A 114,558-nucleotide genomic window follows, 5' to 3' on the forward strand; every position below is an offset into this window, starting at 1 on the left:
GAACTACAATGAAAATTTTTATCGTAAATCTAAAAAAATCAGTTGAACGTCGTAAAAAAATGGAAGCGCAACTGAATGCCTTAGGTCTTTCAGCTGAGTTTATCGAAGCAGTAGATGGCAGACTCATGTCTGAAGAAGAAAGGAAGGGAGTTACTGCCAACGTTAATTATGCATTCCTTCCTGGTGAGATCGGCTGCGCATTAAGTCATCAAAAAATTTATAAAAAAATGATTGATGAGAAGATCGGCGAAGCCCTTATTCTTGAGGATGACGTTGTTTTAAATGATGATTTTAAAAACGTTTTGGAACACATTACTGTCCCAGAGGTTCGTCCTTCTGTCATTTTACTAAGCCGTACAAATAAGTTTTTCCAAAAAAAATAAAAAATATTTCCACCGACTATTCTTTGCATAAGACCTTACATGCCACTACCACGCACAGTTATATTATCAACAACAAGGCTGCGTGCTCTTTACTCAAAGGGCTTAATCCTGTTTGGATTGTGGCTGATAAATGGGGACTATTCGAAGATATGTCATTGGTTGAAGTATATTCGGTAGTGCCTCATCCAGTTCATCTCTCTGAAGAAGCCCAAAATTCTACCATCAACATTCCGGAAGATTCACAAACCATCCATTTAAGAAAAAAGGAATTATGGAATCTTCTTATGTCACGTAGAACATTTAAAACGAAAATCAAACACAAATACAGAAGAGCGATTCTTCCACTTTTCAATAAGGTCATAAATCAAGGCAAAGGTTAAAACAGTAAATTCATAAGGAGGCTTGACTGGCCGTTCAATATAGGAGGGTTCTCTAATATCGATACAATTGAGAACCCCTCCGGAATTTTGCCATTCCATAAAACATTCAGTTTTTTTAATCTATTGCCAAAGACTACTGAGTCGCATTCTGTAAAGAGTGTGTTTGCTAAACCGCAGCGAAATACATGGTGACTCTTCTTTCTGCTTCTGTGTAATTCACACCATTATACCCGTACTGAATACATATAGTTTTCGTAAAATTTCATAACGGAAAATCGGGATCGCGTTTCACTTATCGCGGTATTTGCTGGCACGAGATTCTCCCTGACTGGATTGCAAATAGCAGTTATATCAAAAAAGCTGGAAATCCTGGCATTGTCATCGCAAGTGAAATCCAGTTCGTTCAGTTATTGATCATGGAGATATGCTGAAGTGCAGCAAAGAACTGCCGACCGGCAGGTCTTAAACTCTTCAGTCCCTGACAGGGTCAAAAAGGACCATACGCCTTCAACAATTAATAAACAAATAGCTGTTTTATAGGAAATGCTGCAGCATGCAAATCGAAGTCGGTTTATATTATACGCTCCTTATGAGGGTGTATCGTGGCTTAGGCTATCTAAGGCAGATCCCGATCCACTTTTACTTCATGAGAACCTGGCACTGATTGCAGCCCTCCCCGAAAATTGGCGTTGATCATCGTAGTACTCCTACACTCGGGAATGAGGCCTGGCAAGATTTGAGCCTGGCATGGGATGATGTTGATCTGGAAAAACCGAGCCGCAAAATCTACGTTTCGTTTTCCACCAGAGAAAAAATCACGAGCAAATGAGATCTATTTTTCAAAAAATTCGATTTCTTGGGATTGGCGACGAGGTTTATTCCAGTTTGATAGGAGATATGCGCCAGGATCAGGTCAACATGCTGAACAATCAGATGCCGACAGCGATGCCCCCAGGACGCCCCAAACAGTACGGGAGCATGAAAAAAGTCATTTAATTTCATGACGCTGGTTTCAAACTCCATAATCAGCGTTAAACTATTCATACCATTCATATAGGGAGAAAAGATGATGCGCGTACTGGTTGTTGAGGATAACGCATTGCTACGCCATCACCTGAAGGTTCAGCTTCAGGAGATGGGACATCAGGTGGACGATGCCGAAGATGCAAAAGAAGCCGATTATTATCTCAATGAGCACCTGCCGGACATCGCCATCGTCGATCTCGGATTGCCTGATGAAGACGGTTTGTCGTTGATTCGTCGCTGGCGCAGCCATGATGTCTCCCTTCCGGTTCTGGTGTTGACCGCACGTGAAGGCTGGCAGGACAAGGTTGAAGTGCTCAGCGCGGGCGCGGATGATTACGTCACCAAGCCGTTTCACATCGAAGAAGTGGCGGCACGCATGCAGGCACTGCTACGCCGCAACAGCGGCCTGGCCTCCCAGCTGATTTCGATTCCCCCTTTCCAGGTTGATCTCTCCCGTCGTGAATTCTCGATCAATAATGAAGTCATTAAGCTGACCGCGTTTGAATACACCATCATGGAAACGTTAATCCGCAACAGCGGCAAAGTGGTGAGCAAAGACTCCTTAATGCTTCAGCTTTATCCGGATGCCGAGCTGCGTGAGAGCCACACGATTGATGTGTTGATGGGACGTCTGCGCAAGAAAATTCAGGCGGAGTACCCGCAGGACGTGATCACGACCGTCCGTGGTCAGGGTTATCTGTTCGAAATACGCTAAATGAAAGGGATCTTGCGTCATATTCTGCCCCTCTCGCTGCGGGTTCGCTTTTTACTGGCAACGGCCGCCGTCGTGCTGGTGTTATCCCTCTCCTACGGCATGGTGGCTCTGGTGGGCTACAGCGTCAGTTTTGATAAAACAACTTTTCGACTGTTGCGTGGTGAAAGCAACCTGTTTTATACCCTGGCGAAATGGGAAAACAACACGATCACCGTCGAAATGCCGGAAAACCTTAACCAGCAAAGCCCGACGCTGGCCCTGATTTATAACGAAAAGGGAAAACTACTTTGGGCACAACGCGATATCCCATGGCTGGTTAAAAGTATTCGTCCGGAATGGCTTAAGACCAATGGTTTCCACGAACTTGAAGCCGATCTGAACACCACCAGCTCGCTGCTGCGCGAGGACCGCTCCCTGCAGCAAAAGCTGAATGAGATCCGCGCAGACGATGCCGAAACAGAAATGACGCACTCCGTGGCGATTAACCTCTACCCGGCCACGATGAACATGCCGCAGTTAACCATCGTGGTGGTCGATACCATCCCGGTCGAACTTAAACGTTCTTATATGGTATGGAACTGGTTCGTCTATGTTCTGGCCGCGAATCTGCTGCTGGTAATCCCGCTGCTGTGGCTCGCCGCGTGGTGGAGTTTACGTCCCATCGAATCGCTGGCGAGAGAGGTGCGCGAGCTGGAAGAACATCATCGTGAGAAGCTCAACCCGGACACTACCCGCGAGCTGACAAGCCTGGTGCGTAACCTCAACCGTCTGCTGAAAAGCGAACGTGAGCGCTATGATAAATACCGCACCACCCTCACTGACCTCACGCATAGCCTGAAAACGCCGCTGGCGGTGATGCAAAGTACCCTGCGTTCGATGCGCAGCTCAAAGCTGAGCGTTGATGACGCCGAGCCGGTGATGCTGGAACAGATCAGCCGTATTTCTCAGCAAATTGGTTACTATCTGCACCGTGCCAGCATGCGTTCCGGCAGCGCGTTATTGAGTCGCGAACTGCATACTGTGGCACCGCTTCTGGATAACCTCACCTCCGCGCTTAACAAGGTTTACCAGCGCAAAGGGGTCAATATCAGCCTCGATATCTCTCCCGAAATCAGCTTTGTTGGTGAAAAAAATGATTTCATGGAAGTGATGGGCAATCTGCTTGATAACGCCTGTAAATATTGCCTGGAATTCGTGGAAGTTTCCGCGCGTCAGACGGATAACGAATTGCATATTATCGTTGAGGATGATGGCCCGGGGATCCCGCGCAATAAACGTGATGTGGTATTCGACCGCGGTCAGCGTGCGGATACGTTGCGCCCCGGCCAGGGGGTTGGGTTAGCGGTGGCACGCGAAATCGTCGACCAGTACGACGGAAAAATTGAAACCGAAGACAGTTTACTCGGAGGCGCCAGAATGGAGGTCATTTTCGGTCGCCAGCAGCCCACATCGAACGATAGTTAACCCGTTATGTGAAAAATGCGAGGATCTCGCACCCAGGCTCCTGTGCTTCCGTTATAATCCGAGTCAGTAAGAGCCTGCGGAATAAAAAAATATGGATTATCACTTAACACTTAACTGGCCCGAATTTATTGAACGTTACTGGCAGAAACGCCCGGTCGTTCTTAAACGCGGGTTCAGCAATTTTGTCGATCCCCTCTCCCCTGACGAACTGGCCGGCCTGGCCATGGAGAGCGAAGTCGACAGCCGCCTGGTAAGCCACCAGGACGGGAAATGGCAGGTCAGCCACGGTCCTTTCGAAAGCTACGATCACCTCGGTGAAAACAACTGGTCATTACTGGTTCAGGCGGTTAACCACTGGCATGAACCGACTGCGGCGTTAATGCGTCCGTTCCGCGCCCTGCCCGACTGGCGAATGGACGATCTGATGATCTCCTTCTCCGTGCCAGGAGGGGGCGTTGGTCCGCATCTGGACCAGTACGACGTGTTCATCATTCAGGGAACAGGCCGCCGCCGCTGGCGCGTGGGCGACAAAGTGCCGATGAAACAGCACTGCCCGCATCCGGACCTGCTTCAGGTCGATCCGTTTGAAGGGATTATCGATGAAGAGCTGGAGCCGGGTGATATTCTCTATATCCCACCAGGGTTCCCGCACGAAGGGTATTCGCTGGAAAACTCGCTGAACTACTCCGTCGGATTCCGCGCACCAAGCGGTCGCGAAATGATCAGCGGCTTTGCTGACTACGTGCTGCAGCGTGAACTGGGCAGCCATCGTTACAGCGATCCGGATGTGCCTGCGCGCGAGCACCCGGCTGATATTGTGCCAGCCGAACTGGACAAGCTTCGCGGCATGATGCTGGATTTGATCAATGAACCGGCGCATTTCAGCCAGTGGTTTGGTGAGTTTATCAGCCAGTCACGCCATGAGCTGGATGTGGCACCGCCAGAGCCGCCATACCAGGCCGACGAGATTTATGACGCACTGCAACAGGGCGACAAACTGGTTCGTCTGGGCGGGTTGCGCGTACTGCGCATCGGTGAAGATGTTTTCGTTAACGGCGAGAAGCTGGACTCCCCTCACCGTCCGGCGCTGGAGGCTATTGCCAGCCACCTGACCTTAACGGCCGATACCTTTGGCGATGCGCTGGAAGATCCCTCTTTCCTCGCGATGCTCGCCGCGCTGGTGAACAGCGGGTACTGGTTCTTTGAGGACTAAACCGTAAAGAAAAGCGTGCCGGGTGGCGGCTTCGCCTGACCCGGCCTTTTTTTTGTCATTACCGCGCCGCGGTCAGCTCCGCAATTCGCACAATCACCTTCACCGCTTTTTCCATTCCTTCCAGCGTCACGAACTCGTGCTTGCCGTGATAGTTGTAGCCACCGGTAAACAGATTCGGGCAAGGCAGCCCCATGAACGACAGCTGCGAACCGTCTGTGCCACCACGAATCGGTTTTAACAGCGGTTCAATATCACAGTCACGCATTGCCTGCTGCGCGATATCGAGGATATGCGGATGCGCCATCACTTTCTCGCGCATATTGTAGTAGCTGTCTTCAATAATCAGCTCGATATAGCAATCCGGATGCAGGCCCTTACCGACCTTTTTGGCTATCTCCATCATCTTACGTTTACGCGCTTCAAATGCTTTACGGTCAAAGTCGCGAATGATGTAGTGCATCTGCGCACTGTCTACGGTGCCTTTAATGCTGGTCAGGTGATAAAAACCTTCATAACCGTCGGTCTGTTCCGGGCTCTCTTCTGGCGGAACTTCCGCATGAATACGCGACGCCAGCGACAACGCATTCACCATGACCCCTTTGGCGGAGCCAGGATGAACGTTGTTTCCGACGATTTTGATTGTCACGGACGCGGCGTTGAAATTCTCGAACTCCAGTTCCCCTACGCCGCCACCGTCGACGGTATAGGCCCACTTCGCGTTAAAGGCCTCTACGTCGAAGTGTTTTGCCCCCTTGCCGACCTCTTCATCCGGCGTAAAGGCGACACGGATATCCCCGTGCGGGATATTTTTCTCTTTCAGCACCGCCAGCGCCGTCATGATCTCGGCAATCCCCGCTTTGTCATCGGCACCCAGCAGCGTTTTGCCGTCGGTGGTGATGAGCGTCTGACCAAGCAGCTGGTGCAGCACCGGGAACATCACCGGCGACAGCACTTCGTCACCAATCCCCAGCGCAATGTCGCCGCCGCGGTAGTTTTCAACAATCTGCGGGTTCACATGTTTACCGCTAAAATCCGGAGAGGTGTCGACATGGGAGATAAAGCCAATCGCCGGGATATCACCGGAGACATTCGCAGGCAGCGTTCCCATCACAGTGCCTTTCTCGCTTAACGTGACGTTAACCAGCCCCATGGCGTCGAGCTGCTCTTTGAGCAGGTTTAATAACTTCCACTGGCCTTCGGTGCTTGGCACCTGGCGGACACCCGGTTTAGATTGGGTATCCAGCGAAACGTACTGTAAAAAACGCTCAAGTAATTTATCCATGCAGTCACCCTCACTTTTTGTGACAACATTATCAATAAGCATCAAAAGGCAAATATTGCGTCAGGTCACTTTTATCCCGCAAACGAGAATATTTTCCGTTTATATCGTATCCGTTAGTAAATGTAGCTTATGAATCAGTGACAAGGATTGGCGATTACAGTGGTTTGCCGTAGAATGTCCGCCCTCATTACGAGTCACCAAGGTGGTTACACACAAACCCCGCTTCGGTCTGCATCCCGGAGCGTCTATATGGGACAGCGCAAAAATTGAATACACAATCCCGTTCACGTTCACCGCTGGTGCAACTGGAACGAATTCGTAAAAGTTTTGATGGTAAAGATGTTATTTCCGGGCTCAACCTGACCATCAATGACGGTGAGTTCCTCACGCTGCTTGGCCCCTCTGGCTGCGGCAAGACAACCGTACTGCGCCTTATCGCCGGACTGGAAAACGTCGATAGCGGTCACATCCACCTTGAAAACCAGGATATCACCCAGGTTCCCGCCGAAGAGCGGCACGTGAATACCGTCTTTCAGAGCTATGCCCTGTTTCCGCACATGACCGTGTTCGAGAACGTCGCATTTGGCCTGCGGATGCAAAAAACGCCGGCCAGCGAGATCCCTGCTCGCGTTACCGACGCGCTGCGCATGGTGCAACTGGAAGAATTTGCCCAGCGTAAGCCACACCAGCTTTCCGGCGGCCAGCAGCAGCGCGTTGCTATCGCCCGCGCTGTGGTCAATAAACCGCGTCTGCTCCTGCTGGATGAGTCACTTTCCGCACTGGACTACAAATTGCGCAAGCAGATGCAGAACGAGCTTAAAGCCCTGCAGCGCAAGCTCGGCATTACCTTTGTCTTCGTTACCCACGATCAGGAAGAAGCACTCACCATGTCGGACCGTATCGTGGTGATGCGTGACGGCAAAATCGAGCAGGACGGCACGCCACGTGAAATCTATGAAGAGCCGAAAAACCTGTTCGTGGCCAGCTTCATTGGGGAGATCAACATTTTCAACGCCACGGTGATTGATCGCCTGGACGAACAGCGCGTGCGGGCCAACGTAGAAGGCCGCGAGTGCAATATCACCGTGAATTTCGCCGTCGAAAAAGGGCAAAAGCTCAACGTCCTGCTGCGCCCGGAGGATCTGCGCGTTGAAGAGATCCACGGCAATACTGATGCCGAGGGCCTGATTGGCTATATCCGGGAGCGCAACTATAAAGGGATGACGCTGGAGTCTGTCGTCGAACTGGAAAACGGTAAGATGGTGATGGTCAGCGAGTTCTTTAATGAGGACGACCCTGATTTCGACCACTCCCTCGACCAGAAAATGGTTATCAACTGGGTAGAAAGCTGGGAGGTTGTACTGGCTGATGAAGAACACAAGTAAATTCCAGAATGTGGTGATTGCTACTATCGTCGGTTGGCTTGTGTTGTTTGTCTTCTTACCCAACCTGATGATCATCGCCACCAGCTTCCTGACCCGCGACGATACTGACTTCGTAAAGCTGGTCTTTACGCTGGACAACTACTCGCGTCTGCTCGATCCGCTCTATTTTGACGTGCTGTTGCACTCGCTTAATATGGCGCTGATCGCCACCGTTGCCTGCCTGGTGCTGGGCTATCCCTTTGCATGGTTTCTGGCGCGTCTGCCGCAAAAAGTGCGTCCACTGCTGCTCTTTTTGCTGATCGTGCCTTTCTGGACCAACTCCCTGATCCGCATCTACGGGCTGAAAATTTTCCTCAGCACCAAAGGCTATCTGAACGAGTTCCTGTTGTGGCTGGGCGTGATTGATACGCCAGTGCGCATCATGTTTACGCCGGGTGCGGTCATTGTGGGTCTGGTCTACATCCTGCTGCCCTTTATGGTGATGCCGCTCTACTCCAGCATTGAGAAGCTGGATAAACCGCTGCTGGAAGCTGCGAGAGACCTGGGCGCCAGCAAACTGCAGACCTTTATCCGGATTATCATTCCGTTGACCATGCCTGGCATCATTGCAGGTTGTCTGCTGGTAATGCTGCCGGCAATGGGCTTGTTCTACGTGTCCGACCTGATGGGCGGCGCGAAAAACCTGCTTATCGGCAACGTGATTAAGAGCCAGTTCCTGAACATTCGCGACTGGCCGTTCGGTTCCGCCACCAGCATTACGCTCACAGTGGTGATGGGCCTGATGCTGCTGATCTACTGGCGTGCTTCACGATTACTGAATAAAAAGGTGGAACTCGAATGATCGGTCGACTGCTTCGCGGCGGTTTTATGACCGCCATCTATGCGTATCTTTATATTCCGATCATTATTTTGATCGTGAACTCGTTTAACAGCGCGCGTTTCGGCATCAACTGGCAAGGTTTCACTACCAACTGGTACAGCCTGCTGATGAACAACGACAGCCTGCTGCAGGCTGCTCAGCACTCCCTGACGATGGCGATTTTCTCCGCCACCTTCGCCACGCTGATTGGTTCGCTTACCGCCGTGGCGCTCTACCGCTATCGCTTCCGGGGTAAACCGTTCGTCAGCGGGATGCTGTTTGTGGTGATGATGTCGCCGGATATCGTCATGGCGATTTCGCTACTGGTGTTGTTTATGCTGCTGGGCGTCCAGTTGGGCTTCTGGTCACTGCTGTTCTCCCACATCACTTTCTGCCTGCCGTTTGTGGTGGTCACCGTCTTCGCACGCCTGAAAGGGTTTGACGTGCGCATGCTGGAAGCCGCAAAAGATCTGGGTGCCAGTGAGATGACGATCCTGCGCAAAATCATCCTGCCGCTGGCGATGCCCGCCGTTGCTGCCGGATGGCTGCTGAGTTTTACCCTGTCGATGGACGATGTGGTGGTCTCCTCCTTCGTCACCGGCCCGAGTTATGAAATTCTGCCATTGAAGATCTATTCAATGGTGAAAGTCGGCGTCTCGCCCGAGGTGAACGCGCTGGCGACCATACTGTTAGTGTTCTCGCTGGTGCTGATGATTGCCAGCCAGGTTATTGCTCGTGATAAAACAAAATCTCAGGGGACAATGAAATGAAAAAAATGCTTGCCGCTGCGGCACTGGTGCTCGGAATGGGTGCCGCGCACGCTGATGACAGCAAAACGCTCTATTTCTATAACTGGACCGAGTATGTGCCACCTGGCCTGCTGGAGCAGTTCACGAAAGAGACGGGCATCAAGGTTATCTATTCTACCTATGAGTCGAATGAAACCATGTACGCCAAGCTCAAAACTTATAAAGAAGGCGCGTACGATCTGGTCGTCCCGTCGACCTATTTCGTCGATAAAATGCGCAAAGAGGGCATGATTCAGAAGATCGATAAAACGAAGCTCACTCACTTCAACAATCTCGATCCGGAGATGCTCAATAAGCCGTTTGACCCGAATAACGACTACTCCATTCCTTACATCTGGGGCGCAACCGCCATTGGGGTCAACAGCGAGGCTATCGATCCGAAAACCGTTACAAGCTGGGCCGATCTGTGGAAACCGGAATACAAAGGCAGCCTGCTGTTAACCGACGACGCGCGCGAAGTGTTCCAGGTAGCGCTGCGTAAGCTCGGCTACTCAGGCAATACGACGGACCCGAAAGAGATTGAAGCGGCCTATAACGAGCTGAAAAAGCTGATGCCTAACGTGGCGGCATTTAACTCTGATAACCCGGCAAACCCGTATATGGAAGGCGAAGTGAATCTGGGTATGGTGTGGAACGGCTCCGCGTATGTTGCCCGTCAGGCCGGTACGCCGCTGGAGGTAGTGTGGCCGAAAGAAGGCGGGATCTTCTGGATGGATAGCCTCTCTATTCCTGCAAACGCGAAGAACGTTGACGGTGCCCTGAAGCTGATTAACTTCCTGCTGCGCCCGGACGTCGCGAAACAGGTTGCGGAGACCATTGGTTATCCCACACCGAACCTCGCTGCGCGCAAGCTGCTCAGCCCGGCCGTCGCGAACGACAAATCGCTCTATCCGGATGCGCAAACCATCAGTAAAGGCGAGTGGCAAAACGATGTCGGTGACGCAAGCCGCATCTATGAAGAGTATTACCAGAAATTAAAAGCGGGCCGGTAAGCGGCCAGGCTTTCTTCCTCACTCCGTCTTAGCGGAGTGAGGAACGATTAACTGACGGCGTTCTCCCCGGCCCAGATCGTGGCCTTCCTCATCGCCTCTACGATGTCTTCCTCTGCCAGCCCCAGCGCGTGACTTATTCTGCTTGCCTCATCCCACTGCTGCTGCTCGTAGTAATGGCAGAGGCGAACCATATCCGCTAACTGCCCTTCCTGATGGCACAACGCATTACTCACGCTCTGCGGGACAGCAATTTGCGTCATCAACTCTGCCATCGGCAGCTCAAGCAGGGTATCAAGCAGTGAGAACAGACCGCACATGAACGCATTCTCAGCCAGCATCGGCTCATTCAGTTTCTCGGCAATCAGTTCACAGAATTTCCCGCGCATCATACTCATCGGGTAAAGCTCGGTGACGGTGTCGTTGGCTGCACTTGCCAGCACTACAACGGCCACAAACCTTCTGAGCTGATTTTCTCCAAGGTACCTCAGCACTTCACTCAGGGTTAACTTGCTGAAATTACAGGCCCCCATGTGTTTAAAAGCGGTGTGCTTCATATAGCGCATGATTTTATAGGACAGCGTGAGGTCGCTTTTGATTAACGACTCGATTATCCGAAAGTCAGGTTTATTGCGTCCTACTTCCATTTGCAGACGGAAAATTGCAAGCTGATTTTGCGATAGCCGTTTATATTTAATCACCTCCGGACGACAGAAAAAATATCCCTGAAAAAGAGAAAATCCGGCATCGCTGTATTGTTTGAATTCCTCTTTAGTCTCAATTTTTTCAGCCAGATATTTAATATGCCCGGTCAGGCTTTTACGCTCACTCAGGTAATTTTGAATTTGCGCTAAGGTGTAATTCTGGACATCGAATTTGATGATGGAAATATAGGGCAAGAAAACATCCCATTCCGGTGCGAGAGTGAAATCATCGAGCGCAAAGCAGTACCCGTGCTCATACATTTCTCTCACGGCCTGCAAAAGCGCCTCACCCGGGTCAGCATCTTCCAGGATCTCAATGACCACGTTGTTTTTGTCCAGCGCCTCAGCGCTGCGGTCGATGATCATCCGGGAAGGAAAATTGATAAACGACGTATGTTCCCCGGCGATGCGCTGGGACGGCACGGATAAGAACTGGTCTGATATCATTCTGGACGTGGCATATTCCGCCGACACATCGGGGAAACGGTTGGTCATTCCGTCCCTGAAAAGCAGCTCATAGGCCACGGTATTCTTATCGAGGTTAAAAATGGGTTGTCTCGCGATAAATCCATACATATCCCATCCTCCTGAACGTCTTTATATTTATTAGCATCCCCTATCTGCACAACGATAACGAGCATTATCGAACACTAATTTGATTGAATGCACAAAATAAAAGCATCCACACTAATTAACGGGAATTAGCGATCAAAAATTTAAATTAAATATACCCGGTGCTCTACAGAAACATGGCGAAATATCCGATAAGTGATCTGTGCCTGCCCGACATGCACGTCATTACGGGAGTTGAGAATGAAAGACGCCATGGTCCGAAAACAAAAAATAAGAGTCAAGACGTTGATGCTATTGTCCATTTTCCTCACCGTGACGGTGGGCTTTACGGCAACGATCGGTTTTATGATGTGGCAGTGGATGGATCAGCAAGAAGTGCTGGCTAAAAAACACATCCGTCAGATTGCTGAAGTGCAGTCTTTGCAGGTCAGTAAACAGATGGATTCCGCCCTGGCGGCCGCGCGTGACATGGGAAATAGCGCTCAGGCACTGCGCGACGCGGGCATCGCTGATCGACAGGGGCTCAACCAGCTGCTAATCCATTATCTCTCAGCGCACCCTCAGTTTCTTTCAATGTCGATGGCCTTTGAACCTGATGCCTTCGATGGCAACGATGCCACCTTTGCCGGTCAGAGCGGTGAAGATCCCGCCGGACGTTACGCCCGCTACGTTGACCGCGACGCCACAGGCAAACCGGCATTACATCTGCTGACGGACATCGAAACGCCCGGCAGCGGCGATTATTATCTGCTGCCGAAGCAACGGCAAAAAGATGTCATCATCGAACCCTATATTTATCCCTACAATGGGGTGGACGTAATGCTCACCTCGATTGCCGCCCCCATCATGCGTGAGGGTCAGTTCCTGGGGTCCGTCACGTCGGATTTCTCACTCGCCACCCTGCAATCGATGATCGGGGCGATTAAACCGTGGAACGGTACAGGCTACGCCCTGCTTCTGTCGGCGGGCAACAGCGTGGTTTCCAGCCCGGATAAACGTGCCGTAGGCAAGCCTTACACCGGAACTGTCACAGGGGATGAGGTGATACGCACAAACGATCCTCAACTGAAGGAAGAGGCATTTATCACCTGGCAGGCGATTACCATCGGCAACAGTCAGACGCCCTGGAAGCTGGCTATCGTCACCCCGGTCAGCGAAGTGATGGCCGAGGCAAGACAATTTTTACTGAAAGCCATCCTCCTGATGGTGTTAAGCATTGTGGTTGTCAGCCTGGTCATGGCGCAAATCTTTACCCGTAAAGTGGACCGCCCGGTGGGGGGCGAACCGTCAGATGCCGCCGGGATCGCGCTGGCCGTGGCCGGCGGCGACCTGAACAACGCTATCCCGGTGCGTCCCGGGGATACCAGCAGTATTTTTTACGCCCTGCACACCATGCAGATGCAGCTCAAGCGCATCGTGGGTAACATCAGCGAAGCCAGCCACTCCGTTCACGGTGGCACCAGTGAAATTTCGGCAGGCAATCTCGATCTGGCCTCACGCACCGAAGAACAGGCAGCGGCGATTGTCGAAACCGCGGCCAGCATGGAAGAGATTTCGGTCACGGTGAAAAATAACGCCGACAATGCGCACAAAGCCACCACCCTTACCGATCGCGCCGCGACCCTTGCCGGACATGGCGAGACGCTGGTCAACGATGTCGTGGTGGTGATCGGGGAAATTGACGAAAGCGCCCGTAAGATTGGAGAGATCAACAGCATTGTGGACGGTATCGCCTTCCAGACCAATATTCTGGCGCTGAATGCCGCCGTAGAAGCGGCGCGCGCGGGCGAACAGGGGCGCGGTTTTGCAGTGGTGGCGGGTGAAGTGCGCAACCTTGCCCAGCGAAGCGCCAACGCGGCAAAAGAGATCTCCCAGCTGATAGCCGAGTCTTCAGGCCGTGTCAGCAAAGGCGTTGAGCTGGTCAATGAAACCGGCGTCATGATGAAGCAGGTCATTGAGGCCGTGTCGCATGTGCATCTGGTGATAAACGATATTGTTCAGGCTCTGGATGAGCAGAATCGGGGAATTAGCCAGGTCAGCATTGCCGTCAATCAGATGGACAGCACGACCCAGCAAAACGCGTCCCTGGTACAACAGATCTCGGCAGCGGCCCTGTCACTGGACGAACAGGCAAAATCGCTGGAGAAAACGCTGGCCTACTTTACGCCATAAACAAAAAAGGCACCCGCAGGACGGGTGCCTTTTCAGGCTATCGCGATTACAGCCCTTTCAGGAGCTTATCGACAAACTCCGGTACGACGGTACTGGCCAGGCCATAGTGCTTCTCTTCGAACTCGCTGCCCACCTGGCTCGGCTCCAGATTCAGCTCAACCGTATGCGCGCCGTGCAGCCGCGCTTCGTGAACAAAGCCGGCCGCCGGATAGACATGGCCAGACGTGCCAATGGCGATAAAGACATCCGCCATGGCCAGCGCGCTGTAAATGTCATCCATACCAAGCGGCATTTCACCAAACCAGACCACATGCGGGCGCAGGCGCGACGGAAACTGGCAGCAGTGGCACTTATCTTCAGGCAGCACGTCCTCTTTCCAGTCCAGCACCTGACCGCTCCAGGCGCAGCGAACTTTCAGCAGTTCACCGTGCATATGGATGATGTTTTTGTTACCGGCCCGTTCATGCAGATTGTCGATATTCTGCGTAACCAGCAAAAAACGATCGCCAAGCGCCTCTTCCAGCTTCGCCAGCGCCAGATGCGCCGGATTAGGCACAACCTCTGGCTGCTGCAGCTGACGACGGCGGGCGTTATAAAACGCCTGCACAAGATCCGGATCGCGGGCAAAGCCTTCCGGCGTCGCCACATCCTCAACACGGTGCTCTTCCCATAACCCGTCCGCAGCGCGGAAAGTACGAATACCTGACTCTGCGGAGATCCCCGCCCCGGTCAGCACCACTACTCTGGGTTTATCCATCGCTTCTGGCATCATTCTGTCTCTGAAAAAGATCCGCTGGCGCAAGCGCTCACGTAAGCGGCGTTTATTTTTGCGAAAACGGCTGAGTCGACCTAAGCGACGCGACAGCATAAAAACCTCGTAAACTAATCGGTGAGATGAAGGAATGCGGCTCCGCGCATCCCTCCTGCGTCCCCGTGTCGCGCACGTTCAATACGCGGCACGCGGGCAACCGGCAATAAATGTCGGGGCAAACGCCCGGACAGCTGTTCCGTTAACGCGCTAAAGTTTGAAAGCCCTCCCCCAATCACCAGCAGATCCGGGTCGACGATGGTGAGAATATTCCCCAGACACACCGCCAGCAGATCCAGATAGCGCTCAACGTGCTCTCGCGCCTGCGCATCCCCCTGCTCCCACAAGGTAATGATTTGAGGGGCTTCAAGTTTCTGATGATAGAAGTGTTCGTAAAGCCATGCAAACCCACGTCCGGAGAGGTAGTTCTCAATACAGCCATGCTGACCGCAACCGCAGCGGGTCAGCGGGAAGTCGCGCCCGACGACCGCCAGGGCATCAACCGGCAGGCGGATATGGCCGAACTCTCCCGTAATGTAACTGCGCCCGGTAATCGGCTTACCGTTGATGACGATCCCTCCCCCTACGCCCGTGCCGAGGATCAGCCCCATCACCAGCGGATAGCGCTGAAACTCATCGTCCCAGGCTTCGGAGAGTGCAAAACAGTTGGCATCATTATCTAAACGCACGTCGCGTTCAAGCAGAGCGGAGAGATCGGCGCGCAGCGGTTTACCGCTGGCAGCAGGAACGTTGGCCGCATACAGCGTACCATCGTCAGTTTCGGGCATTCCCGGAATACCAATGCCGACGCTGCCTTTCACGCCAAAACGTGAATCAGCTTGCGCCACCAGCGCGGCAATGGCAGTTAAAAATTCATCATAGCTTTCGCGTGGTGTGGGAACGCGGGTTTCCCACTGCAGTTTGAGGTTTTTATCAAACACGCCCAGCGCAATTTTGGTGCCGCCAATATCAAATCCATAATACATCACGCATTCCTCTTTTTGATTTGGCGGCCTGATGACCGCTAAATCATGACGTAATTACTGGCCACTTAATACCCTCGCCGGATCAATTCGGCTTGCGCGACGCGCCGGATACCAGCTTGCCAGCAGACTCAGTAAAAGTGCCGTTACCAGCACATAAAAAACGTCCAGCCAGTGCAATTCCGACGGCAGGAAGTCAATAAAATAGATATCACCTGACAGGAACTGGTGGCCAATAAGCGCCTCGATGCCATTGATAATTGGCGTCAGCTGCAGAGAAACCACCACGCCAATCACCACGCCGCAGAGGCTCCCGAACAGCCCAGCCAGCAGACCGTACCAGACAAAGATGGCGCGAATAAGACCGTCTTTTGCCCCCAGGGTACGCAGGACGGCGATGTCGCCGCTCTTGTCTTTGACCGCCATCACCAGCGTCGAAACGATATTAAAGCACGCGACCCCAATCACCAGCACCATCGCCAGATACATAATGGCGCGGATCATCTGGATATCACGGTACATATAACCGTAAGTGCCAATCCAGCTTTTGATGTAGACATAGTTATTGGTCACGCTGCCGGCATCACGCACCAGTTTATTGGCGTTGAAGACGTCGTTGACCTTAATGGCAATCCCCGTCACGCTGTCGGCCATGTCGAGATACTGGCGCGCATCTTCCATCGGCACCATCGCAAAGCTGTGATCGAGCTGGCCGCTTAACTGAAGAATACCGGTGACGTGCAGACGTACGCGTTTAGGCTGCTGCAGCTTGTGGTCGGCACTGGCGTTCGGGATCATGATAGAGACCCAGTCGCCCTGCTTAACCTTCAGGGCCTCGGCAACGCCTTTGCCCATAATAATTTGCTGTTCACCGGCCTTAAAGTTTGCCCACGCGCCGTTTTGAACATATTTCGGCAACGCGCTGAGGCGCTCTTCCTGCACCGGGTTCACCCCTTTTACCTGAATGGCGCGCAGGTTAACGCCGCTCTCGACCAGCCCGGTAAAGTTAATGTAAGGCGCGGCCGCCACGATGCCTGGCACTTTTTCGATTTTGCTCAGGGCATCGCTCCAGTGCGTCCACGGCTGATTCACCGGTTCGATTTCACCGTGCGGGACCACCGCCAGGATGCGGTTATTCAGTTCACGCTCAAAACCGTTCATGGCGCTAAGGCCCACGATCAGCACCGCCACCCCCAGCGCAATACCGATGGTGGAGATCACCGAGATCAGTGACACCATGCCGCCGCGACGACGTCCGCGGCTAAAACGCAACCCTATGAGTAACGATAACGGTGAAGCCATTACTCCGCCCCCATCAGGGTCAGTTCTGGGTTCAGATGACCGTCGCGCATCTCAAGCTGACGTCCCATCCGTTTTGCCAGCTGGAGATCGTGGGTTACCACCAGAAACGCGGTTCCCTGCGAGGCATTCAACTCACCCAGCAGCTGGAAAATACTGTCCGCGTTGCGGGCGTCCAGGTTACCCGTTGGCTCATCCGCCAGTACCAGGCGCGGATTGTTGACCAGCGCACGCGCAATGGCCACACGCTGGCGTTCACCGCCGGAAAGTTCAGAAGGACGATGATTACCGCGATGCCCAAGCCCAACCGCTTTCAGCATATCGCTGGCGCGGGTGTTAATTTCTGCGGGTTTCTTTTTACCAATCAGCAGCGGCATCGCCACGTTTTCCAGCGCCGTGAAATCCGGCAGCAGGTGGTGGAACTGGTAGATAAAGCCCAGCTCGCGGTTACGCAGCTCCGCTTTTGCCGCAGATGACATTTTGCTCATCGGCTGGCCGGAGAAAATCACGTCACCGCTGGTGGGTGTATCCAGCCCACCGAGCAGGTGTAATAACGTACTTTTGCCGGAGCCGGAACTGCCCACAATCGCCATCATCTCACCTTCGCCCACGCTGAAGCTCACATTGTGCAGCACGTCAGTCTGCACAGTGCCTTCCTGATAGCGTTTGGACAGGTTGTCGCATTGCAACAGGATCTTATTCATAACGTAAAGCCTCAGCGGGTTGAGTGGCGGCAGCGCGCCAGGAAGGATAAAGCGTAGAAAGCAGCGCAATGGCCATCGCAGCCAGCGCAATCCCAATCACCTGTAACGGTTCGATAGCCACGGGCAGCGCCGCACCATCAAGCAGAGCGCCGATGATCGGCATTAAATTGTTAAGCTGGCTGGCGAGCAGCGCCCCCAGCGCCGCACCGAGTAGCGCACCGATAATCCCGGCACTGGCACCCTGCACCATAAATACCGCCATGATCTGGCGCGGCGTTAGCCCCTGAGTCTGCAGAATGGCGACCTCACCCTGCTTTTCCATCACCATCAACCCCAGTGAGGTGATGATGTTGAAGGCCGCGACCGCCACGATCAGGCTCAGCAGCAGCCCCATCATATTTTTTTCCATCCGCACGGCCTGGAACAGCTCGCCCTTGCGTTCACGCCAGTCCTGCCATTTGGTCCCTTCCGGCAACGTTTGCTGGCTGAGGGTATCCACTTTTAGCGGGGCGTCGAGCCACTGGCGCCAGCCGGTGATATTCCCCGCCGGATAGCGCATCAGACGTGACGCGTCCTGAATATTCACCAGCATCTGATAACCATCGACTTCGCTGTTGGCGGCAAACGTGCCAACCACCGTGAACAAGCGCTGGCTTGGCAAACGTCCCATCGGCGTAAACTGACTGGCCGACGGTACCATTACGCGCAGCTGGTCACCACGGTTGACGCCAAGCTGCCCGGCCAGTTGCTCGCCGAGGATCACGTTATATTTGCCGGCTTCCAGGTCGGTCTGCTTCACGTTCACGAGGAACGGCGTCAGCGGGTCGTTTTGCGCCGGGTCAATGCCCAGCATCACGCCGACCGCCACGCTACGGGCGCTTTGCAGCACCACATCGCCCGTGGTTAACGGCGCAACGCGCGTGACACCCTGTAACTTCGCCGCGCTTTCCGGGAGCTGTTGTGGGTTAACGGAACCGTTGGTTGAGGAGAGGATAGCCTGCGGCATCAGCCCCAGAATGTTGTTTTGCAGCTCGCGCTCAAAGCCGTTCATGACGGAGAGAACCGTCACCAGAGCCATTACGCCAAGCGTAATGCCAATAGTCGAAAGCCAGGAGACAAAGCGACCGAAGCGGTCCGCGGCGCGCCCACGCATGTAACGTAAGCCTATGAAGAGTGCGACAGGTTGGTACATGAAATCCGTCTGTTTGCTGATAGCAGACCCACGAGTATATAAGCGAATCCCTTAAGCGTAAATGACTGAAACCGTAAGCTTTGGTAATCATTTTTCTGAAAAATTCAGATAAATCAGAGTACTACTCTCTGAAACCTCCCTGTACAGCCTCCACCTTTTCCGAAAAACCTCCTGATACAGACTGTTACCCGTTACATCACGGTTTTGTTTAACAACAATTGTTCGTTCGTTTATGGCAAAAAGGTAGTCGCGAACAATGAAGCAAAAAGCATTATGGATTAACCAGATAAAAGGGCTGTGTATCTGCCTGGTGGTTATCTACCATTCAGTCATCACCTTTTATCCCCATCTCAATGGGTTACAACATCCGTTATCCGGTCTTCTCGCCAAATGTTGGGTCTATTTTAATCTCTATCTTGCTCCCTTCCGCATGCCGGTGTTTTTCTTCATTTCCGGCTATCTGATTCGACGTTACATCGATGAGGTGGACTGGCGTACCAGTCTCGATAAACGGATCTGGAGCATTGTCTGGGTACTGGCGCTGTGGGGCGTTCTGCAATGGCAGGCGCTGAGCCACCTCAACGCCTGGCTTGCTCCCGAGCGTGAACTGGCCACTTCCTCCAATGCGGCCTATGCCGATTCCCTTTCCGGGTTTGTGAAGGGAATGCTCACCGCCAGCACCAGTCTCTGGTATCTGTATGCCCTGGTGGTCTATTTCACGCTGTGTAAACTGCTGAGCCGCTGGAAGCTGCCGGTACTGGGGCTGCTGGCACTGGCGAGCGTCGCGATAAACTTCCTGCCGCTGCCGTGGTGGGGAATGAACAGCGTGGTGCGCAACATGATCTACTACAGCCTCGGCGCGTGGTATGGCGCTGAGCTGATGGCGTGGATGAAAGGGTTCAATCTGCGTCGCGCCTGGCTGGCGTTAGCCGCCTTCGCTGCCGTCTCTGTGGTGCTGTGGTTTGCTAACGTCCCGCTGCTGCTCTCCCTGCTGTCGATTGTGTTGATCATGAAGCTTTTCTACAGCATCGAGCAACGTTATGCCGTCCATCCTAATAATCTGCTTAACGTGATCGGTTCTAATACCATCGCGATTTATACCACCCATCGCATCCTGATTGAGGCCTTTAGCCTGTTCCTGATTGGTGAGATGAATGCCGCATACTGGCCGGTCTGGGCGGAGCTGACGTTGATTCTGGTCTACCCGTTTGCCAGCCTGTTGCTCTGCACCCTTGCCGGGCTTGGGGTGCGTAAGGTCTCCACCGCACTGTTTGGTGATGTGTTCTTCTCCCCGCCTTCCACGCTTTCTCCGTCATCGGCCAGCCGCTGATGCGCTTTTCGCCCCCTTTTGGGGGCGAATTTCCTCCCTGTGCGGTTCCGGTTTGATTATGTAAAACGATCGAGGATAATAAAGACATTGCGTATCAGTGATATGCCCCAATACTGTTGGTATATCCCCAAGAGACTCTGACATAGCCATGCCTGAACACTATCGATATTCCTTGCCTGTCAAAGCGGGCGATCAGCGCCAGCTGGGCGAACTTACTGGCGCGGCGTGCGCCACGCTGGTGGCAGAAATCGCTGAGCGACACCCGGGTCCGGTGGTACTGGTTGCCCCGGATATGCAAAATGCCCTGCGTCTGCATGATGAAATCCGCCAGTTCACTGACAATCTGGTGTTCAGTCTGGCCGACTGGGAAACGCTGCCGTATGACAGTTTCTCGCCGCACCAGGAGATCATCTCCTCTCGTCTGTCGACCCTGTATCAGTTACCGACGATGCAGCGCGGCGTGCTGATCGTCCCCGTAAACACCCTGATGCAGCGCGTCTGTCCGCACAGCTATCTTCATGGCCATGCGCTGGTGATGAAAAAAGGCCAGCGCCTGTCCCGGGACGCTCTGCGCGCGCAGCTCGACAGCGCCGGTTATCGCCATGTCGATCAGGTGATGGAGCACGGGGAATATGCCACGCGTGGTGCACTGCTCGATCTTTACCCGATGGGCAGCGACCAGCCGTATCGTCTGGATTTCTTCGATGATGAAATCGACAGCCTGCGCGTGTTCGACGCCGACACGCAGCGCACGCTGGAAGAAGTGGACTCCATCAATTTACTGCCCGCACATGAGTTCCCGACAGACAAAACCGCAATCGAGCTGTTCCGCAGCCAGTGGCGCGACAGATTCGACGTCAAACGCGATGCCGAACATATCTATCAGCAGGTCAGCAAAGGGACGTTGCCGGCGGGTATTGAATACTGGCAGCCGCTGTTCTTTAACGAGCCTCTGCCCGCGCTGTTCAGCTATTTCCCGGCCAATACGCTGATTGTTAACACCGGTGATATCGACGCCAGCGCCAGCCGTTTTGAGAGCGAAACTCGCGCCCGCTTTGAAAACCGGGGTGTGGACCCGATGCGTCCGCTGTTGCCACCGGAAGTGCTGTGGCTGCGCACTGATGAGCTGAACGCCGAGCTGAAACGCTGGCCGCGTATGCAGCTCAAAACCGATTCGCTCGCCGACAAGGCCGCCAATACCAACCTCGCCTTCCGCACGCTACCGGATTTATCCGTTCAGGCGCAGCAGAAGTCGCCGCTGGATAATCTGCGCAAGTTCCTCGAGTCCTTTACCGGGCCGGTCGTGTTCTCCGTTGAAAGCGAAGGCCGCCGGGAAGCACTGGGGGAACTGCTGGGGCGGATCAAAATTGCGCCGAAACGTATTTTGCGCCTGAGTGAAGCCACCGGTAATGGCCGTTATCTGATGATTGGCTCCGCCGAACACGGGTTTGTGGATACCCTCAACAATCTGGCGCTGATTTGCGAAAGCGACCTGCTGGGGGAACGCGTGGCGCGCCGCCGTCAGGACAGCCGTCGCACCATTAATCCGGACACGTTGATCCGTAACCTCGCCGAACTGCACCCCGGCCAGCCGATTGTTCACCTCGAGCACGGGGTTGGCCGTTATCAGGGCATGACGACGCTGGAAGCCGGTGGCATCAAGGGCGAATACCTGATGCTGACCTACGCCAATGACGCCAAACTCTATGTGCCGGTCTCCTCCCTGCATCTCATCAGCCGCTATGCCGGCGGTGCAGAAGATCATGCGCCATTACATAAACTGGGCGGCGACGCCTGGGCGCGCGCGCGGCAGAAAGCCGCGGAAAAAGTGCGTGATGTGGCGGCAGAACTGCTGGATATCTACGCCCAACGCGCGGCCAAAGAAGGCTTTGCCTTCAGGCATGATAAACAACAGTACCAGATGTTCTGCGATAGCTTCCCGTTTGAAACCACGCCGGATCAGGCCCAGGCCATTAATGCTGTGCTGAGCGACATGTGCCAGCCGCTGGCGATGGACAGGCTGGTTTGCGGCGATGTCGGCTTCGGCAAAACCGAAGTGGCGATGCGCGCCGCCTTCCTCGCGGTAGAAAACAACAAACAGGTCGCGGTGCTGGTGCCTACCACCCTGCTCGCCCAGCAGCATTTTGACAACTTCCGCGACCGTTTCGCCAACTGGCCGGTTCGTATTGAGATGCTGTCACGTTTTCGCAGTACCAAAGAGCAGACGCAGATTCTGGAACAGGCCAGCGAGGGTAAGATCGATATTCTGATCGGCACCCACAAGCTGCTGCAGAGTGATGTGAAGTGGAAAGATCTGGGGCTGTTGATCGTCGATGAAGAACACCGCTTCGGGGTCCGTCATAAAGAGCGTATTAAAGCGATGCGTGCCGACGTCGATATCCTCACCCTGACCGCCACACCGATTCCGCGAACGCTGAATATGGCGATGAGCGGCATGCGCGACCTGTCGATTATCGCCACGCCGCCGGCACGTCGTCTGGCGGTAAAAACCTTTGTTCGTGAATACGACAACCTGGTCGTCCGCGAGGCTATTCTGCGTGAAGTACTGCGTGGGGGTCAGGTCTATTATCTCTATAACGACGTGGAAAATATCCAGAAAGCGGCGGACAGGCTGGCAGAACTGGTGCCGGAAGCGCGCATCGCTATCGGTCACGGTCAAATGCGCGAGCGCGAGCTGGAGCGGGTGATGAACGATTTCCACCACCAGCGCTTTAACGTCCTGGTGTGTACCACTATCATTGAGACCGGGATCGATATTCCGACGGCCAATACCATCATTATTGAGCGCGCGGATCACTTTGGACTGGCGCAGCTTCACCAGTTGCGTGGCCGCGTTGGCCGCTCGCACCATCAGGCCTACGCCTGGCTGCTGACCCCGCATCCGAAAGCGATGACCACCGATGCACAAAAACGTCTGGAGGCTATCGCATCGCTGGAAGATCTGGGCGCGGGCTTCGCGCTGGCGACACACGACCTTGAGATCCGCGGTGCAGGTGAACTTCTGGGCGAAGACCAGAGCGGCTCGATGGAAACCATCGGCTTCTCGCTCTATATGGAGCTGCTGGAAAATGCGGTCGATGCCCTGAAGGCCGGACGTGAGCCATCGCTGGAAGATCTGACCAGCCAGCAAACTGAGGTGGAACTGCGCATGCCTTCCCTGCTACCGGATGATTTTATTCCGGATGTGAACACACGTCTGTCGTTCTACAAACGTATCGCCAGTGCGAAAAATGAGAACGAACTGGATGAAATTAAGGTAGAGCTGATCGATCGCTTTGGCCTGTTGCCGGATGCCGCGAGAAACCTGCTGGATATTGCGAGGCTGCGCCAGCAGGCACAGAAGCTGGGCATTCGTAAGCTCGAAGGCAATGAAAAAGGTGGCGTGATTGAATTTGCCGAGAAGAATCACGTTAATCCGATGTGGCTAATCGGTCTGCTCCAGAAACAGCCGCAGCATTTCCGTCTGGATGGTCCAACGCGTCTGAAATTTACGCAGGAGCTGACGGATCGTAAAAACCGGATGGAGTGGGTTCGTCACTTTATGCGTCAGCTGGAAGAGAACGCTGTCGCATAATTCCCCTTCCCCCCGTTGGCGCAATGCTTACGGGGGGACAATTTACAAACTCTTTGCACTTCACCTGGATTTCCCGACATACCCATTCGCCATAATTATCGTTAACGCCTTATAAAACAATAACCTTATTATTTATATGGATTATGGTGATGATGACCTCTTCGCGTTTTACCCGCTGGATAACCGTGTTTGCGCTGGCAGCAACGGTCGCTGTTGCGCTTCCTGCACGCGCAAATACCTGGCCTCTTCCCCCTGCTGGCAGCAAGGTCGTGGGCGAAAACCGTTTCCATGTGGTTGAAAATAATGGGGGATCGCTCGAAGCGATTGCCAAAAAATATAACGTAGGCTTTCTGGCTCTGCTGCAGGCTAACCCTGGCGTCGACCCCTATGTGCCACGCGCTGGCAGCGTCCTGACCATCCCGTTGCAGACTATTCTCCCGGATGTCGCGCGCGAAGGGATCGTGATAAACCTTGCCGAGCTGCGTCTTTACTATTACCCACCTGGTAAAAATGAAGTCACCGTTTATCCAATCGGTATTGGCCAGCTGGGCGGCGACACGCTGACCCCAACAATGGTCACCACCGTATCGGATAAACGTGCCAACCCAACCTGGACGCCAACGGCTAATATTCGTGCTCGCTATAAAGCACAGGGAATTGATTTACCGGCTGTGGTGCCAGCGGGTCCGGAGAATCCGATGGGTCACCACGCGATCCGTCTTGCGGCCTATGGTGGCGTTTACCTTCTGCATGGAACAAATGCGGATTTCGGTATCGGGATGCGCGTCAGTTCCGGCTGTATTCGTCTGCGCGATGATGATATCAAGACGCTCTATAGCGTGATCACCCCTGGTACCCGAGTGAATATTATTAATACGCCCATTAAGGTTTCTGAGGAGCCGGGTGGCGTAAGACTGGTTGAAATTCACCAGCCGTTATCGAAAAACATTGGCGACGATCCGCAGACACTGCCAATTAATCTGAATGCCGCGATGGTGAGCTTTAAAACGAATGCCCGCACGGATGGCATCGTGATGGAGCGTGCGATGGAGGCGCGTTCCGGGATGCCCACCGATGTCACCCGGCATCAGGATGTCACCCAGCAGTCGATGTGATCCCCAATAAAAAAAGCCCTGCTGAGCAGGGCTTTTTTACAGTGGCATCGCAGTGGCATAAATGAGGGTTTAGCCAGGCTTATTTGTAGATAACAGCGGTGCCGTGCAGGGTGTTAGGACCGGTCACTGAGGTGATGCGGAAAGATTTTGCACCCATCTCGTCAGCTTTCTGCGCCAGCTGATCTTCCAGTGAGCCCAGGTTAGTCCCGGCAGAAGCAGAGATAGTCCCGACTTTATGCTGGTCAGCAGGGGTTGATTGCACTTCAACAGCAGCGAAGCTTGCGAAAGAAAGTGAACTCAGAACAGCAGCAGCGATGAGGGTTTTTACGTTTTTCATGATTTTTACCTTTGGGCAGATGATTTGGAGGTCGTTAGCTATTTAGTTAACGATCGATAGGTAAATCATAAATGTGATCCAGCTCACGCGTCAACATCTTTTTATAACGAACATTAATTAAATTTTAAATTCGTTATTTTTCATACCCATATGATTAATTTATTTTTCTCTCATCAGTGCTGGTGGTCACCCGCGATTATTTTTATAATGATTATTCAACAAACCTACAGAGGACCAACGGCAAATGACAACCGACGTGACGAGTTGCGCGAAGAAAAGCCGTGGCCGACCAAAAGTGTTCGACAGGGATGCAGCGCTTGATAAGGCCATGACTCTCTTCTGGCAACATGGGTATGAAGCGACCTCGCTTTCCGATCTGGTGGAAGCTACCGGTGCCAAAGCACCCACGCTGTATGCTGAATTCACCAATAAAGAGGGGCTGTTCAGGGCAGTGCTGGACAGATACATTTCGCGCTTTGCGGCGAAACACGAAGCCCAGCTGTTTTGTGAAGAGAAAAGCGTCGAACAGGCGCTACGGGACTATTTCACCACCGTCGCGACCTGCTTCACCAGTAAAGATACCCCTGCGGGCTGCTTTATGATTAACACCTCTGCCACCCTTGCTGCCTCCTCAAAAGAGATTGCCAACACGGTGAAATCGCGCCATGCCATGCAGGAAGAGACGCTAAGCGCGTTCCTGTCTCAGCGCCAACAACGAGGTGAAATTCCTGCGCATTGCAATCCACAGATGCTGGCGCAATACCTGAACTGTATTTTGCAGGGTATGTCGATAAGCGCTCGTGAAGGGGCTACGCTGGAAAAACTGCAAACCATTACCGCGACCACGCTGAAACTGTGGCCTGAACTGCTCAAAATCTGACGCAAAAAAAAAGCTCCTCAGCCTGAGCGCTTGAGGAGCTAAGTTCAGAGAACATCTTTTTTACACTTTGTTATTCAGTACCAGCTGGCCGTTTCCATCCAGCGGAATTTGAGTACCCGGGTCTTTATCCATACGGATCTTGCCCTGCTGATCGCCAATTTTGTACGTCACGTCGTAACCCAGCATTTTCTCCGACTTGTCATAGACGGTTTTACAGCGCTGCTGAGTCGTCGTGTACGTGTCGTTATCCTGCATAGCGCCCTGCACCTGGTTACCGGCATAGCCGCCGCCCAGCGCGCCGACCACGGTCGCCACATCTTTACCACGACCACCACCAAACTGATGGCCAATCACACCACCGGCAACCGCACCCAGTACTGAACCGGCGATACGGTTTTCATCCTGTACCGGACGGCGATGGGTCACGGAGACGTTACGGCACTCCTGACGAGGCGTTTTCACGGTTTCTTTAATCGGGGTAGCTGACACGACCTGTGCGTATTGTGGGCCGCGATCCAGTACGTTGAGACTGGCAACGGCAGCCACACCTAACGCAGCAGCGACGCCAATCCCTATACCCGCCAACATTGATTTATTCACGGGACTTCCTCCTTTGTTGCTATTGGTAACAATTTTGCAATGCAGGTCGCGCTTCGCCAATAAGACAAAGGATCAAAAAGTGGACGTGGAGGAGAGATATATCGTGTTTAGGAGAACTCTTAAGCACTCAATGTACGATGAGCAGCATGATATGCTAAAAATTCCCTCCGGAGGCCCCGGAGGGAGAGAATATTAGTGCAGCTTCAGGCGTGGTCGAATAACGCGGTTGATTCGTCCCACCAGCATCATCAGCCCGGTTTTGAAGTAACCGTGCAGGGCAATCTGGTGCATACGATAGAGCGAGATATAGACAAAGCGTGCAATACGCCCTTCCACCATCATGGAGCCGCGCATCAGGTTACCCATCAGGCTGCCGACGGTAGAGAAGTTAGAGAGCGATACCAGAGAACCATGGTCTTTATAGACATAGGCTTTCATCGGCTTACCTTTGTACTGCGCCAGAATATTGTGCAGTACCAGGCTTGCCATCTGGTGCGCTGCCTGAGCTCGCGGAGGCACAAAACCGCCCTCCGGACGCGCGCAGGAAGCACAGTCGCCGATGGCGAAAATGTCCGGATCGCGTGTGGTTTGCAGGGTCGGCTCGGTCACCAGCTGGTTAATACGGTTCGTTTCCAGCCCGCCAATCTCTTTCATAAAATCAGGCGCTTTGATGCCAGCAGCCCAGACCATCAGGTCTGCTTTGATGTACTCGCCATCTTTGGTATGCAGGCCGCCGTCGTCCGCGCTGGTCACCATGGTTTGGGTCAGAACCCGCACGCCCAGCTTGGTCAGTTCATTATGCGCCGCACCGGAAATGCGCGGAGGCAGCGCCGGCAGGATACGTTCACCCGCTTCAACCAGCGTCACGTTCAGCGCGTCATTGGTTAAGCCTTTATAGCCGTAGCTGTGCAGCTGTTTCACCGCGTTGTGCAGCTCAGCAGAAAGCTCGACGCCCGTCGCCCCCCCACCAACAATCGCGATATTAACCTTCCCGTTCGCACCCATATTGCTGGTGTACTTCAGGAACAGGTTCAGCATTTCCTGGTGGAAACGACGTGCCTGATGTGGGTTATCGAGGAAGATACAGTGCTCTTTTACACCTGGTGTGTTGAAGTCATTGGAGGTACTGCCCAGCGCCATGACCAGCGTGTCATACGGCAGTTTGCGCTCAGGGACCAGCAGTTCCCCTTTTTCATCGCGCAGCTCTGCCAGGGTAATGGTTTTGCTCTCACGATTGATATCCACCACGGAGCCCAGCTGGAACTGGAAATGGTGATTGCGCGCATGTGCCAGATAGCTCAGCGCGTCCACGCCCTCATCCAGTGAACCGGTCGCCACTTCGTGCAACAGCGGTTTCCACAGATGGCTGTGGTTACGATCCACCAGCGTAATTTTGGCTTTTTTGCCGCGACCGAGCTTCTTGCCTAACTGTGTAGCCAGCTCCAGCCCGCCAGCACCACCGCCGACAATCACTATCTTTTTCAATGGCGTAGTCAACGTGACCCCCTCAAATTATTAACCAATTGTTAATTAAAAGTTATAAAAATAACCCTTAATTAACAACAGGTTACAGCACTGAAACCATTCAGGTGCATTGAGAATACCACGTCAGGCGCATTGGTCATACCAAAATTGATATGCATCAAGTTTTGATGGCTTAAAAGTAGACAATTCTGGACAAAAAGAAAGCCCGGCGCTTTCGCGGCCGGGCCTGGCAGGTCGTACGCAGTAGCTTAGCCCAGGGTTTTGAAGGCTTTGATCCGCTGCAAATGCGGGGAGATGTTCTTGAATTTGTGGGTCTGTTCTTCATCCCAGACAATTTCATAGTAATGATGCAGCAGCTCAGCCGCCCGGTGGCTGTTAAGGGCTTCATCATTACGCGACAAGATCACCAGACAACGGTCGCGGTTTTTCTCCCGAAAATTACTGACGCACTTGGTGGCAATATCGACATACTCTTCAGGGCGGTCAATTTTACCTTCCATGTTCTCATTCGGGAAAAGATTAGGATTGAACACCACCTGGCGGATATCGCACAGGAATCCAATCCGCTCTGCCCAGTAGCCACCTAATCCCACGCCACAAATCAGCGGACGGTCATCGATGTTGAGCTGCAACATCTTGTCCACCTCTTTGAGCAGGTGCTGCATATCATGCTTTGGATGGCGTGTGCTGTAACTGATCAGCCGGACATCCGGATCGATAAACTGCAGCTGCAGGACCTTCTCATGATTACCAGGACTGTTTGAGTCAAAACCGTGTAAATAGATGATCATTGTCTTCTCACCACGCTACGCCTTCCGGGAGGATTTACAGGCTGGCTTTATGTGCCTGCCAGCGTTCATTCAGGGCTTCAAGCTGCGCGTTGACCGTCTTCCAGCGCGCCGAGTCCATCAGCTCCTGACGGCTAAATGAACCTTTATGATACAATTGTGTAACACGCTGTGCATTGATCGGCGACAGGTTATCCAGCACGCTGACGGCACCTTTACGATTATTGCAGACGAGGATCATATCGCAACCTGCGTCCAGCGACGCCTGACCGCGCTCGGCGTAGCTGCCCATAATCGCCGCCCCTTCCATCGACAAATCGTCTGAGAAAATCACGCCATTAAACCCCAGCTCCTGACGCAAAACGGTTTTCAGCCAGTGCGCGGACCCGCTTGCAGGACGCGGGTCGACGTCGCTGTAAATCACGTGCGCTGGCATGATAGCGTCCAGCTTGTTATCGGTAATCAGGGAGCGGAACACCGACATATCTTTGGCACGAATGTCAGCTTCCGGACGCGGATCGCGCGGCGTCTCTTTGTGCGAGTCGGCGGTCACCGCACCGTGTCCCGGGAAATGTTTCCCGGTGGTTTTCATTCCCGCGTCGTGCATACCGTCAATGAAACAGCTCGCTATCGCCAGCGCAATACGCGGATCTTCATGGTATGAGCGTTCGCCAATGGCGGCGCTGATATGCCCCACGTCCAGAACCGGCGCAAAACTGATGTCGATATCCATGGCAATCATCTCGCTGGCCATCAGCCAGCCGGCCTCTTGCGCCAGTTTGCCCCCCTCTTCCGTGCCCAGTAATGCCGCAAAAGATTGGGCGGCAGGCAGGCGAGTAAAGCCTTCGCGGAAACGCTGTACACGTCCGCCTTCCTGATCGACGCCCACCACCAGATGATTGCGCGATGCAGCACGGATCTGGCGCACCAGTTCTCGCAGCTGCGCCGGATCGTGATAGTTGCGGGTGAACAGGATCAAGCCTCCCACCAGCGGGTGCGCCAGTATTTCACGCTCCTCCGCATCCAGTTCAAACCCTTCTACATCCAACATGACTGGACCCACACCAACCTCTCTTATCCTTTAGTTTGTAACTGACGCCAGGCATCATCTGCCAGCGCAATAAATTGTTTGTCTCGGGATTGCTGAAAGCGCATTTCAAACCAGCCAGCCATCAGCATGACGACCCACGGTCGCCAGCGCCTCACCTGACGCCTCAGGGCATCGGCATTCATGTGCGCTATCCGGGCGTAGTCGGTGATGAGCCGCTGCCGCGCAGCATCATCTTCCGACCAGACGGCCGCCAGCTCCAGCGCCACGTCTCCGTCACCGGCATACTCCCAGTCGATAAGCCTCGCACCGAGGGACGTATGAACAATATTTCCGGCATGAACATCCATATGCAGCGGCGAGAGCCGAAGCGGCTGCGGTTCGCCCGTTTTACGCAGCCGTTTTAGCTGTGCCAGCCAGAATGGAGTTCGCCTGTCGGCTGAAGCCTGCTGCCAGTATTGTTCAAGCAACGGCAGCAGCGTCACCCGCCACCCCAGACGCGGTTGCCGGTGCAGATGACAGAGCATAGCCGCAAGCACTGCCGTTTCCGGTAGCGTGTTGCCGATCTCCCCTGCCAGATACTCCACGGCCATCCAGCCCTGGCGGTAAAAACAGGGCTTTGGCACCAGATCCGCAGGAAGGCGTTTCAGTGCCCGAAACTGACGGCGGAAATGGGATGCAGACGCTGAGGGATCGTGATTCTGCCGCAATACCAGACGTTGCTCGCCCTGCTCTATAATGCAACTCGCGCCGCCAAGCCCGGAAGGGGCCTGCGGCGCGATAAGGCGATACTGTGGAAAATAACGCGTCAGGATCTCTTCACGCGTACTGTCAGAGTTGCGTAACGGCACCTTTACCTGACCAGATAATCTCGCCTGTCTGAACCAGCATCAGCTGCATCTGCAGGGCTGGCGTGTTCACGTTACCGGTGGCACTGGAGTAAAGCACATACTGCGCACCGACGTTACGGGCAATCCCAATCGCCTTGCTGCGTGAACCGAGGCTGTCCTGCGGTGACAGGCCCAACTGCTGCTTGGCTACCGCGAGCTGCTGTGCCGAGACCAGCGTAAACTTACCGTTATTGGCCAGGGCATTGCGCAGGGTTTCTGTCGCTTCGCCCGCGTTCAGCGAACCGTTGGTACGGTTATTCACGCTATCAACCAGCAATACGCTGCCCGCGGTCACACCCTGAGCCTGCAACATTTTGCCGACCATCGGTTGCATCGCACCGTTCCAGTCATAATGACGTACGCGCGGCGCAGGCTGCGATGTCTGATCCGGATGTTCAATTGGACCAGGCTGCGACGGAATAGACGGCACAGTCGGTACGGTTGGCGGCGGCTGCGTGGGCTGTGTCGGCTGCTCGGTACCCGGTTTGGCCTCTTCCACAGGCGCAGGCTCTTCAGTTCGGGTCACACACCCTGCGAGGAACAGAGCGAAAGCAGTCACGAGCGCATAACGGCTCAAATTTTTAATCAAGGTTCACCCCTTACAGATAAAGATAAAGTCTCACCTTATGTGCACCCAGATAGTTGGCGCTGCCATAGAGCGTTACCGACGATCTTGCCGGAATAGTGACGCTGCGCGGCGCTTCCAGCGGATGCATTTCAAGACCTCGTACGTCATACCAGAAAAAACGGTAGTGCACCGTCACTGGTTCTTGTCTTTCATTAAAGAGCGTAGAGGAAGCAGAAGAGTTGATTTCACTGATCGACAACGAAGGTTGTTGCGCCGTGATGCCCGCAGCAAGTACGGAGGATTCCATCACCAGCGTCTGTTCATCGCTGACGGGGATCGCCGGACGCGTGCTGCACCCTACGATCAACATCGTCATTACCAGCGCTGCAATACGCCCTTTAAGCATGTCAAAGACCTTTATGTGCCAGCATCGGCCCCAGAGGACGTCCACCCAGCAGATGCATGTGAATATGATAAACTTCCTGACCACCGTGGCGATTACAGTTCATGATGAGACGGTAACCGTCATCAGCAATCCCTTCCTGCTCAGCAATTTTTGCGGCCACTGTCAGCATACGACCTAACGCTACTTCATGCTCGGTTTTTACGTCGTTTACGGTCGGAATCAGAATATTAGGAATAATAAGGATATGTGTCGGAGCCTGAGGAGAAATGTCCCTGAAAGCCGTCACCAGCTCATCCTGATAAACGATATCCGAAGGGATTTCGCGGCGGATAATTTTACTAAAAATCGTTTCTTCAGCCATGACCTTTTCCTTTTTTGTTTAATCTGGCGTAGTGCGCCGCCATTAACACATTCTCAGTATTACTGTGTGACACAACACAAGAGTATGAGCGAGATTCTCCTGTCCTTTCAACCTTCTCCACCGATTTCTTTCCTGAATGTCCTCCAGCTGCCTGGAGAGTGAGCGCTGACGCGTCGCGATCGCCTGAAACATTATTTCAGTTCCTTTTGACACATCTGTTTACACCGTTAATCTCAATGCGTATATTTCGCATTTGCATTTTCATGCGCATTTTAAACATAGAAAACGACATCAGCCCGTACATGCGGGACTGATGCAGACCACCTTCACCATTCATTAAGGGTTTGATGATGTCTTTCATTACTCATACCAGGGATGGGCAACGCCAGCCTGTCGCAACACCTTCGTTGCTGACAGCCTGTATTGCTATGGCATTGATGCCAACTGTCAGTTTTGCCGCCTCCACGACCGAAGATACGGTAGTTGTGGAGGGTGGCTTTGATAACGCACAGGATCCCGCCAGCGGACAGGATCAGGACTACAGCGTAAAAACCACCACCACCGGGACCAAACTGTTACTTGTTCCCCGCGATATCCCCCAGTCCGTCAGCGTGATTAGCCAGCAGCGCATGGCAGATCAGAACCTGCAGTCAGTCGGCCAGGTGTTAACCAACACCACCGGCGTAACGGCCCAGGTGCAGGACAGCGACCGCACCGTATTTTACTCGCGCGGATTCTTCGTCAGTAACTATGCGTTCGATGACCTGCCGACCTCCATCAGCGAAGTATGGAACTTCGGCGACACCGCCGCCGACACCGCCATTTATGACCGTATAGAGGTGGTTCGCGGCGCTACCGGGCTGATGTCCGGCACCGGTAACCCATCCGCCTACGTCAATATGGTACGCAAGCACGCAGACAGTAACGTATTCAAAGGGAACGTCTCCGCCAGCTACGGCAGCTGGGACAAGCAGCGCTATGTGCTGGATTTACAGGCCCCGCTGGTAGATTCCGGCAATGTGCGCGGTCGTCTGATCACCGGTTACCAGGACAACGACAGCGCTGTGGATAACTACCACTACCGTAAAAAATTCCTCTATGGCGTGGTGGATGCCGACGTCACCGATAGCACGACCCTCTCCGTAGGCTATGAATACCAGGAAAGTCACACCGCCGATCCTACCTGGGGCGGACTGCCAACCTGGTATAGCGACGGAAGCAAAACCCATTACGACCGCAGCCAGACCGTTGCGCCTGACTGGGCTTACTCGGATAAAGACAACACCCGTATCTTTGCCAACCTGACCCAACGTTTTGACAACGGCTGGGAAGCGCACATCAACGGCATGCATGCGGAAACCCATTTCGACAGCAAACTGATGTATATGTCAGGCTATCCGGATAAAGAGACCGGGGCGGGCATGGTCGGCTACGGCGGCTGGAACCGTGGTGAACGTAAGCAGGATGCCATCGACGCCTTCCTGCGTGGCGATTTCAGCCTTTTTGGTCGTCAGCATGAGATGATGTTTGGCGGGAGCTTCAGCCGCCAGCGTAACCATTACGATAACAGCATGCCGGATGCGTTATACGGTATGGTGGATGTGGGTAATTTTAAAAACTGGAATGGCACTATCGCCGACCCGCAGTGGACACCGTGGAAGCTCTATAGCCAGGACGACATTCGCCAGTCTTCGGCGTATACCTCGGCCCGATTCTCGCTGGCCGACCCGCTGCACCTGATCCTTGGCGCGCGTTACACCAACTATAACATTCGCTACAACCCTGCAGGTTCCCCGGATACCCGTCTGGAAAGTTCCAAAGATGACGTAACGCCTTATGCAGGACTGGTTTATGACATCAATGAAGACTGGTCGACCTATGTCAGCTACACCTCTATTTTCCAGCCACAGGACAAGCGTGACGCGAGCGGTCGTTACCTCGACCCTACGACCGGTAAGAGCTACGAAGCGGGGGTGAAAGCGGACTGGTTCAACACCCGCCTGACCACCTCACTGGCCGTTTTCCGTATTGAACAGGATAACGTGGCAAGCAATACCTACACCTATATGCCGAGCGGCGAATCTATTTATGAATCACTGGATGGCGTGGTCAGCAAAGGGATTGAATTTGAGCTAAACGGTGCACTGACCGACAACTGGCAGTTAACCTTCGGGGCGACACGGTTTATTGCAGAAGATAAGCGCGGGAATGCCATCAGTTCCGATCAGCCACGTACGACCATGAAGCTGTTTACTCGTTATCAATTGCCTATGCTGCCGGAACTGGCGGTGGGCGGCGGGGTGAACTGGCAGAATAAAGTGTGGACGGATATAGAGGGTGGCCCGGCAGGCCAGTCCCGTGCAGAACAGGGCAGCTATGCGCTGGTGAATCTCTTCAGCCGTTATCAGGTCACCAGGGATCTGGCCTTGCAGGCCAACGTTAACAACCTGTTTGATAAAAAATACTACGACTACATCGGGTCATACGTTGTCTATGGCGCGCCGCTGAACGTCTCCGTCAGCGCGAATTACTCTTTTTAAGTTTCTCCCCATAAAAAAGGCAGCCATTCGGCTGCCTTAGTCTCCCCAGGTCACAGCTTAGCTGTTGCGGATGTACTCATCCATTTCGGTTTTCAGGTTATCGGATTTAGTCCCGAAGATTGCCTGAACGCCCGAACCAGCAACAACAACCCCTGCTGCACCCAGTTTTTTCAGACCCGGCTGGTCCACTTTCGCGACGTCGGCAACGCTAACACGCAGACGAGTGATGCACGCGTCCAGGTTAGTGATGTTCTCTTTCCCGCCGAATGCGGCAACCAGAGCCGGAGCCATTTCGCTTGTCGCGGTGGATTTGCTGTCTTCTGACGCATCTTCACGACCTGGTGTTTTCAGGTCCAGTGCTTTGATCAGCACGCGGAAGATGGTGTAGTAAACAACGGCATAGCACGCACCAACGATTGGGAACAGCCACAGTTTGCTGCTGTTACCGGACAGAACGATGAAGTCGATCAGGCCGTGAGAGAAGGACGTACCGTCACGCATACCCAGCAGGATACAGATTGGGAACGCCAGACCCGCCAGAACCGCGTGAATGATGTACAGGATCGGCGCAACGAACATGAAGGAGAACTCGATCGGCTCGGTGATACCGGTCAGGAACGAGGTCAACGCTGCGGAGATCATGATACCGCCCACTTTTGCACGGTTCTCTGGTTTAGCAGAGTGCCAGATAGCAATTGCCGCTGCCGGCAGACCGTACATTTTGAACAGGAAGCCACCAGACAGTTTACCTGCAGTTGGGTCACCCGCCATGTAACGTGGGATATCACCGTGGAATACCTGACCTGCTGCGTTGGTGAATTCACCAATCTGCATCTGGAATGGAACGTTCCAGATGTGGTGCAGACCAAATGGTACCAGGCAACGCTCGATGAAGCCGTAGATACCAAACGCCACAACCGGGTTCTGATAAGCAGCCCACTGAGAGAAGGTCTGGATAGCGGAACCGATTGGTGGCCAGATGAAGGACAGGATCACGCCAGTGAAAATCGCTGCCAGACCAGAAATAATCGGAACAAAACGCTTGCCCGCGAAGAAGCCCAGATACTCAGGCAGCTTGATGCGATAGAAGCGGTTGAACATGTACGCTGCAATCGCACCGGAGATGATACCGCCCAGAACACCGGTGTCTGCCAGGTGTTTCGCAGCGATCTCTTCTGCCGGTAAATGCAGAACCAGTGGCGCAACCACTGCCATGGTTTTCACCATGATGCCATAGGCAACAACTGCAGCCAGCGCAGAAACGCCGTCGTTATTGGTGAAGCCCAGCGCCACACCGATAGCGAAGATCAGAGGCATGTTAGCAAAGACGGAACCGCCTGCTTCGGCCATCACGTGGGAAACTACGGCTGGCAGCCAGCTGAAGTTAGCAGAACCGACACCCAGCAGGATACCTGCGATAGGCAGTACGGATACTGGCAGCATCAGCGATTTACCGACCTTTTGCAGGTTAGCAAATGCATTCTTAAACATAATTGAGAGTGCTCCTGAGTATTTGTGCTTTTTTTACGCTTTCACGCATTGGCCCGGGGGGAGTACCGTGCCGTGGACAGGACATCTAAGCGCCCTTTATTTATTACACAGAGTAAAATAATTCCCTCTGAGTTTGTTTGACGGCTATCACGTTTCAGCTTAAGACGGTCGAAAAACTTTCAGTTATTTACAAAAAGCGTTTCTGGATGTGTCTAAATACACCTTCACCGCCCAAAATGAGGCGGTGAACTTTACTCGTTTTATGTATTAATTACGAGCCTAAAAAAAACAGGCGTATCAAACAGATTGCAGGCGGGCGGGGTCGATATGGAACAGCGTAGAGAAGTTGTCCGTCGTGACGCGGGCCAGCTCTTCAATGCTGACGCCTTTAAGCACGGCCATGTACTCGGCTACGTCTCTCGTCATGGCTGGCTGATTTTCTTTACCGCGATGCGGCACCGGTGCCAGATACGGAGAGTCTGTTTCCACGAGGATGCGATCGAGCGGAACATAGCGTGCAGCCTCGCGGAGTTGCTCAGCGTTACGGAACGTCACGATCCCCGAAAACGAGATATAAAACCCTAAATCAAGCAGTTTACCCGCTGTTTCTCTGTCTTCTGTGAAACAGTGTAGTACGCCACCGCAATCCGTCACCTTTTCTTCCTTCAGGATCGCCAGCGTATCGGCGCGCGCATCACGGGTATGGACAATCACCGGCTTGTTAAGCTCGCGACCAATGCGAATATGATGGCGGAAGGACGCTTGCTGGCGCGGTTTCGTTTCCGGCGTGTAGTAGTAATCCAGCCCGGTTTCCCCCATCGCCACGACGCCCTCTTCTGCGGCCAGCCGGCGCAGTTCCTCAACGTCGTACTCTTCATCCTGATTGAGCGGATGCACGCCACAGGAGAAAACAACGTTCTCGCGCTCGCCCACCAGCTCACGCATGCCGCGATACCCCGGTAACGTTGTCGCCACGGCAAGGCAAAACTTCACATCACGAGCAGCGGCTTTGGCCAGCACGTCGTCCACGTTTTTATGCAGGGATTGATAATCCAGGCCATCAAGATGGCAGTGTGAGTCGACTAAAAACATAATGTCTCTCTCAGAGATGGGAAACAGGCGGTGTCACGCCTGGTTGCAGGTAATGTTCGATACGCAGCAACTGGTCGGTCAGTAAAAGCTCGCGATTAAGACCGGTCACTGTTAAAAGCTGTTCACGACTCTGACAGATATCGTGAAGGATAGCGTGTAATGATGCGCCTGACAGGCTGTTCGCCAGCGTGTTAACCAGCGGCCAGACGTCCGGGTTGGTCAGTAGCGTTGCCCCTTGCTGGAGTTTGAGCGCATCCAGAAGTAAGGAAGCCAGCCAGTGCAGACGTTCCGCGGCCTGCTCGCCGTTAAGCACAGGCAATAAACTTAGCCAGTCGCGGCTGGTGATGGAAGACTCAACGGCCCGGCAGAGCGCGTCTCGCTGTGACCAGACCTCTGGCTGCAGTAATGCCAGCGCCGCCGCGGGCGCACCGCTGCTCAGGCGCAACGCAGAGAGCGCCCCTTCCTGTGACGTTGTCACTTCTCGTTCAAGCCAGCTCAGCGCCCATGATTCCTGAGGCACCGCGAGGTGATGAAGACGACAACGGCTGCGCAGCGTTGCCAGCAAACGCCCCGGGTCACGACAGGAGAGAAGGAACCACGTTTTCTCCGGCGGTTCTTCCAGCGTTTTAAGCAGCGCATTCGCCGCCGCCTCGGTAAGCTGTGCTGCGTCTTTGAGCCAGACGACTTTTGCGCCGCTGAGCCGCGCATGTTCGTACAATTTTTCACTGACTTCACGCACGGCATCAATACCGAGCGCGCTTTTGCCCTTCTCAGGCTCAAGCGTGTAATAGTCAGGGTGCGTGCCCGCCTGCATTAACTGGCAGCCACGGCATTTACCACAGCTTTTGTGCCCTTCCGGCTGCTGACACATCAGGAAGCGGGTGATGGCGTAAATCAATGCATCATCCCCCATTCCCGGCAGTGCCTGAATCAGTAACGCATGATGCCCCCGACCAGCCTGATAGCTTTCGATCAGCTTTTCAAAATGCGGGCGCAACCATGGGTACCATTTCATGCCTGTTGCTCCTGTAGCCACTGCGTAACCGTGTTCTGAATAGCGCGGGTGACCTCTTCCAGGGATTGCGTCGCATCAATGGTGCGAATACTGCCATCCTGATCCGCCAGTTCCAGATAGCGCGCGCGGGTACGGTTAAAGAAATCAAGGGACTCCTGCTCAATGCGGTCCAGCTCACCGCGAGCACGGGCGCGCTTGAGACCCACTTCCGGCGTCACATCCAGATAGAGCGTCAGGTCAGGGCGAAAATCACCCAGCACCGCATCGCGCAGCGTGGCCAGCATCGTCTGGTCAATACCACGCCCACCGCCCTGATAAGCCTGGGTCGACAGGTCATGACGATCGCCAATTACCCACTTGCCATTAGCCAGGGCCGGTTTAATGACCGTCTCCACCAGCTGCACGCGCGCCGCGTAGAACATCAATACTTCGGCTTTATCAGTGATGACCTCGTCACCAACGGATTTGATATCCAGCACCAGGCTCCGCAGCTTTTCAGCCAGTTGCGTACCGCCGGGCTCGCGGGTAAATACCATGTCCGCAACGCCAAGCGATTTGAGCGTATCCACCACCACGTTGCGGGCCGTGGTTTTACCCGCCCCTTCGAGTCCCTCAATGACAATGTATTTACTGCGCATTTTTTTCCTTAAGTGCCTTCAGATAGTCCTGAACGGAGCGATTATGGCTGGCAAGGTTGGTGTTAAAGGTATGCCCCCCTTTTCCATCAGCCACAAAATAGAGATACGGTGTTTTAGCAGGATGCGCAGCCGCACGCAGGGAAGCCTCGCTCGGCGTGGCAATCGGGCCCGGCGGCAGACCGCTAATCACGTAGGTATTATACGCCGTTGGCGTCTCCAGATCTTTTCTTGAAATCTTACCGGTATAACTCTCGCCCATTCCGTAGATGACGGTGGGGTCCGTTTGCAGACGCATGCCGATACGCAGACGGTTAATGAAGACCGATGCCACCTGATCGCGTTCGGCGGCGACGGCCGTCTCTTTCTCAATAATTGAGGCCATCGTGACAAACTGGTTTTGATCTTTGTATGGCAGACCGTCCATGCGCCCTTCCCAGGCGGAATCGACGGCTGCCACCATCTTTTTATGCGCCCGTTTGAGGATAGCCACATCGGTCGTGCCTGCGGTGTACATCCAGGTGTCTGGCCAGAACCAGCCTTCCACCCACTCAGGATGTTCAAATTTCAGTACCTCGGCCACCGTCTGATAGCGGTCATCTTTCAGGGTATGCTTAATGTACGGAGCATCGCGCAGCTGTTCGAGATAATCGCTCAGGCGCATCCCCTCAACAAAACGCAGCGGGAACTGCGCTTCTTTACCGCTTTCCAGCAGCTGCAGCATCTCTTTGACGGTCATCCCCGGCGTAAAGCGATAGGTACCGGCTTTGAAATGAGACAGTTCAGGCTCGATACGTAACAGCCACTGAAACACGCGCGGACGGTTAATGATCTTGTCGCCATAAAGCTGTTCGCCAAGCGCCAGGCGGCCCGTCCCCGCTTTCAGGGTAAAAATCGTCTCGTCTTTAATCAGGATCTTACTGTTCGCCAGCTGACGAACTTTCCACACTCCCGCTCCGCCGGCAAGACCCAGCGCAACGATAAGGAGGAGGACAAAGCGCAACATTTTCTTCATGACTATCGGGTTTGCTCACATATCGGGGCTAAAAACTGAAACAGCTCGCGCGAGGACAAGCTGTATTGACCATACGCGCGGACGGGTACAACCGGCATCAGCGCATTACAGATGATAATTTCATCAGCCTGGTGCAGCGCCTCTTCTCTCGCGTTCACTTCGACAACGCGAAAGCCAGAGTGTGCCAGCTGCTGCAAACAAAACTGACGCATAATCCCGTTGACGCCGGCCTGCTCGAGCGACGGCGTATAAACATCGCTCCCCTGCCGCCAGAGTAAATTAGCCGCACAGCATTCCGTAATAAACCCTTCGCTGTCAAGAACCAGCGCCTCATCAGCGTCCGTCTGTTCAAGATGAGTGCGAATCAGTACCTGTTCAAGGCGGTTGAGGTGTTTTATACCGGCAAGCATGGGGTTTCGCCCCAGACGTACCGGGCTGAGCGTCAGCGTAACGCCCTCTTCACGCCAGCGCAGATAATGAGCAGGACAGGCAGATACCGAAAGGATCCGCGTTGGGTGCTGGCAAGCTGTACCGCTGTATCCCCGGCCACCGCTGCCGCGGCTGATAATCACCTTCAGAACACCGCTTTGCTTCCCGGCAGCCAGCTGGCACATCTCCTGACGCAATGTGTCCCAGTGCGTGAAGGGGATCATCAAGGCTTCACAACCCTGCTGAAGACGACGAAGGTGCGCCTCGAGCAGGCAGACATTGCCGTCGAGAATGCGCGCTGTCGTAAAGCAGCCATCACCAAACTGAGTTGCCCTGTCACCAGCAGGCAGCGTGTTTTGCTCAAGGCCATTGATTAAAAACATGGTGGCTCCTTATGCGTGGGCATTTAGTCTGGCAGGATGCCATGCAGCCGACAAGAAGATTAGGCTTAATAAAAAAGGCCCGACAAGCGGACCTTTTTTAATCGCCATGATGCAGTCAGGCTCAGATCTTTTTGAAGATCAGTGAACCGTTAGTACCACCAAAGCCGAAGGAGTTACACAGGGTGTACTCCATACCACTTACCTGACGCGCTTCGTGAGGAACGAAGTCCAGGTCACAACCTTCATCCGGATTATCCAGGTTGATGGTTGGCGGAACAGCCTGATCGCGCAGCGCAAGGATAGAGTAGATAGACTCTACTGCACCCGCCGCCCCCAACAGGTGACCGGTCATGGATTTCGTGGAGCTCACCAGCACGCGGCTGGCGTATTCGCCGAAGATAGACTTAACAGCCTGAGCTTCTGCTTTATCGCCTGCAGGCGTAGAAGTACCGTGCGCGTTAACGTAACCGATGTGCTCCGGGGTAAGACCCGCGTCGCGAATCGCGTTGGCCATTGCCTGCGCGGCGCCCGCACCATTTTCTGGTGGTGACGTCATGTGGTATGCATCGCTGCTCATCCCGAAGCCGACAACTTCAGCATAAATCTTCGCGCCACGTTTTTTAGCATGTTCGTACTCTTCAAGTACGATCATACCCGCACCGTCACCCAGCACGAAACCATCACGGTCTTTGTCCCACGGACGGCTTGCCGCCTGCGGGTTATCGTTGCGGGTAGACAGCGCACGCGCTGCACCAAAGCCACCCACTCCCAGCGGAGTACTGGCTTTTTCCGCACCGCCCGCAACCATAGCATCTGCATCGCCGTACGCAATCATGCGCGCGGCCTGGCCGATGTTATGCACGCCAGAGGTACATGCGGTAGCGATAGAAATGCTTGGCCCACGCAGGCCGAACATGATGGTCAGATGACCTGCCACCATATTAACAATCGTGGACGGAACGAAGAACGGGCTGATTTTACGCGGGCCGCCATTCATCAGAGATGTATGGTTTTCCTCGATCAGACCCAGACCGCCAATCCCGGAACCGATAGCGGCACCGATACGGGTTGCGTTCTCTTCCGTAATTTCAAGGCCAGAATCCTGCATGGCCTGAACGCCAGCGACAATTCCATATTGAATGAAGGCATCCATCTTGCGCTGTTCTTTGCGCGAGATGATCTCTTCACAGTTAAAATCCTTTACTAAGCCAGCAAATTTCGTTGCATAGGCGCTAGTATCGAAATGGTCGATTAGGCTGATGCCGCTCTGACCGGCAAGGAGAGCTTTCCAGGTGGACTCTACGGTATTGCCGACAGGAGACAACATGCCAAGTCCGGTCACAACTACACGACGCTTAGACACGTTTGTCCTCCAGGGAGGGATAAAAAAGGGATTCGTGGGACAAAAAAGATAAAACTCAGGCGGTCGAATGACCGCCTGGAGATGTTCACTTACGCCTGGTGACCGTTGATGTAATCAATGGCAGCCTGAACGGTGGTGATCTTCTCAGCTTCTTCGTCCGGAATCTCAGTATCAAACTCTTCTTCCAGAGCCATTACCAGCTCAACGGTGTCAAGAGAATCTGCGCCCAGGTCTTCAACGAAGGAAGCGGAGTTCACAACTTCTTCCTGCTTAACGCCCAGCTGTTCGCCGATAATTTTCTTAACGCGTTCTTCGATAGTGCTCATACTCTTAAATTTCCTATCAAAACTCGCTTTCGCGATGGTTTTCGTAGTGTATAAAATGTTGAAAAATTTGCAACTAAATCCCGGCAGTTCTTACCACGATTTTACGTTATTTTGAGGCCATTCGCCCTAATAACGCAAATATTTTTCATCGTGATTAAACCATGTACATCCCGCCGTTGACGTGGAGGGTCTCACCAGTGATGTAACCCGCTTCGTCAGAGGCTAAAAATGCAACCGCGCTGGCAATTTCTTTAGGGTCGCCTAAGCGGCCCGCTGGAACAGCTGCCAGCGTACCCGCACGCTGCTCATCAGTTAGCGCACGCGTCATGTCCGTTTCAATAAAGCCCGGAGCAACAACGTTTACAGTAATACCGCGGGACGCAACTTCACGTGCCAGCGACTTACTGAAACCGATCAGACCTGCTTTCGCCGCAGCGTAGTTAGCCTGACCAGCATTTCCCATGGTACCAACCACAGAACCGACAGTGATAATACGACCATGACGCTTTTTCATCATAGCGCGCATTACCGCTTTTGACAGACGGAATACAGATGACAGGTTGGTTTCGATGATATCGTTCCACTCGTCGTCTTTCATTCGCATTAACAGGTTATCACGAGTGATCCCGGCATTATTTACCAGAATATCCACTTCGCCAAATTCTGCGCGAATATTTTCCAGAACAGATTCGATAGATGCAGGTTCGGTCACATTCAGAACCAGACCTTTACCGTTCGCACCCAGATACTCGCTGATGGCCTTAGCGCCTTTCTCGCTGGTTGCTGTACCAATCACTTTCGCGCCGCGCGCAACCAGTGTTTCAGCAATTGCACGCCCGATACCGCGGCTTGCGCCAGTGACCAGGGCAATTTTTCCTTCAAAACTCATGGTATTCCTCTTTTATTGCGAGAGTGCCGCTGACATCGCGTCCGGCTCGTTAATTGCCGAAGCAGTCAGGGTGTCAACAATACGTTTTGTCAGACCGGTGAGGACTTTACCTGGGCCGACTTCATACAGATGCTCAACGCCCTGAGAGGCCATAAACTCAACGGTTTTGGTCCACTGTACCGGGCTGTAGAGCTGGCGAACCAGCGCATCACGGATAGCGTCCGGCGAGGTTTCGCATTTCACATCGACGTTGTTCACAACGGAAATTGTCGGTGTGTTAAAAGTAATTTTTTCAAGCTCAACGGCCAGTTTATCGGCAGCAGGTTTCATCAGTGCGCAGTGGGACGGTACGCTGACGGGCAGCGGCAGAGCGCGCTTCGCCCCTGCAGCTTTACAGGCTGCACCAGCACGTTCAACCGCGTCTTTATGACCGGCGATAACCACCTGGCCTGGCGAGTTGAAGTTAACGGGAGACACCACCTGACCTTCAGCGGATTCTTCACACGCTTTTGCAATCGCAGCATCATCGAGGCCGATGATAGCAGACATGCCACCGGTGCCTTCAGGTACTGCTTCCTGCATGAACTTACCGCGCAGTTCAACCAGACGCACCGCGTCAGCAAACGCGATAACACCGGCACACACCAGCGCAGAGTATTCACCCAGGCTATGGCCCGCGAGCAGCGCTGGCGCTTTACCGCCCTGCTGCTGCCAGACACGCCACAGCGCAACGGACGCCGTCAACAGCGCTGGCTGAGTCTGCCAGGTTTTGTTCAGCTCTTCGGCTGGTCCCTGTTGGGTCAGCGCCCACAAATCATAACCCAGCGCAGCGGAAGCTTCACGGAAAGTCTCTTCAATAACCGGATACTTTGCTGCCATTTCAGACAACATCCCAACGGCCTGAGAACCCTGGCCCGGGAACACAAAAGCAAATTGCGTCATTATTTAATCCTTATACTAGAAACGAACCAGCGCGGAACCCCAGGTGAACCCGCCACCAAAGGCTTCAAGCAAGACCAACTGGCCCCGTTTGATTCGTCCGTCACGTACCGCTTCATCAAATGCGCACGGTACTGACGCCGCAGAGGTATTGCCGTGACGATCCAGCGTCACCACAACGTTATCCATCGACATGCCCAGCTTTTTAGCGGTCGCGCTGATGATGCGCAGGTTCGCCTGATGCGGCACCAGCCAGTCGAGTGCGGAGCGGTCAAGGTTATTCGCTTCCAGCGTTTCATCGACAATGTGCGCAAGCTCAGTCACCGCCACCTTGAACACCTCATTACCTGCCATCGTCAGGTAAATAGCGTTATCCGGATTAACGCGATCGGCGTTAGGCAGGGTCAGTAATTCGCCATAGCTGCCATCGGCATGCAGATGCGTAGAGATGATGCCCGGCTCTTCGGACTGACCGAGCAGTACCGCGCCCGCACCATCACCAAAAATAATGATCGTCCCGCGATCGGTTGGATCGCAGGTACGTGCCAGCACGTCAGCACCGATGACCAGCGCATATTTCACGGCACCGGATTTAACATACTGATCGGCAACGCTCAGCGCATAGGTGAACCCTGCACACGCTGCAGCAACGTCAAATGCCGGGCAGCCTTTAATGCCGAGCATGTTTTGCACCTGGCACGCTGCGCTTGGGAAGGCATGCGTGGCAGAGGTCGTGGCAACCACGATCAAGCCAATCTGATCTTTATCAATGCCCGCCATTTCGATAGCACGCTGCGCGGCTTCGTAACCCATGGTCGAAACGGTTTCGTCTGGCGCGGCAATACGACGTTCACGGATACCTGTGCGCGTGACAATCCACTCGTCAGACGTATCTACCATTTTTTCAAGATCGGCGTTGGTACGCACGTGTTTTGGCAGGTAGCTGCCGGTACCTAAAATCTTCGTATACATGTACGCTCAGTCACTTTTAGCTAATACAGATTCCAGGCGAGCGGCAATCCGCTGAGGGACTTGTCGCTGCACCGCCTGCACTGCCTGTTCAATGGCGACAGTAAATGCTCGCTGATTGGCGGCACCATGACTCTTAATCACGATGCCGCGCAATCCTAACAGACAGGCGCCATTATACTGGTCGGGGTTGAGGTGACTGAATCGCCGCGTCAGGCTTTTTTGTAACCAACGCTTTAATAAAATCAACCACCAGGCGCTTTTTTTGCCTTCTCCCTGCGATTTAAGCAGTGAGAGAAACATTCGCACGACCCCTTCCATGGTCTTCAACGTTACGTTCCCGGTGAAGCCATCACACACCAGAACATCCGTTTTCCCCGTCAGCAACTCATTGGCTTCGAGATAACCAATATAGTTGATGGAGGGAACCTGTTTGAGCAATTCGGCAGCTTCGCGAATACTGTCCAGGCCTTTGGTCTCTTCTTCACCGATGTTCAATAACGCAACACGGGGATTGTTTATCCCGACCACTTCTTCTGCCAGCACCGACCCCATCACGGCAAACTGAGCCAGCATTGTACTATCACAATCGACGTTAGCACCCAAATCGAGCACCACGGTCTTGCCCTTCTGCTGATGCGGTAATACCGTCACCAGCGCCGGACGCTCAATACCTTCAATAGGTTTGAGCAACAATTTCGACAGCCCCATCAGCGCGCCGGTATTTCCCGCACTGACGCAAGCCTCCGCGCGTCCTTCCTTCACCAGCTCCAGCGCCATTCGCATAGAACTGCCCCGGCTATTGCGAATCGCCTGCGATGGACGTGCATCACTGGCAATAACTGACTGCGCAGGAATAATCTGCAGACGCGAACGTTGTTCAAAGTCAGCTTTTGCAAGTAATGGCGTGATTGTGTCGGGATTGCCGACTAAAAGAAGTGTGAGTTGCGAATTAGAATTCAGTGCCTGCAAAGCTGCAGGCACTGTCACGGAAGGGCCAAAATCCCCTCCCATGACATCTAACGCCAGGGTTAGACGTGTCAAGGTATCGTCACAGCCTGGTTCGGTAAATTCCCCGTTTGCACGGGGAAATCCTCACTAAGCCTAATCACGCTGACGCGTGATTACTTAGTGATAACCTTGCGGCCGCGGTAGAAACCGTCAGCGGTGATGTGGTGACGCAGGTGTTTCTCACCAGAAGTCTTGTCTACAGACAGGCTGGTAACTGCAGTCAGCGCGTCATGGGAACGACGCATGCCACGTTTGGAACGGGTTGGTTTATTCTGTTGTACGGCCATGGACCTTACTCCTCAATTACTTACGCTTTAAGCTGGCTAATACGGCAAATGGGTTTGGTTTTTGCGCTTCATCAGGCAGTTCCCCAAAGACCATGTCCGCCTCGGACACTTCACAGTGTTCAGATTCATGCACCGGAACGACTGGCAAGGAGAGGATGATTTCATCTTCAACCAGAGCCAGAAGATCGATTTCACCGAATTCATTAACTTCAATCGGTTCATACGCTTCCGGGAGTGCTTCAGCCTGTTCGTCAGAACGGACCGGACTGAAACAATACGTTGTGTGAACATGCTGTACAAACGGTTTCCCGCAACGCTGACATTCGAGGGTTACCGTCACCTTTGCATCACCGGTTAAAACGGCGAGACGCTGGTTATCGATAGCGAACGACATGGAGCATTCTACATCACTGTCCACACTGACTACGGATTCGGCGACACGCTCAGCCTGATCGGAAGTATAAATACCTTCGTAATCGAGGCGTTTTTGAGCCGTGCGAACCGGATCAAGAGTCAGGGGTAATTTTACCTTTTGCATAGGGCGCGCATATTAACTTTGTAACGTCATATAGTCAAAGAAAAAGGCAACCACAGCTGCCTTTTGCCAATTATTCGCACACATTGCGGCCTGTAGTTTAAAATGGCTGGCATCGATACGCTATATCTGGTGATAAAAATATGCCAAATCTCGTTCTTGCCTCCACCTCACCCTACCGCCGAATGTTGCTGGAAAAGCTCGGGATCCCGTTTGAATGCGCGGCGCCGGAAGTTGACGAGACGCCGCAGCCGGGCGAATCACCGCGTCACCTGGTCACCCGTCTTGCGAAGGAGAAAGCGCAATCACTTGCCGCACGCTACCCTTCGCATTTGATTATAGGCTCCGATCAGGTTTGTGTGCTGGACGGTGTTATCACCGGAAAGCCGCACACTGAAGCGAATGCCTGCCAGCAGCTTATGCAAGCGCGGGGCAATATCGTCACCTTTTATACGGGTCTGGCACTCTACAACTCCGCCTCGGGTCACCTGCAAACCGAATGCGAACCTTTCGACGTCCATTTTCGCCATCTTAGTGAGCAGGAAATCGCCGACTATGTGCGTCGGGAGCGACCGCTCAATTGCGCCGGAAGCTTCAAAAGTGAAGGTCTGGGGATTGCCCTGTTCGACAAGCTGGACGGACGTGACCCGAACACGCTGGTCGGGTTGCCGCTGATAGCATTGTGCCAGATGCTCAGACGCGAGGAGTGTAATCCGCTGAAGATGTGAGTGTTAGGGTGATGCATCACTTACCGGCAAGGGAGACCTCAGGCCGGTAAGTGCCAGCCAAATCAGCCGCGCAGCACCTTCAGGCAGCATTTTAACTGCTCATCAAGAGGGGCTTCAATGCGAATTGTTTCGCCGGTATTCGGGTGAGTGAACGTCAGTGCCGCCGCATGCAGGAACAGGCGTGACAACCCGGTGCCCGCCAGCTGCTTATCAAACTCCCTGTCACCATAGCGGTCATCAAATGCGATCGGATGACCGGCATACTGCGTATGTACGCGGATCTGGTGGGTACGACCGGTTACCGGGCTGCAGCGCACCAGCGTGGCGAACGCATAGCGCTCTTCCACTTTGAAACGCGTCTCAGACGGCTTCCCTTCCTGATTCACACGGACAATGCGCTCACCGCTTTGCAAAATATTCTTCAGCAAAGGTGCCTGCACCGCCTTAACGTGGGACTGCCAGTGGCCGCGAACCAGCGCCAGATAATCCTTCTGCATCCCTTTTTCACGCAGCTGCTCATGCAGGGAACGCAGGGCAGAACGTTTTTTTGCGACCAGCAGCACGCCGGAGGTATCGCGATCGAGACGGTGAACCAGTTCAAGGAAACGGGCTTCAGGGCGCAGCGCACGCAGGCCTTCAATCACGCCAAAGCTGAGACCACTCCCGCCATGGACAGCGGTACCTGACGGTTTATTCAGCACCAGGATATGATCATCCTCATAAAGGATAACGTCACTCAGGGCGGCCACTTTCTGCAACCTGGGTGAAACGACCTCTTCTTCGCGTTCCGCAACACGGACCGGCGGGATACGCACTTCATCACCGGCTTCGAGTTTGTACTCAGGCTTCACGCGTTTTTTGTTAACCCGCACTTCACCCTTGCGCAGGATGCGGTAAATCATGCTCTTTGGCACGCCTTTGAGTTGGGTGCGCAAAAAGTTATCGATACGTTGCCCCGCGTCGTCTTCCGCGATGGCAACCATTTTTACGGCTGGAGTCTCTGTTTTCATGGTTGGCGATTCTAAATATCGTCAGCCATTAGCGCCACTCATTTTTCTATGCTTATATTTACTTTTATCCGGCCTGTCCCCTGTTTCACGCAATCGATTTGGTGGTTATTAAACCAATCACCGCCTTGAAGTGAAGAAACTGTGAGTAACCGGGTGATAATTGGTAAAAGTCATCTTGCTATAACCCGGCGAGCAGTGGAATAATGAACTCGTTTTCCGTGTTAAATCCTGGTTAAGTAAGGATCTCGACGGAATGACCAATTTTGTCTGACCGATCATCCACGCAGCAATGGCGTAAGACGTATTGATCTTTCAGGCAGTTAGCGGGCTGCGGGTTGCAGTACTTCCCGGTATAAGGATTGTTCTCTGGAGAGTTCTACCCAGGCAATTCCCCTGATAATTGCGCTGTGTTTCCGTATGAAATACAGGCAACCGACACTCTGCGCCTCTTAAGCGAGCGACAACCGTGAGGTTGGCGACGTGAATAGACACGAGGCCATCGGTTCATACCCCGGAAAGCGTCACCTTGCCCGCAGCTTTGTCGTCAATGTAAGAATAACGAGTAAGTTACGATGAAAAGAATGTTAATCAACGCAACTCAGCAAGAAGAGTTGCGTGTCGCCCTTGTGGATGGGCAGCGCCTGTACGATCTGGATATCGAAAGTCCTGGACACGAACAGAAAAAAGCGAACATTTACAAAGGTAAAATCACCCGCATTGAACCAAGCCTTGAAGCTGCATTTGTCGATTACGGTGCTGAGCGTCACGGTTTCCTCCCTCTGAAAGAAATCGCCCGCGAATATTTCCCTGCAAACTATAACTCCCATGGCCGCCCAAACATCAAAGATGTGCTGCGTGAAGGTCAGGAAGTCATTGTTCAGATTGATAAAGAAGAGCGTGGCAACAAAGGTGCCGCACTGACCACCTTTATCAGTCTTGCGGGAAGTTACCTGGTCCTGATGCCAAACAACCCGCGTGCCGGTGGTATCTCTCGCCGCATCGAAGGTGATGACCGTACCGAGCTGAAAGAAGCGCTGGCAAGTCTTGAGCTGCCTGACGGCATGGGGCTTATCGTGCGTACCGCAGGCGTCGGCAAATCTGCCGAAGCGCTGCAGTGGGACTTAAGCTTCCGTCTGAAGCACTGGGAAGCAATCCAGAAAGCGGCAGAAAGCCGCGCAGCGCCGTTCCTGATTCACCAAGAAAGCAACGTGATTGTGCGTGCCTTCCGTGACTACCTGCGTCAGGACATCGGTGAGATTCTGATCGATAACCCGAAAGTGCTTGAGCTGGCGCGCCAGCACATTGCTGCGCTGGGTCGACCGGATTTCACCAGCAAAATCAAACTGTACACCGGTGAAATCCCGCTGTTCAGCCATTATCAGATCGAATCGCAGATTGAATCCGCTTTCCAGCGTGAAGTGCGTCTGCCATCCGGTGGTTCTATCGTTATTGATACGACCGAAGCCCTGACCGCCATCGACATCAACTCCGCACGTGCTACGCGCGGCGGTGATATCGAAGAGACCGCCTTCAACACCAACCTTGAAGCCGCTGATGAAATCGCCCGCCAGCTCCGCCTGCGCGACCTGGGTGGTCTGATTGTTATCGACTTTATCGACATGACCCCTGTTCGCCACCAGCGTGCGGTTGAAAACCGTCTGCGCGAAGCGGTACGTCAGGATCGTGCTCGTATCCAGATTAGCCATATCTCACGCTTCGGCTTGCTGGAGATGTCCCGTCAGCGTCTGAGCCCTTCACTCGGTGAATCCAGCCATCACGTCTGTCCGCGCTGCTCCGGTACCGGTACCGTTCGTGATAACGAATCTCTGTCCCTCTCTATTCTGCGTCTGATTGAAGAAGAAGCGCTGAAAGAGAACACCAAAGAGGTTCATGCCATTGTTCCCGTGCCAATTGCGTCCTACCTGCTGAACGAAAAACGTGCAGCCGTCAGCGCAATTGAATCACGCCAGGGCGATGTTCGCTGCATCATCGTGCCTAACGATCAGATGGAAACTCCGCACTACCACGTGCTGCGTGTCCGTAAGGGTGAAGAGACCAGCACGCTCAGCTATCTGCTGCCTAAGCTGCATGAAGAAGAGATGGCGCTGCCTTCCGATGAAGAACCTGCCGAGCGCAAACTGCCAGAGCAGCCAGCCTTAGCGACCTTCATCATGCCTGAAGCTCCGCCAGAAACGGCGCTGGAAAAACCTGTGACCAAACCGGTTGCGCAAAAACCAGAAGCCGTTGCGGTCAAAGCCCAGCCAGAACAACCGGGTCTGCTGAGCCGCCTCTTCGGTGCGCTGAAGAAGATGTTTGCAGGCGAAGAAGTCCAGCAGCCTGAGCAACCGAAAGAAGCACCGAAAGAAGCGAAACCTGAACGCCAGCAGGACCGTCGTAAACGTCAGAACAACCGCCGTGACCGTAACGATCGTAATGACCGTAACGAACGCCGTGACAACCGTTCGGACAATAATGAGGGTCGTGAGCAACGCGAAGACAACCGTCGCAACCGTCGCGAGAAGCAACCGCAGAATGTTGAAGATCGTGAAATTCGCCAGCAGGCGGGCGATGAGTCTGAGAAGAGCAAACAGCGCGACGAGCAGCAGCCACGCCGTGAGCGTAGCCGTCGTCGTAACGACGAGAAGCGCCAGGCGCAGCAGGAAGTCAAAAACCTGAACCGCGAAGAGCCTGTTGAACAACAGGAAAGCGAGCAGGAAGAACGAACTCAGGTTATGCCGCGTCGTAAGCAGCGCCAGCTGTCACAGAAAGTGCGTGTAGGTGCCCTGCCGGTGGAAGAGACCGTCATCGTCCCTGCAGAAGCAAGTGACACTGCACCAGGCACTCAACTGGCGAAAGTGGATCTGCCGGCCGTCGTCGAAAACAACGCTGAGCAAGACGATAACGGTGAAGGCCGTGATAACGCGGGTATGCCACGTCGTTCACGCCGTTCTCCGCGTCACCTGCGCGTCAGCGGTCAACGTCGTCGTCGTTATCGCGATGAGCGTTACCCGACACAGTCGCCAATGCCATTAACCGTAGCGTGCGCGTCTCCTGAAATGGCATCCGGTAAAGTCTGGATCCGCTACCCGGTTGCTCGTCAGGAGCAGGTTGTGGAAGAACAGGCTGTCACCGAAGAGGTGATTGCCCCGGTAGCCGCAACTGAAGAAGCGGTAAATGAAGCCGCTATCGTGGTTGAGCCACAGGCCGTTGAGTCAGAAGCGCCTCATGCAGTAGACGTTGAAACCACGCACCCAGAAGTGATTGCCGCGCCGGTTGACGCCGCACCGCAGCTTATTGCTGAAGAAGACACCGTGGTCGCTGAAGACGTTGTTGCTGAGGTTCAGCCAGCAGCAGCGGTAGAAGAGACCCTGGACGTGGTTGTCGAAACCGTGACTGAAGACGTGGTTCAGGACGTTGAAATTGACGTCGAACCAGTGCGTGAAGCCGCGAAAGCAGAAGAGCCAGAAGTGAAAGCCGAGCCGGTAATCACCGCTCCGGCCCCTGCTCACGTTGCGACAGCCCCGATGACTCGCGCACCAGCGCCGGAATATGTGCCGGAAGCGCCGCGTCACAGTGACTGGGTCCGCCCTGCGTTCAACTTTGACGGTAAAGGCTCTGCCGGTGGCCACAGTGCAACGCATCAGGCGACGGCACCGGCTACCCGTCCGCAGTCTGTTGAGTAACGACACATAGCGTAAAAAGCCGACCTTCGGGTCGGCTTTTTTATTGCTCGCGTGCCGGCTTTCTCATACCCGCAATGTCCGGCATCACCCTCTTCATCATCTCCAGAAAACGGCGTAAACGCGCCGGATAATAACGCGACCACGGATAAACCAGATGAACCGGGAGCGCGGCGGGCTGCCACTGTGGAAGCAAATGCACTAAGCGCCCTTCCTGGATATCCTGCTTGACCGTCCAGCTTGAAACCATCGCCACCCCTAACCCTGTCAGGGCGGTATTGCGCGCAACATGCAGACTATCCGTGCTTAACCGTGGCGCAATGGAGATACGTTTTACCTGCGAAAGATCATCCCACAACTCCACATGTCGCTGATAGAACGTGCTGATGGCAATCCAGGGAAGCGCCTGCAGATCCTCCGGTGTGTGAACCGGCGCAAACTGGTTCAGCAGCGCAGGCGAAGCCACCACACAGCGTGGCACTTCCGCCAGCAGCACGGAGACGGTTGCCGGATCCACCTCTGCGCCAACTCGAATAGCACAATCCAGATTGTCGCTCAGAAAATCCACCGACTTATCGTTGAGCATCCACTCCACCGACAGCTGAGGATAACGCTGCAAAAACTCCGTTAACGGTCTCAGGAGCTGATCCTGCCCAAAGGCGTGCGGTGCACGTACCCGTAACACCCCAACCGGCTCGTCCTCCGTCTGGCCGATTTCATCTTCCAGTGCCAGCCAGCTATCAATAACCCGCCGGGCATGTTGATAGCAGCGCTCGCCGTCATCGGTAAGTTTTGTAGCATGGGTGGTTCGCAATAAAAGCCGTACCCCCAGCAGCGTTTCCAGAGACTGAAGGCGGCGGCTCACCGTAGCCTGGCTCGTCGCAAGCAGTCTTGCCGCCCCGGATAGCGATCCGCTTTCCACAATACGAACAAATGTGCGCATGAGTTCCACCCTGTCTATACGCTCAACTCGCTTCATCATTTTCCCTGCTATACGCCAAACGTATAAGCGTTTTACCACCAGGCCCTCTACCGTCGCAAGGCATAGTGATAAAAAATAGCGGCACACTATGAGTGAGGAACGTCTTATGAACACAACAACTGCTCCCCATGCCGCCAGTCGCTGGGTGATTTTTATGCTGGCTCTGGGGGCTGGCTTTAGCGTCGCATCCATTTACTACGCGCAACCGCTGCTGCCGCTGATAGGCGCCGACCTTCATCTTAGTATTGAAGGGATGGGGCTGGTCCCGACGCTGACCCAGGCAGGCTACGCGCTCGGTATTCTTTTTCTGTTGCCACTTGGCGATCGTCACGACCGCAGGACGTTAATCCTGATAAAAAGCGCCGCCCTGGCACTGTTTCTGCTGGGCTGCAGCCTGACCGGGCAGCAGCACTCACTGCTGATGGCAAGCCTGCTGATTGGCATGGCCGCGACCATGGCACAGGATATCGTTCCCGCAGCGGCTATCCTCGCCCCCGAAGGGAAACAGGGAAAAACCGTGGGAACCGTGATGACAGGGTTGCTGATGGGCATCTTGCTGTCGCGAACCGTCAGCGGTGTGGTGGGTGAAGCTTTTGGCTGGCGCGTCATGTATCAGCTGGCCGCTGTAAGTATCGCATTCATTGGGGCGGTGATGTGGCGGGTACTCCCGCGTTTTGCCATTCACTCCACGCTGAGTTATCCCGCCCTGATGCGCTCAATGGAACATCTGTGGCGTCGCTATCCGGCTCTGCGTCGTGCAGCACTGGCACAGGGTTTTCTGTCGATTGCCTTTAGCGCCTTCTGGTCAACGCTGGCGGTCATGCTGCTGGAGCGCTATCACCTGGGGAGCGCCGTCGCGGGTGGTTATGGTATTGCCGGGGCCGCGGGGGCCTTAGCCGCCCCGCTGGCGGGAGGTCTGGCGGACAAGTTGGGCGCCGGAAAAGTCACGCAGCTTGGCGCAGCACTGGTTACCGTCTCGTTTGCCCTGATGTTCCTGATGCCCGCGCTGGGTCTTCATGGACAACTGATTCTGATTGCTGTCTCAGCCATCGGGTTTGATCTGGGGCTGCAGTCCAGTCTGGTGGCGCACCAGAATCTGGTCTATAGCCTTGAGCCTCAGGCCAGGGGGCGTCTTAACGCCCTGCTCTTTACGGTGGTCTTTATCGGCATGGCGTTGGGTTCGGCTGCGGGGAGTAAAATCTACACGCTGGCTGGGTGGACGGGCGTGGTTGCCCTGGCAACGGTATGCGGTGTCATTGCGCTGGCAATACGTCTGATTGAAAGTGCACGCGTCGCCTCCGCACCGGCAGAAATCGCGTAAAAAAAATGCCCAATCCACACGGATTGGGCAGTAAAACATGCCCAGTTTCAAGACATGTTCCAAGAGGTCAAGATGTTATCTGTTCAGCTGGAACAGGGACATGCCCTGCATATCGCTAAACGCTTTATAAGATGCCTGCAGCGCGGCCTGCTGCATGGTGTAAGAGGAGATCGCTGCGTTCCAGTCCACATCAACCAGGTCGCTCATCTGCTTAGTCTGGCCCAGTGCACGATCGTCACCAAGGTTATCCAGCTTTTCAAGCTCGTTCATCTTGGTACCTACATCAGCAGCGACAGTAAGAATGTTGTTCTGGGTATTTGTGATGCCGGTTTGAGCATCAGAAATGATTTTCCCCTGTGCTTCAGCTGCAGCAGAGTCGGTATCGACGGGAACCTTAAGCGCGGTAATCACCGTATCGAGGATCTTGAACATGTTCGTCTCGCCATATCCGCCACCAGGCAGTTCTTTGGCGTTACTGGTGATGCTTTCGAAGATCTGCTGACCCGTGTGGCTAATGACCATATTACGCGCGGTATCAACCTGCTGCGAAATAGCCTCAGTTCCGCCTTTGTAATCACCGGTAACGGAATCAAACGGTGGCACTTCAGTCTTAAAGCCGGCAAAAATAAACCGACCATTACCATCCGCGGTGTTTGCGAGGTTCATCAATTGGTCGCGAATACCTTGCAAATCGCTCGCCAGCGACAGGCGATCGTCATCACTTAAGGTCGCGTTTCCGGCATAGACTAATTTCTCTTTAGCACTGGTGATAGCGGCGGTGACCTGGTTAAGCACATTATCTTCGAGAGAAACTTTTTGTGATGCGAACGATCTTGCCAACGCAAACTGGCTATTTTGTGACTGTGATTGTGACAGAACAATAGCCTGCGACGCCGCGATGGGATCGTCCGACGGACGATTGACACGCTTGCCGGTGGACATTTGTTCACCATAACTCAACCACTTGCTCTGGGAATCGGTGATCCCGCGCATGTTTTGGTCGTACATCATCTGGGTGCTAATACGCATGTTTCACCTCAGCCTTAGCGAATATTAATGATTGCATCAAAGAGCGAGCTGGCAGTTTGTAGAACCTGCGCATTAGCGAGGTAATACTGCTGATAGCGCTGCAAATTGCCGTACTCTTCGTCAAGGTTTACCCCTGAGATCGACTGCTGCTGTTTGGTTAACTGCGTCGCCACATTCGCTTTCGTTTCGCTGCTGGTTTTCAGTGCCGCTGTTGAGCTACCAACGGTACTGACGAGGGAAGCATAAGCATCATTGAAAGACTTATTCCCGCCGACAAGCTTGCTATTTTGCAGATCCAGCAATTTTTGACCGTTGCGGTTGTCACTTTCGCCACCGGCGCTTGTCGATGCCATCGCCAGTTTGGACTCATCATTAAACTTGAGTTCCATGTTTACGATGACATCAGAAACGGGCTTCACAACAAAACTGTCTTTGTTATTCGCGGTACCGCTCACGTTGACATTCAGGCCGTCGAAAGACAGATTGCCGCTCGCATCCGGACTCATCGTGAAACTGGTCTTATCCGACGTACGCGTAATGGTCCAGTCGGTTCCGTTGAACTGCAGCTTATAATCGGTTGCCTGGACTTTAGTACTGTCAGCCACGGAGGCTGTCAGCGCGGCGGTACCTGAATTCTTGCTGTTGGACACAACCGCAGGCGAGCCAAAGTCAAAGAGCTTGCCGCCAGCATCGCCGTTAGCATCAAAACCCGCTTCATGCTGCTTGTTCATCGCGTCAGCAAAGGCCAGCGCCATCTGGTTAAGGCTATTACGCGCTTTATCCAGATCTTCAGAGCGGAAGGTGAGTAAACCGCCAAGGGTGCCGGTGGTAATCAGCTTCTCAGGAATTTCGATATTCCCGGAAACGTCATCGGTATAAGCCAGCGTTGTACGGGTTGGGTCTGCGCTGGAATTCACCGCAGCCAGCTGGTTCGCTTTGCTCCCCTGTACCAGGCTGTAACCGGTGCCAAATGAGACGTTATACGTGCCGCCATCCTGCACAGAAACTTCAACACCGACAATTTTATTCAGTTCGCTCACCAGCTGATCGCGTTGATCGAGCAGGTCATTTGGTGATGAGCCAGCACCCACGCCGGTCAGACGGGAAATCTGATCGTTCAGGTTCGCAATCTGTTTGGCGTAGTTATTAATTTGATCGACGCTGGCAGAAATCGCGGTATTCACCTGAGAATCCTGATCGCGAAGATACTGATCGTTGGTTTTAAACTGATTGACCAGGCCATCCGCTTTGCCCAGCACCGTCTGGCGCGCAGCCGGATCTTCTGCGTTGCTCACCAGCGTCTGCAGACTTTTGAAGAAGTCCTGCAGCGTGGTAGAGAGCGAGTTGGTGGTATCCGAGAGCACATCATCGATCTTTGACATCTGCTGATAGCGCGTAGTCAGGCCGCTGCTCTGGGTCTGCGCGGCGCGCAGCTGGTTGGTAATGAATGCATCATACTCACGCTGGACACCGGAGACATAAACCCCGTTACCTACCCAGCCACCGCCGGTCAGCGTGCTGTTTGACGCGCCCAGCACTGTCGTCTGGCGGGTATAACCTGCCACGTTATAGCTTGAAATATTATTACTGACGGTATTGAGTGCCGACTGCGCAGCACTGAGGCCACTCATGGCACTGTTAATCAAACTGGACATGGGGGTTCCTTTTATACGTTCAGACACGAGTCCTGATGAAGGTTATCGGCAGCCTCCACCGGGACTTGAGAACTTTCAGAACAGATTTTCGATATCTGTGCTATAGGCTTTGCTGACCTTCTCGCCCATCGATTTCAGCTGCTGAATCATACTGGTGAGCTTACGCGCATAGTTCGGATCGGTGGCGTAGCCCGCATTCTGCAGTGCCTGAGCGCCCTGCTCCGCGGTTGCCGCCTGTGTAACGGCGGTGTAACGCGGATTTCGGCTCAACAGGCCCACATAGTCGGATAAGGCTTCCAGATAGGAGCTATAGACGCGGAATTTGGCTTTAACCTTCACCGCCGCACCGTTTTCATATTCAGTGGTGGTGATCTCGGTGGTCGGCCCCTTCCAGCTCGACGTGGCCTTCACGCCGAAGATGTTAAAGCTCGGATCGCCGTTTTCTTTACGGATCTGCCGCTGACCCCAGCCGGACTCCAGCGCCGCCTGCGCGAGGATCAGGTGATGAGGCACGCCGCTCTGTTCACTGGCAAGACGTGCCGGCAGCGAGAGCTGCGCCAGGAAGTCTTTGCTGTCGCCAGAAAGTGGCTCATCGCTGGTGCTCGTGGCCTTCGGTACGGCTTTGCGCACCATCTGCGTCAGGGCCTGATTTTGATAACTGGTCACCGTTTGCAGGTCGAACTTCATCGGCACCTGCTGTGGCTTATCATCCGGCTGGATGCCCTGCGCGGCTTCGGTCTGTTTGACAATCATATCAGCCAGACCGAGGCCTTTCCCGGCGGTCATCTGCTGCGCAATCTGCTGGTCATACATGCTGGTGTAAAGACGGGTTGAATCACTGCTGAACATCCCGTCTTTCGGCAGGGTTTCACGCATGCTTTTCAGCATCATCTGTACAAACATCCCTTCCACCTGGCGGGCGACCGGGCGGATATTCGCCGCCGGGTCCTTACCTGCTTTGGTTTTCAGTTCGTTGAGCGACTGGGCATCCCAGGCAGCACCGGTCAACAGCTTGCTATCGGTCAGCATCAGATGATTTCCAGTTTGGCGCGCAGACAGCCCGCGCTTTGCATGGATTGCAGAATCGACATCAGATCCATCGGCGTCGCCCCCAGGGCATTCAGGGCCCGAACCACGCTATTGAGGTTCGCGCTGGAGCGTACGCTCTGCAGCGATCCACCGCTCTGGCGCAAATCAATCTGCGTTTGTGGCGTCACCACGGTCTGGCCACCCCCGAACGGGGTATCAGGCTGACTGACGTTGGCGGAGCGGTTAACCGTCACGGAGAGGTTACCCTGCGCCACGGCACAGCTGTCGAGCGACACTTCGCGGTTCATTACGACCGAACCGGTGCGCGAGTTGATAATCACTTTGGCATCCTGAACCGGAACATTCACTTCCATATTCTGGATATCAGCCAGCATACGGACCTGGTTGCTGCTGCCGGTAGAGGTGCGGATTTGCACGGTACGGGCATCCAGCGCCGTGGCGCTGCCATAGCCGCGGCTACGGTTGATGGTGTCGGCAATCTGCTGCGCCATCGTGAAGTCTTCATTATTCAGCTGCAGGTTAATGGTGTTACCTGCGCCAAACTGGGTCGGCAGTTCACGCTCAATGATCGCACCATTGGTGATACGCCCGCCGTTCAGCTGGTTCACCTGCACACTGCTGCCGCCCGCAGACGCGCCGGCACCGCCGACCAGAATGTTCCCCTGCGCCAGCGCATAAACCTGGCTGTCGACCCCTTTCAGCGGAGTCATCAGCAGCGTGCCACCACGCAGGCTTTTGGCGTTACCCATTGACGAGACCACGACATCAATTGTCTGCCCCTGGCGCGCGAACGCCGGGTAGGAGGCGGTGACCATGACCGCGGCCACGTTTTTCAGCTGCATGTTGGTTCCCGCCGGGACGGTAATACCGAGCTGGGAAAGCATGTTGTTCAAACTTTGAGTCGTGAATGGCGTCTGGGTGGTCTGGTCGCCTGTTCCGTCCAGACCCACCACCAGGCCATAGCCAATCAGCGAGTTTTCGCGTACGCCCTGAACGCTGGTGAGATCGCGAATACGGTCAGCCTGGGCAAACGTTGCCACCAGCGCCAGCGCCACGGCGAAGATCGATTTAAACATGGGTCACCTCGCTTACATCGGCGATAAGTTAAGGAAGAAACGCTGCAGCCAACCCATATTTTGCGCTTCATTGATGTAGCCGTTACCGACGTACTCGATGCGCGCATCCGCCACCTGGGTGGACGGAACGGTGTTGGTGCCGCTGATGGTGCGAGGATTAACCACGCCCGAGAAACGAATGAACTCAGTGCCCTGATTGATGGCGATCTGTTTTTCACCCACAACGTGTAAATTGCCGTTAACCAGCACCTGGTCAACCGTCACCGTCAGCGTGCCGCTAAAGGTATTGCTGGCATTCGCGCCACCTTTACCGTTAAAGGTATTGCCGCCAGAGGCCTCGACATCAGCACGCGCATTGCCGAACAGGCCCTGCAGATAGCGTGGAACGGTATCGAAACCGAAATTGGTTTTGCCATCGCGGCTGGCATTCGCCGACGAGCTCTTGCTCGCGCTGACGTTTTCCTGCAGCACAATGGTCAACGTATCGCCGACATTACGCGGGCGGCGATCTTCAAACAGCGGTTGATAGCCATAATTGATTGGCTGCGCGGTCTGGAAAATGGAGCCGTTCACCACTGGCGCCGGGCCAGGAACGGGTTGGGCGGTAGTCGCACCCTGCACTAAAGGTTTAGACGGGATCAAGGCACACCCGCTGAGGGTGACAGCCAGAACAGTCAGTATCGGATAACGAAACGCCGCGTTTTTTTGCATTGCCTTCATCTTCGAAAACAGGGAGCCGGCGCGGCGTTGACCGCACCGGGCTACACCTTAGAGTTGCGTCAGTTTCTGCAGCATCTGGTCGGTCGTCGACACTGCTTTACTGTTAATTTCATACGCGCGCTGGACCTGGATCATATTCACCAGCTCTTCCGCAACGTTCACGTTCGAGGTTTCCACATAACCCTGATACAACAGACCCGCACCGTTGAGGCCCGGGGTGCTTTCATTTGGCGTACCGGAGGATTGCGTTTCGGTGTAGAGGTTCTCACCAATGCTTTCCAGACCGGTGTCGTTCATGAAGGTGGTCAGGTTTAGCTGTCCAACCTGAACAGGTGCGGCCTGCCCCTGCTGCGTCACACTCACCACGCCGTCACGCCCGATAGTAATACTCAGGGCATTCGCCGGGATGGTAATCGCAGGCTGAACCTGGAAACCACCCGCCGTCACCAGCTGACCATTCTGATCGACCTGGAACGATCCGTCGCGGGTATAGGCAGAAGTTCCGTCAGGCAGCTGCACCTGGAAGAACCCCTGGCCTTTGATTGCCACGTCTTTGCTGTTGTTGGTCTGAGACAGGTTGCCCTGGCTATGCAGACGCTCGGTGGCTACCGGACGAACACCGGTACCAATCTGCAGGCCGGATGGCAGCGTCGTTTGTTCAGAAGACTGCGCTCCCGGCTGGCGGATGGTTTGATAAAGCAAATCTTCGAAAACCGCACGCTGACGCTTGAAACCATTGGTGCTGACGTTTGCCAGGTTGTTGGCAATCACATCCATGTTGGTTTGCTGCGCGTCCAGGCCAGTTTTCGCGATCCATAAAGAACTGATCATAAGGAGTCCTGTTAACTCATAGCCAGAAGTTGGTTAGCCTTGCCCGCGTTTTCATCAACGCTGCTGATAATCTTCATCTGCATTTCAAAACGGCGGGCACTGGCGATCATGTCGGTCATCGCTTCGACCGGCTTGACGTTACTGCCTTCCAGAACGCCGGACATCACGCGGATGCTCGGATCGGCCTGTAACGTGGCACCCCGAGTGGCCTGGGTCGCCTGGGTCAGACGGAACATCCCGTCATCGCCACGCTGCACCTCTTTGCCTTCCGCCTTCACCAGCTTCAGACGCCCAACGGGCGCAACGGTATTGGCCGGATCGCCCGGGTTCAATGCCGAAATGGTCCCGTCGGCCGCGATAGTCAGCTCAGACCCTTCCGGCACCGTCAGCGGACCCGCTTCACCCATTACCGGATGACCCTGAATCGTCAGCTGGCCCGTGGCACTCACCTGGATGTTACCGTTACGGGTATATCCTTCACCGCCGTCAGCGGTCTGCACCGCCAGCCAGCCGTCCTGTTGCAGGGCAACGTCCAGCGGGCGTGAGGTGTAATCCATCTGGCCTGGCGTCATATCCGCACCCGGCGTAGAGGCCGTAACCAGCGTACGCGTCGGCAGGGAGAGCCCTTCCACCGGGACCGCACGCAGCGCATTAAGCTGCGCACGAAAGCCCGGTGTAGAGGCGTTTGCCAGGTTGCTGGCAGTAACAGCCTGCTGATTGAGCGTCTGGCTTGCCGCGCCCATCGCGGTATATATTGCGTGATCCATTGCGCTTTCCTGTCAGCCGCTTAACGCAGGTTAACCAGCGTGTTGAGGATCTGATCCTGGGTTTTGATGGTCTGCGCGTTCGACTGATAGTTACGTTGCGCGACGATCATGTTCACCAGTTCTTTACTCAGATCCACGTTAGACGCTTCCAGCGCACCGTTGGTCAGCGTACCGAAGTTACCGGAGCCCGCGGTACCCAGCAGCGCCACGCCGGAAGACTGGGTGGCAGACCAGACGTTATCGCCTTCAGACTTCAGACCTTCGTTGTTGGCGAAGTTAGCCAGCACGATCTGGCCCAGGGCCTGGGTCTGTTCGTTGGAGTAATTACCCACCACGGTGCCGTCGTCGTTGATCTGGTAGCTCACCAGGTCACCCGGTTTGTAACCGTTCTGGTTGGTTGCCACGATGTTATTGGCGCCGGTGTTCTGCTGCATGGAATTGGCGAAGCTCATCGCAAACGTGGCTGGCGTTGCACCTGGAACGGTGCCGGTGGTGATATTGATGCTGCCGCCGCCGGTCAGTACGCCGCTGGTGTTGAAGGTCAGCGTGGTCGCCAGGGATGGCGTGCTTCCTGCAACGCTGCCGTCCTGGGCATAGACTTTCCAGGAGTTTGCCGGAGTCGCGTCTTTAACGTAAAACAGGTTCATGTTGTGCGCATTACCCTGGCTGTCAAAGACCGTCACCGTCCCTTTTTTGTTGTAGCTGTCAGGGTTGGTCGGATCAAAGGCCGTGGTTGGCGCGGTGTCAGTAGAGTTCAGGTTGATCTGCTGGGACGCGGTGGTGGTGGATTTCGCCGCCATCAAGGTCGTTGGGATATTGATCGCCTGCGGGTTAGCGCCGGTCTGAACCGTTGGCGGGGTACCCGCAACAGGATAACCGGTTAATTGCAGACCCTGCATGTTCACCAGGTTACGATTTTCGTCCAGTTTGAACTGACCGTTACGGCTGTAGAACACAGAGCCGTTGGAATCGACCATACGGAAGAAACCGTTCTGGCTGATGGCGACGTCCAGACCACGACCGGTGTTGGTCGTCGTACCGTCGGTAAAGTCCTGAGTGATGCCCGCAACTTTCACGCCCAGACCCACTTTGGAACCGGCAAACATATCTGCAAATGAGGCAGAACCGGATTTAAAACCATAGGTCGCGGAGTTGGCGATGTTGTTGCCAATGACATCCAGGTTGGTGGCCGCAGCATTCAGGCCGCTGACCGCTTGAGAAAAGGCCATGACTTACTCCTGATAAGTGTTAAGGCTTAGATAATCTGCCGAACTTCGTCGAGCGTGGTGGTACCCGAGGTACCCAAATCCAGTTTGTTACCGCCGGCGCCTTTAATCACGCCCTGAACCAGCGCGAACTGCAGCGGCTGCGCCACCAGTTGGGTGGTTCCGTTGCTGGCGCTGATCGCCACTTTGTAAGAACCGTTTGGTGCTTTCGTGCCGTCGGTCAGGCTGCCGTCCCAGGTAAAGGTGTGTACGCCTGCCTTCAGCTCACCGATGTCAATGGTGCGTACCACTGCCCCGCTCGCATCGCTGATCGTCGCAGTCACTTTGTCAGCCGGCTGCTGCAGCTCAACGCCAAACGGCGTGGTGGTCGTGGTTGACGTCCCCTCGGTAGTGCTGGTGCCGGCAAGGATCGTGGTCCCCGGGATCATCACCCCATGACCAATCAGATTCGCAGCCTGCAGAGACTGGCTGTTGTCAATCTGACCGGAAACGGAGCCAAGGGTGGTATTGAGTTTTTCAATGCCGCTGACGGTACTGATCTGTGCCAGTTGCGTGGTCAGCTCGTTGTTCTGCATCGGATTGGTGGGATCCTGGTTCTTCAGCTGCGCCACCAGCAGCGTCAGAAAGCTGCTCTGCAGATCGGACGCGTTACTGCCCGTCAGGGCGTTGGAACCCGTCGAACTTTTGGCGCCATTAACACCTGAGTTCGTGGGATCATTCACATTTACGGCGATGGACATGCATGTCTCCTTTACTGGCCGAGAGTGAGTGTTTTGAGCATCATGCTCTTCACGGTATTAAGCACTTCGACGTTTGCCTGGTAACTGCGTGACGCCGACATGGAGTTCACCATCTCACCCACCACATCTACGTTAGGCATTTTTACGTAACCGTTAGCATCTGCCAGCGGGTTGCCTGGCTCATACACCAGCTTGTCCGGTGCCTGGCTCTCAACCACATCAGAGACTTTCACACCGCCGGTGGCCGCACCTGGCGCCGCATCGACCTGAAAGACGACCTGTTTCGCACGATAAGGCTGACCGTCTGGTCCGGTCACGCTGTCGGCGTTCGCCAGGTTACTGGCGGCTACGTTCAGACGTTTGGACTGCGCGGTAAGCGCCGAGCCGGCGATATCAAAAATATTCAGCAAGGCCATTTATCAGTTGCCCCCCTGCAGGACGTTCATCATGCCTTTGATTTGTCCGCCGAGAACGGTCAGGCCTGTCTGGTATTTCAGGCTGTTATCGGCAAACTGTGTACGCTCCCGGTCCATGTCCACGGTGTTACCGTCGAGTGAAGGCTGGTCGGGAATGCGATAAAGCAAATCGGTCGTTGGTGCGGTCATCGTCTGAGCGGGAATATGACGTGAGGAGGTCAGCGCGAGCGCGACACCGCTCCCTTCTGCGCGTCCACGCTCCATCACTTTTTTAAGCTCACTGGAAAAATCAATATCGCGCGCCTGATACCCTGGCGTATCGGCGTTAGCGATATTGGCGGCTAAAATTTCCTGCCGCTGGGCACGTAAATTGAGCGCTTCCTGCTGAAAACGTAACGCGGCGTCGAGTTTATCGAGCATGTCTCCTCCGCTGATGGCAAAATTTCAGTTCACAGCTTAAATCTCAACCCATCCGCCTTATCGACGGAATAAGCGCAAAATGCGTCGCTATTTATTGCGTTGATGAAAAACCACTGCAGGTAGAATTCACTCAATTCTGGAAACGGTGGAACTTGCGATGCAAACGTTAAAACGTGGCCTGATGGCAACTTTCTTGCTTTTTAGCCCCCTGGTGCAGGCGGATGGTTTACAGGATCAGCTAAACACCTTTTTTGCCCAGAAGCTGGCGGGCTTTAGCGATGAAGTTGTCGTCACGGTACGCACGCCACCGAATCTGTATCCCTCCTGTGAGCAGCCGTCATTTACCGTGACCGGCACCACCAGACTGTGGGGGAACGTGAACGTGCTGGCACGCTGCGCCAACGAAAAACGGTATTTACAGGTTGCAGTCCAGGCGACAGGCAATTATGTTGTCGCCGCTGTCCCCATTGCCCGGGGTACCGCACTACAGGCCAACAGCGTGACGTTGAAGCGCGGCCGTCTGGATCAGCTGCCGCCACGGACAATGCTTGAAATTAACCAGGCGCAGGACGCCGTCAGCCTGCGTGATGTCGCACCGGGCCAGCCGATACAGCTGTCGATGCTGCGCCAGGCGTGGCGCGTCAAGGCGGGTCAACAGGTGATGGTGGTGGCCAATGGAGATGGCTTCAGTATCAACAGTGAAGGGAAAGCGTTAAACAATGCCGCGGTAGCGCAAAATGCCCGCGTCAGAATGTCTTCAGGGCAGGTGGTTAGCGGAACCGTCGATTCTGATGGGAATATTCTGATTAACCTATAATCTTTTTAAAGATTTCGCTGCAGCTGCCGATAAATATTCAACTATTGATGATGTCAGGCGCCAACGCCGCGAACCCTCGATGAGGACAACACTATGAGCATTGATCGTACATCAGCCCTGAAGCCGGTAAGCGCTGTACAACCTCGCGAAACGAATGACGCTACGCCGCAGAAAACGCGTCTGGAAAAACCGTCAACGTCTAACAGCACCAGCGTAACCCTGAGCGATGCCCAGGCAAAACTGATGCAGCCAGGCGGCAACGATATCAACATGGAACGCGTTGAAGCGCTGAAAACGGCTATTCGTAACGGCGAGCTGAAAATGGACACCAGCAAAATTGCTGACGCCCTGATTCAGGAAGCGCAGAGTTTCTTACAGAGTAACTAACCGTATGAGTCGACTGTCAGAAATACTGGATCAAATGACGGTTGTCCTGAACGACCTGAAAACGGTAATGGACGCTGAGCAACAGCACCTCTCTTCCGGTCACATCAACGGCAGCGCGTTGCAGCGTATTACTGAAGACAAAAGCTCGCTTCTGGCGACGCTGGATTACCTTGAGCAGCAACGTCGCGCTGAGCAGGATCCTAAGCGCAGTGCTAACGACGATATCGTTGAGCGCTGGCAGACTATTACAGAAAAAACCCAGCACCTTCGCGATCTCAACCAGCATAACGGCTGGCTGCTTGAAGGTCAGATAGAGCGTAATCAGCAAGCGCTTGAGGTGTTAAAACCGCATAAAGAAACCGGGCTGTACGGTGCGGATGGCCAGACAGCGACGGCACGTATTACGGGCGGGAAAAAGATTTCGATTTGAAGCATAAGCGACAAATCAAGCAGTGGGGAGCACCATAAGGTGAACTCCCCTTTTGGCGTTTATGCCGTACGGCGGGCAAACTCTTTCACTTTGAAGCCCAACACGGCGAGGGTGGCAAAGTAAGCCACAACCCCAACACCCACCACGGCCATCAGTCGCAGCAGACGATAAGGCATGGTGCCGAGCGACCACTCCGGCATCACGTGCATCATGCCGAGCAACGCCGCTGCCATCACCAGCACCGCGATAACCAGTCGCACAAGGAAACTCGCCCAGCCCGGCTGCGGCGTGAAGATATCCTGCTTACGCAGCTGCCAGTACAACAGCCCGGCATTCAGACAGGCCGCCAGACCAATAGACAGAGCCAGACCCGCGTGCTTCAGCGGGCCAATAAACGCCAGGTTCATCAACTGGGTCATCACCAGCGTCACCAGGGCAATCTTCACCGGGGTTTTAATGTTCTGACGGGAGTAGAACCCTGGTGCCAGCACTTTAACAACAATCAGCCCCATCAATCCCACCGAGTACGCCACCAGCGCCTGCTGAGTCATGGACGCATCATGGGCTGAAAATTTACCGTACTGGAATAGCGAGACGGTCAGCGGTTTCGCGAGGATCCCCAGCGCCACCGCGCTTGGCAGTGCCAGCAGGAAACAGAGGCGTAAGCCCCAGTCCATCAGGCGGCAATACTCATCATGGTTGCCGCTGGCAAAGCTTTTAGAGAGCGACGGCAGCAGAATCGTCCCCAGCGCGACGCCCAGTACGCCAGAAGGAAACTCCATCAGACGGTCAGCGTAGTACATCCAGGAGACCGAACCGGACACCAGGAAAGACGCAAAGATGGTATTGATGATAAGTGAGATCTGGCTGACAGAAACCCCGAGGATTGCAGGTCCCATCTGCTTCATGACGCGCATTGCGCCGGCATCACGGAAATTAATGCGCGGCAGAACCAGCATGCCAATTTTCTTCAGATGCGGCAGCTGATATGCCAGCTGCAGGACGCCACCCACGGTCACCGCCCAGGCCAGCGCCAGTACCGGCGGGTTGAAATGCGGTGCGGCAAACAGGGCAAAGCCAATCATGCTGACATTCAAAAACGTCGGCGCAAACGCCGGAACGGAGAAGCGGTTCCAGGTATTGAGGATTGCCCCCACCAGCGAGGCCAGTGAGATCAACAGGATATAAGGAAAGGTAATGCGCAGCAGCTGGGTGGTGAGCGCAAATTTATCAGCGGTGTCGGCAAACCCCGGCGCGGTCACCATAATCACCCAGGGCGCAGCCAGCATCCCCAGAACTGTCACAATAGCCAGCGCCAGCGTCAGCAGCCCGGAGACGTAGGCGACAAACACCCGCGTAGCATCTTCGCCCTGCTTGCTTTTATATTCCGCCAGAATTGGAACGAAGGCCTGCGAGAAAGCCCCCTCAGCAAAAATACGGCGCAATAAATTCGGCAGTTTGAACGCGACGAAAAAGGCGTCCGTTGCCATCCCAGCACCAAAAACCCTTGCCACAATGGCATCGCGCGCAAAACCCAGTACGCGAGAAAACATGGTCATCGAGCTGACGGCTGCCAGCGATTTTAATAAGTTCATTAATGTGAATTTCCACAACCATACGGCAAAACGCCTGCAGAGCAGGCGTAATGAATGCCCGACGGCGTTGCGCTTGCGCAGGCCTTCGGATTTGCAGGCCGGGTAGGCGAAAAGCCTCCCGGCGAAACCAACAATCGGCGCTTAGTCTACCCGGATTTAAGGGAATTACTATCGGCAGATGTTACAGAGGGTTATTCACTCATGGCCTCTCGCCAGAGTCGTTCCACGATGCGTTGCGCCATGATGGCCTGTTCACCGGCGGTTTCCGGAACCGTCTGATTTTGCACGCAGCTAATGAAGTGACGGGCGCATCCCGCGAAGCCGCGTTGCTCCAGAGTGCTCTGCCAGCCCGGCGCCGGAAGCGTGACCACACCGTTGCCCTTCTCTTCACGCCACTCCCGCATGTCGGTGATGTCATACAGCGCACCGTCAGTGACGGCCTGGACGAACTCCCGCTGACTGCCCGCACGACGATGCATGGTGGTGGTCACCTGCAGATGTTCCAGCGCAAAGTGGTGCTCGGCGTAGACCATCTCGCCCAGATCGTTGGTCATCAGGGTCCCGCTTTTCAGCTGAGCCTGGCCGTTTGTCAGCCAGAGCGCCGTGTCCACCACGTGCAGATAATCATCGAGAAGCGTAAAGCGCAGATCGTTTGGCCCGACGCTGTCGGTACGGTGTTTATCCATCCTCAGAGAGGCCAGCGCGCCCGGCTGTGCCTTCAGTTGCTGATAAAGCGGAGCGAAGCGGCGGTTAAAGCCCACCATCAGCGTCAGGTTCTTGCGTGCCGCCAGCTCTATCAGTCGCTCGGCATCCTGAACGTTCTCCGCCAGGGGCTTATCCACACAGACGTGAACACCGGCATTCAGCAGTTCGCTGACCACCTGATAGTGCGTTGCCGTTGAGGTATGCACAAATACCGCATCGCACTCGCGGGCAAGATCAGACAGCGAAGCGGCGTATGGTATCCGCCAGGTTGCGCAGATGCGTTCAGCCTTCTCGCGGGTAGGTGACCACGCGCCCTGAAGCGTCCAGTCCGTTGCCGCGCCTAATACCGGTAACCAGGCTTTCTGCGCAATACCGCCAAGCCCCACCACGCCTACACGTAATTTTTTCACTGTTAATCTCCCAAATGTGCCAGCAGTGCGTCCAGGCGCTGCTTCAGCCCAGCGACCTCCTCTTCCAGCGCATCCACGCGCGCCGTCAGGTTGCCGCTGACAACAGTGGACTCTTGTTCCGTTGCCAGCGTCGCGGTATCCACCTCGCCACTGAAGAGATGCATATAGCGGCTCTCACGCTTGCCCGGTTCGCGTGCCAGACGCACCACGTAAGGGCCATCCTCGCGGGTTGCAAGCCCTTCCAGGGTTTGTTCCACTTCCTGCATATCCGCAAACTCATGCATACGGGAAGCCCGTGTGCGCAGCTCGCCGGGAGTTTGTGCCCCGCGCAGTAAAAGGGTCGTGATCACCGCCACTTCCGCGGCGCTCAACTTCAGGTCGCCGAATTCGGAATTACAAAAACGTTGTTCGTACTTGGTGACGCGGTTTCCGAAGCCGCTGACGGTGCGCAGATAATGGCGTTTCACCAGTTCATCCAGCACATCCTGAACGTCATGCTCGCTGAGGTTCATTACCGGCTCGCGGTTGGTCTTTTGGTTGCAGGCCATCATGACGGCGTTGACAGAGAGCGGATATTGCTCCGGCGTCGTGACCTGTTTTTCCAGCAGGCATCCGACGACGCGCGCTTCTGCACCGCTTAACTGATATTTCATCTCTTCTCCTTAGCGACCCGCTGTCCAGTCCCGGGTGGTTAATGCAGTGAGGACATGGTCGCGCCATTCTCCATCTATCAGCAGATAGTCTTTGGCGTAACCCTCTTTCTCAAACCCTAAACGCGCCAGCAAATTACCGCTGCGCTGATTATGCGGCATATAGTTCGCCATAATACGATGGATATGTTGCGTGCGTTGCATATAACGGATCGCCACCGTTAATGCTTCATACATCAGCCCCTGCCCCTGCCATTTCTGACCGATGGAGTAGCCGAGGTAGCAGGCGTGAAACGATCCGCGCACGACGTTTGAAAAGTTGGCGATGCCGATAATCTCTTTTTCTTCGGGATCCAGCAGCGCAAAATAAAACGCACTTCCCTGCTTATGAAATTCCGCAATCATACTGAGGCGCGCCTGCCAGCCGGATGGGTAACAATGGCTCTCATCCCGAACGGGTTCCCAGGGTTTTAAAAACTGGCGATTCTCGGCGTAATAATCCGCCAGACGCCAGGCATCACGCTCATGCACCAGACGAACGACCAGCCTGTCCGTTGTCAGACGCACTTTTGGCACATTACTGCGATAGCCAAACATCGATACCACTCCTTCCCGTCACTTCTGCTGACCCATTAGCTTTACTATACCTGTGCCTGCGCCGTCTGTGAAAACAGTGACATACCATTTTGACCTCTTTTCACATTTTTCGATGAGAACTCTCTATCAAAGCGCTCTTTTGATAAAAAAATATTGTCACGCCCAGGGGTGGGAAAACGCGCAGTAACCCCGCAGAATGTTAGCGTGCTCACCATCCTGTTTTCCCTGGAGGGAAAATGTCCCGCGTATCACAGGCGAGGAGCCTGGGTAAATATTTCCTGCTAGTCGATAACATGCTGGTCGTGCTCGGCTTTTTTGTCGTGTTTCCTCTTATCTCGATTCGCTTTGTCGATCAAATGGGTTGGGCGGCGCTGATAGTTGGCATCGCGTTGGGTTTACGCCAGTTTGTCCAGCAAGGCCTTGGGGTGTTTGGCGGCGCCATTGCTGACCGCTTTGGCGCGAAACCGATGATTGTGACCGGTATGCTGCTTCGTGCGGCAGGCTTTGCCACGATGGCGGTTGCCCATGAGCCCTGGCTTCTGTGGTTCTCCTGCTTTCTCTCCGGGATCGGCGGAACCCTGTTTGACCCGCCGCGCACCGCGCTGGTGGTGAAGTTAATTCGCCCGCAGCACCGCGGACGTTTCTTCTCGATTTTGATGATGCAGGACAGCGCGGGCGCGGTAATTGGCGCGCTTCTGGGGAGCTGGTTGCTGCAGTACGATTTCCGTCTGGTCTGCGCGGCTGGCGCGGTGCTCTTTATTCTGTGCGCCCTCTTTAATGGCCTGTATCTGCCAGCATGGAAATTGTCGACGGTGAAAGCGCCGGTACGCGAAGGGCTGGGCCGCGTCCTGCACGACAAACGTTTTGTCACCTACGTATTGACCCTGACGGGTTACTACATGCTTGCCGTGCAGGTGATGCTGATGCTGCCTATCATGGTCAATGATATTGCGGGAACCCCGGCCGCCGTGAAATGGATGTACGCCATCGAAGCCGCGCTTTCGCTGACGCTGCTCTATCCGATTGCCCGCTGGAGTGAACGGCGTTTTCGCCTGGAGCATCGTCTGATGGCCGGGCTGTTTTTAATGACGCTGAGCATGATGCCCATCGGTCTGGTGAATTCTCTCCAGCAGCTGTTTACGCTGATTTGCACCTTCTATATCGGCTCTATCATCGCCGAGCCGGCTCGTGAGACGCTGAGCGCCTCGCTTGCAGATGCGCGTGCCCGCGGCAGCTATATGGGGTTCAGCCGACTCGGTCTGGCCTTTGGTGGGGCTTTGGGTTACGCCGGCGGCGGCTGGCTGTTTGATGCAGGCAAAGCGCTGAATCAACCGGAACTGCCGTGGATGATGCTCGGCGCGGTGGGCTTTATGACGCTGCTGGCCCTCTGGTGGCAGTTCAGCCAGAAGCGCAGCGCAAGCGGCATGCTCGAACCGGGCGCGTAGCCCTTCCCTCTGGCGGGAGGTCCCTCCCGCCTCACTTCTCAGTTTTTTCTGCTGGTTTCTGCCATTTCACACTGACATACTGACGTAACAGGACAGAAGCGCCGATTTTTCGTTGAGGAACACTATGAAGAAAATTGTCATTGCCGCTGCATTCATTGTCAGCGGTCTGCTGGTGGGCTGTAACCAGCTTACGCAATACACCGTCAGTGAACAGGAAATTAATCAGGCGCTGGAAAAACATAACAACTTTTCAAAAGACATCGGCGTGCCCGGGCTTGCAGATGCGCATATCGTCCTCAGTAACCTGACCAGCCAGATAGGACGTGAAGAGCCAAACAAAGTGACGCTGAACGGGGATGCAAACCTCGATATGACCTCCCTCTTCGGCAACCAGAAAGCCAATATCAAGCTGAAGCTGAAAGCGCTGCCGGTCTTTAACAAAGAGAAAGGGGCTATTTACCTGCAGGAGATGGAAGTTGTCGATGCGGAAGTCACGCCGGACAAGATGAAATCTGTGCTGCAAACCCTGATGCCTTATCTGAATCAGTCTCTGCGTAACTATTTTAATCAGCAGCCAGCCTATGTCTTAAGTGAAGACAAGAGCAAGGGTGAAGCGCTTGCGAAAAAGTATGCTAAAGGGATAGAGGTGAAACCGGGAGAAATCATTATTCCCTTTACTGATTAATCCGTAGGGCGCCGAGGCGCCCTTTTTTTTACGGAAAAGTGTGCAAACGAAAACGTTTCCGCTTATGATTTGTGTCCGGCATAAACAGCCATCCGAATGACTGATTCCTGACAAGCCGGAGCTTCCATGACTGCACAACCCCAGGTTCTTAAAATCCGCCGCCCTGACGACTGGCATATCCATCTGCGCGATGGCGATATGCTCAAAACCGTCGTGCCTTATACCAGCGAAATTTATGGCCGCGCGATTGTCATGCCTAACCTGGTGCCACCAGTCACCACCGTCGATGCCGCAATGGCGTATCGCCAGCGCATTCTGGATGCCGTCCCGGCGGGCCATGATTTCACCCCGCTGATGACCTGCTACCTGACCGATTCCCTGGATCCAAACGAAGTGGAGCGCGGGTTTAACGAAGGCGTATTCACCGCTGCGAAACTTTACCCGGCCAATGCCACCACCAACTCCAGCCACGGCGTTACCAGCATTGATGCCATCATGCCGGTGCTGGAGCGCATGCAGAAACTGGGTATGCCGCTGCTGGTTCACGGTGAAGTCACGCATGCCGAGATCGACATCTTTGACCGTGAAGCCCGTTTTATCGACACCGTGATGGAGCCCCTGCGTCAGCGCCTTCCCGCGCTCAAAGTGGTCTTCGAGCACATCACCACCAAAGATGCCGCTGAGTATGTCCGCGACGGTAACGAGCTTATCGCCGCCACCATCACGCCACAGCATTTGATGTTTAACCGTAACCACATGCTGGTTGGCGGTGTACGTCCACATCTGTACTGCCTGCCGATCCTCAAGCGTAACATTCACCAGCAGGCGCTGCGCGAACTGGTTGCCAGCGGTTTCTCCCGCGCGTTTCTGGGCACGGATTCCGCACCTCATGCGCGTCATCGCAAAGAAGCAAGCTGCGGCTGTGCGGGCTGCTTTAATGCCCCAACCGCTCTCGCCAGCTATGCAACCGTGTTTGAAGAGATGAATGCCCTGCCGCATTTCGAGGCGTTCTGCTCACTCAATGGCCCCCGTTTTTATGGGTTGCCGGTCAATGAGACCTTCATTGAGCTGGAACGTAAAGAGAGCCAGGTTGAGGAAGCCATTCCACTGACCGATGACACGCTGATCCCATTCCTGGCAGGTGAAACCGTTCGCTGGACGGTAAAACGCTAAAAAATCAGTGCCCCTTGTTGTCAAACCGATAATATACCTGTATAAATAAACAGTATATTACACAGGGGGCATTTATGCGTATTGAAGTCACCATAGCCAAAACTACCGTTCTGCCTGCCGGCGCGCTTGATGCGCTTGCAGGCGAATTATCCCGTCGTATTAACAACACCTTTCCCGAAAACGACGGTGCCGTAACGGTGCGTTACGCGGCCGCAAACAACCTCTCCGTCATTGGCGGCGCGAAAGAAGATAAAGCGCGTATCACCCAAATCCTGCAGGAAACGTGGGAAAGCGCCGACGACTGGTTCATCACAGATTAACACTGCTCCCTCATTGTGTTTTTTTGCCGGGTCGCCCCGGCTTTTTTTTCGCCTGAAAATCCAGAAAGTTCAAATTAATTCGGCAACTTCTTTAAAAATCGTGAACAACATGGTGTTTTATTGTTCGAACAATCCTAAAAAGCAGAAAAATGTGTTGCTAGCTGTTTATTTTTCCCTTAGGAACCCTTATTACTTGTATACTGAAGTTGCTTCAGAAAAACATGCATTGAACCTCGAAGTCGTTGTCTTCTAACACGCATTATGGGGGTTATAATGGAAAAGAATAGCGAAGTCATCCAGACCCACCCACTCGTTGGCTGGGATATCAGTACCGTAGACAGCTACGATGCACTGATGCTGCGTTTGCACTACCAGACCCCAAATCAGCTGAACCGTGAAGAAGCGGAAGTTGGACAGACGCTGTGGCTTACGACAGACGTCGCCCGTCAGTTTATTTCTATTTTGGAAGCAGGCATCGCAAAAATAGAATCTGGCGACTACCAGGAAAATGAGTATAAACGGCATTAGCGTTTAGCCCACTTTTCACTCTACAGGCACCCTCGGGGTGCCTTATTTATTTCTCCCTTGTATAAGCCCCCGATGTTAATTACTCTGCTAACAAAGCGTTAGTTTAAGAGATGCCCATGAAATATGATCTGATTATTATTGGTAGCGGCTCCGTTGGTTCTGCCGCCGGATATTATGCCACTCAGGCTGGCCTCAAGGTTCTGATGATAGATGCCCATCTTCCCCCTCATTCAGAGGGAAGCCATCATGGCGATACTCGCCTCATTCGTCATGCCTATGGTGAAGGCGAGCGCTATGTCCCGCTGGTACTTCGCGCGCAAGCGCTCTGGGACGAACTGGCTAAACAGACTGAGGAACGCATTTTCGAACGCACGGGCATCATTAACCTTGGTCCTGCCCGCTCTGATTTTCTCGCCAGCGTCGAACGCAGCGCGAAGACATTTAACCTGGACGTTGAGAAGCTCGACGCGGCGGGGATCATGTCACGCTGGCCGGAAATCACCGTCCCGGACGATTATGTTGGTCTCTTTGAAGCCCATTCTGGGGTGTTGCATTGCGAAACAGCAATAAAAACCTGGATAGCGCTGGCCGCGAAAGCAGGCTGCGCCCAGCTTTTCAATTGCCCGGTCGAGGCCATTAAACATGATGCTGACGGTGTCACGGTGACAACCCTGGACGGAGAGTACACGGCCTCCCGATTGCTCATCAGTGCCGGTACCTGGGTAACCCGTCTGCTGCCAGACCTGCCCGTACAGCCGGTGCGCAAGGTCTTCTCCTGGTTCCAGTCTGATGGCCGTTACAGTACGCAGAATAAATTCCCGGCGTTCACCGGCGAGTTACCCAACGGCGATCAGTTCTACGGCTTCCCTTCGGATAAAGACGCGCTCAAAATCGGGAAACACAATGGAGGACAAATTATCTCCTCTCCTGAAGAACGTAAACCGTTTGGCGCCTACCCACAGGATGGCTCTGAAGCTTTCTCGTTCCTGCGAAATATTCTGCCGGGCGTCGGTGGCTTACTCTATGGCGCGGCATGTACCTACGACAACACGCCGGACGAAGACTTTATTATCGATACGCTGCCCGGGCATGAGAACACATTGCTCATCACCGGTCTGAGCGGTCATGGCTTTAAGTTCGCGTCGGTGCTGGGTGAAATTGCCGCGCAGTTTGCCCAGGGTATTACACCGCAGTTTGATCTGACGCCCTTCTCTCTTTCACGTTTTAACGGATAATCCACCACGGGCTTCGGACGTTCCGGAGCCCGTCTTTTTGTTACGGTTTGCGGGGCGCTATGCGCAAAGTTGTGGGTTTTCTCATCAATAATATTCGTGAGCATTTGATGCTCTATATCTTATTGTGGGCGCTGCTGGCCATCATTGATTTTATTTACATTGTATTTTACTGAAAGCCTGCCTGACATTTATTGACATTACTTTATATTTACTTAAGTTAGAACAATTCCTCAATTAGCCCTTTGTTAAATCTTGCACGAAGACATTGAATTACCTTTGCGGATCATTTTCAAAACCGCTGAAATAAATAAAATAAAAATCAATATCGACTTATTTCAGTTGCAATATCATTCCTTCCCGTTCATTTTTACTGCTCTGTTTATTTGATAATGGTAATCCTGATGCAATTGCGTAACACCTCCCGGCGCTATGGAATAATATCCATAAGCTTGCACTGGATATTTGCTATTGCGGTCTATGCCATGTTCGGACTTGGCCTCTGGATGGTGACGCTCAGCTATTACGATGGCTGGTATCACCAGGCCCCGGAGCTGCATAAGAGCATCGGCGTGCTGCTGATGATGGGGCTGGTTATTCGCGTGATCTGGCGACACATTTCACCGCCGCCTGCCGCGCCAAAGACCCACAGTAAATTTACCCGTATCAGCGCTGTTGCCGCGCATATTACGCTTTATGCGCTGCTCTTCGCTCTTCTGATCAGCGGCTATCTCATCTCGACAGCAGAGGGTAAACCGATAAGCGTTTTTGGCATTTTTGATGTCCCGGCAACGCTTGCCGATGCGGGATCACAGGCCGATATTGCCGGGGTGATTCACCTCTGGCTGGCATGGAGCGTGGTTATCCTGTCCGTGCTGCACGGGCTTGCCGCCCTTAAACATCATTTCATCGATAAAGACGATACGCTAAAGCGCATGCTTGGCCGCTCGTCAGTTGACTCTGGAGCTTAAAATGAAAAAACACCTGCTGGGTATCGCACTGGGTTCTCTGTTATTTACCACCGGCTCAGCCGTTGCTGCTGACTATAAAATTGATAAAGAGGGCCAACATGCTTTCGTCAATTTCCGTATTCAGCATCTCGGGTATAGCTGGCTGTATGGCACCTTTAATGATTTTGACGGCACATTCAGCTTTGACGAAAAAAATCCTGCCGCCGATAAAGTCAACGTGACCATTAATACCAACAGCGTCGACACCAATCATGCAGAACGCGATAAACATTTGCGCAGTGCGGAATTCCTGAACGTGTCTAAATTCCCGCAGGCCACCTTCACCTCCACGGAAGTGAAAAAAGATGGCGATAAGCTGGATATTACCGGCAACCTGACGCTCAACGGCGTGACAAAACCGGTTACGCTGAATGCAAAATTAATGGGCCAGGGTGACGATCCGTGGGGGGGTAAACGTGCCGGATTTGAAGCCGCAGGTAAAATTCACCTGAAAGACTTTAATATTACTACCGATTTGGGCCCTGCTTCTCAGGATGTCGAACTGATTATTTCCGTTGAAGGCGTTCAGCAGAAGTCATAATAACGACGCCCGGCAGGCTTTCACGCTGCCGGGCATCAGCCTTATTCAGGGTCGGGAATACCCAGTTTGGTGTTCAGACGTCCACGGGATTTATTAAAAATCTTGTTACCATTTTCCCGTCCTGCACGACGACGGCGTTGCTCCTCTTCCGGCAGCATGCTCTCTTCACTGCACAGTTCGCTGCAGCATCCGTTAAATTTCTCGGCACAGGCCGGACACTGAATAAACAGCAAATGACATCCGTCATTTTTGCAGTTGGTATGGGTATCACACGGCGTACCGCACTGGTGACAGTGGGCAATCACATCCTCTGAAATACGCTCGCCCATTCGTTCGTCAAAGACAAAGTTCTTACCGATAAAACGCACCGGTAAACCCTGCTCACGGGCACGGCGGGCGTACTCAATAATGCCGCCTTCAATGTGCCAGACCTTATTAAACCCGTTGTGCTTCATCCAGGCGCTGGCCTTCTCACAGCGGATCCCGCCGGTGCAGTACATCACGATCTTTTTATCTTTATGTTCCTGCATCATCTCAACCGCTTTTGGCAGTTGCTCGCGGAAGGTATCAGCCGGAATTTCCATCGCGTTTTCGAAATGCCCCACTTCATACTCATAATGGTTACGCATATCGATGAACACCGCATCCGGATCGTCCAGCATCGCATTCACTTCCGCCGCTTTCAGGTATTCCCCGACATCAGCGGCGTTAAACGCCGGATCGTCAATACCATCCGCGACAATGCGTTCACGCACTTTCATGCGCAGTACCCAGAATGATTTACCGTCATCATCCAGGGCAATGTTCAGGCGTACACCGTTGAGAGCCGGATCGAACCCGTAAAGCAGGTCGCGGAAGGCGTTCACTTTGCTTTCCGGTACGCTGATCTGGGCATTGATGCCTTCACGGGCAAGATAGACGCGCCCGAAAACATTCAGCGTCGTGAAGGCCTGATAAAGCGCATCGCGGGTCGCTTGTGGATCGTTGATGGTGAAGTATTTGTAGAATGAGATTGTCGTGCGCGGTTCGGTTTCAGCCAACATACGCGCCTTTAACATCTCATTCGAAACGCGGTTGTGTAACACTGGCATGGTGTACAAGTCCTGCAATCGTTAGAGAGAATGAAAAATCGGTCGGCATCATATAGCAAACAATGACAATTTACATCCACACAATTTACGCTACATTTCACACACCCTAGTTAGTCAGACTTAACAATTGCTGCATTCGTACACGTTTCGAAGACAGACATTTTGGCTACGCCTCAAAAAATGAGACAATAGCTAAACAGGACGTTAGAACACAGGAAAGACATGACCCAGTTACCGAAATTTACTGTCGCCCTTTTGCATCCCCGCTATTGGTTGACCTGGCTTGGCATTGGTTTTTTATGGCTGATGGTCCAACTCCCTTACCCTGTGATTTTCCGTGTGGGCAAATGTGTGGGCCGTATTGGTCAAAAATTCATGAAACGCCGCGCCAGGATTGCCTACCGCAACCTTGAGCTGTGCTTCCCGCAGATGAGCGAGGCGGAACGTCATGAGATGGTGACCAGGAATTTCGAATCCGTTGGCATGGGGCTGATGGAAACCGGTATGGCGTGGTTCTGGCCAGACAAACGGATGGCCCGCTGGAGTGAAGTCACCGGGACGGGTATGGAGCCTGTGCATACGCTTCAGGCCAATAAGACAGGCGTACTGCTGATTGGCGTGCATTTTCTGACGCTGGAGATCGGTGCGCGTATGTTTGGCATGCAGGCACCCGGTATTGGTGTTTATCGCCCTAACGATAACCCGGTGATCGATTTAATCCAGACCAATGGTCGTATGCGCTCCAACAAAAGTATGATCGACCGTAAAGACCTGAAGGGGATGATCCGCGCGCTGAAATCAGGTGAAGTGATCTGGTATGCCCCTGACCACGATTATGGCCCACAATCCAGCGTATTTGTCCCGTTCTTCGCCGTTGAAGAGGCGGCCACAACCACCGGTACCTGGATGCTGGCGAAAATGTCCAAAGCCGCGATCGTCCCGTTTGTCCCGCGTCGCAAGCCGGATGGCTCAGGCTACGAGTTAATGATGCTCGAGCCGGAACTCGCGCCGCCGCTGGACGATGCGGAAACGACCGCTCGCTGGATGAACAGAGTGGTTGAGAAATGCATCATGCTCGCGCCGGAGCAGTATATGTGGCTCCATCGTCGCTTCAAAACGCGGCCAGAGGGTATGCCGTCGCGCTATTAATTTTCCGTGCGGCCATCAGGGCCGCACGCTCATTTAGCTTTAAAAGCTCCTCCGCATTGCAGCGATCATAACCCAGGCGCATACTTAGCAGGCTTATTACTTCAGGCCTATGGTGCTTTGCACCTCATTATGCGGATTGTTATGTCACCCTCAGATGCCCCCATAAACTGGAAGCGTAACCTCACGGTTGCGTGGCTTGGCTGTTTTCTCACCGGTGCGGCGTTTAGCCTGGTGATGCCCTTCCTGCCGCTTTACGTTGAACAACTTGGCGTCACCGGTCACAGTGCGCTCAATATGTGGTCTGGCCTGGTCTTCAGTATCACCTTTCTCTTTTCCGCGATTGCTTCGCCCTTCTGGGGTGGCCTTGCCGATCGCAAAGGACGAAAGATCATGCTGCTGCGTTCAGCACTAGGGATGGCCATCATCATGGCGCTGATGGGCCTTGCGCAGAACGTCTGGCAATTTCTGATTTTGCGCGCGTTACTGGGCCTGCTGGGGGGCTTTATTCCTAACGCAAATGCGCTCATCGCCACCCAAATTCCGCGACACAAAAGCGGCTGGGCGCTCGGAACGCTCTCCACCGGAGGCGTGAGCGGCGCATTGCTGGGACCGCTGGCAGGCGGGCTGCTGGCGGATAACTACGGCCTGCGTCCGGTCTTTTTCATTACTGCCAGCGTCCTTTTTCTCTGCTTTATCGTCACGCTGCTCTGTATCCGTGAACGTTTCACCCCGGTCACTCGAAAAGAGATGCTCCACGCACGGGATGTGCTGACCTCGCTTAAAAACCCCAGGCTGGTGCTAAGCCTGTTCGTAACGACCCTGATTATTCAGGTAGCAACCGGGTCGATTGCCCCTATTCTGACGCTCTACGTTCGCGATCTGGCCGGTGACGTCAGTAATATTGCGTTTATCAGCGGGCTTATCGCGTCGGTGCCCGGCGTGGCGGCGCTGCTCAGCGCCCCGAGGCTGGGAAAACTGGGGGACCGCGTGGGCCCGGAAAAAATCCTGATATGCGCCCTGGTGATTTCCGTTCTGCTCCTTATTCCGATGTCGATGGTACAAGCACCGTGGCAGCTTGGCCTGCTGCGCTTCTTACTGGGAGCGGCAGACGGCGCGTTACTGCCTGCGGTTCAGACCCTGCTGGTTTACAACTCAACGAACCAGATAGCCGGCCGCATTTTTAGCTATAACCAGTCATTTCGCGATATCGGCAACGTCACCGGACCGCTTGTCGGAGCCGGGATTTCCGCCAGTTTTGGTTTCCGCGCCGTGTTTATCGTCACCGCGGGCGTGGTGTTGTTTAATGCGGTTTATTCGTGGTTCAGTTTATCGAGGGCTTTACGACCGGTCGTTAATAAGACGAACGCGTGACAGCTTATTTTTGCATTCATACTTGCAGAACCCGATATTCAGCTATTCTTTCCCTGAAACCTTCAGGAAAACAGGGAGACACCAATGACCATGTACGCCACACTGGAAGAAGCTATTGATGCCGCTCGTGAAGAGTTCCTCGCCGATAATCCTGGCGTTGAGGAAGAAAATGCTGACGTGCAACAACTTAATATCCAGAAATACGTTCTGCAGGACGGGGATATTATGTGGCAGGCCGAATTCTTTGCTGATGATGGCGAGGAAGGAGAATGTTTGCCGGTCCTGAGCGGAGAAGGTGCGCAGGCCGTCTTTGATGGCGACTATGACGAAATCGAACTACGGCAGGAATGGCTTGAAGAAAACACCCTGCACGAGTGGGATGAGGGCGAATTTCAGCTCGAGCCACCGCTGGATACGGAAGAAGGACAGACCGCAGCCGATGAGTGGGATGAGCGTTAATTTCCCCTATTCATAAGGGCCGTGCTGAGCGTCGATCGGCAACAATAGCGTATCGAATACCAGTGAAAACGGTAAATCGAGCACGGTGAGATAGCGCCACGCTGAGTCACGTACATCCCATTTTACCCCGGGGTAGTACTGATTACCGTGGCCTTGCCCTGGAATGGTGCGGCTGATGATGCTGCCACAGCCGCTGAGTAAACACGCCATCATCACGGCGAGGATTATTTTCATCAATGACCTCTAAAAAAATACCGGCTTTTCAGCCGGTATTTTTATTTGCCGGGTAGCGTAACGCCGCCGGGCACAGAAGGCTTACTTCGCCTTCAGCGCGAGTGGATTAATTTTAATCTCTTTATAGTGGCTGACCCACGAAGAGTATTTTTCCGGCGCGGACCACACACGGTAGTGAAGGCGTGCCATCGTAACCGGATCGCTCAACAGCACCAGACGACGGTCGCGGTTGAGTTTTTCCGGCGTATCGTTCAGCGCCTGCTCAACGTGACGATCGCGGGCAATCTCCAGTACCTGGCTTGCACGGTGACGCGCTGTCGCCATGGCCGTCGCCAGAGCGTTAAATGACGGGTTAAACACCGCGTGCATAAAACCATCTTCCAACGAACGTTTGCGGTTCTGCTCAAGATACGTGTCGGTATCCACCAGCACCTGTGGCGGCGAATACTCTTCCGGGATCAGGAACAGTTTCCAGCGTTTGGTACGCAGCCCCACCGTTGAGCGGCTCGAAATCACTGACACAAACGGTGACAGGATCAGCGAGAAGACAATCGGTGCCAGCCAGAACAGGAAGCGCAGATCCAGCCAGGCCATACCTGCCGCCCATACCAGACCCAGCAGCAGCTGCGAGCCATGACGCATGAAGGCTTCCCCCCACGGCGTAGAGTCATCATCACGCTGCGGTGAATTCCAGACCACTTCCCAGCCGAGGAACGCGCTGACCACAAACACGGTATGGAACAGCATACGCACCGGCGCCAGCAGCACGGAGAACAGCACTTCCAGCAGAAGCGAGAGCGTCACGCGGCAGAAACCACCGTACTCTTTCGAGCCTTTGCACCAGATCAGAATGATACTGAGCAGCTTAGGCAGGAACAGCAGTACCATGGTGGAGGCAAACAGCGCAATCGCCAGCTCCGGACGCCACTGCGGCCACACCGGGAACAGCTGGCGCGGTTGCAGGAAGTATTGCGGTTCCGTCAGAGCATGCACCACCTGTAGCGCAGTAGAGAGCGCAAGGAACATAAACCACAGCGGTGCGGAGAGATAAGACATTACGCCAGTCAGGAACACAGCACGGTGAACCGGGTGCATCCCTTTAACAAGGAACAGGCGGAAGTTCATCAGGTTACCGTGACACCAGCGGCGGTCACGCTTGAGCTCATCCAGCAGGTTCGGTGGCAGCTCTTCGTAAGATCCCGGCAGGTCGTAAGCAATCCAGACGCCCCAGCCAGCACGACGCATCAACGCCGCTTCCACGAAGTCGTGCGACAGAATAGACCCCGCAAACGAACCTTCACCCGGCAGCGGAGCCAGCGCACAGTGCTCAATGAACGGCTTCACGCGGATAATGGCGTTGTGACCCCAGTAGTGAGACTCACCCAGTTGCCAGAAGTGCAGACCAGCGGTAAAGAGCGGCCCGTAGACGCGGGTTGCAAACTGCTGGCAGCGCGCATAAAGCGTGTCCATACCGGACGCTTTTGGCGAAGACTGGATGATCCCCGCGTTCGGGTTGGCTTCCATCAGACGCACCAGACCGCTCAGGCAGTCGCCGCTCATTACGGAGTCAGCATCGAGCACCACCATGTAGCTGTACTGATTCCCCCAGCGACGGCAGAAGTCATCGATGTTTCCGCTTTTACGCTTCACGCGACGACGACGACGGCGGTAGAAGATCTGGCCTTCACCCTGCACTTCCGCGATCAGTTCCATCCAGGCTTTTTGCTCGGCAACGCAAATGTCCGGGTTGTAGCTGTCACTCAGGATATAGACGTCAAAATGCGCCGCGTTACCGGTTGCCTTTACGGACTCCCAGGTCGCACGCAGACCCGCAAATACGCGGTCAACGTCTTCGTTACAGATAGGCATGATCAGCGCCGTACGGTGCTCAGGATTAAGGGGTTCATCCCCGACCGTTGAGGCTGAAATGCTGTATTTGTCCCGCCCCATCAGCAGCTGCAGGAAGCCCATCAGCGCGGTCCAGAAACCGGCTGACACCCAGCAGAAAAGAACGGCAAACAGCAGAAGAATGCCGCTCTGCAGGATATACGGCAGCAGCTGCATGAAGGAGACCCAGATATCCTGGCCCATCATGTCTGCAGGGTTGATAAGTGCCCAGCCCTGGTAAGGCAGAATGGTTTTCATGTACCAGGTAGCGACCACGGTCTGCGCCAGCGTCAGTAACAGCAGAATGTAGCGACGAATGGTCCCCACGGTACGCCATTTCTGTTCGGAGGCCTGCTCTTCTTTCGTCAGGCGCGACAGATAGCGCGGCGTAACATCACGCCCACGCAGGCGATCCCAGAAGCGGCCAACCGGGTTGGTGCGCCACGGGTCAGGGAACATTGAGGAACGCGTGGCTTTCGGCATTGCCTGAAGCTGATCGCGTCCTTCATCGTCTTTAATCAACTGCCCTTCTGCCAGCGAGTCTGGCCATGCCTGCTCCAGACGCGCCTTTACTGACCCCAGCGGCGTATCATCGTCACGGGAAAACGGACGATGTTCGCCATCCAGCGCGGTATGCACCGCGCGGATGTCGCTTTTAGGCAGCGCCGCTTTTTCAATGTCCGTCAGCGGCATGGCATCAATATATTCAGATGTATTATTCATTGGCAGGTAGCTGATAGCTCCAGGTTTCACTCAGCGGCTGATCGTTACTGACCAGCGCAGCACGCATTTCAGTGGTCTGTTTCGGATCTTTCACTTTCACGCGCAGCGTCAGACGCCAGCCTTTCGTTACCGGGTTATAGCGTACGGTGTTCTCAACGATTTCACCGTTATCACCGATGCTCGCCTGAGCGGCAACGGCGGTATCCGGGGACAGTTTTTTCATATCCTGGCCCGCGAAGTCCACAACAAAGGCCACGGTGCCATCAGGCTGACGGATCAGGTTAGACTGCTTCACATCACCCGTAGAACGGCGAGTCTGCATGACGTACGCATTATCCGGCGCATGCAGTTTGTCTTCGTCGCGGCTAAAGGTAATGGTGTATTTGAAGTTCATCTCTTTACCGGCTTCCGGCAGCTGATCCGGCGTCCAGTAAGCAACGATGTTATCGTTGGTTTCGTCATTGGTTGGAATTTCAACCAGCTCAACCTTACCTTTACCCCAGTCACCTTTCGGCGTGACCCAGGCGCTTGGGCGCAGGTCATAGCGGTCATCCAGATCTTCAAATCGGGAGAACTGACGGCCACGCTGCAGGAGGCCGAAACCTTGCGGGTTTTCCATCGCAAAACTGCTAACAGCCAGATGTTTCGGGTTATTCAGCGGACGCCAGATCCACTCACCATTACCTGCATGAATAGAAAGACCGTTGGAATCGTGCAGTTCCGGGCGGAAGTTCGTCGCCGGTGACGGCTGATTCGGCCCAAACAGGAACATACTGGTCAGCGGTGCAACGCCCAGTTTGCCGACTTTATCGCGCAGGTAAACTTTGGACTGCACGTCAACGACCGTGTCACGGCCAGGCATAATCACAAAGCGATAAGCACCGGTCGCACGCGGGGAATCCAGCAGTGCATAAATAGTCAGGCGTTTGTCGGTTGGTTTTGGACGTTCAATCCAGAACTCGCGGAAACGCGGGAACTCTTCACCTGATGGCAGCGCGGTATCAATGGCGAGGCCACGCGCAGAAAGCCCGTACACCTGCCCTGCCCCGATCACGCGGAAGTAGCTGGCACCGAGCATGCTGACGATTTCGTCGTTTTTATCTTTGCTGTTGATCGGGTAAAGCACCTTGAAGCCAGCGAAGCCCAGGTCTTTAACCGTATCTTTATCGTGCTGAACATTGCCAAAATTGAAGTAATCCGGGCTGTACTTGATTTTACGTACCGCGGTCGCCGTCACTTCATTAATGGCAACAGGCGTGTCGAAGTACATTCCCTGATGATAAAACTCAAGCTTGAACGGGGTTTTAATGTTGTTCCAGTACGCTTTGTCATGGTTGAACTGGATCTGCTGATAGTCCGCATACTTCATGTCGCGGAAAACGGAGGGCAAGTTACTTTTTGGCGCTTCGTAGCTCTTGCCTGCCATCGATTTTGCCTGTTTTGCGACATCGTCGATGTTAAAGGCCAGTGCCGATGAGGTATACAGAGATAACACCACTGCAGCACCCAACCAACGCATTTTCATCATCTGTGGTTTATGTTTCATAATAAGTAAGCACTTCCCCCTTTGTGTGCTTATATCGATCCGATCCATTTTAATGGAAACTCAGGCAATCCGACAACATTATCACTGCTTTGTTCAGCTCGCTGGCTCATGGATTAAGCAAATGAAAGAACCCGCTTTTCACTTTGCGTGCTTATCCTGGAGACAGGGTGTCGGTCTTGGTGTAGGGTTGGCTTCGAATGTAACCATTATGAGTCTTAGGGATAAGGCGAAAAGTCTGAGAATGCACAAAGTTATATGAGCTCAACACCTGTAGAACGTGAATATTTCCTCGACTCGATCCGGGCATGGCTGATGCTGTTGGGGATCCCCTTTCACATTTCACTGATTTACTCCAGCCACACCTGGCATGTGAATAGCCAGATGCCTTCCTGGTGGCTCACGCTGTTTAATGACTTTATCCATGCCTTTCGTATGCAGGTGTTTTTTGTCATATCCGGCTATTTCTCCTACATGCTGTTCTTACGCTACCCGGTAAAACGCTGGTGGAAAGTGCGCGTGGAGCGTGTGGGCATTCCGATGTTGACCGCCATTCCCCTGCTGACGTTGCCGCAGTTTATTATGTTGCAGTACGTCAAAGGCAAAGCGGAGAACTGGCCAAATCTGACGCTGTATGAAAAGTACAATACCCTGGTCTGGGAACTGGTGTCTCACCTGTGGTTCCTGCTGGTCCTGGTGGTGCTCACCACGGTCAGTCTGGTCATTTTCAGCCGCCTGCGCCATCGCCTGAGTACCCAGGCCGATACCTTCTTCGCCAATATTACGCTGGGTAAACTGTCTCTGCTCTTTTTGCTGCTGGGTATCGCCTATGCAGCCGTGAGACGCACGCTATTTATCGTGTATCCGCCGATACTGAGTGACGGGCTGTTCAATTTCGTCGTGATGCAGTCGCTGTTTTACATCCCCTTCTTTTTAGCCGGTGCGCTGGCATTTATTCATCCCAAGCTTAAATCGCTGTTTACTACCCCGTCGCCATGGTGCGCTCTGGGTGCCGCTATCGCGTTTGCGGCCTATCTGTTAAATCAGCGCTATGGCAGCGGCGATGGCTGGATGTATGAAACAGAAAGCGTGATCACCATGCTGCTGGGTCTGTGGATGGTGAATGTGGTCTTCGCGCTGGGACACCGCTTGCTGAACTTTAAGTCCAGCCGCGTAACCTACTTCGTCAATGCTTCACTGTTTATTTACCTGGTGCACCACCCGCTGACGCTGTTCTTCGGCGCTTATATCACGCCACATATTGCGTCCAACACGCTGGGTTTCTTTACCGGACTGGTCTTTGTGATTGGGATTGCCATCGTGCTTTATGAAATCCATCTGCGGATCCCGCTCCTGCGTTTCCTGTTTTCAGGAAAACCGCAGGCTAAAGCCTCATAAACAAACGCGGCGCACTCAGTGCGCCGCGTTTGTTTTAGCTCTCTACGTCCTGTCCACGCTGCGTGAGAAGCCGCTGATAAAGGTGCGTGGTTTCTTCGTCGAAACAGACAAAAATCACCTTCTCAGGCATCGGCTTGAGGGAGAGGTATCGGTAAACGGTCTCTACCGCGATCGTGGCAGCGGCAGGTTTTGGATATCCGTATACCCCAGTGCTGATAGCCGGAAAAGCCATCGTCTTATAGCCGTTATCCGCTGCCAGGCGCAGGCAGTTGCGGTACGCCTCCTCCAGAATACTCGCCTCATGCCGATCGCCGCCATGCCATACAGGCCCCACAGCGTGAATCACCGCTTTGGCAGGAAGATCTCCCGCGAGGGTAATCACCGCATGACCCGGAGGACATTCACCCTGCTGCTGACGCACAGCTTTACAGGCCTCAAGGAGCTGCGGTCCTGCAGCCCGGTGGATTGCGCCGTCAACACCGCCCCCGCCCATCAGAGATGGATTGGCCGCATTAACGATCACGTCGACGTGCATCGTCGTTATATCGCCATGAATGACTTCAATTTGCGGTTTCATACGTACCCTCTGCTACCCGCCTTTTTCTTAAGTGTATCGCAGAGGAGGTATGGATAAAAAACTATCGGGGAAAAACCTCTTCCGCCGGGGAGCGGAAGAGCGAGAATTAACGATACTGAATTTGAACAACCGCGAGCGTTTTTTCGGGATTAAGGTACTTCATGCTGAGAGTTGCGAGGCTGGAATCGTTGACCTGACCGTTAAGTACATCTTCATAGCTGACCCTGCGCGTTTGCATCCGATTATTATCCGGGCATGTCATTGCAAACGCGTCATGATGCGGTGTGACCACGCAGGGGTCTGCGACAATAGCGCCGCGAAAATGAATCACACCACCGTCGACAGTCGTGGCTGAAAAAGCGGGGGTAATAAATGCAGAGAGGATGAAACCTAAACCATAAACCCGTCGGGCTAAATATTTGGTCACTATATGTACTCCTCAATGAAAGTCGTCCTTGAGGGGTAAACGCGCTCCGTTAGGGCAAACAAAGCATCACGTTATGGAACAGCACTGCACAGTTCCTGATAACAGCATAGCTCAACCGCGCACGCCCGCCATATCCACAACGTCTTGATTTCATAATCATTAGAGCGCACTTCCCGCCGGGGACCATTGCTGTGATAAATGAAGCGATTTCCCGTCAAAGACAGTGACAGTAATGTTCACCTTGTCTCCGGACTCTATATTTAAACTCAGCCGCATTAAATCAATCGTCTGATTAGCGGGAATAAAAAGTGTGTTTTGTTGCCGTGAAGAACTTTGCCCCCCCTGCCCCTGTCGCAAAGAGACAATCTGCACCTGACATTCACACGGTTCCGTCAGAATAACCTGCGGAATAATGGTGGTCATATTTCCCTGTTGCGATGTTTTAAACGTGATCTGACTGGAAAGCGCCGCGAGGAGAATTAAGGTATTCATGATGAACTCCCGAAAAAAAACAGGGCAAATGCCCTGTTTTTTGTAGCACAGACTGGAAATTAATACTGATGTGCAGTCGCGTGGTTGCCAAAACCAACCTGCTGAACAGTCACAGTGGATCCGGATGCGGTTTGATCAACAGCAGCACCGTTGCCACCACCGTACTGGCTAACGTTCATCACCGAGTGGTTACCATTCCACTGGTCAAGCGTTGCGCTGTTACCGAAACCATTCTGAGTCAGACTAATTGAGCTGTCATCAGAGCCCTGGCCAACGTCAGCACCGTTACCGCCGCCACTCTGATTAATGGTCAGTGTGGAATTTCTCGCACTGGTTTGCAAAGCGAGAGCCGAGTTACCGCCACCGTACTGGTAAATGCTCAGCGTTGAATTTGGACCACTGTCATGACCACCGTGGCCATGCCCGTTACCCCAACCGCCTTGATTAATACTACCGGCCATAGCACTACCAGAAACTACGATTGCTGCAATTGCTGCCACTTTGATAAATTTCATGGTAAACCCCCATCGGATTGATTAAAGTCGCCGCTAAATAACTAACGCTGAATAACGCGAATCGCCATTTGCGACTGTCTCTGCACTACAACTGCGGTTTTCTGCGTACCGTACTGCGTAATATTTGCTCTATTACCCGACCCTTTTTGGATAATTTTCGCACTATTACCATATCCATCTTGCGTAATACCTGCATCATTCGCGCTACCGCTCTGATCGATCCAGGCAATATTATAAGTCCCTGATTGATCAACTCTCGCTCTGTTGCCTGCTCCATCCTGAGAAACAATGGACAATAATTTTGACCCGTCCTGGCGAACCTGAGCATCATTTAACATGCCCTGCTGACCAATAATGGCTGCCTGATTTAATGATGAACGACTTAATTCATTAACCGTGAAGTTATATTCAGCGTTAGCCAAATCTGAATCAGCCGCGATTACAAATCCAGGCGCACCCAGTAATGTAAACATCATAAATAACGATGTATTTTTCATGTTGTCACCCTGGACCTGGCTATTTGATAACGCCATAACCTTGTTACTGTGACTTCGTGTTAGAACGACTCGTAATTTGTTAACGCGTCGTTACGGTGATGAGTATGTCTGCCGAAACATTTTAAATATCTCACCCGCGTGGCTTATTTTTATTTATCACGTCACCTCAAAGTAGTAATTCCATGCAAAAAAACGTTATAGACCGGGGTTCTTATTTTTCTATTAAGCCTTTCTTAATAATCGATTGTGCAGCGGGACGAGAGGGGTAAAGCCCCCATGCAACGGACGCTAAACGAAACGCCAGGAGGACATTTTACACAACACGTGACACGAGACCTGTTTTCTTAAGACGCAGCATCGTTCATTCCAGGACTTAGAAAATCTCTGTGACTCATACCTCTTTACAGGAAGAAATAAATAATTAATATCCATAAAAATCAAACAATTATAAATATTTGTATGATTTTTAAAATCTGTGCATGGTTATTTACATGTACAACTTTCTTATCATTCCACAACATTTAAAAGAGTCCATTTTCACAAATTAATATTGATTTTTACATTCTGTTACACGTTTAACACTTGCTTTAAAGTTAGTAATAGCTAGATTGAAATCAGATGTACGAAATTTGTTTTATATTTACCTCCTGCTGGAGGTTATGGTTTTTTTCTTCACACAGCAGTGCAACATCTGTCAGTACTTCTGGGGTCCTCTTTTTTATCTGGAGGACCGCTGTCAGGTGTCATAAAAAAGTGGGGTTTCATCATGTATAATGAAGTCCAAAGTTTACATGGTCATACGTTACTGTTGATCACAAAACCTTCGTTGCAAGCGACCGCTTTATTACAACATTTAAAGCAATCGCTGTCTCTGCACGGGAAATTACATAATATTCAACGTTCTTTTGATGATATTGCACCTGGCAGTATCATTCTGATTGATATGATGGAAGCGGATAAAAAGCTTATCCATTACTGGCAAGATAATTTAAGCAGGAAAAACAATAATATCCGCGTGTTATTATTGAATACTCCTGATGAGTATCCCTTCAGGGATATTGAAAGCTGGCCGCATATCAATGGTGTGTTCTATATCACGGAAGAAGAAGATCGGCTGGTCGAAGGTCTGCAGGGTATATTGCGCGGCGAGTGTTATTTTTCGCAAAAACTTGCCAGCTACCTCATCACGCACTCCGGAAATTACCGCTATAACAGTTCAGAGTCAGCGCTGCTAACGCACCGTGAGAAAGAGATCCTGAACAAATTGCGCATTGGTGCTTCAAATATTGAAATCGCCCGTTCGTTATTTATCAGCGAAAATACGGTAAAGACGCACCTTTATAATCTTTTCAAGAAGATAGCTGTTAAGAACCGAACTCAGGCTGTTTCATGGGCAAACGATAACCTCAGGCGTTAATCAAATGAAACGCACGTTGAGTTGGATCGCCGCAGCGAGTTTCATGCTCGCTGCCGGGAACGTACGGGCCGTCGAGGTCGAAGTTCCCGGATTGTTAACAGACCACACTGTCTCCTCGGTCGGGCACAATTTTTATCGTGCATTCAGTGACAAATGGGACAGTACATTTACTGGAAATATAACAATCAACGAGCGGCCCAGTGCACGATGGGGAAGTTGGATAACAATAACGGCTAATCAGGACGTTATTTATCAAACATTTTTATTCCCCACGAAAATAGACTTCGATAAAAACGTAGCCTTAGCACTGGCTCAATCAGAAGATGCTATTAATCGCCTGCAAATTGATAAAGCGCTATTAAGCACCAGCGATTTAGCAAAAGACGAATTCTAGCGAACCTATATCCGGAGGCTGTCATGCGTATTGCATATGCAGTTGTTTCGATAATGCTAATAACCCCTATAAGCTGGGCCGGAAATATGACGTTCCAGTTCCGTAACCCTAACTTTGGCGGTAATCCCAATAATGGGGCGTTTCTGTTGAACGAAGCCCAGGCGCAAAACTCCTATAAGGATCCCAGCTTTAAGGATTTTAGCGTCGATACCCCATCGGCACTGGACAACTTCACGCAGGCTATCCAGTCGCAGATTTTGGGAGGGTTGCTGACCAACATTAATACCGGCAAACCCGGCCGAATGGTGACCAACGACTTCATTGTCGACATCGCCAACAAGGACGGACAACTCCAGTTGAACGTTACCGATCGAAAAACCGGGAAAACCTCCACCATTCAGGTTTCCGGTCTACAAAGTGATTCAACGAACTTTTAAACAACAACGAAATAAGGACAACGATCATGCAGCGCTTCCTGATATTTGTTGCAGTGTGCTTATTGAGCGGTTGTTTAACTGCTCCACCTAAAGAAGCTGCAAAACCAACATTAATGCCTCGGGCTCAAAGCTATCGTGATTTAACACATTTACCTGCGCCGACCGGTAAAATATTTGTCTCGGTTTACAACATTCAGGATGAAACGGGACAATTTAAACCTTATCCGGCAAGTAACTTCTCTACGGCAGTGCCACAGAGCGCCACCGCCATGCTGGTGACCGCCCTGAAAGATTCGCACTGGTTTATTCCTCTGGAACGTCAGGGTCTCCAAAACCTGTTAAATGAACGGAAAATTATTCGCGCTGCTCAGGAAAATGGCACCGTCGCGAATAATAACCGCATGCCGCTGGAATCACTGGCCGCGGCGAACGTCATGATCGAGGGATCGATTATTGGTTATGAAAGCAACGTTAAATCGGGTGGTGTGGGCGCGCGATACTTTGGTATCGGTGCTGATACGCAATATCAGCTCGACCAAATCGCCGTAAACCTGCGTGTCGTCAACGTCAGCACGGGCGAAGTGCTCTCTTCGGTAACGACCAGCAAAACCATTCTTTCTTATGAAGTGCAGGCCGGGGTTTTCCGCTTCATCGATTACCAGCGTTTGCTGGAGGGTGAAATCGGGTATACCTCGAACGAACCGGTCATGATGTGTCTGATGTCAGCCATAGAAACCGGGGTAATCTTCCTGATTAATGATGGTATCGATCGTGGATTGTGGGACCTGCAGAACAAAGCAGAGGCGCAAAACCCGATACTGGTTAAATACCGCGATATGTCAGTGCCTCCGGAATCCTGACAGGAAGCGCATAAAAAAGGCGAGATCATCATCTCGCCTTTTTTTATTCACTTACCGCACTGATGTTTTGCGCTTTATCCCGTCTGGCGGCCAGCCAGAGGCCGCTGTTCTTCATGGCATAGCCAAACACCAACCCCAGCATTAGCGAAGGAAGCACCAGCGTCCAGTCCCCCTGCCCTGCAAACGTCGCACATGCGCCTATAAAGGTACCGGGTACAAACGACAGCAGCATATGCTTTGCCTGGATACACATCAAAAACGCGACTACGCCGGTCATGATATAGCCCAGAATCTCCAGATGCGGGGCCAGCGCGCTGCCCTTCATAATCACGAGTGCCCAGATAACACCGCTCATCAGGGTACAACCAGAGATGAAAAGCCCTTTTACGCCGCCCTGCGGGCAGGCAAAGTAGGCCGTACAGCCCAGAAACCCGGCCCAGCTGAGCAACCCGAGAGAGACCGCCACCCATCCCCATAGTCCGGAGAGAATGCCTGTCGTGAATGCGATACACAGTAATATGTTCATGGCGCGCATCTTAGCAGAAGCGCGCCATGGAAATGAGATCAGATGCACATTCCGTGCAAGATAAAATGTATGGTTGCAGAATTTATGTGACCTAAATCACTCCTCATCCTCTTCTTCCAGCTCATCCCACATTGCCGCAATGGCGTCGCGGGTCAGCGGAGCCAGCGTTCTCCAGAACGGCGAGGTCGCATGTGCTTCAACTTTGCCGAGGAAAGTACCGCACCACGGCAGCAGATACGCTTCGAAGAGCGTTTCGATAGCCTCGTTCTCATCATCAGCGGCGTGATCTTCAATCCAGGACGCAGCCAGCAGCAGCGTTCCGATATGGTCAGCAGGGGTATCCGTCAGCGGCATTCCGCGTTCAGAGAGAAACGCGCGCACTTCAGCTTCCGTCGCCCCTTCCTGCCAGGCTGAACGGTACGGCGAAACGCGGCATTCGTCGCCAATAAACAGCGCGTTGTAATCCGTTGAAATCTGCTGCATATCGCAACTTTTTTGCAGACGCTCCAGCAACTCATCCTGTTCCAGCGGCCAGTTTTGCACCAGTTTCCCTTCACGAATCAGGGTAAAGAGTGGAACCAGCAGCGGATCTTGCGGCTGACGATAGAACAGCGTACCCAGCACGCGGCAAAGGATGGAAAACTCATTCATTTTTTTATTCCATTACACAATTAAAGATCGGCAAATTCATCAATCGGATCCATTCCACGTGACTCGAGGAAATCAAGCATGCGGCGTGGGGTAACGTTAAGGATCCTGTCTTCCGGGAAATCCACGTCATTCAGTATTTTCAGGCATTCACTAAAATCACCCAGCGTAAACGCGGTATGGGAATCGGAACCCAGCGCCACCATGCCACCGGCATCCCGCACTGCTGCTGCCACGGCGCGACAGTTTGCTTCACTGCCCTTGCGCGAGTGAACAAAAGAAGAGTTATTGATCTCCAGCGCCACGCGGTGTTTCGCTGCCGCCTGGGCAACAGCCTCGATATCAATCGGGTATTTAGGATTACCCGGATGAGAAATAATGTGCACGTTGCCGCTGGCTATGGCAGCAATCATCGCTCGGGTGTTCGTCTCTTTATCCTGCGGCGCGAAAACCGGCTCGTGGAAACCGGCAAGGATCAGATCCAGAGAGGTCAGCATCGGTCCGGTGCAGTCGATTTCACCGTCTGTATTTTTAATGTTTGCCTCGATACCGCGCAGTATCCCAATACCGTCCACCAGACGTGGCCAGATCCGCATATTCACAAAATGCCAGTAGTGCGGCGCATCTGCCATGTCCGGGCCGTGATCGGTAATCGCAAAAAGCGTAATGCCCTTGCGTTTCGCTTGCGCGATATAATCATGGAGGTTGCTATACGCGTGGGTACTGGCGACGGTGTGCATATGCAGGTCAACGGGATACATCTTTCTCTCCTCTGCGGTTTTTCCAAAGGATAGCAGTTATCTGCAGCGAATATTAGCAAAAACCCGGCTAACGCCGGGTTTCACTCAGTAGCCGCGCTGTCTGTCGACCTGTCCGGTTACCGGATGGCCCTGCTCCATCTCACTGATGGTGTGGGTAATATAGGCCACAGCTTCCGCCGGACGCGTGACCGCTGCAATGTGCGGCGTCATCGCCACACGCGGATGTGCCCACAGCGGGCTTTCGGCCGGTAACGGCTCGCGGCTGTACACATCCAGCATCGCCCCTTTCAGTTTTCCGCTGTTCAGCGCCTGCAGCAGATCGGACTCAACAAGGTGTACCCCGCGCGCCAGGTTCATTACGTAACTCTGGTCAGCCAGTTGATTAAGCAGTGCACCATTGATAATCCCCACCGTTTCGGCCGTATTTGGCAGCAGGTTGATGAGCACGCGCGTACCGTTCAGGAACGCAGGAAGCTCATCAGCGCCGGCAAAACTTTCTACGCCCGGATAATCCTTGCGGCTACGGCTCCAGCAGCGCAGTGGGAAGCCCCACGGGGCAAGTGCTTCAGCGACTTTTGAGCCGAGCACGCCAGCCCCGAGGATACCAATGGTAAAATCTTCGCGCTGATAATCCGGCAGCGGCTCCCAGTGGGATTGCTGTTTTAGTGCCTGATAGTCGTCGAAGCGGCGGAACCAGTGCAGCACCTGGCTGACGGCATACTCCTGCATTTGCTGGCCCATGCCGGTATCTTCCAGACGGAAAAGAGGGATCTCTTCCGGCAGCATTTCAGGGTGTGCTTTCAGTTTGCTCAGAATCGAATCCACGCCGGCGCCCAGTGCAAAAACGGCCTTCAGTTTACGGCCCTGGAGCATTTCTACCGGCGGATGCCAGACCAGCGCGTAGTCAGCATGTTCGTTATCACCACGTTTCCACTCCCGCACGCGCGCCCCGGGCAACGCCGCCGAAAGTGCCTTAATCCAGTAAGCAGTATCAAAAGTGGGGTGATAGAAGATTATATCCATAGTCATTCCTGCCTTTTATTGCGCTGTTTTGTGTTCATTTTCAACTGGATTGCCAGCATAACAAATTTTTACCGCCACCGCGTTGTTGATAAAAAAGGCGCTTTCAGCACATTTAAAAGCCATGTTGACTGAAGTTTGTCTAAATGCACTGATTTACTGAAAAAGTGAGTTGACGCCAGTTCGGCTTTTCCTTACATTAGCGCCCGTCCCGGCAACAACGGGATGACAATATGGTGAGGTGTCCGAGTGGCTGAAGGAGCACGCCTGGAAAGTGTGTATACGGCAACGTATCGGGGGTTCGAATCCCCCCCTCACCGCCATATTCAAGATAAGAGCTCGTACGAAAGTACGGGCTTTTTTCTTTTATATTCCCCGGACAGGGGGGATGAGAATCCCCGACAGGGGGTCGACAACGGGCGACAGCCAGTTGGACAGACTGAGAGCGCAGCGAACAGGCTGCCCGCAGGGCGAGCGAAGCGAGTCAATCCCCCCTCACCGCCATATTCAAGATGAGAGCTCGTACGAAAGTACGGGCTTTTTTCTTTTATATTCCCCGCCCATGCAGCATGAGGCCTTGTGTGGTGTAAGATCCTCACCCTCGCTCCAGGGGAGAGGGAAAGATTAATCTTCCACCATTCGCGCATACTCTTCGGTAAGAAAATCCACCAGTGCCCTGACAGACGGGAGTAACCCGCGTCTTGAAGGATACACAGCATGAATCACCTCACGTCGTGGCTCCCAGGCATCAAGTACGCGAATGAGGTCCCCTGACGCAAGCTGATCTTTCACCATCAATATGGGCAACTGCACCACGCCGATACCCGCTATAGCCGCTTCACGCAGCGCCAGCATATCGGTAGTGATCAGGCGAGGATGGTAATGGATTTCCGCCTTCGCCCCTTCGGGACCGCTCAGTTCCCATTTATGGATGTGTTTACCCTCGTTCGTGCTTAATCCAGGCCAGGCACTGAGTTCAGAGGGCACCAACGGTTTACCCATCCGCTGAATCAACGCCGGTCCAGCGACCAGGCAATGTCCCCGGTCAGCCAGTACCCTTAACACCAGATCGCTGTCATCGAACGGACGCGGGCGCACACGGATCGCGACATCAATCCCCTCCCCCACCAGGTCTACCCGCCGGTTGGTTGCCTCAAGCTGCAGCGCGATCCCTGGATAGCGCGCCATAAATCTCGCCAGCATCGGGCCAACATGGACATGCAACAATGTTATCGGACAGGTGATCCTGACAATACCGCGCGGCTCAGCCTGTAACGCGGCCACCGCCTCCTCAGCAGCTTCTGCTTCCACCATCATCGCTTTACAGTGCTGATAGAAGGTCTGGCCAACTTCTGTCACCGTAAACTGCCGCGTTGTGCGATGTATTAACCGCACGCCAAGCCGCTCTTCCAGCTGAGCTATCCGGCGACTTAGCCGGGACTTCGGCAAATCGAGCGCACGCCCCGCGGCAGCAAAACCACCGTAGTCGACCACCTTCACAAACCAGACGAAGTCATTGAGATCCTGCATAAATCCTCATCGTTCTATTTTCAGAACAGTGAATGCCATTTTCACTATCTACCGGGATATTAACGCTGAATATAAGCTAATTACATCAACAACGCTTCAGGAGTTCATCATGAAAAACGTAACAGGCGTGTATACCGCTCCCCGTCAACACTGGGTTGGTGATGGTTTCCCGGTACGTTCAATGTTTTCTTACCAGACGCACGGCGAGCCGCTCAGCCCGTTTTTACTGCTGGACTATGCCGGGCCATACACCTTCCCGGCGGATGGGGCAAAGCGCGGCGTCGGCGAGCATCCACACCGGGGTTTCGAAACGGTCACCCTCGTCTATTCCGGCGAAGTTGAACATCGCGATTCCACCGGCAGAGGCGGCGTAATAGGCCCCGGGGACGTGCAATGGATGACGGCGGGCGCTGGCATTTTGCACGAGGAGTTCCACTCCAGCGCGTTCGCGCAGAAAGGCGGTGAACTGAAAATGATGCAGCTGTGGGTCAACCTGCCTGCCAAAGACAAAATGGCGACGCCGGGCTACCAGAGCATCACTAAGGCGGATATCCCTGTGGTCACGCTGCCGGATAACAGCGGCTCGCTGCGGGTTATCGCAGGTCGCTACGAGGATGTTGCTGGCCCCGCGCACACCTTTTCGCCGCTAAACGTCTGGGACATTGCGCTCAATCAGGGTAGCCATCTCACGCTCAGTCAGCCGGAGGGCTGGAGCACGGCGCTGGTTGTGATGGAAGGCACCATTACGGTGAACGGAACAGCCCAGGCAGGCGAGGCACAGCTGGTTGTATTAAGCCAGCAAGGCGACACACTCCATCTGGAAGCGAGCCTCGATGCCAAAGTCCTGCTGATGGCCGGCGAGCCGCTGAATGAACCCATCGTGGGCTATGGGCCGTTTGTGATGAACAGTAAAACCGAAATCGCGGAAGCCATTCGTGATTTCAACTCCGGCCGCTTCGGCCAGATCTGATGGTAATAAAGGAGAAGAAGATGTCTGCACCTGCAAATTTTAACGGCTCACGCCCGGTTATTGATGTAAACGATGCGGTGATGTTACTTATCGATCACCAGAGCGGACTTTTCCAGACCGTGGGGGATATGCCAATGCCAGAGTTGCGCGCACGTGCTGCGGCGCTGGCAAAAATCGCTACCCTGGCGAAGATCCCGGTGATCACCACCGCTTCTGTTCCACAGGGACCGAATGGCCCCCTTATCCCGGAGATCCACGCTAATGCGCCACATGCGCAATACGTTCCACGTAAAGGTGAGATCAACGCCTGGGATAACCCGGAGTTTGTGGCTGCGGTGAAAGCCACCGGGCGCAAAACGTTGATCATCGCCGGCACCATCACCAGCGTCTGCATGGCGTTTCCCTCTATTAGCGCAGTCGCGGAGGGTTATAAGGTGTTTGCGGTTATTGATGCCTCCGGCACCTACAGCAAAATGGCTCAGGAGATCACCCTGGCGCGCGTGGTCCAGGCCGGGGTGGTACCAATGGATACCGCGGCGGTTGCCTCTGAGATCCAGCGGACATGGAACCGGGAAGATGCAGCCGAGTGGGCTGAAGTGTATACCCATATCTTCCCTGCCTATCAGCTGCTGATCGAAAGCTATACCAGAGCACAAGAGGTGGTCAAAAACAGCGAAGTGCTCGATTCACAGCGTTAATCACCGGCTCCACGGTCAAAAAGACGTGGAGCTGATTATTGCTTAACCGAACAAGCACTAAAGCAGAAAATCTGCTTGACCGTTTTAGCGCAACTCCCTATAGTAGCGCCCCGTTGCCCCCCAAGCGGTCAGGCAGCAAAACAATATGGTGAGGTGTCCGAGTGGCTGAAGGAGCACGCCTGGAAAGTGTGTATACGGCAACGTATCGGGGGTTCGAATCCCCCCCTCACCGCCATATTCAAGGTAAGAGCTCGTACGAAAGTACGGGCTTTTTTCTTTTATATCCTCCGGACAGGGGGGATGAGAATCCCCGACCGGGGTTCGACAACTGGCGACAGCCAGTTGGACAGACTGAAAGCGCAGCGAACAGGCTGCCCGCAGGGCGAGCGAAGCGAGTCAATCCCCCCTCACCGCCATATTCAAGGTAAGAGCTCGTACGAAAGTACGGGCTTTTTTCTTTTATATTCTCCGGACAGGACGCCCGCACAAAAAACAAAGCCCGGTTTCCCGGGCCTTGAACACAACGGCTAACTCAATAGTACGCTTGCAGCGTGCGCTGGCACAGCGCTGAACGCACGCAGTCTTCTTTCGTGAAGCGTACCACCCCAATCATCTCATCTTCCTCAAAACGTGACATGGCGTCGCTCAGTCCGGACTTCACGCCCGATGGCAGATCGCACTGGGTAATATCACCATTGACGATGACCGTCACGTTTTCCCCGAGGCGCGTTAAAAACATCTTCATTTGCGCTGCGGTCACGTTCTGAGCCTCGTCAAGAATGACGACCGCATTTTCAAATGTACGTCCGCGCATATAAGCGAACGGCGCGATTTCCACCTTGCCAATCTCTGGTCGCAGACAGTACTGCATAAAGGATGCTCCCAGACGTTTCACCAGCACGTCATAGACGGGCCTGAAGTAAGGGGCAAACTTCTCTGAAATATCTCCGGGCAAGAAGCCAAGATCTTCATCAGCCTGCAGTACCGGACGGGTGACAATAATTCTCTCCACGTCTTTATGGATCAGCGCCTCTGCCGCTTTGGCTGCACTGATCCACGTTTTCCCGCATCCGGCTTCGCCGGTTGCAAAGATGAGCTGTTTACTCTCGATAGCATTCAGGTAGTGCGCCTGAGCCTCATTGCGCGCCACAATTGGAGAATTATCACGGCTGTCTCGGGCCATGCCAATTGCTTCTACGCCACTCATCTGCACAAGCGAGGTGACCGATTCTTCTTCACGCTGTTTATGACTACGTGAATCCCGTCTCAGCACACGTTTTGCTTCGCGACGAGCTTTGATCACTGCTTTTTGTCTTCCCATGGATAGCACCTTGAGTTGTTGGTATTCATCACACGTGCCAGTTTCAGCACGATTATGCGCACGAACATCAGAGGGTTGGCTTCCTTGTAAGCCATTGCTTGCTTTACCGGATGACGCAACAGAACGGCTACGCGCACCATTCTGCACGTCGGTCGAAAGAGATTCTTGAGTCGAGGGGGATAATTTTGTGGTGAGGAAATCGCTGCCGGAGTCTGAGCCTCCGCGCCGGGTGCTGCGGGTGTTGTGTTTACCATGTCCAGTACAGGACGCAACCATTCGCGATCTCCATAGTGATTCAGCATCACTGCCGGGAACTACCGCTGTCTTATCTTAAGTACATCAGGAGTTATCATAAATGCAACATTTATTTTACCTGAACGTAACTTTAAGACTGTCCCTACAGTGGAAATCAGTCTCATACAGGAATATTACAGAAATATAACAGCAGGACAGGCATATGAAAAAATAATGTCCCCGCGAATTATCGCAGGGACAATTATCAGGCTTCAATCAACCCTTGAGCGAGATAGGCGTTGCGATCGCGTGCGCCAGGCAGGGCAAAGAAATAACCGCCGCCGATGGGTTTAATGTACTCTTCCAGCGCTTCCCCGTTTAAGCGTTTCTGTACGGTCAGGAAGCCCTTCTCCAGGTCGTGCTGATAGCAGACAAACAGCAGCCCCATATCGAGTTGGCCGGCGTTGGTTACGCCAAGTGAATAGCTATATCCCCGACGCATCATCAGGCTGGATTGTGTCTCTTTGGTACGCGGATTGGCCAGGCGGATATGGCTGTCCAGCGCGATGACATCGCCATTCGGATCGCTGGCGTAGTCAGGCACATCATGCTCGTTCTTCATCCCGAGCGGAGCGCCACTCTGTTTATCGCGGCCAAAAATCGTCTGCTGCTCTTTGAGCGGCGTACGGTCCCAGAACTCCACGTGGAACTGAATAATCCGCACCGCCTGATAACTTCCCCCCACAGCCCATGCCGGCTCGCCCTGATCGGCCGTCACCCAGACCACCTCTTTCATGAGCGGATCATTACGGCTGTCCGGGTTGGCCGTGCCGTCTTTAAAGCCCAGCAGGTTTACGGGCGTCTCTTTCCCTTTGCTGCGGGCGGCATGGTCAGAGATAAACCCTTCCCGCTTCCAGCGAACGCTCAGCAGGTCCGGCGTGTGCTTGATGATGTCGCGCAGCGCGTGGATCACCGTATCATGGGTGTTGGCGCAAATTTGCAGGAGCAGATCGCCGTGGCAGAGAGCAGCATCCAGAGAGTCATTCGGGAAACGCGTCATTTTCTGCAGCGCTTTTGGCTTCTGTTTTGCCAGCCCGTAGCGCGCATCAAACAGCGACTCACCGAGCGAAACGGTTATCGTCAGGTTATCCGGAGCGATAAATGCCCCGAGGATACCGGAGTCCATCGGCGGCAGACGCGGGTTAGGCGTGTCCGGCGCCGGACCACCGGCGGTGAGAAACGCGATGCGCGTCGTCAGCAGGCGGAACAAACGCTCAAGATCGGCTTTATCGCTTGCCAGCGAATCAAAAGCCACCAGCATCATGGAGGCCTGCTGTGGTGTCAAAATGCCCGACTGATGCTCACCATAAAAAGGCTGCGTCTCCATGCGTGCATTGGGTGACAGCGTGCCGGGAGCACTTTGCGGTTTCGCCGCATGCGCCACCGGGCACCCTCCGGCCAGAGCAAGGGCGCCCCCCAGCGCCCCTACTCCTTTTAACAATCGACGACGTGAAGGTTCCACCACGTCGTGTTCATTCTGCTTGTTCATCGTGCTTAATCCAGACCCAGTACGCCACGCAGCAGGGAGAGATCTTCCGCCAGTGTGGTAATCGGGCCTTTCAGCGCGTTACGGTCGGCATCGGTCAGTTTATCGTAGGTTTCAAACCCGTCTTTGGTACGGTACTTCGCCAGAATGGTGTCGACTTTTTTGAAGTTGGCATCCACTTTCGCCAGCAGTTCGCTGTTATCTTTCTGCAGCTGAGGACGCAGCAGATCGACAATTTTCTGCGCGCCATCGACGTTCGCCTGGAAGTCCCACAGGTCGGTGTGGCTGTAACGGTCTTCTTCACCGCTGATTTTACTGGCCGCCACTTCTTCAATCAGACCCGCGGCACCGCCCACCACTTTTGATGGCGGGAAGGCCAGCTCGCTGATGCGTTTTTGCAGCTCAAGCACGTCACTGTTCAGCTGATCGGCATATTTATCCATCCCTTTGAGAGTGTTATCGCCAAACAGGGCTTTCTCCAGACGGTGGAAGCCGGTAAATTTCGGGTCGGCTGCTTTTTGCTCAAAATCATCTTCACGGGCATCAATGCTGCCATCCAGGTCAGAGAACAACTCGGCAATCGGCTCAATCCGCTCGTAATGCTGGCGGGTTGGCGCATACAGGGATTTCGCTTTCGCGATATCGCCCGCTTTTACTGCATCGGTGAAGGCTTTGGTACCGGTAGCCAGGTCCGCCGTCTCTTTGATGACATACGCTTTATAAGCAGTAATCGCATCACCCAGGCTCAACAGGGCCGTGCCTTTTCCGGCGTCGGCCGTGGCGTCACCCTTCACGATAAGCTTGCCTTTAGGGTTCGTCAGCAGCCCGCAGGTCATCTCATATTCACCCGGCTGCAGGTTGGCGGTCATCTTCTGACTAAAGCCCGGCGCGATATTTTCACGCTCTTCCACCACCATGACGCCTTTCAGGATTTCCCACTCCAGCGCCTTCTGGCTGTGGTTCTGAATAATAAACTGGGTTTTGCCGCTGTTGACCGTGATGGTCATTGGCTCGCACTGCTTATCATTGACCGAAACCTTGACCTGCGGAACATCCGCGCCCCAGGCGGAAAATGCTGAAGCGAACAGCGCGGCAATGCCTGCGCATAACGCACTACGACGGAACTGAATTGCCATGACTCTTCCCTTTAAAAGTATGTTGTAACTAATGCAGACAGATTACGGCGCAACGCGCGACGTCTGAGTGCCGGTGCGCGGCGGCATGGCAAACAGCACCAGCGCCGGAACCAAATAGATAAAGTACATCGCCACTTCGCTGACGCTCGGCGTTTCCTGGTAACCAAAAATACCTTCGAGCAAGGTACCGGTCAGGGAATGCGTTGAGAGCACGTTACTGAGGTCGAACGCCACTTCCTGGAAGTGATTCCACAGGCCCGCTTCGTGGAAAGCGCGGATCGCCCCCGCCGCCAGCCCAGCGGCCACCAGCAGAATAAACAGGCTGGTCCATTTAAAGAACGCACCCAGGTTAAGACGAATGCCGCCCCAGTAGAGCAGGAAGCCCAGCACCACCGCAGTGGCCAGACCCAGCATCGCACCCAGCGGTGGCCAGATCCCCACATCCTGCTGAAATGCCGCCAGCAGGAAGAAAACCGACTCCAGCCCTTCCCGCGCCACGGCGAAAAAGACCATCATGATCAGCGCCCAGCCGTGGTTATTGCCCTTTTGCAGGGCGTTATCCACCGCCTGCTCCAGCTGCACCTTCACGTTGCGGGACACTTTACGCATCCAGAACACCATCCAGGTGAGGATTACCACGGCAATGACGGCCACGATCCCTTCAAACAACTCTTGCTCTTTCTGGGGAAACTCACCGGTGGTTTCATTGATAAGAATGCCAAGGCCCAGACAGAGTGCTGCGGCGAGGAATACCCCAATCCACATGACACCAATCCAGCGTCCACGCTGGGTTCGCTTCAGATAACTGGCGATGAGGCTGACGATGAGGGCCGCTTCGAGACCTTCACGTAACATAATGAGAAATGGAACAAACATGCCGACACCTTAAATGTTTATCGCGGTCAACTGATGCAAAGAAAGGTAAATTCTTGTGATAGTGATTATCATTACGCCAGCAAGAAAAACAAGCGAAATGTGTGTTGTTTTGATGACGAGTTGTAAACACCCAGCCTGGTAATAATTGCTGGCGTTATCGTTAAGTTTATAAGTTATAGCGAAAATGCCCATTTACGGTTAATCAGGGCTGTGGCTAAATATCTGCCTCAAAAACCAACTGAAAATTAACCATGTTTAACATTATCCATTTCCTGCTGGCGCTGGTGATTATTCTTGCGCTTGCCTGGCTGGTGAGTTTCGACCGCCGAAAAATTCGCATTCGTTTTGTCTTACAGCTGATTGTCATTGAAATAGCCCTGGCGTTCTTTTTCCTTCATGCCGAAAGCGGGCTGTTCATTATTAAATATGTCTCGGGATTCTTTGAGTCACTGCTGAAATTCGCGGCTGAAGGCACCAATTTCGTCTTTGGCGGGATGGGTGAAAAAGGACTGGCGTTCATTTTCCTCGGCGTACTCTGCCCGATTATTTTTATCTCCGCACTGATTGGTATTCTTCAGCACTGGCGAATTCTGCCGATTTTTATTCGGGTAATCGGGACACTGCTGTCAAAACTGAATGGCATGGGTAAGCTGGAATCGTTCAACGCGGTGAGCTCGCTGATCCTCGGACAGTCTGAAAACTTTATTGCCTACAAGGGTGTACTGGGCGACCTCTCCTCTCGTCGTCTCTTCACCATGGCGGCCACGGCCATGTCGACGGTATCTCTGTCGATTGTCGGTGCCTATATGACCATGCTCGACGCCAAATTTGTCGTTGCCGCGCTCATCCTGAACATGTTCAGCACCTTTATTATTCTCTCCATTATCAACCCGGCGCGCCCGGAAGCAGAGCCGGACATCAAGCTTGAAAAGCTGCACGAGTCCCAGAGCTTCTTCGAAATGCTTGGCGAGTATATTCTGGCCGGTTTTAAAGTGGCGATGATTATTCTGGCGATGCTGATTGGCTTTATTGCCCTTATTAGCGCCGTTAACGCCCTCTTCTCCAGCGTATTTGGTATGAGCTTCCAGCAGATCCTGGGCTATGTATTTTACCCGCTGGCATGGCTGGTCGGTATTCCGCTGAGCGACGCGTTGAATGCCGGCAGTATTATGGCAACCAAGCTGGTCGCAAATGAATTTGTGGCAATGATTGAGCTGCAAAAAATTGCGCATCAGATGTCACCACGCGGACTGGGCATTTTGTCCGTTTTCCTGGTGTCGTTCGCTAACTTTGCCTCTATCGGCATTGTGGCCGGGGCGATCAAAGGCCTGAACGAGCAACAGGGGAACGTGGTATCGCGTTTTGGCTTACGTCTGGTGTATGGCGCGACGCTGGTCAGTTTGCTGTCCGCCAGCTTTGCAGGACTGGTGCTGTAAGCGATAACGGCGGGTTCTCCCGCCGTCTTTCATTAAAACTGCACGCACACCGGCTGATCGACCCGCATCACCGACTCCTGCGCGAAGCGTGATTTATAAATACCGCGCAACGCTTCAATATTCTTCTCGCTCTGCGCATCTTTACCGTGGATCAGCATAAGCGCCTTGCTCGGTTCACGCGCCACTTTCCCGTCGTTACCCAGCCACTGCCCGCGCGCATCAAAGACCGTCAGGCCATCGCGAAAACGCGGCGTCACGTCCTGGTCAACGAACTGCTGCCACTCGCCGGGGGTGATTTGCGCCCCTGCGGGACGGTTTAGCCCGAAATAGAGCGTGGTTTGCTGCATCTGGTTATCCGCTTTGCAGGTCTCCATCGCCGCGTGTTGCGACGGCACACTGCAGCCCGCCAGCATCAATACTGCCGCTGCCATTACCCCTGTTTTGATTGTCATGCTTCGCTATCCTCATTGTTATAAGCACAGCGATATCATCGTAAATTGCGGATTTTGGCAAGAAAAAAGCCGGGTAGCGCTCACGCTTACCCGGCCTGACTATCAGCGAAAAAGATTACTCAGCCTGCAGCTTAGACGGCGGTGCAGTGTGATAGTGTGCGTCTGCTTCAGCAAAACGTTTCTGCATTGAGGCAGAAGGCGCTTTACCCAGCAGGCTGAACACCACAATGCCGATACTGCCGAAGATGAAGCCCGGGATAATTTCGTACAGACCGAGCCAGGCGAACTGCTTCCAGACGATCACGGTAAGCGCACCGATAATCATCCCCGCCAGCGCGCCGTTGCGGGTCATGCGCGACCACAGCACCGAGAAGAGCACCACCGGACCAAACGCCGCACCAAAGCCCGCCCACGCGTAGCTCACCAGGCCCAGCACGCGGTTCTCAGGGTTTGCCGCCAGCGCAATGGCAATTAAGGCCACCACCAGCACCATGAAACGCCCCACCCATACCAGCTCTTTCTGGCTCGCATCTTTACGCAGGAACGCCTTGTAGAGGTCTTCGGTGATTGCACTTGAGCAGACCAGCAGCTGGCAGCTCAGGGTGGACATCACGGCCGCCAGGATCGCGGAGAGCAGAATACCGGCAATCCACGGGTTGAACAGAATGCCCGCCAGTTCGATGAACACACGCTCGGCGTTCTGGTTTACTGCACCTGCCTGCGCCGGGTTATTGTTGAAGTAAGCGATGCCGAAGAAGCCAACCGCACAGGCACCCGCCAGACAGAGGATCATCCACGTCATACTGATACGACGGGCATGAACAATCGTGTGGTGAGAGTCAGCGGCCATGAAGCGCGCCAGAATGTGCGGCTGACCGAAGTAGCCCAGACCCCAGCCCATCAGAGAAACGATGGCGACAAAGTTCAGCCCTTTCAGCATGTCGACGTTTTCAATGCTCTTCTGCTTAATCACTTCAAGCGAATCAGCAAAGCCGCCGACGGTGAAGATGACAATGACTGGCGTCAGGATCAGAGCGAAGATCATCAGGCTCGCCTGCACGGTGTCAGTCCAGCTTACGGCCAGGAAACCGCCCACGAAGGTATAAAGAATGGTTGCCGCAGCACCGGCCCACAGCGCCGTTTCATAGCTCATGCCGAAGGTGCTTTCGAACAGGCGCGCACCGGCCACAATGCCAGAGGCACAATAGATGGTGAAGAACACGAGGATAACCAGCGCAGAGATAATGCGCAGCACGCGGCTGTTATCTTCAAAGCGTCCGGTGAAGTAATCCGGCAGGGTCAACGCATTGTTGTTGGCTTCGGTATGCACGCGCAGACGGCCTGCAACCAGCTTCCAGTTGATCCATGCCCCGACGGTCAGGCCAATGGCAATCCAGCTTTCAGAAATACCGGAGATGAAAATCGCCCCCGGCAGCCCCATCAGCAGCCAGCCGCTCATGTCGGACGCGCCCGCAGAGAGTGCGGTGACCATCGGCCCTAAGCTACGCCCGCCCAGAATGTAGTCGTCAAAGTTCTTTGTTGAACGCCATGCCAAAAACCCTATCAGGATCATGCCAAATATATAAACGAGAAATGTCACCAGCATCGGTGTGCTAATTGCCATTCAAATTCTCCAAAATGTCGAGCGACAACCGTCCGGGTTGCCTTGTTATGTCATCACCGGAACGTAGTGATGTGTGTATGTGTTTCTGTTGGCCGCGCGTATCCTGCCGTAAGCAGTGCTCGCACACAAACGATTTAACACTGCATTTACATCAAATTCATCCCTGGTTTTATACGTCTTTCGTATAGGTTGCACTCGCTCACGCTTTTACGGGTTGCACCTTTTAAAAGTGTTAAGTCCCGCATAAAAACAGGCCTCTCATCCAGAAACCAGCACTTTTTCCAGCTAACCATCTCTTAACAATCCATTCATTTCCTGGGTTGCAAACCAGGTCACATTTAACACGGTTGCACAAAGTTGCAACATGGTGGATATTTCACGCTATCGATAGCACACGACGACAGAACAACAGGAGCTTTGGCATGGGTATGACCACCATGGGGGTTAAGCTGGATGACGCAACCCGCGAACGGATTAAGACCGCAGCAACCCGCATTGACCGCACGCCGCACTGGCTAATCAAGCAGGCGATTTTTAACTACCTCGAAAGGCTCGAAAGCGATGAGGGGCTGCCAGAGCTGCCCGCGTTGCTGGCGGGTGCGGCCAATGAAAGTGATGAGGTTTCCGCCGCTGCTGACGAAAACCATCAGCCGTTCCTTGAATTCGCCGAGCAGATCCTGCCTCAGTCGGTCAGCCGCGCCGCCATTACCGGTGCTTACCGTCGTGCCGAAACCGACGCCGTACCGATGCTGCTGGAGCAGGCCCGTCTGCCAGAAGCCATTGCCTCTCAGGCGCACAGCCTGGCGTATCAACTTGCCGATAAATTGCGTAACCAGAAAAATGCCACCGGCCGCGCCGGAATGGTACAGGGTCTGCTGCAGGAGTTTTCCCTCTCCTCTCAGGAGGGCGTAGCGCTGATGTGTCTGGCGGAAGCGCTGTTGCGTATTCCTGACAAAGCCACCCGTGACGCACTGATCCGCGACAAAATCAGCAACGGTAACTGGCAGTCACACATTGGCCGCAGCCCGTCGCTGTTCGTCAACGCGGCGACCTGGGGCCTGCTGTTTACCGGCCGACTGGTCTCGACTCATAACGAAGCCAACCTCTCTCGCTCCCTGAACCGCATCATCGGCAAGAGCGGTGAACCGCTGATCCGCAAAGGCGTGGATATGGCGATGCGCCTGATGGGCGAGCAGTTTGTTACCGGCGAAACCATCGCGGAAGCGCTGGCCAACGCCCGTAAGCTCGAAGATAAAGGTTTCCGCTACTCTTACGACATGCTGGGTGAAGCGGCGCTGACCGCCGCCGACGCGCAGGCTTATATGGTCTCTTACCAGCAGGCGATTCACGCCATTGGTAAAGCGTCAAACGGTCGTGGTATTTATGAAGGCCCGGGGATCTCCATCAAGCTCTCGGCCCTGCATCCGCGCTACAGCCGTGCGCAGTACGACCGGGTGATGGAAGAGCTCTATCCGCGCCTGAAGTCTCTGACCCTGCTGGCGCGCCAGTACGACATCGGTATCAACATCGATGCCGAAGAGGCCGACCGCCTGGAGATCTCCCTCGATCTGCTGGAAAAACTGTGCTTCGAGCCGGAGCTGGCAGGCTGGAACGGAATTGGTTTCGTTATCCAGGCGTATCAGAAACGTTGTCCGTTCGTGATTGATTACCTGATTGACCTGGCAAGCCGCAGCCGCCGTCGCCTGATGATCCGCCTGGTAAAAGGCGCCTACTGGGACAGCGAAATTAAACGCGCCCAGATGGAAGGTCTGGAAGGCTATCCGGTCTATACCCGCAAGGTTTACACCGATGTCTCATACCTTGCCTGCGCGAAAAAACTGCTCGGCGTGCCGAACCTGATTTACCCGCAGTTTGCCACCCATAACGCCCACACTCTGGCGGCCATCTACAGCCTGGCCGGTCAGAACTACTATCCGGGTCAGTATGAGTTCCAGTGCCTGCACGGCATGGGTGAACCGCTGTACGAGCAGGTCACCGGTAAAGTGGCGGATGGCAAACTGAACCGTCCGTGCCGTATTTATGCCCCGGTGGGCACCCATGAAACCCTGCTGGCGTACCTGGTGCGTCGTCTGCTGGAGAACGGGGCGAACACCTCCTTCGTTAACCGTATCGCCGATACCACCCTGCCGCTTGACGAGCTGGTTGCCGATCCGGTGCAGGCGGTTGAGAAGATGGCGGCCCAGGAAGGTCAGATTGGCCTGCCGCATCCGAAGATCCCGCTGCCGCGTGAACTGTACGGCAAAGGTCGCGTGAACTCCGCGGGCCTGGACCTGGCGAACGAACACCGTCTGGCCTCCCTCTCCTCCGCCCTGCTCAACAGCGCGCTGCAGAAATGGCAGGCCAAACCGATTCTGGAGCAGCCCGTCGCTGATGGCGAAATGCAGCCCGTGATTAACCCGGCGGAGCCAAAAGATATCGTCGGCTACGTGCGGGAAGCAACCGAAGCAGAAATGGATCAGGCGCTGGACAGCGCGGTGAATAACGCGCCAATCTGGTTCGCAACGCCGCCGCAAGAGCGTGGCGCCATTCTGGAACGTGCTGCGGTGCTGATGGAAGACCAGATGCAGTCGCTCATCGGGATCCTGGTACGCGAAGCAGGTAAAACCTTCAGCAACGCCATTGCCGAAGTTCGTGAAGCGGTCGACTTCCTGCACTACTACGCAGGCCAGGTTCGTGATGATTTCGATAACGAAACCCACCGTCCTCTCGGTCCGGTGGTGTGTATCAGTCCGTGGAACTTCCCGCTGGCGATCTTCACCGGCCAGATTGCCGCCGCACTTGCCGCAGGCAACAGCGTGCTGGCAAAACCGGCGGAGCAGACCCCGCTGATTGCCGCTCAGGGTATTAACATTCTGCTGGAAGCGGGCGTGCCTGCGGGTGTCATACAGCTGTTGCCGGGCCGCGGTGAAACGGTTGGGGCGAAACTGACCGCCGATAACCGTGTGCGCGGCGTGATGTTTACCGGCTCAACTGAAGTGGCCTCCCTGCTGCAGCGCAATATTGCCACCCGTCTTGATGCGCAGGGGCGTCCAACGCCGCTCATCGCTGAAACCGGCGGCATGAACGCCATGATCGTCGACTCCTCCGCGCTCACCGAGCAGGTGGTGGTCGATGTTCTCGCCTCCGCCTTCGACAGCGCGGGCCAGCGCTGTTCCGCCCTGCGCGTGCTGTGTCTGCAGGATGACGTGGCAGACCACACGCTGAAGATGCTGCGCGGCGCGATGGCCGAATGTCGTATGGGTAACCCGGGCCGTCTCACGACCGATATCGGGCCGGTTATCGACGCGGAAGCCAAAGCAAATATCGAAAACCACATTCAGACCATGCGCGCCAAAGGCCGTCCGGTCTTCCAGGCCGTGCGTGAAAACAGCGAGGATGCCCGCGAGTGGCAGACCGGCACCTTTGTGCCGCCAACGCTGATTGAACTGGCCAGCTTCGACGAACTGAAAAAAGAGGTCTTTGGCCCGGTATTGCACGTGGTGCGCTACAACCGTAACAACCTCAACGAGCTGATTGAACAGATTAACGCCTCTGGCTATGGCCTGACCCTCGGCGTGCATACCCGCATCGATGAGACCATCGCTCAGGTGACCGGCAGCGCTAAAGTAGGCAACCTGTACGTCAACCGTAACATGGTCGGCGCGGTAGTGGGCGTACAGCCGTTCGGCGGTGAAGGTCTGTCAGGTACCGGTCCAAAAGCCGGTGGTCCACTCTACCTGTACCGTCTGCTGGCAAACCGTCCGGACAATGCGCTCGGCGTGACGCTGGCACGTCAGGATGCCGAACGTCCGGTGGACGCGCAGCTGAAGGCCGTGCTGACACAGCCGCTGGAGGCGCTCATCACGTGGGCAGAAACACGCCCGGAACTGCGCGCTGTCGCACAGCAGTATGGCGAACTGGCGCAGGCGGGAACGCAGCGCCTGCTGCCGGGGCCAACCGGTGAGCGCAACACCTGGACGCTGATGCCGCGCGAGCGTGTGCTGTGCGTGGCGGACAACGAGCAGGATGCGCTGGTTCAGCTGGCCGCCGCTGCTGCAACCGGTTGTGAAGTGCTGTGGCCGGAAGATGCACTGCATCGTGACCTCGCGAAACAGCTGCCGAAAACGGTCTCTGCCCGCATTCATTTTGCGAAGCCCGATGCTCTGCTGACTCAGTCGTTTGATGCCGTTATCTATCACGGTGATTCCGACCAGCTGCGCGAACTGTGCGAGCAGGTAGCGGCCCGCAGCGGTGCGATTGTTTCGGTACAGGGCTTTGCCCGCGGCGAAACCAACCTGTTGCTGGAACGTCTGTACGTTGAGCGCTCGCTCAGCGTGAACACCGCGGCGGCGGGCGGTAACGCGAGCCTGATGACAATCGGTTAATCGTGTAAAATATCCCCGGTGGCACTACGCTTACCGGGGTGACAAAATAACCAGGGCCGGATAAGCACAGCGCATCCGGCTTTTTTACATGGAGGGGATGATGAAAAGATATCTGATCGCGGGGGCTGCATTGCTGCTGAGCGCGAACGCGCTGGCAGAAGAGTGCGCAAATGCGACCACCCAGCTTGAAATGAACACCTGTACGGCGCAGCAGTACCAGGCAGCCGATAAAAAACTGAATCAGACGTATCAGGCTGCCATCAAACGCGCAGAAGCCCCACAGCGTGAGCTTCTGAAAAAGGCACAGCAGGCGTGGATTGCCCTGCGCGATGCCGACTGCAACTTTATCGGGTCGGGTACTGAGGGAGGCAGCGTCCAGCCGATGATCATCAGCCAGTGCCTGAACGAAAAAACCGTTGAGCGTGAAGCGTTTCTTGCCTCACTGATGCAGTGTGAAGAGGGCGATTTAAGCTGCCCTCTTCCGCCGGGAAACTAACGCACGCGGATCCCTTCAATGATCATCTGCTGAACGTTTTCCAGCGTGCTGTGGAAAAACGCCTCATCCTGAAGCGTCTTACCGGTTACCGCTTCAACCTGGGCCGCAAAGTCAGCGTAATGCTGAGTGGAGGCCCAAATCATAAAGATCAGATGATGTGGGTCAACTGGAGCCAGCTTCCCGCCCGCCACCCATCCGGCAATAATGGCCGATTTCTCGTCAACCAGCTGTTTTAAATCCCCGGTCAGTTCCGCCTGCAACAGCGGTGCACCCTGCAGCATCTCCAGGCAGAACAGCCGTGACGCCTGCGGATAATCACGCGACACCTCCAGCTTCAGGCGAATGTACTCCCTGATTGCCACCAGCGGGGCAAGCTCTTCGCGAAACGCCTTAAGCGGCGCCAGCCAGATATTGAGGATCTGCTGCATCACCGCAATATAAAGCGCCTCTTTCGACGGGTAGTAGTAGAGCAGATTCGTTTTCGACACACCGGCCTGTTCCGCCACCTGCTCAAGGCGCGTGCCATGAATACCAAACTGCGAAAAGGTCTCCAGTGCCGCACCGAGGATGGCCTGCTTCTTCGCACTGACCGCCTGCGAACGTTTACCGGGTGTTTTCACTGCACCTTGTGTCATTCCCGCTCTCCATATTTTGCGTTGCCATCAGCATAGCAAAACCCCTCACCGACCACGACACTCTGCACTCCGATCGCGCATGAATGCCTGTTTTCTGTGCAATGTTTTTGACCATTTAGTCCACATTTGCATACCTCAATTAACCAACCATTGATTAACACATTAATAACAAAGCCATTTTCAAAACTGGCATTGCCTTTGCAAAACCCTCTTTACCTGCAACGTCGTAAAGAGAGGTTCGTGATGAAAATTGGCGTATTTGTACCTATCGGCAACAACGGCTGGCTAATCTCGACCACCGCCCCGCAATACATGCCTACTTTTGAGCTGAATAAGGCCATCGTGCAAAAGGCGGAGCACTACCATTTCGATTTTGCGCTTTCGATGATCAAGCTGCGGGGTTTCGGCGGCAAAACCGAATTCTGGGATCACAACCTGGAGTCCTTCACCCTGATGGCCGGGTTGGCAGCCGTCACCTCGCGCATTCAGATCTACGCGACGGCCGCCACCCTCACCCTGCCGCCGGCGATCGTTGCCAGAATGGCCTCCACCATCGACTCCATTTCCGGTGGTCGCTTTGGCGTTAACCTGGTTACGGGCTGGCAAAAACCTGAATATGAGCAGATGGGGATCTGGCCGGGCGACGAGTATTTCTCCCGCCGCTACGACTACCTGACCGAGTATGTGCAGGTGCTGCGCGACCTCTGGGGCACCGGCAAAAGCGACTTCAAAGGTGACTACTTCACCATGAACGACTGCCGCGTCAGCCCGCAGCCTTCCGCCCCGATGAAAGTGATCTGCGCCGGGCAGAGCGACGCAGGAATGGAATTCTCCGCTAAATACGCCGACTTCAACTTCTGCTTTGGCAAAGGCGTGAATACCCCAGCCGCCTTCGCCCCGACCGCGGCACGCATGAAAGAGGCCGCGGACAAAACCGGTCGCGATGTGGGTTCCTATGTCCTGTTTATGGTCATTGCCGACGAAACCGACGACGCCGCCCGCGCGAAATGGGAACGGTATAAGGCGGGCGCGGACGATGAAGCGCTGAGCTGGCTCACCGAACAGAGCCAGAAAGATACCCGTTCCGGCTCGGACACCAACGTCCGTCAGATGGCCGACCCGACCTCAGCGGTCAACATCAACATGGGCACGCTGGTCGGTTCCTATGCCAGCGTCGCCAGAATGCTCGATGAAGTGGCCGCCGTGCCCGGTGCGGAAGGCGTGCTGCTGACCTTCGATGAGTTCCTGACCGGTGTGGAAACATTCGGCGAGCGCATTCAGCCGCTGATGCAGTGCCGCGCCCACATTCCTGCCATCACAAAGGAGGTCGCGTAATGACCACGCTTGCAGCACGT

113 protein-coding genes, 2 tRNA genes and 1 other RNA gene (1 of these 116 running past the window's edge) are annotated in these 114,558 nt (G+C 54.0%); 48 read left to right on the forward strand and 68 right to left on the reverse strand.

Annotation, left to right across the window (positions count from 1 at the left end):
- Positions 1-8 precede the first annotated feature (8 nt).
- The 5 genes from HV157_RS04220 to HV157_RS04240 all read left to right on the forward strand — a co-directional run bounded on the left by HV157_RS04220 (position 9) and on the right by HV157_RS04240 (position 5,181).
- Entirely contained in the window at positions 9-383 is a 375-nt protein-coding gene (locus tag HV157_RS04220) for a glycosyltransferase family 25 protein (RefSeq protein WP_182268465.1), read from the forward strand.
- Between the two features lie 23 nt (positions 384-406).
- Positions 407-763 carry a hypothetical protein gene (locus tag HV157_RS04225; protein WP_182268464.1) on the forward strand — a complete coding sequence of 119 codons (357 nt, stop codon included), beginning with the start codon at positions 407-409 and terminating at the stop codon, positions 761-763.
- Positions 764-1,832: 1,069 nt separating this feature from the next.
- Entirely contained in the window at positions 1,833-2,504 is a 672-nt protein-coding gene (phoP, locus tag HV157_RS04230) for a two-component system response regulator PhoP (RefSeq protein WP_182268661.1), read from the forward strand.
- Positions 2,505-3,968 carry a two-component system sensor histidine kinase PhoQ gene (gene phoQ, locus HV157_RS04235; protein WP_182268463.1) on the forward strand — a complete coding sequence of 488 codons (1,464 nt, stop codon included), beginning with the start codon at positions 2,505-2,507 and terminating at the stop codon, positions 3,966-3,968. It begins immediately after the preceding gene.
- 91 nt (positions 3,969-4,059) lie between these two features.
- Positions 4,060-5,181, forward strand: coding sequence for a cupin domain-containing protein (locus HV157_RS04240; protein ID WP_032677894.1), 1,122 nt, complete (start codon positions 4,060-4,062; stop codon positions 5,179-5,181).
- Positions 5,182-5,239: 58 nt separating this feature from the next.
- Here HV157_RS04240 and pepT read toward each other — a convergent pair whose 3' ends face one another.
- Positions 5,240-6,463, reverse strand: a complete 1,224-nt coding sequence (gene pepT, locus HV157_RS04245) for a peptidase T (protein ID WP_047357245.1) — start codon at positions 6,461-6,463, stop codon at positions 5,240-5,242.
- A gap of 233 nt (positions 6,464-6,696) precedes the next feature.
- Here pepT and potA point away from each other — a divergent pair, with 233 nt between their 5' ends.
- Genes potA through potD form a run of 4 tightly spaced genes read left to right on the forward strand, consistent with a single transcriptional unit; the run spans position 6,697 to position 10,508 of the window.
- Entirely contained in the window at positions 6,697-7,848 is a 1,152-nt protein-coding gene (potA, locus tag HV157_RS04250; RefSeq protein ID WP_182268660.1) for a spermidine/putrescine ABC transporter ATP-binding protein PotA, read from the forward strand.
- Entirely contained in the window at positions 7,832-8,689 is an 858-nt protein-coding gene (potB, locus tag HV157_RS04255) for a spermidine/putrescine ABC transporter permease PotB (RefSeq protein ID WP_020884651.1), read from the forward strand. The genes potA and potB overlap by 17 nt, the downstream gene beginning before the upstream one ends.
- The gene (potC, locus tag HV157_RS04260) at positions 8,686-9,477 is read left to right on the forward strand and encodes a spermidine/putrescine ABC transporter permease PotC (RefSeq protein WP_182268462.1); all 792 of its coding nucleotides are present in this window, start codon (positions 8,686-8,688) and stop codon (positions 9,475-9,477) included. Before potB ends, potC begins: the two co-directional genes overlap by 4 nt.
- Positions 9,474-10,508 carry a spermidine/putrescine ABC transporter substrate-binding protein PotD gene (gene potD / locus HV157_RS04265; protein WP_014169602.1) on the forward strand — a complete coding sequence of 345 codons (1,035 nt, stop codon included), beginning with the start codon at positions 9,474-9,476 and terminating at the stop codon, positions 10,506-10,508. Before potC ends, potD begins: the two co-directional genes overlap by 4 nt.
- A gap of 47 nt (positions 10,509-10,555) precedes the next feature.
- On the opposite strand, the gene HV157_RS04270 is transcribed toward potD, so the two are convergent.
- A complete protein-coding gene (locus HV157_RS04270) occupies positions 10,556-11,785 on the reverse strand; it encodes an HDOD domain-containing protein (RefSeq protein ID WP_182268461.1) in 1,230 nt (409 codons plus the stop codon).
- A gap of 237 nt (positions 11,786-12,022) precedes the next feature.
- Here HV157_RS04270 and HV157_RS04275 point away from each other — a divergent pair, with 237 nt between their 5' ends.
- A complete protein-coding gene (locus HV157_RS04275) occupies positions 12,023-13,954 on the forward strand; it encodes a methyl-accepting chemotaxis protein (RefSeq protein ID WP_047357241.1) in 1,932 nt (643 codons plus the stop codon).
- Positions 13,955-14,000: 46 nt separating this feature from the next.
- Here HV157_RS04275 and cobB read toward each other — a convergent pair whose 3' ends face one another.
- The 5 genes from cobB to lolC are packed head-to-tail and all read right to left on the reverse strand — an operon-like array spanning position 14,001 to position 18,940.
- Entirely contained in the window at positions 14,001-14,822 is an 822-nt protein-coding gene (gene cobB / locus HV157_RS04280; protein ID WP_014169599.1) for a Sir2 family NAD+-dependent deacetylase, read from the reverse strand.
- Between the two features lie 14 nt (positions 14,823-14,836).
- The gene (gene nagK, locus HV157_RS04285; RefSeq protein ID WP_025204444.1) at positions 14,837-15,748 is read right to left on the reverse strand and encodes an N-acetylglucosamine kinase; all 912 of its coding nucleotides are present in this window, start codon (positions 15,746-15,748) and stop codon (positions 14,837-14,839) included.
- A 54-nt stretch (positions 15,749-15,802) separates the two neighbouring features.
- Positions 15,803-17,047: a lipoprotein-releasing ABC transporter permease subunit LolE gene (gene lolE, locus HV157_RS04290; protein WP_014169597.1), complete on the reverse strand. Its 1,245-nt coding sequence runs from the start codon at positions 17,045-17,047 to the stop codon at positions 15,803-15,805.
- Positions 17,047-17,748: a lipoprotein-releasing ABC transporter ATP-binding protein LolD gene (gene lolD, locus HV157_RS04295; protein WP_020884656.1), complete on the reverse strand. Its 702-nt coding sequence runs from the start codon at positions 17,746-17,748 to the stop codon at positions 17,047-17,049. Before lolD ends, lolE begins: the two co-directional genes overlap by 1 nt.
- On the reverse strand, positions 17,741-18,940 hold the full coding sequence (gene lolC / locus HV157_RS04300; protein ID WP_182268460.1) for a lipoprotein-releasing ABC transporter permease subunit LolC: 1,200 nt from the start codon (positions 18,938-18,940) through the stop codon (positions 17,741-17,743). The genes lolD and lolC overlap by 8 nt, the downstream gene beginning before the upstream one ends.
- 256 nt (positions 18,941-19,196) lie before the next feature.
- Between lolC and HV157_RS04305 the strand changes: the two genes are divergently transcribed.
- The 3 genes from HV157_RS04305 to HV157_RS04315 all read left to right on the forward strand — a co-directional run bounded on the left by HV157_RS04305 (position 19,197) and on the right by HV157_RS04315 (position 24,980).
- Complete coding sequence (locus HV157_RS04305) at positions 19,197-20,270, forward strand: acyltransferase family protein (protein ID WP_047955369.1); 1,074 nt, start codon at positions 19,197-19,199, stop codon at positions 20,268-20,270.
- 148 nt (positions 20,271-20,418) lie between these two features.
- Positions 20,419-23,865, forward strand: a complete 3,447-nt coding sequence (mfd, locus tag HV157_RS04310) for a transcription-repair coupling factor (RefSeq protein WP_025204447.1) — start codon at positions 20,419-20,421, stop codon at positions 23,863-23,865.
- 149 nt (positions 23,866-24,014) lie between these two features.
- On the forward strand, positions 24,015-24,980 hold the full coding sequence (locus HV157_RS04315; RefSeq protein WP_032681246.1) for a L,D-transpeptidase family protein: 966 nt from the start codon (positions 24,015-24,017) through the stop codon (positions 24,978-24,980).
- A gap of 79 nt (positions 24,981-25,059) precedes the next feature.
- On the opposite strand, the gene bhsA is transcribed toward HV157_RS04315, so the two are convergent.
- The gene (gene bhsA / locus HV157_RS04320) at positions 25,060-25,317 is read right to left on the reverse strand and encodes a multiple stress resistance protein BhsA (RefSeq protein WP_013097102.1); all 258 of its coding nucleotides are present in this window, start codon (positions 25,315-25,317) and stop codon (positions 25,060-25,062) included.
- A 244-nt stretch (positions 25,318-25,561) separates the two neighbouring features.
- Here bhsA and comR point away from each other — a divergent pair, with 244 nt between their 5' ends.
- The gene (gene comR, locus HV157_RS04325; protein ID WP_014169591.1) at positions 25,562-26,197 is read left to right on the forward strand and encodes a TetR family copper-responsive transcriptional repressor ComR; all 636 of its coding nucleotides are present in this window, start codon (positions 25,562-25,564) and stop codon (positions 26,195-26,197) included.
- A gap of 60 nt (positions 26,198-26,257) precedes the next feature.
- On the opposite strand, the gene HV157_RS04330 is transcribed toward comR, so the two are convergent.
- The 8 genes from HV157_RS04330 to hinT form a co-directional block, all read right to left on the reverse strand.
- Positions 26,258-26,797, reverse strand: a complete 540-nt coding sequence (locus HV157_RS04330) for a glycine zipper 2TM domain-containing protein (RefSeq protein ID WP_008500779.1) — start codon at positions 26,795-26,797, stop codon at positions 26,258-26,260.
- A gap of 192 nt (positions 26,798-26,989) precedes the next feature.
- Complete coding sequence (locus HV157_RS04335; RefSeq protein ID WP_025204449.1) at positions 26,990-28,294, reverse strand: NAD(P)/FAD-dependent oxidoreductase; 1,305 nt, start codon at positions 28,292-28,294, stop codon at positions 26,990-26,992.
- A gap of 236 nt (positions 28,295-28,530) precedes the next feature.
- Positions 28,531-29,073 (reverse strand): alpha/beta hydrolase YcfP, encoded by a 543-nt coding sequence (gene ycfP / locus HV157_RS04340; RefSeq protein WP_013097106.1) that lies wholly within the window; start codon positions 29,071-29,073, stop codon positions 28,531-28,533.
- Positions 29,074-29,107: 34 nt separating this feature from the next.
- Positions 29,108-30,133 (reverse strand): beta-N-acetylhexosaminidase, encoded by a 1,026-nt coding sequence (gene nagZ / locus HV157_RS04345; RefSeq protein ID WP_182268459.1) that lies wholly within the window; start codon positions 30,131-30,133, stop codon positions 29,108-29,110.
- Positions 30,134-30,144: 11 nt separating this feature from the next.
- Positions 30,145-30,969, reverse strand: a complete 825-nt coding sequence (gene thiK, locus HV157_RS04350) for a thiamine kinase (RefSeq protein WP_182268458.1) — start codon at positions 30,967-30,969, stop codon at positions 30,145-30,147.
- Complete coding sequence (lpoB, locus tag HV157_RS04355; RefSeq protein ID WP_014169586.1) at positions 30,950-31,597, reverse strand: penicillin-binding protein activator LpoB; 648 nt, start codon at positions 31,595-31,597, stop codon at positions 30,950-30,952. The genes thiK and lpoB overlap by 20 nt, the downstream gene beginning before the upstream one ends.
- 10 nt (positions 31,598-31,607) lie before the next feature.
- A complete protein-coding gene (locus HV157_RS04360; protein WP_182268457.1) occupies positions 31,608-31,982 on the reverse strand; it encodes a YcfL family protein in 375 nt (124 codons plus the stop codon).
- Between the two features lies 1 nt (position 31,983).
- Positions 31,984-32,343 (reverse strand): purine nucleoside phosphoramidase, encoded by a 360-nt coding sequence (hinT, locus tag HV157_RS04365; protein WP_014169584.1) that lies wholly within the window; start codon positions 32,341-32,343, stop codon positions 31,984-31,986.
- A 350-nt stretch (positions 32,344-32,693) separates the two neighbouring features.
- Between hinT and fhuE the strand changes: the two genes are divergently transcribed.
- Entirely contained in the window at positions 32,694-34,883 is a 2,190-nt protein-coding gene (gene fhuE / locus HV157_RS04370) for a ferric-rhodotorulic acid/ferric-coprogen receptor FhuE (protein WP_182268456.1), read from the forward strand.
- A gap of 57 nt (positions 34,884-34,940) precedes the next feature.
- On the opposite strand, the gene ptsG is transcribed toward fhuE, so the two are convergent.
- From ptsG to yceD, 14 genes are all read right to left on the reverse strand, one after another.
- Entirely contained in the window at positions 34,941-36,374 is a 1,434-nt protein-coding gene (ptsG, locus tag HV157_RS04375; protein WP_182378397.1) for a PTS glucose transporter subunit IIBC, read from the reverse strand.
- Between the two features lie 297 nt (positions 36,375-36,671).
- On the reverse strand, positions 36,672-37,466 hold the full coding sequence (locus HV157_RS04380; RefSeq protein ID WP_032677884.1) for a metal-dependent hydrolase: 795 nt from the start codon (positions 37,464-37,466) through the stop codon (positions 36,672-36,674).
- Positions 37,467-37,476: 10 nt separating this feature from the next.
- The gene (gene holB / locus HV157_RS04385; RefSeq protein ID WP_047744340.1) at positions 37,477-38,481 is read right to left on the reverse strand and encodes a DNA polymerase III subunit delta'; all 1,005 of its coding nucleotides are present in this window, start codon (positions 38,479-38,481) and stop codon (positions 37,477-37,479) included.
- Entirely contained in the window at positions 38,478-39,119 is a 642-nt protein-coding gene (gene tmk, locus HV157_RS04390; protein ID WP_182378399.1) for a dTMP kinase, read from the reverse strand. The genes holB and tmk overlap by 4 nt, the downstream gene beginning before the upstream one ends.
- A complete protein-coding gene (gene yceG / locus HV157_RS04395) occupies positions 39,109-40,131 on the reverse strand; it encodes a cell division protein YceG (RefSeq protein ID WP_020884666.1) in 1,023 nt (340 codons plus the stop codon). The genes tmk and yceG overlap by 11 nt, the downstream gene beginning before the upstream one ends.
- 2 nt (positions 40,132-40,133) lie before the next feature.
- On the reverse strand, positions 40,134-40,943 hold the full coding sequence (pabC, locus tag HV157_RS04400; RefSeq protein WP_059305438.1) for an aminodeoxychorismate lyase: 810 nt from the start codon (positions 40,941-40,943) through the stop codon (positions 40,134-40,136).
- A gap of 121 nt (positions 40,944-41,064) precedes the next feature.
- A complete protein-coding gene (gene fabF / locus HV157_RS04405) occupies positions 41,065-42,306 on the reverse strand; it encodes a beta-ketoacyl-ACP synthase II (protein ID WP_014169576.1) in 1,242 nt (413 codons plus the stop codon).
- A gap of 89 nt (positions 42,307-42,395) precedes the next feature.
- The gene (acpP, locus tag HV157_RS04410) at positions 42,396-42,632 is read right to left on the reverse strand and encodes an acyl carrier protein (RefSeq protein WP_003857954.1); all 237 of its coding nucleotides are present in this window, start codon (positions 42,630-42,632) and stop codon (positions 42,396-42,398) included.
- 154 nt (positions 42,633-42,786) lie between these two features.
- Positions 42,787-43,521, reverse strand: coding sequence for a 3-oxoacyl-ACP reductase FabG (gene fabG / locus HV157_RS04415; protein WP_153852263.1), 735 nt, complete (start codon positions 43,519-43,521; stop codon positions 42,787-42,789).
- A 12-nt stretch (positions 43,522-43,533) separates the two neighbouring features.
- Positions 43,534-44,463, reverse strand: coding sequence for an ACP S-malonyltransferase (gene fabD, locus HV157_RS04420; protein WP_014169574.1), 930 nt, complete (start codon positions 44,461-44,463; stop codon positions 43,534-43,536).
- Between the two features lie 15 nt (positions 44,464-44,478).
- A complete protein-coding gene (locus HV157_RS04425) occupies positions 44,479-45,432 on the reverse strand; it encodes a beta-ketoacyl-ACP synthase III (RefSeq protein WP_014169572.1) in 954 nt (317 codons plus the stop codon).
- A 6-nt stretch (positions 45,433-45,438) separates the two neighbouring features.
- Positions 45,439-46,473 (reverse strand): phosphate acyltransferase PlsX, encoded by a 1,035-nt coding sequence (plsX, locus tag HV157_RS04430; protein WP_014169571.1) that lies wholly within the window; start codon positions 46,471-46,473, stop codon positions 45,439-45,441.
- An 80-nt stretch (positions 46,474-46,553) separates the two neighbouring features.
- Positions 46,554-46,727 carry a 50S ribosomal protein L32 gene (gene rpmF / locus HV157_RS04435; RefSeq protein ID WP_003857964.1) on the reverse strand — a complete coding sequence of 58 codons (174 nt, stop codon included), beginning with the start codon at positions 46,725-46,727 and terminating at the stop codon, positions 46,554-46,556.
- Positions 46,728-46,743: 16 nt separating this feature from the next.
- Positions 46,744-47,265: a 23S rRNA accumulation protein YceD gene (gene yceD / locus HV157_RS04440; RefSeq protein WP_014169570.1), complete on the reverse strand. Its 522-nt coding sequence runs from the start codon at positions 47,263-47,265 to the stop codon at positions 46,744-46,746.
- Between the two features lie 140 nt (positions 47,266-47,405).
- On the opposite strand from yceD, the gene HV157_RS04445 reads away from it, so the two are divergent.
- A complete protein-coding gene (locus HV157_RS04445) occupies positions 47,406-47,990 on the forward strand; it encodes a nucleoside triphosphate pyrophosphatase (protein ID WP_032677877.1) in 585 nt (194 codons plus the stop codon).
- Positions 47,991-48,052: 62 nt separating this feature from the next.
- On the opposite strand, the gene rluC is transcribed toward HV157_RS04445, so the two are convergent.
- Entirely contained in the window at positions 48,053-49,000 is a 948-nt protein-coding gene (rluC, locus tag HV157_RS04450; RefSeq protein ID WP_086532689.1) for a 23S rRNA pseudouridine(955/2504/2580) synthase RluC, read from the reverse strand.
- Between the two features lie 572 nt (positions 49,001-49,572).
- Between rluC and rne the strand changes: the two genes are divergently transcribed.
- On the forward strand, positions 49,573-52,683 hold the full coding sequence (rne, locus tag HV157_RS04455) for a ribonuclease E (protein ID WP_182268453.1): 3,111 nt from the start codon (positions 49,573-49,575) through the stop codon (positions 52,681-52,683).
- A gap of 40 nt (positions 52,684-52,723) precedes the next feature.
- On the opposite strand, the gene HV157_RS04460 is transcribed toward rne, so the two are convergent.
- Complete coding sequence (locus HV157_RS04460) at positions 52,724-53,659, reverse strand: LysR family transcriptional regulator (protein WP_175416310.1); 936 nt, start codon at positions 53,657-53,659, stop codon at positions 52,724-52,726.
- A gap of 109 nt (positions 53,660-53,768) precedes the next feature.
- Between HV157_RS04460 and HV157_RS04465 the strand changes: the two genes are divergently transcribed.
- Positions 53,769-54,983 carry an MFS transporter gene (locus tag HV157_RS04465; protein ID WP_025204459.1) on the forward strand — a complete coding sequence of 405 codons (1,215 nt, stop codon included), beginning with the start codon at positions 53,769-53,771 and terminating at the stop codon, positions 54,981-54,983.
- 75 nt (positions 54,984-55,058) lie between these two features.
- Here HV157_RS04465 and flgL read toward each other — a convergent pair whose 3' ends face one another.
- From flgL to flgB, 11 genes are all read right to left on the reverse strand, one after another.
- A complete protein-coding gene (gene flgL / locus HV157_RS04470; RefSeq protein WP_182268452.1) occupies positions 55,059-56,012 on the reverse strand; it encodes a flagellar hook-associated protein FlgL in 954 nt (317 codons plus the stop codon).
- 14 nt (positions 56,013-56,026) lie between these two features.
- Complete coding sequence (gene flgK, locus HV157_RS04475) at positions 56,027-57,667, reverse strand: flagellar hook-associated protein FlgK (RefSeq protein WP_020884676.1); 1,641 nt, start codon at positions 57,665-57,667, stop codon at positions 56,027-56,029.
- A 75-nt stretch (positions 57,668-57,742) separates the two neighbouring features.
- Positions 57,743-58,696, reverse strand: a complete 954-nt coding sequence (gene flgJ / locus HV157_RS04480) for a flagellar assembly peptidoglycan hydrolase FlgJ (RefSeq protein ID WP_014169562.1) — start codon at positions 58,694-58,696, stop codon at positions 57,743-57,745.
- Positions 58,696-59,793, reverse strand: coding sequence for a flagellar basal body P-ring protein FlgI (locus HV157_RS04485; protein ID WP_014169561.1), 1,098 nt, complete (start codon positions 59,791-59,793; stop codon positions 58,696-58,698). The genes flgJ and HV157_RS04485 overlap by 1 nt, the downstream gene beginning before the upstream one ends.
- A gap of 12 nt (positions 59,794-59,805) precedes the next feature.
- Positions 59,806-60,504 (reverse strand): flagellar basal body L-ring protein FlgH, encoded by a 699-nt coding sequence (flgH, locus tag HV157_RS04490; protein WP_023311139.1) that lies wholly within the window; start codon positions 60,502-60,504, stop codon positions 59,806-59,808.
- 57 nt (positions 60,505-60,561) lie between these two features.
- A complete protein-coding gene (gene flgG, locus HV157_RS04495) occupies positions 60,562-61,344 on the reverse strand; it encodes a flagellar basal-body rod protein FlgG (protein WP_008500810.1) in 783 nt (260 codons plus the stop codon).
- 11 nt (positions 61,345-61,355) lie between these two features.
- Complete coding sequence (locus tag HV157_RS04500; protein WP_014169559.1) at positions 61,356-62,111, reverse strand: flagellar basal body rod protein FlgF; 756 nt, start codon at positions 62,109-62,111, stop codon at positions 61,356-61,358.
- A 20-nt stretch (positions 62,112-62,131) separates the two neighbouring features.
- Entirely contained in the window at positions 62,132-63,340 is a 1,209-nt protein-coding gene (flgE, locus tag HV157_RS04505; protein ID WP_014169558.1) for a flagellar hook protein FlgE, read from the reverse strand.
- Between the two features lie 26 nt (positions 63,341-63,366).
- Positions 63,367-64,077 carry a flagellar hook assembly protein FlgD gene (gene flgD / locus HV157_RS04510; protein ID WP_020884678.1) on the reverse strand — a complete coding sequence of 237 codons (711 nt, stop codon included), beginning with the start codon at positions 64,075-64,077 and terminating at the stop codon, positions 63,367-63,369.
- A gap of 11 nt (positions 64,078-64,088) precedes the next feature.
- The gene (gene flgC / locus HV157_RS04515; protein WP_013097138.1) at positions 64,089-64,493 is read right to left on the reverse strand and encodes a flagellar basal body rod protein FlgC; all 405 of its coding nucleotides are present in this window, start codon (positions 64,491-64,493) and stop codon (positions 64,089-64,091) included.
- 3 nt (positions 64,494-64,496) lie between these two features.
- Positions 64,497-64,913 carry a flagellar basal body rod protein FlgB gene (gene flgB, locus HV157_RS04520; RefSeq protein ID WP_014169556.1) on the reverse strand — a complete coding sequence of 139 codons (417 nt, stop codon included), beginning with the start codon at positions 64,911-64,913 and terminating at the stop codon, positions 64,497-64,499.
- Positions 64,914-65,070: 157 nt separating this feature from the next.
- Here flgB and flgA point away from each other — a divergent pair, with 157 nt between their 5' ends.
- From flgA to flgN, 3 genes are all read left to right on the forward strand, one after another.
- Positions 65,071-65,730, forward strand: a complete 660-nt coding sequence (flgA, locus tag HV157_RS04525; protein WP_020884679.1) for a flagellar basal body P-ring formation chaperone FlgA — start codon at positions 65,071-65,073, stop codon at positions 65,728-65,730.
- A 93-nt stretch (positions 65,731-65,823) separates the two neighbouring features.
- Positions 65,824-66,117 carry a flagellar biosynthesis anti-sigma factor FlgM gene (gene flgM, locus HV157_RS04530; RefSeq protein ID WP_014169554.1) on the forward strand — a complete coding sequence of 98 codons (294 nt, stop codon included), beginning with the start codon at positions 65,824-65,826 and terminating at the stop codon, positions 66,115-66,117.
- 4 nt (positions 66,118-66,121) lie between these two features.
- Positions 66,122-66,547 (forward strand): flagella biosynthesis chaperone FlgN, encoded by a 426-nt coding sequence (flgN, locus tag HV157_RS04535; protein ID WP_025204463.1) that lies wholly within the window; start codon positions 66,122-66,124, stop codon positions 66,545-66,547.
- Positions 66,548-66,606: 59 nt separating this feature from the next.
- On the opposite strand, the gene murJ is transcribed toward flgN, so the two are convergent.
- The 4 genes from murJ to rimJ form a co-directional block, all read right to left on the reverse strand.
- On the reverse strand, positions 66,607-68,142 hold the full coding sequence (murJ, locus tag HV157_RS04540) for a murein biosynthesis integral membrane protein MurJ (protein ID WP_020884681.1): 1,536 nt from the start codon (positions 68,140-68,142) through the stop codon (positions 66,607-66,609).
- Positions 68,143-68,333: 191 nt separating this feature from the next.
- Positions 68,334-69,257 (reverse strand): Gfo/Idh/MocA family oxidoreductase, encoded by a 924-nt coding sequence (locus tag HV157_RS04545; RefSeq protein WP_040017137.1) that lies wholly within the window; start codon positions 69,255-69,257, stop codon positions 68,334-68,336.
- 2 nt (positions 69,258-69,259) lie between these two features.
- Complete coding sequence (locus HV157_RS04550) at positions 69,260-69,910, reverse strand: YceH family protein (protein ID WP_040017136.1); 651 nt, start codon at positions 69,908-69,910, stop codon at positions 69,260-69,262.
- A 9-nt stretch (positions 69,911-69,919) separates the two neighbouring features.
- Positions 69,920-70,504, reverse strand: a complete 585-nt coding sequence (rimJ, locus tag HV157_RS04555; protein ID WP_013097146.1) for a ribosomal protein S5-alanine N-acetyltransferase — start codon at positions 70,502-70,504, stop codon at positions 69,920-69,922.
- Between the two features lie 236 nt (positions 70,505-70,740).
- On the opposite strand from rimJ, the gene mdtH reads away from it, so the two are divergent.
- The 9 genes from mdtH to HV157_RS04600 all read left to right on the forward strand — a co-directional run bounded on the left by mdtH (position 70,741) and on the right by HV157_RS04600 (position 77,438).
- On the forward strand, positions 70,741-71,949 hold the full coding sequence (gene mdtH, locus HV157_RS04560) for a multidrug efflux MFS transporter MdtH (protein ID WP_025204466.1): 1,209 nt from the start codon (positions 70,741-70,743) through the stop codon (positions 71,947-71,949).
- Positions 71,950-72,073: 124 nt separating this feature from the next.
- Entirely contained in the window at positions 72,074-72,634 is a 561-nt protein-coding gene (locus tag HV157_RS04565) for a lipoprotein (protein WP_020884685.1), read from the forward strand.
- Between the two features lie 126 nt (positions 72,635-72,760).
- A complete protein-coding gene (gene pyrC, locus HV157_RS04570; RefSeq protein ID WP_032677867.1) occupies positions 72,761-73,807 on the forward strand; it encodes a dihydroorotase in 1,047 nt (348 codons plus the stop codon).
- A gap of 74 nt (positions 73,808-73,881) precedes the next feature.
- Positions 73,882-74,127, forward strand: a complete 246-nt coding sequence (gene dinI / locus HV157_RS04575; RefSeq protein WP_040017132.1) for a DNA damage-inducible protein I — start codon at positions 73,882-73,884, stop codon at positions 74,125-74,127.
- A 273-nt stretch (positions 74,128-74,400) separates the two neighbouring features.
- Positions 74,401-74,655, forward strand: coding sequence for a biofilm formation regulator BssS (bssS, locus tag HV157_RS04580; RefSeq protein ID WP_008500827.1), 255 nt, complete (start codon positions 74,401-74,403; stop codon positions 74,653-74,655).
- A 116-nt stretch (positions 74,656-74,771) separates the two neighbouring features.
- The gene (solA, locus tag HV157_RS04585; protein WP_020884688.1) at positions 74,772-75,890 is read left to right on the forward strand and encodes an N-methyl-L-tryptophan oxidase; all 1,119 of its coding nucleotides are present in this window, start codon (positions 74,772-74,774) and stop codon (positions 75,888-75,890) included.
- Positions 75,891-75,949: 59 nt separating this feature from the next.
- On the forward strand, positions 75,950-76,063 hold the full coding sequence (locus HV157_RS04590; RefSeq protein WP_032670549.1) for a DUF2770 family protein: 114 nt from the start codon (positions 75,950-75,952) through the stop codon (positions 76,061-76,063).
- 228 nt (positions 76,064-76,291) lie between these two features.
- On the forward strand, positions 76,292-76,858 hold the full coding sequence (locus HV157_RS04595; RefSeq protein WP_032670551.1) for a cytochrome b: 567 nt from the start codon (positions 76,292-76,294) through the stop codon (positions 76,856-76,858).
- Position 76,859: 1 nt separating this feature from the next.
- Complete coding sequence (locus HV157_RS04600; RefSeq protein WP_020884691.1) at positions 76,860-77,438, forward strand: YceI family protein; 579 nt, start codon at positions 76,860-76,862, stop codon at positions 77,436-77,438.
- Between the two features lie 41 nt (positions 77,439-77,479).
- Here the strand turns inward: HV157_RS04600 and HV157_RS04605 are convergent, their stop codons facing one another.
- Entirely contained in the window at positions 77,480-78,529 is a 1,050-nt protein-coding gene (locus HV157_RS04605) for a rhodanese-related sulfurtransferase (protein ID WP_020884692.1), read from the reverse strand.
- Between the two features lie 222 nt (positions 78,530-78,751).
- Between HV157_RS04605 and HV157_RS04610 the strand changes: the two genes are divergently transcribed.
- From HV157_RS04610 to HV157_RS04620, 3 genes are all read left to right on the forward strand, one after another.
- Entirely contained in the window at positions 78,752-79,678 is a 927-nt protein-coding gene (locus HV157_RS04610; protein WP_014169534.1) for a Kdo(2)-lipid IV(A) acyltransferase, read from the forward strand.
- A gap of 141 nt (positions 79,679-79,819) precedes the next feature.
- Positions 79,820-81,049, forward strand: coding sequence for a multidrug efflux MFS transporter MdtG (gene mdtG / locus HV157_RS04615; RefSeq protein ID WP_040017130.1), 1,230 nt, complete (start codon positions 79,820-79,822; stop codon positions 81,047-81,049).
- Between the two features lie 84 nt (positions 81,050-81,133).
- Positions 81,134-81,508: a MysB family protein gene (locus HV157_RS04620; protein WP_020884694.1), complete on the forward strand. Its 375-nt coding sequence runs from the start codon at positions 81,134-81,136 to the stop codon at positions 81,506-81,508.
- Positions 81,509-81,514: 6 nt separating this feature from the next.
- On the opposite strand, the gene HV157_RS04625 is transcribed toward HV157_RS04620, so the two are convergent.
- The 3 genes from HV157_RS04625 to mdoG form a co-directional block, all read right to left on the reverse strand.
- A complete protein-coding gene (locus tag HV157_RS04625) occupies positions 81,515-81,742 on the reverse strand; it encodes a YceK/YidQ family lipoprotein (protein ID WP_020884695.1) in 228 nt (75 codons plus the stop codon).
- Positions 81,743-81,823: 81 nt separating this feature from the next.
- The gene (gene mdoH / locus HV157_RS04630; protein WP_032681268.1) at positions 81,824-84,352 is read right to left on the reverse strand and encodes a glucans biosynthesis glucosyltransferase MdoH; all 2,529 of its coding nucleotides are present in this window, start codon (positions 84,350-84,352) and stop codon (positions 81,824-81,826) included.
- On the reverse strand, positions 84,345-85,898 hold the full coding sequence (gene mdoG / locus HV157_RS04635) for a glucans biosynthesis protein MdoG (RefSeq protein ID WP_025204472.1): 1,554 nt from the start codon (positions 85,896-85,898) through the stop codon (positions 84,345-84,347). The genes mdoH and mdoG overlap by 8 nt, the downstream gene beginning before the upstream one ends.
- A gap of 255 nt (positions 85,899-86,153) precedes the next feature.
- Between mdoG and mdoC the strand changes: the two genes are divergently transcribed.
- Complete coding sequence (gene mdoC, locus HV157_RS04640; RefSeq protein ID WP_014169528.1) at positions 86,154-87,293, forward strand: glucans biosynthesis protein MdoC; 1,140 nt, start codon at positions 86,154-86,156, stop codon at positions 87,291-87,293.
- A gap of 34 nt (positions 87,294-87,327) precedes the next feature.
- Here mdoC and ymdB read toward each other — a convergent pair whose 3' ends face one another.
- The 5 genes from ymdB to csgB all read right to left on the reverse strand — a co-directional run bounded on the left by ymdB (position 87,328) and on the right by csgB (position 89,801).
- Complete coding sequence (ymdB, locus tag HV157_RS04645) at positions 87,328-87,870, reverse strand: O-acetyl-ADP-ribose deacetylase (protein ID WP_014169527.1); 543 nt, start codon at positions 87,868-87,870, stop codon at positions 87,328-87,330.
- 106 nt (positions 87,871-87,976) lie between these two features.
- Complete coding sequence (locus tag HV157_RS04650) at positions 87,977-88,297, reverse strand: type 1 fimbrial protein (protein WP_113656772.1); 321 nt, start codon at positions 88,295-88,297, stop codon at positions 87,977-87,979.
- A 159-nt stretch (positions 88,298-88,456) separates the two neighbouring features.
- Positions 88,457-88,789, reverse strand: a complete 333-nt coding sequence (gene csgC / locus HV157_RS04655) for a curli assembly chaperone CsgC (RefSeq protein ID WP_182378400.1) — start codon at positions 88,787-88,789, stop codon at positions 88,457-88,459.
- Between the two features lie 59 nt (positions 88,790-88,848).
- Positions 88,849-89,304 carry a curli major subunit CsgA gene (gene csgA / locus HV157_RS04660; RefSeq protein WP_014169524.1) on the reverse strand — a complete coding sequence of 152 codons (456 nt, stop codon included), beginning with the start codon at positions 89,302-89,304 and terminating at the stop codon, positions 88,849-88,851.
- Between the two features lie 41 nt (positions 89,305-89,345).
- Positions 89,346-89,801, reverse strand: coding sequence for a curli minor subunit CsgB (gene csgB / locus HV157_RS04665; protein WP_020884698.1), 456 nt, complete (start codon positions 89,799-89,801; stop codon positions 89,346-89,348).
- Between the two features lie 766 nt (positions 89,802-90,567).
- Here csgB and csgD point away from each other — a divergent pair.
- Genes csgD through csgG form a run of 4 tightly spaced genes read left to right on the forward strand, consistent with a single transcriptional unit; the run spans position 90,568 to position 92,909 of the window.
- Complete coding sequence (gene csgD, locus HV157_RS04670; protein ID WP_020884699.1) at positions 90,568-91,218, forward strand: biofilm master transcriptional regulator CsgD; 651 nt, start codon at positions 90,568-90,570, stop codon at positions 91,216-91,218.
- 4 nt (positions 91,219-91,222) lie between these two features.
- Positions 91,223-91,612, forward strand: coding sequence for a curli production assembly/transport protein CsgE (gene csgE / locus HV157_RS04675; RefSeq protein ID WP_020884700.1), 390 nt, complete (start codon positions 91,223-91,225; stop codon positions 91,610-91,612).
- Positions 91,613-91,635: 23 nt separating this feature from the next.
- The gene (gene csgF / locus HV157_RS04680) at positions 91,636-92,049 is read left to right on the forward strand and encodes a curli production assembly/transport protein CsgF (RefSeq protein ID WP_020884701.1); all 414 of its coding nucleotides are present in this window, start codon (positions 91,636-91,638) and stop codon (positions 92,047-92,049) included.
- A gap of 26 nt (positions 92,050-92,075) precedes the next feature.
- Positions 92,076-92,909 (forward strand): curli production assembly/transport protein CsgG, encoded by an 834-nt coding sequence (gene csgG, locus HV157_RS04685; protein WP_014169519.1) that lies wholly within the window; start codon positions 92,076-92,078, stop codon positions 92,907-92,909.
- A 43-nt stretch (positions 92,910-92,952) separates the two neighbouring features.
- Here the strand turns inward: csgG and HV157_RS04690 are convergent, their stop codons facing one another.
- The 4 genes from HV157_RS04690 to ghrA all read right to left on the reverse strand — a co-directional run bounded on the left by HV157_RS04690 (position 92,953) and on the right by ghrA (position 95,867).
- Positions 92,953-93,435, reverse strand: a complete 483-nt coding sequence (locus tag HV157_RS04690) for a DUF1097 domain-containing protein (protein ID WP_182268449.1) — start codon at positions 93,433-93,435, stop codon at positions 92,953-92,955.
- Positions 93,436-93,531: 96 nt separating this feature from the next.
- On the reverse strand, positions 93,532-94,086 hold the full coding sequence (locus tag HV157_RS04695; RefSeq protein WP_182268448.1) for a molecular chaperone: 555 nt from the start codon (positions 94,084-94,086) through the stop codon (positions 93,532-93,534).
- 20 nt (positions 94,087-94,106) lie between these two features.
- Positions 94,107-94,844: a phosphatase gene (locus HV157_RS04700; protein ID WP_014169516.1), complete on the reverse strand. Its 738-nt coding sequence runs from the start codon at positions 94,842-94,844 to the stop codon at positions 94,107-94,109.
- A gap of 84 nt (positions 94,845-94,928) precedes the next feature.
- A complete protein-coding gene (gene ghrA / locus HV157_RS04705; RefSeq protein WP_020884704.1) occupies positions 94,929-95,867 on the reverse strand; it encodes a glyoxylate/hydroxypyruvate reductase GhrA in 939 nt (312 codons plus the stop codon).
- Positions 95,868-96,099: 232 nt separating this feature from the next.
- On the opposite strand from ghrA, the gene HV157_RS04710 reads away from it, so the two are divergent.
- Positions 96,100-96,187, forward strand: a tRNA-Ser gene (locus HV157_RS04710).
- 301 nt (positions 96,188-96,488) lie between these two features.
- On the opposite strand, the gene HV157_RS04715 is transcribed toward HV157_RS04710, so the two are convergent.
- Complete coding sequence (locus HV157_RS04715; RefSeq protein WP_014169514.1) at positions 96,489-97,394, reverse strand: LysR family transcriptional regulator; 906 nt, start codon at positions 97,392-97,394, stop codon at positions 96,489-96,491.
- 109 nt (positions 97,395-97,503) lie between these two features.
- On the opposite strand from HV157_RS04715, the gene HV157_RS04720 reads away from it, so the two are divergent.
- From HV157_RS04720 to HV157_RS04735, 4 genes are all read left to right on the forward strand, one after another.
- The gene (locus HV157_RS04720; protein WP_020884706.1) at positions 97,504-98,364 is read left to right on the forward strand and encodes a pirin family protein; all 861 of its coding nucleotides are present in this window, start codon (positions 97,504-97,506) and stop codon (positions 98,362-98,364) included.
- 20 nt (positions 98,365-98,384) lie between these two features.
- Positions 98,385-99,062 carry an isochorismatase family protein gene (locus HV157_RS04725; protein ID WP_040017121.1) on the forward strand — a complete coding sequence of 226 codons (678 nt, stop codon included), beginning with the start codon at positions 98,385-98,387 and terminating at the stop codon, positions 99,060-99,062.
- 147 nt (positions 99,063-99,209) lie between these two features.
- A tRNA-Ser gene (locus HV157_RS04730) sits at positions 99,210-99,297 on the forward strand.
- 45 nt (positions 99,298-99,342) lie between these two features.
- Positions 99,343-99,478, forward strand: a non-coding RNA gene (locus HV157_RS04735) — RtT sRNA.
- Positions 99,479-99,594: 116 nt separating this feature from the next.
- On the opposite strand, the gene phoH is transcribed toward HV157_RS04735, so the two are convergent.
- The 4 genes from phoH to efeU form a co-directional block, all read right to left on the reverse strand.
- A complete protein-coding gene (phoH, locus tag HV157_RS04740; protein ID WP_024908976.1) occupies positions 99,595-100,383 on the reverse strand; it encodes a phosphate starvation-inducible protein PhoH in 789 nt (262 codons plus the stop codon).
- A gap of 499 nt (positions 100,384-100,882) precedes the next feature.
- A complete protein-coding gene (gene efeB / locus HV157_RS04745; protein ID WP_182268447.1) occupies positions 100,883-102,166 on the reverse strand; it encodes an iron uptake transporter deferrochelatase/peroxidase subunit in 1,284 nt (427 codons plus the stop codon).
- 5 nt (positions 102,167-102,171) lie between these two features.
- Positions 102,172-103,299, reverse strand: a complete 1,128-nt coding sequence (gene efeO / locus HV157_RS04750) for an iron uptake system protein EfeO (protein ID WP_063858501.1) — start codon at positions 103,297-103,299, stop codon at positions 102,172-102,174.
- Between the two features lie 42 nt (positions 103,300-103,341).
- Positions 103,342-104,175: an iron uptake transporter permease EfeU gene (efeU, locus tag HV157_RS04755; protein WP_020884710.1), complete on the reverse strand. Its 834-nt coding sequence runs from the start codon at positions 104,173-104,175 to the stop codon at positions 103,342-103,344.
- A gap of 251 nt (positions 104,176-104,426) precedes the next feature.
- On the opposite strand from efeU, the gene HV157_RS04760 reads away from it, so the two are divergent.
- Positions 104,427-105,611 carry a nucleoside transporter C-terminal domain-containing protein gene (locus tag HV157_RS04760; protein ID WP_014169507.1) on the forward strand — a complete coding sequence of 395 codons (1,185 nt, stop codon included), beginning with the start codon at positions 104,427-104,429 and terminating at the stop codon, positions 105,609-105,611.
- 32 nt (positions 105,612-105,643) lie between these two features.
- On the opposite strand, the gene HV157_RS04765 is transcribed toward HV157_RS04760, so the two are convergent.
- Together HV157_RS04765 and putP are read right to left on the reverse strand one after the other, a co-directional pair.
- On the reverse strand, positions 105,644-106,063 hold the full coding sequence (locus tag HV157_RS04765; RefSeq protein WP_182268446.1) for a DUF3574 domain-containing protein: 420 nt from the start codon (positions 106,061-106,063) through the stop codon (positions 105,644-105,646).
- Positions 106,064-106,178: 115 nt separating this feature from the next.
- On the reverse strand, positions 106,179-107,687 hold the full coding sequence (putP, locus tag HV157_RS04770) for a sodium/proline symporter PutP (protein WP_020884712.1): 1,509 nt from the start codon (positions 107,685-107,687) through the stop codon (positions 106,179-106,181).
- Positions 107,688-108,109: 422 nt separating this feature from the next.
- Here putP and putA point away from each other — a divergent pair, with 422 nt between their 5' ends.
- Both putA and HV157_RS04780 read left to right on the forward strand, forming a co-directional pair.
- Complete coding sequence (gene putA / locus HV157_RS04775) at positions 108,110-112,072, forward strand: trifunctional transcriptional regulator/proline dehydrogenase/L-glutamate gamma-semialdehyde dehydrogenase (protein WP_182268445.1); 3,963 nt, start codon at positions 108,110-108,112, stop codon at positions 112,070-112,072.
- Positions 112,073-112,172: 100 nt separating this feature from the next.
- The gene (locus tag HV157_RS04780) at positions 112,173-112,568 is read left to right on the forward strand and encodes a lysozyme inhibitor LprI family protein (protein ID WP_020884714.1); all 396 of its coding nucleotides are present in this window, start codon (positions 112,173-112,175) and stop codon (positions 112,566-112,568) included.
- Here the strand turns inward: HV157_RS04780 and rutR are convergent.
- Entirely contained in the window at positions 112,565-113,203 is a 639-nt protein-coding gene (gene rutR, locus HV157_RS04785) for an HTH-type transcriptional regulator RutR (protein ID WP_063156153.1), read from the reverse strand. The two genes, HV157_RS04780 and rutR, sit on opposite strands and share 4 nt — an antisense overlap.
- 243 nt (positions 113,204-113,446) lie before the next feature.
- On the opposite strand from rutR, the gene rutA reads away from it, so the two are divergent.
- Together rutA and rutB are read left to right on the forward strand one after the other, a co-directional pair.
- On the forward strand, positions 113,447-114,538 hold the full coding sequence (gene rutA, locus HV157_RS04790) for a pyrimidine utilization protein A (protein WP_025204484.1): 1,092 nt from the start codon (positions 113,447-113,449) through the stop codon (positions 114,536-114,538).
- A protein-coding gene (gene rutB / locus HV157_RS04795) for a pyrimidine utilization protein B (RefSeq protein WP_020884717.1) crosses the window boundary here: on the forward strand, positions 114,538-114,558 show its beginning. The gene runs 669 nt beyond the window's last position; only the first 21 of its 690 coding nucleotides appear in the window; the start codon lies at positions 114,538-114,540; its stop codon lies off the right edge, out of view. The genes rutA and rutB overlap by 1 nt, the downstream gene beginning before the upstream one ends.

The sequence above is a fragment of the Enterobacter sp. RHBSTW-00318 genome (genome assembly GCF_014101375.1).
In the GTDB taxonomy this organism is placed as follows: domain Bacteria; phylum Pseudomonadota; class Gammaproteobacteria; order Enterobacterales; family Enterobacteriaceae; genus Enterobacter; species Enterobacter ludwigii.

Bases quoted from the DNA above. Each gene is read 5' to 3' on its own strand.
- HV157_RS04220 (WP_182268465.1), top strand. From the start codon at position 9: ATGAAAATTTTTATCGTAAATCTAAAAAAATCAGTTGAACGTCGTAAA.
- phoP (WP_182268661.1), top strand. From the start codon at position 1,833: ATGCGCGTACTGGTTGTTGAGGATAACGCATTGCTACGCCATCACCTG.
- phoQ (WP_182268463.1), top strand. From the start codon at position 2,505: ATGAAAGGGATCTTGCGTCATATTCTGCCCCTCTCGCTGCGGGTTCGC.
- HV157_RS04240 (WP_032677894.1), top strand. From the start codon at position 4,060: ATGGATTATCACTTAACACTTAACTGGCCCGAATTTATTGAACGTTAC.
- pepT (WP_047357245.1), bottom strand. From the start codon at position 6,463: ATGGATAAATTACTTGAGCGTTTTTTACAGTACGTTTCGCTGGATACC.
- potB (WP_020884651.1), top strand. From the start codon at position 7,832: ATGAAGAACACAAGTAAATTCCAGAATGTGGTGATTGCTACTATCGTC.
- potC (WP_182268462.1), top strand. From the start codon at position 8,686: ATGATCGGTCGACTGCTTCGCGGCGGTTTTATGACCGCCATCTATGCG.
- potD (WP_014169602.1), top strand. From the start codon at position 9,474: ATGAAAAAAATGCTTGCCGCTGCGGCACTGGTGCTCGGAATGGGTGCC.
- HV157_RS04270 (WP_182268461.1), bottom strand. From the start codon at position 11,785: ATGTATGGATTTATCGCGAGACAACCCATTTTTAACCTCGATAAGAAT.
- HV157_RS04275 (WP_047357241.1), top strand. From the start codon at position 12,023: ATGAAAGACGCCATGGTCCGAAAACAAAAAATAAGAGTCAAGACGTTG.
- cobB (WP_014169599.1), bottom strand. From the start codon at position 14,822: ATGCTGTCGCGTCGCTTAGGTCGACTCAGCCGTTTTCGCAAAAATAAA.
- nagK (WP_025204444.1), bottom strand. From the start codon at position 15,748: ATGTATTATGGATTTGATATTGGCGGCACCAAAATTGCGCTGGGCGTG.
- lolE (WP_014169597.1), bottom strand. From the start codon at position 17,047: ATGGCTTCACCGTTATCGTTACTCATAGGGTTGCGTTTTAGCCGCGGA.
- lolD (WP_020884656.1), bottom strand. From the start codon at position 17,748: ATGAATAAGATCCTGTTGCAATGCGACAACCTGTCCAAACGCTATCAG.
- lolC (WP_182268460.1), bottom strand. From the start codon at position 18,940: ATGTACCAACCTGTCGCACTCTTCATAGGCTTACGTTACATGCGTGGG.
- HV157_RS04305 (WP_047955369.1), top strand. From the start codon at position 19,197: ATGAAGCAAAAAGCATTATGGATTAACCAGATAAAAGGGCTGTGTATC.
- mfd (WP_025204447.1), top strand. From the start codon at position 20,419: ATGCCTGAACACTATCGATATTCCTTGCCTGTCAAAGCGGGCGATCAG.
- HV157_RS04315 (WP_032681246.1), top strand. From the start codon at position 24,015: ATGATGACCTCTTCGCGTTTTACCCGCTGGATAACCGTGTTTGCGCTG.
- bhsA (WP_013097102.1), bottom strand. From the start codon at position 25,317: ATGAAAAACGTAAAAACCCTCATCGCTGCTGCTGTTCTGAGTTCACTT.
- comR (WP_014169591.1), top strand. From the start codon at position 25,562: ATGACAACCGACGTGACGAGTTGCGCGAAGAAAAGCCGTGGCCGACCA.
- ycfP (WP_013097106.1), bottom strand. From the start codon at position 29,073: ATGATCATCTATTTACACGGTTTTGACTCAAACAGTCCTGGTAATCAT.
- HV157_RS04360 (WP_182268457.1), bottom strand. From the start codon at position 31,982: ATGCTTAAAGGGCGTATTGCAGCGCTGGTAATGACGATGTTGATCGTA.
- hinT (WP_014169584.1), bottom strand. From the start codon at position 32,343: ATGGCTGAAGAAACGATTTTTAGTAAAATTATCCGCCGCGAAATCCCT.
- fhuE (WP_182268456.1), top strand. From the start codon at position 32,694: ATGTCTTTCATTACTCATACCAGGGATGGGCAACGCCAGCCTGTCGCA.
- ptsG (WP_182378397.1), bottom strand. From the start codon at position 36,374: ATGTTTAAGAATGCATTTGCTAACCTGCAAAAGGTCGGTAAATCGCTG.
- HV157_RS04380 (WP_032677884.1), bottom strand. From the start codon at position 37,466: ATGTTTTTAGTCGACTCACACTGCCATCTTGATGGCCTGGATTATCAA.
- holB (WP_047744340.1), bottom strand. From the start codon at position 38,481: ATGAAATGGTACCCATGGTTGCGCCCGCATTTTGAAAAGCTGATCGAA.
- tmk (WP_182378399.1), bottom strand. From the start codon at position 39,119: ATGCGCAGTAAATACATTGTCATTGAGGGACTCGAAGGGGCGGGTAAA.
- yceG (WP_020884666.1), bottom strand. From the start codon at position 40,131: ATGAAGAAAATGTTGCGCTTTGTCCTCCTCCTTATCGTTGCGCTGGGT.
- pabC (WP_059305438.1), bottom strand. From the start codon at position 40,943: ATGTTTTTAATCAATGGCCTTGAGCAAAACACGCTGCCTGCTGGTGAC.
- acpP (WP_003857954.1), bottom strand. From the start codon at position 42,632: ATGAGCACTATCGAAGAACGCGTTAAGAAAATTATCGGCGAACAGCTG.
- fabG (WP_153852263.1), bottom strand. From the start codon at position 43,521: ATGAGTTTTGAAGGAAAAATTGCCCTGGTCACTGGCGCAAGCCGCGGT.
- fabD (WP_014169574.1), bottom strand. From the start codon at position 44,463: ATGACGCAATTTGCTTTTGTGTTCCCGGGCCAGGGTTCTCAGGCCGTT.
- HV157_RS04425 (WP_014169572.1), bottom strand. From the start codon at position 45,432: ATGTATACGAAGATTTTAGGTACCGGCAGCTACCTGCCAAAACACGTG.
- rpmF (WP_003857964.1), bottom strand. From the start codon at position 46,727: ATGGCCGTACAACAGAATAAACCAACCCGTTCCAAACGTGGCATGCGT.
- yceD (WP_014169570.1), bottom strand. From the start codon at position 47,265: ATGCAAAAGGTAAAATTACCCCTGACTCTTGATCCGGTTCGCACGGCT.
- HV157_RS04445 (WP_032677877.1), top strand. From the start codon at position 47,406: ATGCCAAATCTCGTTCTTGCCTCCACCTCACCCTACCGCCGAATGTTG.
- rluC (WP_086532689.1), bottom strand. From the start codon at position 49,000: ATGAAAACAGAGACTCCAGCCGTAAAAATGGTTGCCATCGCGGAAGAC.
- rne (WP_182268453.1), top strand. From the start codon at position 49,573: ATGAAAAGAATGTTAATCAACGCAACTCAGCAAGAAGAGTTGCGTGTC.
- HV157_RS04460 (WP_175416310.1), bottom strand. From the start codon at position 53,659: ATGAAGCGAGTTGAGCGTATAGACAGGGTGGAACTCATGCGCACATTT.
- HV157_RS04465 (WP_025204459.1), top strand. From the start codon at position 53,769: ATGAACACAACAACTGCTCCCCATGCCGCCAGTCGCTGGGTGATTTTT.
- flgL (WP_182268452.1), bottom strand. From the start codon at position 56,012: ATGCGTATTAGCACCCAGATGATGTACGACCAAAACATGCGCGGGATC.
- flgK (WP_020884676.1), bottom strand. From the start codon at position 57,667: ATGTCCAGTTTGATTAACAGTGCCATGAGTGGCCTCAGTGCTGCGCAG.
- flgJ (WP_014169562.1), bottom strand. From the start codon at position 58,696: ATGCTGACCGATAGCAAGCTGTTGACCGGTGCTGCCTGGGATGCCCAG.
- HV157_RS04485 (WP_014169561.1), bottom strand. From the start codon at position 59,793: ATGTTTAAATCGATCTTCGCCGTGGCGCTGGCGCTGGTGGCAACGTTT.
- flgH (WP_023311139.1), bottom strand. From the start codon at position 60,504: ATGCAAAAAAACGCGGCGTTTCGTTATCCGATACTGACTGTTCTGGCT.
- flgG (WP_008500810.1), bottom strand. From the start codon at position 61,344: ATGATCAGTTCTTTATGGATCGCGAAAACTGGCCTGGACGCGCAGCAA.
- HV157_RS04500 (WP_014169559.1), bottom strand. From the start codon at position 62,111: ATGGATCACGCAATATATACCGCGATGGGCGCGGCAAGCCAGACGCTC.
- flgE (WP_014169558.1), bottom strand. From the start codon at position 63,340: ATGGCCTTTTCTCAAGCGGTCAGCGGCCTGAATGCTGCGGCCACCAAC.
- flgD (WP_020884678.1), bottom strand. From the start codon at position 64,077: ATGTCCATCGCCGTAAATGTGAATGATCCCACGAACTCAGGTGTTAAT.
- flgC (WP_013097138.1), bottom strand. From the start codon at position 64,493: ATGGCCTTGCTGAATATTTTTGATATCGCCGGCTCGGCGCTTACCGCG.
- flgB (WP_014169556.1), bottom strand. From the start codon at position 64,913: ATGCTCGATAAACTCGACGCCGCGTTACGTTTTCAGCAGGAAGCGCTC.
- flgA (WP_020884679.1), top strand. From the start codon at position 65,071: ATGCAAACGTTAAAACGTGGCCTGATGGCAACTTTCTTGCTTTTTAGC.
- flgM (WP_014169554.1), top strand. From the start codon at position 65,824: ATGAGCATTGATCGTACATCAGCCCTGAAGCCGGTAAGCGCTGTACAA.
- flgN (WP_025204463.1), top strand. From the start codon at position 66,122: ATGAGTCGACTGTCAGAAATACTGGATCAAATGACGGTTGTCCTGAAC.
- murJ (WP_020884681.1), bottom strand. From the start codon at position 68,142: ATGAACTTATTAAAATCGCTGGCAGCCGTCAGCTCGATGACCATGTTT.
- HV157_RS04550 (WP_040017136.1), bottom strand. From the start codon at position 69,910: ATGAAATATCAGTTAAGCGGTGCAGAAGCGCGCGTCGTCGGATGCCTG.
- rimJ (WP_013097146.1), bottom strand. From the start codon at position 70,504: ATGTTTGGCTATCGCAGTAATGTGCCAAAAGTGCGTCTGACAACGGAC.
- mdtH (WP_025204466.1), top strand. From the start codon at position 70,741: ATGTCCCGCGTATCACAGGCGAGGAGCCTGGGTAAATATTTCCTGCTA.
- HV157_RS04565 (WP_020884685.1), top strand. From the start codon at position 72,074: ATGAAGAAAATTGTCATTGCCGCTGCATTCATTGTCAGCGGTCTGCTG.
- pyrC (WP_032677867.1), top strand. From the start codon at position 72,761: ATGACTGCACAACCCCAGGTTCTTAAAATCCGCCGCCCTGACGACTGG.
- dinI (WP_040017132.1), top strand. From the start codon at position 73,882: ATGCGTATTGAAGTCACCATAGCCAAAACTACCGTTCTGCCTGCCGGC.
- bssS (WP_008500827.1), top strand. From the start codon at position 74,401: ATGGAAAAGAATAGCGAAGTCATCCAGACCCACCCACTCGTTGGCTGG.
- solA (WP_020884688.1), top strand. From the start codon at position 74,772: ATGAAATATGATCTGATTATTATTGGTAGCGGCTCCGTTGGTTCTGCC.
- HV157_RS04590 (WP_032670549.1), top strand. From the start codon at position 75,950: ATGCGCAAAGTTGTGGGTTTTCTCATCAATAATATTCGTGAGCATTTG.
- HV157_RS04595 (WP_032670551.1), top strand. From the start codon at position 76,292: ATGCAATTGCGTAACACCTCCCGGCGCTATGGAATAATATCCATAAGC.
- HV157_RS04600 (WP_020884691.1), top strand. From the start codon at position 76,860: ATGAAAAAACACCTGCTGGGTATCGCACTGGGTTCTCTGTTATTTACC.
- HV157_RS04605 (WP_020884692.1), bottom strand. From the start codon at position 78,529: ATGCCAGTGTTACACAACCGCGTTTCGAATGAGATGTTAAAGGCGCGT.
- HV157_RS04610 (WP_014169534.1), top strand. From the start codon at position 78,752: ATGACCCAGTTACCGAAATTTACTGTCGCCCTTTTGCATCCCCGCTAT.
- mdtG (WP_040017130.1), top strand. From the start codon at position 79,820: ATGTCACCCTCAGATGCCCCCATAAACTGGAAGCGTAACCTCACGGTT.
- HV157_RS04620 (WP_020884694.1), top strand. From the start codon at position 81,134: ATGACCATGTACGCCACACTGGAAGAAGCTATTGATGCCGCTCGTGAA.
- HV157_RS04625 (WP_020884695.1), bottom strand. From the start codon at position 81,742: ATGAAAATAATCCTCGCCGTGATGATGGCGTGTTTACTCAGCGGCTGT.
- mdoH (WP_032681268.1), bottom strand. From the start codon at position 84,352: ATGAATAATACATCTGAATATATTGATGCCATGCCGCTGACGGACATT.
- mdoG (WP_025204472.1), bottom strand. From the start codon at position 85,898: ATGAAACATAAACCACAGATGATGAAAATGCGTTGGTTGGGTGCTGCA.
- mdoC (WP_014169528.1), top strand. From the start codon at position 86,154: ATGAGCTCAACACCTGTAGAACGTGAATATTTCCTCGACTCGATCCGG.
- ymdB (WP_014169527.1), bottom strand. From the start codon at position 87,870: ATGAAACCGCAAATTGAAGTCATTCATGGCGATATAACGACGATGCAC.
- csgC (WP_182378400.1), bottom strand. From the start codon at position 88,789: ATGAATACCTTAATTCTCCTCGCGGCGCTTTCCAGTCAGATCACGTTT.
- csgA (WP_014169524.1), bottom strand. From the start codon at position 89,304: ATGAAATTTATCAAAGTGGCAGCAATTGCAGCAATCGTAGTTTCTGGT.
- csgB (WP_020884698.1), bottom strand. From the start codon at position 89,801: ATGAAAAATACATCGTTATTTATGATGTTTACATTACTGGGTGCGCCT.
- csgD (WP_020884699.1), top strand. From the start codon at position 90,568: ATGTATAATGAAGTCCAAAGTTTACATGGTCATACGTTACTGTTGATC.
- csgE (WP_020884700.1), top strand. From the start codon at position 91,223: ATGAAACGCACGTTGAGTTGGATCGCCGCAGCGAGTTTCATGCTCGCT.
- csgF (WP_020884701.1), top strand. From the start codon at position 91,636: ATGCGTATTGCATATGCAGTTGTTTCGATAATGCTAATAACCCCTATA.
- csgG (WP_014169519.1), top strand. From the start codon at position 92,076: ATGCAGCGCTTCCTGATATTTGTTGCAGTGTGCTTATTGAGCGGTTGT.
- HV157_RS04690 (WP_182268449.1), bottom strand. From the start codon at position 93,435: ATGAACATATTACTGTGTATCGCATTCACGACAGGCATTCTCTCCGGA.
- HV157_RS04695 (WP_182268448.1), bottom strand. From the start codon at position 94,086: ATGAATGAGTTTTCCATCCTTTGCCGCGTGCTGGGTACGCTGTTCTAT.
- HV157_RS04700 (WP_014169516.1), bottom strand. From the start codon at position 94,844: ATGTATCCCGTTGACCTGCATATGCACACCGTCGCCAGTACCCACGCG.
- ghrA (WP_020884704.1), bottom strand. From the start codon at position 95,867: ATGGATATAATCTTCTATCACCCCACTTTTGATACTGCTTACTGGATT.
- HV157_RS04715 (WP_014169514.1), bottom strand. From the start codon at position 97,394: ATGCAGGATCTCAATGACTTCGTCTGGTTTGTGAAGGTGGTCGACTAC.
- HV157_RS04720 (WP_020884706.1), top strand. From the start codon at position 97,504: ATGAAAAACGTAACAGGCGTGTATACCGCTCCCCGTCAACACTGGGTT.
- HV157_RS04725 (WP_040017121.1), top strand. From the start codon at position 98,385: ATGTCTGCACCTGCAAATTTTAACGGCTCACGCCCGGTTATTGATGTA.
- phoH (WP_024908976.1), bottom strand. From the start codon at position 100,383: ATGGGAAGACAAAAAGCAGTGATCAAAGCTCGTCGCGAAGCAAAACGT.
- efeB (WP_182268447.1), bottom strand. From the start codon at position 102,166: ATGAACAAGCAGAATGAACACGACGTGGTGGAACCTTCACGTCGTCGA.
- efeO (WP_063858501.1), bottom strand. From the start codon at position 103,299: ATGGCAATTCAGTTCCGTCGTAGTGCGTTATGCGCAGGCATTGCCGCG.
- efeU (WP_020884710.1), bottom strand. From the start codon at position 104,175: ATGTTTGTTCCATTTCTCATTATGTTACGTGAAGGTCTCGAAGCGGCC.
- HV157_RS04760 (WP_014169507.1), top strand. From the start codon at position 104,427: ATGTTTAACATTATCCATTTCCTGCTGGCGCTGGTGATTATTCTTGCG.
- HV157_RS04765 (WP_182268446.1), bottom strand. From the start codon at position 106,063: ATGACAATCAAAACAGGGGTAATGGCAGCGGCAGTATTGATGCTGGCG.
- putP (WP_020884712.1), bottom strand. From the start codon at position 107,687: ATGGCAATTAGCACACCGATGCTGGTGACATTTCTCGTTTATATATTT.
- putA (WP_182268445.1), top strand. From the start codon at position 108,110: ATGGGTATGACCACCATGGGGGTTAAGCTGGATGACGCAACCCGCGAA.
- HV157_RS04780 (WP_020884714.1), top strand. From the start codon at position 112,173: ATGAAAAGATATCTGATCGCGGGGGCTGCATTGCTGCTGAGCGCGAAC.
- rutR (WP_063156153.1), bottom strand. From the start codon at position 113,203: ATGACACAAGGTGCAGTGAAAACACCCGGTAAACGTTCGCAGGCGGTC.
- rutA (WP_025204484.1), top strand. From the start codon at position 113,447: ATGAAAATTGGCGTATTTGTACCTATCGGCAACAACGGCTGGCTAATC.